The organism is Pseudomonas sp. CCC3.1 (genome assembly GCF_034347405.1).
Lineage (GTDB): Bacteria > Pseudomonadota > Gammaproteobacteria > Pseudomonadales > Pseudomonadaceae > Aquipseudomonas.
Genome location: NZ_CP133778.1, coordinates 288,358 through 403,700, shown reverse-complemented (window position 1 = coordinate 403,700; position 115,343 = coordinate 288,358). Strand labels below are relative to the sequence as shown.

Annotated in this window: 99 protein-coding genes and 4 tRNA genes (2 of these 103 only partly in view); 48 read left to right on the top strand and 55 right to left on the bottom strand. The window is 57.0% G+C overall.

Features of this window, described 5'->3' with window-relative positions; genetic code table 11:
• The 6 genes from RHM56_RS01865 to RHM56_RS01840 form a co-directional block, all read left to right on the top strand.
• Positions 1-374, top strand: partial view of an OprD family porin gene (locus RHM56_RS01865; RefSeq protein ID WP_322237995.1) — the 3' portion only. The gene continues 994 nt to the left of window position 1, outside the view; 374 of the gene's 1,368 nt are visible here — the last part of the coding sequence; its start codon lies beyond the left edge, outside the window; its stop codon occupies positions 372-374.
• Between the two features lie 187 nt (positions 375-561).
• Positions 562-2,157 (top strand): ABC transporter substrate-binding protein, encoded by a 1,596-nt coding sequence (locus RHM56_RS01860; RefSeq protein WP_322237993.1) that lies wholly within the window; start codon positions 562-564, stop codon positions 2,155-2,157.
• Between the two features lie 75 nt (positions 2,158-2,232).
• A complete protein-coding gene (locus tag RHM56_RS01855) occupies positions 2,233-3,243 on the top strand; it encodes an ABC transporter permease subunit (protein WP_322237990.1) in 1,011 nt (336 codons plus the stop codon).
• Between the two features lie 10 nt (positions 3,244-3,253).
• Entirely contained in the window at positions 3,254-4,165 is a 912-nt protein-coding gene (locus RHM56_RS01850; protein WP_322237988.1) for an ABC transporter permease subunit, read from the top strand.
• A 10-nt stretch (positions 4,166-4,175) separates the two neighbouring features.
• A complete protein-coding gene (locus tag RHM56_RS01845) occupies positions 4,176-5,144 on the top strand; it encodes an oligopeptide/dipeptide ABC transporter ATP-binding protein (protein WP_322237986.1) in 969 nt (322 codons plus the stop codon).
• Positions 5,144-6,118, top strand: a complete 975-nt coding sequence (locus tag RHM56_RS01840) for a peptide ABC transporter ATP-binding protein (RefSeq protein ID WP_322237984.1) — start codon at positions 5,144-5,146, stop codon at positions 6,116-6,118. Before RHM56_RS01845 ends, RHM56_RS01840 begins: the two co-directional genes overlap by 1 nt.
• Positions 6,119-6,214: 96 nt before the next feature.
• Here the strand turns inward: RHM56_RS01840 and RHM56_RS01835 are convergent, their stop codons facing one another.
• The 3 genes from RHM56_RS01835 to RHM56_RS01825 all read right to left on the bottom strand — a co-directional run bounded on the left by RHM56_RS01835 (position 6,215) and on the right by RHM56_RS01825 (position 11,090).
• Positions 6,215-8,989, bottom strand: coding sequence for an RHS repeat-associated core domain-containing protein (locus tag RHM56_RS01835; protein ID WP_322237982.1), 2,775 nt, complete (start codon positions 8,987-8,989; stop codon positions 6,215-6,217).
• A 60-nt stretch (positions 8,990-9,049) separates the two neighbouring features.
• Positions 9,050-9,346 carry a hypothetical protein gene (locus RHM56_RS01830; RefSeq protein ID WP_322237980.1) on the bottom strand — a complete coding sequence of 99 codons (297 nt, stop codon included), beginning with the start codon at positions 9,344-9,346 and terminating at the stop codon, positions 9,050-9,052.
• 160 nt (positions 9,347-9,506) lie between these two features.
• Positions 9,507-11,090, bottom strand: a complete 1,584-nt coding sequence (locus tag RHM56_RS01825) for a peptide chain release factor 3 (RefSeq protein ID WP_322237978.1) — start codon at positions 11,088-11,090, stop codon at positions 9,507-9,509.
• Between the two features lie 337 nt (positions 11,091-11,427).
• Here RHM56_RS01825 and RHM56_RS01820 point away from each other — a divergent pair, with 337 nt between their 5' ends.
• The 6 genes from RHM56_RS01820 to leuD all read left to right on the top strand — a co-directional run bounded on the left by RHM56_RS01820 (position 11,428) and on the right by leuD (position 17,118).
• The gene (locus tag RHM56_RS01820; protein WP_322237976.1) at positions 11,428-12,144 is read left to right on the top strand and encodes an ABC transporter permease; all 717 of its coding nucleotides are present in this window, start codon (positions 11,428-11,430) and stop codon (positions 12,142-12,144) included.
• A 24-nt stretch (positions 12,145-12,168) separates the two neighbouring features.
• On the top strand, positions 12,169-13,062 hold the full coding sequence (locus RHM56_RS01815) for a glycine betaine ABC transporter substrate-binding protein (RefSeq protein ID WP_322237974.1): 894 nt from the start codon (positions 12,169-12,171) through the stop codon (positions 13,060-13,062).
• A gap of 9 nt (positions 13,063-13,071) precedes the next feature.
• Positions 13,072-13,725 carry an ABC transporter permease gene (locus RHM56_RS01810; RefSeq protein WP_322237972.1) on the top strand — a complete coding sequence of 218 codons (654 nt, stop codon included), beginning with the start codon at positions 13,072-13,074 and terminating at the stop codon, positions 13,723-13,725.
• The gene (locus RHM56_RS01805; protein ID WP_322237970.1) at positions 13,722-14,879 is read left to right on the top strand and encodes an ABC transporter ATP-binding protein; all 1,158 of its coding nucleotides are present in this window, start codon (positions 13,722-13,724) and stop codon (positions 14,877-14,879) included. The genes RHM56_RS01810 and RHM56_RS01805 overlap by 4 nt, the downstream gene beginning before the upstream one ends.
• Positions 14,880-15,085: 206 nt before the next feature.
• Positions 15,086-16,507, top strand: a complete 1,422-nt coding sequence (gene leuC, locus RHM56_RS01800; RefSeq protein ID WP_322237968.1) for a 3-isopropylmalate dehydratase large subunit — start codon at positions 15,086-15,088, stop codon at positions 16,505-16,507.
• A complete protein-coding gene (leuD, locus tag RHM56_RS01795; RefSeq protein ID WP_322241667.1) occupies positions 16,504-17,118 on the top strand; it encodes a 3-isopropylmalate dehydratase small subunit in 615 nt (204 codons plus the stop codon). The genes leuC and leuD overlap by 4 nt, the downstream gene beginning before the upstream one ends.
• A gap of 244 nt (positions 17,119-17,362) precedes the next feature.
• Here leuD and RHM56_RS01790 read toward each other — a convergent pair whose 3' ends face one another.
• The 4 genes from RHM56_RS01790 to RHM56_RS01775 all read right to left on the bottom strand — a co-directional run bounded on the left by RHM56_RS01790 (position 17,363) and on the right by RHM56_RS01775 (position 21,452).
• Positions 17,363-18,277 (bottom strand): LysR substrate-binding domain-containing protein, encoded by a 915-nt coding sequence (locus RHM56_RS01790; RefSeq protein ID WP_322241666.1) that lies wholly within the window; start codon positions 18,275-18,277, stop codon positions 17,363-17,365.
• A 39-nt stretch (positions 18,278-18,316) separates the two neighbouring features.
• A complete protein-coding gene (locus RHM56_RS01785) occupies positions 18,317-19,192 on the bottom strand; it encodes an alpha/beta hydrolase (protein ID WP_322237966.1) in 876 nt (291 codons plus the stop codon).
• A 109-nt stretch (positions 19,193-19,301) separates the two neighbouring features.
• Complete coding sequence (locus RHM56_RS01780; protein ID WP_416194878.1) at positions 19,302-20,663, bottom strand: ATP-binding protein; 1,362 nt, start codon at positions 20,661-20,663, stop codon at positions 19,302-19,304.
• A 30-nt stretch (positions 20,664-20,693) separates the two neighbouring features.
• On the bottom strand, positions 20,694-21,452 hold the full coding sequence (locus RHM56_RS01775; protein WP_322237962.1) for a response regulator: 759 nt from the start codon (positions 21,450-21,452) through the stop codon (positions 20,694-20,696).
• 184 nt (positions 21,453-21,636) lie between these two features.
• Here RHM56_RS01775 and RHM56_RS01770 point away from each other — a divergent pair, with 184 nt between their 5' ends.
• Together RHM56_RS01770 and RHM56_RS01765 are read left to right on the top strand one after the other, a co-directional pair.
• The gene (locus RHM56_RS01770; protein ID WP_322241664.1) at positions 21,637-23,871 is read left to right on the top strand and encodes a TonB-dependent siderophore receptor; all 2,235 of its coding nucleotides are present in this window, start codon (positions 21,637-21,639) and stop codon (positions 23,869-23,871) included.
• Between the two features lie 414 nt (positions 23,872-24,285).
• Positions 24,286-25,449: a type III PLP-dependent enzyme gene (locus RHM56_RS01765; RefSeq protein WP_322237960.1), complete on the top strand. Its 1,164-nt coding sequence runs from the start codon at positions 24,286-24,288 to the stop codon at positions 25,447-25,449.
• A gap of 58 nt (positions 25,450-25,507) precedes the next feature.
• Here the strand turns inward: RHM56_RS01765 and RHM56_RS01760 are convergent, their stop codons facing one another.
• The 4 genes from RHM56_RS01760 to RHM56_RS01745 all read right to left on the bottom strand — a co-directional run bounded on the left by RHM56_RS01760 (position 25,508) and on the right by RHM56_RS01745 (position 29,419).
• The gene (locus RHM56_RS01760; RefSeq protein WP_322237958.1) at positions 25,508-26,518 is read right to left on the bottom strand and encodes an alpha-xenorhabdolysin family binary toxin subunit B; all 1,011 of its coding nucleotides are present in this window, start codon (positions 26,516-26,518) and stop codon (positions 25,508-25,510) included.
• Positions 26,519-26,534: 16 nt separating this feature from the next.
• Positions 26,535-27,779 carry an alpha-xenorhabdolysin family binary toxin subunit A gene (locus tag RHM56_RS01755; RefSeq protein ID WP_322237956.1) on the bottom strand — a complete coding sequence of 415 codons (1,245 nt, stop codon included), beginning with the start codon at positions 27,777-27,779 and terminating at the stop codon, positions 26,535-26,537.
• A 200-nt stretch (positions 27,780-27,979) separates the two neighbouring features.
• Positions 27,980-28,735, bottom strand: a complete 756-nt coding sequence (locus tag RHM56_RS01750; protein WP_322237954.1) for a tetratricopeptide repeat protein — start codon at positions 28,733-28,735, stop codon at positions 27,980-27,982.
• Positions 28,736-28,738: 3 nt separating this feature from the next.
• Positions 28,739-29,419: a Fe2+-dependent dioxygenase gene (locus RHM56_RS01745; protein ID WP_322237951.1), complete on the bottom strand. Its 681-nt coding sequence runs from the start codon at positions 29,417-29,419 to the stop codon at positions 28,739-28,741.
• A gap of 219 nt (positions 29,420-29,638) precedes the next feature.
• Between RHM56_RS01745 and RHM56_RS01740 the strand changes: the two genes are divergently transcribed.
• Positions 29,639-31,939 carry a TonB-dependent siderophore receptor gene (locus RHM56_RS01740; protein WP_322237949.1) on the top strand — a complete coding sequence of 767 codons (2,301 nt, stop codon included), beginning with the start codon at positions 29,639-29,641 and terminating at the stop codon, positions 31,937-31,939.
• A gap of 127 nt (positions 31,940-32,066) precedes the next feature.
• Entirely contained in the window at positions 32,067-34,604 is a 2,538-nt protein-coding gene (locus RHM56_RS01735; protein ID WP_322237947.1) for a sulfite reductase flavoprotein subunit alpha, read from the top strand.
• A gap of 45 nt (positions 34,605-34,649) precedes the next feature.
• On the opposite strand, the gene RHM56_RS01730 is transcribed toward RHM56_RS01735, so the two are convergent.
• The 4 genes from RHM56_RS01730 to ptsP form a co-directional block, all read right to left on the bottom strand.
• Positions 34,650-35,066 (bottom strand): hypothetical protein, encoded by a 417-nt coding sequence (locus tag RHM56_RS01730; RefSeq protein WP_322237944.1) that lies wholly within the window; start codon positions 35,064-35,066, stop codon positions 34,650-34,652.
• A 146-nt stretch (positions 35,067-35,212) separates the two neighbouring features.
• Positions 35,213-36,949 carry a PTS fructose-like transporter subunit IIB gene (locus RHM56_RS01725; protein ID WP_322237942.1) on the bottom strand — a complete coding sequence of 579 codons (1,737 nt, stop codon included), beginning with the start codon at positions 36,947-36,949 and terminating at the stop codon, positions 35,213-35,215.
• Positions 36,950-36,960: 11 nt separating this feature from the next.
• A complete protein-coding gene (gene pfkB, locus RHM56_RS01720) occupies positions 36,961-37,905 on the bottom strand; it encodes a 1-phosphofructokinase (protein WP_322237940.1) in 945 nt (314 codons plus the stop codon).
• The gene (gene ptsP, locus RHM56_RS01715; protein WP_322237937.1) at positions 37,905-40,769 is read right to left on the bottom strand and encodes a phosphoenolpyruvate--protein phosphotransferase; all 2,865 of its coding nucleotides are present in this window, start codon (positions 40,767-40,769) and stop codon (positions 37,905-37,907) included. Before ptsP ends, pfkB begins: the two co-directional genes overlap by 1 nt.
• A gap of 340 nt (positions 40,770-41,109) precedes the next feature.
• On the opposite strand from ptsP, the gene cra reads away from it, so the two are divergent.
• Positions 41,110-42,108 carry a catabolite repressor/activator gene (gene cra / locus RHM56_RS01710; RefSeq protein ID WP_322237935.1) on the top strand — a complete coding sequence of 333 codons (999 nt, stop codon included), beginning with the start codon at positions 41,110-41,112 and terminating at the stop codon, positions 42,106-42,108.
• Positions 42,109-42,110: 2 nt separating this feature from the next.
• Positions 42,111-42,905, top strand: a complete 795-nt coding sequence (locus RHM56_RS01705) for a TatD family hydrolase (protein WP_322237933.1) — start codon at positions 42,111-42,113, stop codon at positions 42,903-42,905.
• 71 nt (positions 42,906-42,976) lie between these two features.
• Here the strand turns inward: RHM56_RS01705 and ampE are convergent, their stop codons facing one another.
• From ampE to RHM56_RS01690, 3 genes are all read right to left on the bottom strand, one after another.
• Positions 42,977-43,813, bottom strand: coding sequence for a regulatory signaling modulator protein AmpE (gene ampE, locus RHM56_RS01700; RefSeq protein ID WP_322237931.1), 837 nt, complete (start codon positions 43,811-43,813; stop codon positions 42,977-42,979).
• Positions 43,810-44,373, bottom strand: a complete 564-nt coding sequence (ampD, locus tag RHM56_RS01695; protein WP_322237929.1) for a 1,6-anhydro-N-acetylmuramyl-L-alanine amidase AmpD — start codon at positions 44,371-44,373, stop codon at positions 43,810-43,812. Before ampD ends, ampE begins: the two co-directional genes overlap by 4 nt.
• 94 nt (positions 44,374-44,467) lie before the next feature.
• Positions 44,468-45,958: a DUF1631 family protein gene (locus tag RHM56_RS01690; protein ID WP_322237927.1), complete on the bottom strand. Its 1,491-nt coding sequence runs from the start codon at positions 45,956-45,958 to the stop codon at positions 44,468-44,470.
• 352 nt (positions 45,959-46,310) lie between these two features.
• Between RHM56_RS01690 and nadC the strand changes: the two genes are divergently transcribed.
• A complete protein-coding gene (gene nadC, locus RHM56_RS01685) occupies positions 46,311-47,159 on the top strand; it encodes a carboxylating nicotinate-nucleotide diphosphorylase (RefSeq protein WP_322237925.1) in 849 nt (282 codons plus the stop codon).
• Between the two features lie 93 nt (positions 47,160-47,252).
• On the opposite strand, the gene RHM56_RS01680 is transcribed toward nadC, so the two are convergent.
• From RHM56_RS01680 to RHM56_RS01670, 3 genes are all read right to left on the bottom strand, one after another.
• Positions 47,253-47,750, bottom strand: a complete 498-nt coding sequence (locus RHM56_RS01680) for a methylated-DNA--[protein]-cysteine S-methyltransferase (RefSeq protein WP_322237923.1) — start codon at positions 47,748-47,750, stop codon at positions 47,253-47,255.
• Positions 47,747-49,243, bottom strand: coding sequence for an AlkA N-terminal domain-containing protein (locus RHM56_RS01675; RefSeq protein ID WP_322237921.1), 1,497 nt, complete (start codon positions 49,241-49,243; stop codon positions 47,747-47,749). The genes RHM56_RS01680 and RHM56_RS01675 overlap by 4 nt, the downstream gene beginning before the upstream one ends.
• A gap of 173 nt (positions 49,244-49,416) precedes the next feature.
• Complete coding sequence (locus tag RHM56_RS01670; RefSeq protein WP_322237919.1) at positions 49,417-49,821, bottom strand: pilin; 405 nt, start codon at positions 49,819-49,821, stop codon at positions 49,417-49,419.
• A 222-nt stretch (positions 49,822-50,043) separates the two neighbouring features.
• On the opposite strand from RHM56_RS01670, the gene RHM56_RS01665 reads away from it, so the two are divergent.
• From RHM56_RS01665 to RHM56_RS01635, 7 genes are all read left to right on the top strand, one after another.
• The gene (locus RHM56_RS01665; RefSeq protein WP_322237917.1) at positions 50,044-51,261 is read left to right on the top strand and encodes a type II secretion system F family protein; all 1,218 of its coding nucleotides are present in this window, start codon (positions 50,044-50,046) and stop codon (positions 51,259-51,261) included.
• A gap of 2 nt (positions 51,262-51,263) precedes the next feature.
• Positions 51,264-52,124: an A24 family peptidase gene (locus RHM56_RS01660; RefSeq protein ID WP_322237915.1), complete on the top strand. Its 861-nt coding sequence runs from the start codon at positions 51,264-51,266 to the stop codon at positions 52,122-52,124.
• Position 52,125: 1 nt separating this feature from the next.
• Positions 52,126-52,749 (top strand): dephospho-CoA kinase, encoded by a 624-nt coding sequence (gene coaE, locus RHM56_RS01655; protein WP_322237913.1) that lies wholly within the window; start codon positions 52,126-52,128, stop codon positions 52,747-52,749.
• On the top strand, positions 52,746-52,949 hold the full coding sequence (yacG, locus tag RHM56_RS01650) for a DNA gyrase inhibitor YacG (protein ID WP_322237911.1): 204 nt from the start codon (positions 52,746-52,748) through the stop codon (positions 52,947-52,949). Before coaE ends, yacG begins: the two co-directional genes overlap by 4 nt.
• 268 nt (positions 52,950-53,217) lie before the next feature.
• The gene (locus RHM56_RS01645; RefSeq protein ID WP_322237909.1) at positions 53,218-54,501 is read left to right on the top strand and encodes an OprD family porin; all 1,284 of its coding nucleotides are present in this window, start codon (positions 53,218-53,220) and stop codon (positions 54,499-54,501) included.
• 267 nt (positions 54,502-54,768) lie between these two features.
• Entirely contained in the window at positions 54,769-55,398 is a 630-nt protein-coding gene (locus tag RHM56_RS01640; RefSeq protein ID WP_322237907.1) for a DUF1780 domain-containing protein, read from the top strand.
• A 287-nt stretch (positions 55,399-55,685) separates the two neighbouring features.
• Positions 55,686-56,987: an NAD(P)/FAD-dependent oxidoreductase gene (locus tag RHM56_RS01635; RefSeq protein WP_322237905.1), complete on the top strand. Its 1,302-nt coding sequence runs from the start codon at positions 55,686-55,688 to the stop codon at positions 56,985-56,987.
• A gap of 159 nt (positions 56,988-57,146) precedes the next feature.
• Here the strand turns inward: RHM56_RS01635 and RHM56_RS01630 are convergent, their stop codons facing one another.
• On the bottom strand, positions 57,147-58,544 hold the full coding sequence (locus RHM56_RS01630; RefSeq protein WP_322237903.1) for a glutamate decarboxylase: 1,398 nt from the start codon (positions 58,542-58,544) through the stop codon (positions 57,147-57,149).
• A 173-nt stretch (positions 58,545-58,717) separates the two neighbouring features.
• On the opposite strand from RHM56_RS01630, the gene glsA reads away from it, so the two are divergent.
• Complete coding sequence (gene glsA, locus RHM56_RS01625) at positions 58,718-59,662, top strand: glutaminase A (protein WP_322237900.1); 945 nt, start codon at positions 58,718-58,720, stop codon at positions 59,660-59,662.
• 24 nt (positions 59,663-59,686) lie between these two features.
• Positions 59,687-61,216, top strand: coding sequence for an amino acid permease (locus tag RHM56_RS01620; protein ID WP_322237898.1), 1,530 nt, complete (start codon positions 59,687-59,689; stop codon positions 61,214-61,216).
• A 276-nt stretch (positions 61,217-61,492) separates the two neighbouring features.
• Here the strand turns inward: RHM56_RS01620 and RHM56_RS01615 are convergent.
• The 7 genes from RHM56_RS01615 to rluD form a co-directional block, all read right to left on the bottom strand.
• Positions 61,493-61,569, bottom strand: a tRNA-Pro gene (locus tag RHM56_RS01615).
• Positions 61,570-61,662: 93 nt separating this feature from the next.
• Positions 61,663-61,738, bottom strand: a tRNA-Lys gene (locus tag RHM56_RS01610).
• A 5-nt stretch (positions 61,739-61,743) separates the two neighbouring features.
• A tRNA-Pro gene (locus RHM56_RS01605) sits at positions 61,744-61,820 on the bottom strand.
• A 9-nt stretch (positions 61,821-61,829) separates the two neighbouring features.
• Positions 61,830-61,905, bottom strand: a tRNA-Asn gene (locus RHM56_RS01600).
• Between the two features lie 307 nt (positions 61,906-62,212).
• Entirely contained in the window at positions 62,213-64,780 is a 2,568-nt protein-coding gene (gene clpB / locus RHM56_RS01595; protein ID WP_322237896.1) for an ATP-dependent chaperone ClpB, read from the bottom strand.
• A 120-nt stretch (positions 64,781-64,900) separates the two neighbouring features.
• Positions 64,901-65,635, bottom strand: a complete 735-nt coding sequence (gene pgeF, locus RHM56_RS01590; RefSeq protein WP_322237894.1) for a peptidoglycan editing factor PgeF — start codon at positions 65,633-65,635, stop codon at positions 64,901-64,903.
• Entirely contained in the window at positions 65,632-66,594 is a 963-nt protein-coding gene (gene rluD / locus RHM56_RS01585; RefSeq protein WP_026014342.1) for a 23S rRNA pseudouridine(1911/1915/1917) synthase RluD, read from the bottom strand. The genes pgeF and rluD overlap by 4 nt, the downstream gene beginning before the upstream one ends.
• A 148-nt stretch (positions 66,595-66,742) precedes the next feature.
• Here rluD and RHM56_RS01580 point away from each other — a divergent pair, with 148 nt between their 5' ends.
• Positions 66,743-67,756 (top strand): outer membrane protein assembly factor BamD, encoded by a 1,014-nt coding sequence (locus RHM56_RS01580; RefSeq protein ID WP_322237891.1) that lies wholly within the window; start codon positions 66,743-66,745, stop codon positions 67,754-67,756.
• 118 nt (positions 67,757-67,874) lie between these two features.
• Entirely contained in the window at positions 67,875-68,099 is a 225-nt protein-coding gene (locus RHM56_RS01575) for a PP0621 family protein (protein WP_322237889.1), read from the top strand.
• Positions 68,100-68,196: 97 nt separating this feature from the next.
• Here RHM56_RS01575 and thiO read toward each other — a convergent pair whose 3' ends face one another.
• Genes thiO through pilV form a run of 5 tightly spaced genes read right to left on the bottom strand, consistent with a single transcriptional unit; the run spans position 68,197 to position 71,440 of the window.
• Positions 68,197-69,300, bottom strand: a complete 1,104-nt coding sequence (gene thiO / locus RHM56_RS01570; protein ID WP_322237887.1) for a glycine oxidase ThiO — start codon at positions 69,298-69,300, stop codon at positions 68,197-68,199.
• Between the two features lie 33 nt (positions 69,301-69,333).
• Complete coding sequence (locus tag RHM56_RS01565; RefSeq protein WP_322237885.1) at positions 69,334-69,735, bottom strand: type IV pilin protein; 402 nt, start codon at positions 69,733-69,735, stop codon at positions 69,334-69,336.
• A 10-nt stretch (positions 69,736-69,745) separates the two neighbouring features.
• Positions 69,746-70,288, bottom strand: coding sequence for a PilX N-terminal domain-containing pilus assembly protein (locus RHM56_RS01560; RefSeq protein WP_322237883.1), 543 nt, complete (start codon positions 70,286-70,288; stop codon positions 69,746-69,748).
• A 7-nt stretch (positions 70,289-70,295) separates the two neighbouring features.
• Complete coding sequence (locus RHM56_RS01555; protein WP_322237881.1) at positions 70,296-70,991, bottom strand: PilW family protein; 696 nt, start codon at positions 70,989-70,991, stop codon at positions 70,296-70,298.
• The gene (gene pilV / locus RHM56_RS01550) at positions 70,988-71,440 is read right to left on the bottom strand and encodes a type IV pilus modification protein PilV (protein ID WP_322237879.1); all 453 of its coding nucleotides are present in this window, start codon (positions 71,438-71,440) and stop codon (positions 70,988-70,990) included. The genes RHM56_RS01555 and pilV overlap by 4 nt, the downstream gene beginning before the upstream one ends.
• Positions 71,441-71,668: 228 nt before the next feature.
• Between pilV and RHM56_RS01545 the strand changes: the two genes are divergently transcribed.
• Positions 71,669-72,214 (top strand): GspH/FimT family pseudopilin, encoded by a 546-nt coding sequence (locus RHM56_RS01545; RefSeq protein WP_322237877.1) that lies wholly within the window; start codon positions 71,669-71,671, stop codon positions 72,212-72,214.
• Here RHM56_RS01545 and ispH read toward each other — a convergent pair.
• The 6 genes from ispH to murJ all read right to left on the bottom strand — a co-directional run bounded on the left by ispH (position 72,211) and on the right by murJ (position 79,600).
• A complete protein-coding gene (gene ispH / locus RHM56_RS01540) occupies positions 72,211-73,158 on the bottom strand; it encodes a 4-hydroxy-3-methylbut-2-enyl diphosphate reductase (protein ID WP_322237874.1) in 948 nt (315 codons plus the stop codon). The genes RHM56_RS01545 and ispH overlap by 4 nt on opposite strands.
• A gap of 65 nt (positions 73,159-73,223) precedes the next feature.
• On the bottom strand, positions 73,224-73,661 hold the full coding sequence (gene fkpB / locus RHM56_RS01535; protein WP_019411874.1) for an FKBP-type peptidyl-prolyl cis-trans isomerase: 438 nt from the start codon (positions 73,659-73,661) through the stop codon (positions 73,224-73,226).
• Entirely contained in the window at positions 73,654-74,172 is a 519-nt protein-coding gene (gene lspA, locus RHM56_RS01530) for a signal peptidase II (protein ID WP_322237872.1), read from the bottom strand. The genes fkpB and lspA overlap by 8 nt, the downstream gene beginning before the upstream one ends.
• Complete coding sequence (ileS, locus tag RHM56_RS01525; protein WP_322237870.1) at positions 74,165-76,996, bottom strand: isoleucine--tRNA ligase; 2,832 nt, start codon at positions 76,994-76,996, stop codon at positions 74,165-74,167. The genes lspA and ileS overlap by 8 nt, the downstream gene beginning before the upstream one ends.
• Positions 76,993-77,943 (bottom strand): bifunctional riboflavin kinase/FAD synthetase, encoded by a 951-nt coding sequence (gene ribF / locus RHM56_RS01520; protein ID WP_322237868.1) that lies wholly within the window; start codon positions 77,941-77,943, stop codon positions 76,993-76,995. The genes ileS and ribF overlap by 4 nt, the downstream gene beginning before the upstream one ends.
• A 118-nt stretch (positions 77,944-78,061) precedes the next feature.
• Positions 78,062-79,600, bottom strand: coding sequence for a murein biosynthesis integral membrane protein MurJ (gene murJ, locus RHM56_RS01515; RefSeq protein ID WP_322237866.1), 1,539 nt, complete (start codon positions 79,598-79,600; stop codon positions 78,062-78,064).
• 250 nt (positions 79,601-79,850) lie between these two features.
• Here murJ and rpsT point away from each other — a divergent pair, with 250 nt between their 5' ends.
• Complete coding sequence (gene rpsT / locus RHM56_RS01510; RefSeq protein WP_003443902.1) at positions 79,851-80,129, top strand: 30S ribosomal protein S20; 279 nt, start codon at positions 79,851-79,853, stop codon at positions 80,127-80,129.
• A 277-nt stretch (positions 80,130-80,406) separates the two neighbouring features.
• Here rpsT and RHM56_RS01505 read toward each other — a convergent pair whose 3' ends face one another.
• The 5 genes from RHM56_RS01505 to rplU form a co-directional block, all read right to left on the bottom strand.
• Positions 80,407-80,868 carry a CreA family protein gene (locus RHM56_RS01505; protein ID WP_322237864.1) on the bottom strand — a complete coding sequence of 154 codons (462 nt, stop codon included), beginning with the start codon at positions 80,866-80,868 and terminating at the stop codon, positions 80,407-80,409.
• A gap of 14 nt (positions 80,869-80,882) precedes the next feature.
• The gene (gene proB / locus RHM56_RS01500) at positions 80,883-82,001 is read right to left on the bottom strand and encodes a glutamate 5-kinase (protein WP_322241662.1); all 1,119 of its coding nucleotides are present in this window, start codon (positions 81,999-82,001) and stop codon (positions 80,883-80,885) included.
• A 124-nt stretch (positions 82,002-82,125) separates the two neighbouring features.
• Positions 82,126-83,352, bottom strand: coding sequence for an Obg family GTPase CgtA (gene cgtA / locus RHM56_RS01495; RefSeq protein WP_322237862.1), 1,227 nt, complete (start codon positions 83,350-83,352; stop codon positions 82,126-82,128).
• A gap of 197 nt (positions 83,353-83,549) precedes the next feature.
• Entirely contained in the window at positions 83,550-83,825 is a 276-nt protein-coding gene (gene rpmA, locus RHM56_RS01490; RefSeq protein WP_019411882.1) for a 50S ribosomal protein L27, read from the bottom strand.
• A 34-nt stretch (positions 83,826-83,859) separates the two neighbouring features.
• Positions 83,860-84,174 (bottom strand): 50S ribosomal protein L21, encoded by a 315-nt coding sequence (rplU, locus tag RHM56_RS01485; protein WP_026014348.1) that lies wholly within the window; start codon positions 84,172-84,174, stop codon positions 83,860-83,862.
• Positions 84,175-84,415: 241 nt separating this feature from the next.
• Here rplU and RHM56_RS01480 point away from each other — a divergent pair, with 241 nt between their 5' ends.
• The 3 genes from RHM56_RS01480 (at position 84,416) to RHM56_RS01470 (ending at position 86,388) form a co-directional block, all read left to right on the top strand.
• A complete protein-coding gene (locus RHM56_RS01480; protein ID WP_322237859.1) occupies positions 84,416-85,384 on the top strand; it encodes a polyprenyl synthetase family protein in 969 nt (322 codons plus the stop codon).
• 194 nt (positions 85,385-85,578) lie between these two features.
• Positions 85,579-85,920 (top strand): zinc ribbon domain-containing protein YjdM, encoded by a 342-nt coding sequence (locus RHM56_RS01475; protein ID WP_322237857.1) that lies wholly within the window; start codon positions 85,579-85,581, stop codon positions 85,918-85,920.
• Between the two features lie 195 nt (positions 85,921-86,115).
• Positions 86,116-86,388 (top strand): hypothetical protein, encoded by a 273-nt coding sequence (locus tag RHM56_RS01470; protein ID WP_322237856.1) that lies wholly within the window; start codon positions 86,116-86,118, stop codon positions 86,386-86,388.
• Positions 86,389-86,494: 106 nt separating this feature from the next.
• Here RHM56_RS01470 and RHM56_RS01465 read toward each other — a convergent pair whose 3' ends face one another.
• Together RHM56_RS01465 and RHM56_RS01460 are read right to left on the bottom strand one after the other, a co-directional pair.
• On the bottom strand, positions 86,495-87,112 hold the full coding sequence (locus tag RHM56_RS01465) for an FKBP-type peptidyl-prolyl cis-trans isomerase (protein WP_322237854.1): 618 nt from the start codon (positions 87,110-87,112) through the stop codon (positions 86,495-86,497).
• A gap of 148 nt (positions 87,113-87,260) precedes the next feature.
• Positions 87,261-87,749 carry a TIGR00645 family protein gene (locus RHM56_RS01460; RefSeq protein WP_322237852.1) on the bottom strand — a complete coding sequence of 163 codons (489 nt, stop codon included), beginning with the start codon at positions 87,747-87,749 and terminating at the stop codon, positions 87,261-87,263.
• A 141-nt stretch (positions 87,750-87,890) separates the two neighbouring features.
• On the opposite strand from RHM56_RS01460, the gene RHM56_RS01455 reads away from it, so the two are divergent.
• Positions 87,891-89,723 carry a hypothetical protein gene (locus RHM56_RS01455; RefSeq protein ID WP_322237849.1) on the top strand — a complete coding sequence of 611 codons (1,833 nt, stop codon included), beginning with the start codon at positions 87,891-87,893 and terminating at the stop codon, positions 89,721-89,723.
• Positions 89,724-89,732: 9 nt separating this feature from the next.
• Here RHM56_RS01455 and RHM56_RS01450 read toward each other — a convergent pair whose 3' ends face one another.
• Both RHM56_RS01450 and RHM56_RS01445 read right to left on the bottom strand, forming a co-directional pair.
• The gene (locus tag RHM56_RS01450; protein ID WP_322237846.1) at positions 89,733-90,050 is read right to left on the bottom strand and encodes a hypothetical protein; all 318 of its coding nucleotides are present in this window, start codon (positions 90,048-90,050) and stop codon (positions 89,733-89,735) included.
• 237 nt (positions 90,051-90,287) lie between these two features.
• Positions 90,288-92,726: a Lon protease family protein gene (locus RHM56_RS01445; protein ID WP_322237844.1), complete on the bottom strand. Its 2,439-nt coding sequence runs from the start codon at positions 92,724-92,726 to the stop codon at positions 90,288-90,290.
• A gap of 269 nt (positions 92,727-92,995) precedes the next feature.
• Here RHM56_RS01445 and RHM56_RS01440 point away from each other — a divergent pair, with 269 nt between their 5' ends.
• The 3 genes from RHM56_RS01440 to RHM56_RS01430 all read left to right on the top strand — a co-directional run bounded on the left by RHM56_RS01440 (position 92,996) and on the right by RHM56_RS01430 (position 96,036).
• Positions 92,996-93,484 carry a DUF3015 domain-containing protein gene (locus tag RHM56_RS01440; protein WP_019411892.1) on the top strand — a complete coding sequence of 163 codons (489 nt, stop codon included), beginning with the start codon at positions 92,996-92,998 and terminating at the stop codon, positions 93,482-93,484.
• Positions 93,485-93,561: 77 nt separating this feature from the next.
• A complete protein-coding gene (locus RHM56_RS01435; protein WP_322237840.1) occupies positions 93,562-95,415 on the top strand; it encodes a DUF4105 domain-containing protein in 1,854 nt (617 codons plus the stop codon).
• Between the two features lie 114 nt (positions 95,416-95,529).
• Positions 95,530-96,036 carry a GreA/GreB family elongation factor gene (locus tag RHM56_RS01430; RefSeq protein WP_322237837.1) on the top strand — a complete coding sequence of 169 codons (507 nt, stop codon included), beginning with the start codon at positions 95,530-95,532 and terminating at the stop codon, positions 96,034-96,036.
• Here RHM56_RS01430 and gdhA read toward each other — a convergent pair.
• Both gdhA and ettA read right to left on the bottom strand, forming a co-directional pair.
• Complete coding sequence (gene gdhA, locus RHM56_RS01425; protein ID WP_322237834.1) at positions 96,021-97,358, bottom strand: NADP-specific glutamate dehydrogenase; 1,338 nt, start codon at positions 97,356-97,358, stop codon at positions 96,021-96,023. The genes RHM56_RS01430 and gdhA overlap by 16 nt on opposite strands.
• Before the next feature lie 328 nt (positions 97,359-97,686).
• A complete protein-coding gene (gene ettA, locus RHM56_RS01420; RefSeq protein ID WP_169895470.1) occupies positions 97,687-99,381 on the bottom strand; it encodes an energy-dependent translational throttle protein EttA in 1,695 nt (564 codons plus the stop codon).
• Between the two features lie 147 nt (positions 99,382-99,528).
• Here ettA and RHM56_RS01415 point away from each other — a divergent pair, with 147 nt between their 5' ends.
• From RHM56_RS01415 to RHM56_RS01400, 4 genes are read left to right on the top strand one after another with little or no spacing between them, the layout of a single operon-like run.
• Positions 99,529-100,794: a site-specific integrase gene (locus tag RHM56_RS01415; RefSeq protein ID WP_153390630.1), complete on the top strand. Its 1,266-nt coding sequence runs from the start codon at positions 99,529-99,531 to the stop codon at positions 100,792-100,794.
• Entirely contained in the window at positions 100,791-102,377 is a 1,587-nt protein-coding gene (locus RHM56_RS01410; RefSeq protein ID WP_178110038.1) for a tyrosine-type recombinase/integrase, read from the top strand. The genes RHM56_RS01415 and RHM56_RS01410 overlap by 4 nt, the downstream gene beginning before the upstream one ends.
• Positions 102,374-104,602 (top strand): hypothetical protein, encoded by a 2,229-nt coding sequence (locus RHM56_RS01405; protein WP_178110039.1) that lies wholly within the window; start codon positions 102,374-102,376, stop codon positions 104,600-104,602. Before RHM56_RS01410 ends, RHM56_RS01405 begins: the two co-directional genes overlap by 4 nt.
• A gap of 2 nt (positions 104,603-104,604) precedes the next feature.
• Entirely contained in the window at positions 104,605-105,003 is a 399-nt protein-coding gene (locus tag RHM56_RS01400) for a hypothetical protein (RefSeq protein WP_016779401.1), read from the top strand.
• Between the two features lie 197 nt (positions 105,004-105,200).
• On the opposite strand, the gene RHM56_RS01395 is transcribed toward RHM56_RS01400, so the two are convergent.
• Positions 105,201-105,707 (bottom strand): hypothetical protein, encoded by a 507-nt coding sequence (locus RHM56_RS01395; RefSeq protein ID WP_256677190.1) that lies wholly within the window; start codon positions 105,705-105,707, stop codon positions 105,201-105,203.
• Here RHM56_RS01395 and RHM56_RS01390 point away from each other — a divergent pair.
• Together RHM56_RS01390 and RHM56_RS25905 are read left to right on the top strand one after the other, a co-directional pair.
• Positions 105,693-106,028, top strand: a complete 336-nt coding sequence (locus RHM56_RS01390) for a helix-turn-helix domain-containing protein (RefSeq protein ID WP_082158071.1) — start codon at positions 105,693-105,695, stop codon at positions 106,026-106,028. The two genes, RHM56_RS01395 and RHM56_RS01390, sit on opposite strands and share 15 nt — an antisense overlap.
• A gap of 341 nt (positions 106,029-106,369) precedes the next feature.
• Positions 106,370-106,636: an MbcA/ParS/Xre antitoxin family protein gene (locus tag RHM56_RS25905; protein ID WP_153390631.1), complete on the top strand. Its 267-nt coding sequence runs from the start codon at positions 106,370-106,372 to the stop codon at positions 106,634-106,636.
• Positions 106,637-107,031: 395 nt separating this feature from the next.
• Here the strand turns inward: RHM56_RS25905 and RHM56_RS01385 are convergent, their stop codons facing one another.
• Together RHM56_RS01385 and RHM56_RS01380 are read right to left on the bottom strand one after the other, a co-directional pair.
• Complete coding sequence (locus tag RHM56_RS01385) at positions 107,032-107,835, bottom strand: AbiJ-NTD4 domain-containing protein (RefSeq protein WP_169869560.1); 804 nt, start codon at positions 107,833-107,835, stop codon at positions 107,032-107,034.
• A gap of 962 nt (positions 107,836-108,797) precedes the next feature.
• Complete coding sequence (locus tag RHM56_RS01380) at positions 108,798-111,197, bottom strand: membrane-bound PQQ-dependent dehydrogenase, glucose/quinate/shikimate family (RefSeq protein WP_088500413.1); 2,400 nt, start codon at positions 111,195-111,197, stop codon at positions 108,798-108,800.
• 874 nt (positions 111,198-112,071) lie between these two features.
• Between RHM56_RS01380 and RHM56_RS01375 the strand changes: the two genes are divergently transcribed.
• Together RHM56_RS01375 and RHM56_RS01370 are read left to right on the top strand one after the other, a co-directional pair.
• The gene (locus RHM56_RS01375) at positions 112,072-113,364 is read left to right on the top strand and encodes a carbohydrate porin (RefSeq protein ID WP_322237827.1); all 1,293 of its coding nucleotides are present in this window, start codon (positions 112,072-112,074) and stop codon (positions 113,362-113,364) included.
• A gap of 119 nt (positions 113,365-113,483) precedes the next feature.
• On the top strand, positions 113,484-114,104 hold the full coding sequence (locus tag RHM56_RS01370; protein ID WP_322237824.1) for a tyrosine-type recombinase/integrase: 621 nt from the start codon (positions 113,484-113,486) through the stop codon (positions 114,102-114,104).
• 270 nt (positions 114,105-114,374) lie between these two features.
• Here the strand turns inward: RHM56_RS01370 and RHM56_RS01365 are convergent, their stop codons facing one another.
• Positions 114,375-114,677: an ArsR/SmtB family transcription factor gene (locus tag RHM56_RS01365; RefSeq protein WP_025297873.1), complete on the bottom strand. Its 303-nt coding sequence runs from the start codon at positions 114,675-114,677 to the stop codon at positions 114,375-114,377.
• An 83-nt stretch (positions 114,678-114,760) separates the two neighbouring features.
• On the opposite strand from RHM56_RS01365, the gene RHM56_RS01360 reads away from it, so the two are divergent.
• Positions 114,761-115,343, top strand: the 5' portion of a protein-coding gene (locus tag RHM56_RS01360; RefSeq protein ID WP_013983157.1) for an NADH:flavin oxidoreductase/NADH oxidase. 509 nt of this gene lie beyond the right edge of the window; only the first 583 of its 1,092 coding nucleotides appear in the window; the start codon lies at positions 114,761-114,763; the stop codon falls past the right edge of the window.

The window sequence follows — 115,343 nt, the reverse complement described above, 5'->3', positions numbered from 1 at the left end:
AAACAAACGGCATCCACTTAGCCAACTCATTGTTCTCGGACTTTAACGGCCCCAACGAGAAATCACTGCAGTTGGCGTACAGCATCAACATGGCGCAATACGGTATTCCCGGCCTCAAGTTCAACGCCTACCACGCACGCGGTTGGGGCATCGACGGCACCGACTACAAAGGCACCGCCTATAACGTACGCAACATGGACGGTGAAACCCACAGCGAGTACAGCGTTGGCACATCCTATGCAGTCCAAAGCGGTCCACTGAAAGCCACGTCTATCCGCGCGACTTACACCACGCACCGAGCCAGCAAAAACCAGTCTGATGGCAACATCAACGAGTTTCGTCTGGTGACAACCATCCCGTTCAATATTCTGTAAACGTTTCGTTAGGCACAACAAGGCCACGGCGATAAGGACTGCAGACCTGTGGAAGCTGGCTTGCCAGCGATAGCATCGACCCGGTGTATCAGACAAAAAGCGTCGTCTGCATCGCTGGAAAGCCAGGCGCCCACAGGCCTGGAGACGTAAAAAAGGATTACTTCATGTTTGAAGAGAGAGGATTTCGATGAAAAAACTTCCACTGCATACGACCCTTGCCGTGACACTGTTCAGCATCGCTATCAGTGTGTCGGCCAAAAATCTGGTGGTCTGCACCGAAGCCAGCCCCGAAGGATTCGACATCGTCCAATACACCACTGCCGTGACGGCCGATGCTTCGGCAGAAACCCTCCTTAACCGCCTCGTCGACTTCAAGCCGGGCACCACCGATGTTGAGCCCGCCCTGGCTGAACGCTGGGACATCAGCGCCGATGGCCTCCAGTACACGTTTTACCTGCGCCCCGGCGTCAAGTTTCACACCACCGATTACTTCAAACCGACCCGCCCCCTTAACGCCGACGATGTGATCTGGAGTTTTCAGCGCCAACTGGACCCAAATCACCCGTGGCATGCGCTCTCGCTAGTCGGTTTTCCTTATTTCGAAAGCATGGGCTTCAAAAACCTGCTCAAAAGCGTTGAGAAAGTGGACGACATGACCGTCAAAATCACGCTCAACCATGCCGAATCGCCATTTTTGCGCGATGTGGCCATGCCATTTACTTCGATTTACTCCGCCGAGTACGCTGATCAACTGCTCAAGGCTGGTAAAACGGCCGAGCTGAACAGCAAGCCGATTGGCACCGGCCCGTTCATTTTCGTGCGTTACAACAAAGACGCCCAAGTGCGCTTCAAGGCCAACCCGGACTACTTCCGTGGCAAGCCACCAACTGACAACCTGATTTTCGCCGTGACCACCGACAGCAACGTGCGCCTGCAAAAGCTCAGGGCCAACGAATGCCAGGTCGCGCTGTACCCCAAACCCGATGAAGTCTCCAACATTCGTAAAGACCCTAACCTCAAGGTCGATGAACTGGCTGCCCTGATGACCAGCTACATCGCCATGAACTCCAGCCACAAATACCTCAGCGATGTGCGGGTACGGCAGGCCATCGACATGGCCTTTGACAAACAGACGTACCTGAACAGCGTGCACGGCGATGGCAATGCCCTGCTGGCCATCACCCCCTACCCGCCGACTATGCTGGGGTACAACAAAACACTGCAAAGCCCCCCCCGTGACCTGGACAAAGCCCGCGCCCTGCTCAAGGAGGCTGGCGTACCCGAAGGCACGACCTTCACCTTATTCACCCGCAACGGCGGCGGACCGACCAACCCCAACCCGATGCTGGGGGCTCAGTTACTGCAATCGGACCTGGCAAAAATCGGGCTCAAACTCGACATCCGGGTCATGGAGTGGGGTGAAATGCTCAAGCGTTCCAAAGCCGGCGAGCATGACCTGGTGTCCACGGGCTGGGGCGGCGACAACGGCGACCCGGACAACTTCCTGACCCCGCTGCTTAGTTGCGAGGCTGCCAAAAACGGCGAGAACTATGCACGCTGGTGCAATAAAGCCTTCGAAGACCTGATCACCAAAGCCCGTAACATCAGTGAACCCGCAGAACGGGCGGCACTCTATGAACAAGCACAGGTGATATTTCATCAAGAACAACCCTGGATCAACGTCGCACACCCTATGCTCTTTACAGCCATGCGCAAAAACGTCGAGGGCTACACCCTAAGCCCGTTGACCAACAACAATTTCGCCACTACCCAGGTGAAGTAGAACAATAAAAAACCCGCCAGCGTTCACCCGAGCAATGGCGGACTTGCCTAACCGGCTGATGAGGAACACCACACGATGTTTAGTTTTATTGCCCGCCGCGTGGGGTTGTTGATCCCCACGTTCTTCGGCATCACCTTGCTGACCTTTGCCCTGATTCGCATGATCCCCGGCGATCCAGTCGAAGTCATGATGGGTGAGCGTCGGGTAGACCCTGAAATGCACGCTCAAGCCATGGAGCGTCTGGGCCTGAACAAGCCGCTGTACGAACAGTATTTCGATTACGTCGGCAAGCTTGCCCACGGCGACCTGGGAGAGTCGTTGCGCACACGTGAAAGCGTGTGGAGCGAATTTTCCGTGCTGTTCCCGGCAACCCTTGAACTGGCACTGTTCGCGCTGTTGTTTGCAGGCGTCCTCGGGCTGCTGGCCGGGGTTGTTGCGGCGCTCAAGCGCGGCTCATTGTTTGACCACGGGGTCATGGGACTATCGCTCGCGGGTTATTCCATGCCTATCTTCTGGTGGGCGCTGATCCTGATCATGTTCTTCTCCGTCGGGCTGGGCTGGACCCCTGTGACCGGGCGTATCGACCTGCTTTACGACATCGAGCCAAAGACGGGCTTCATGCTCATTGACACCCTGCTCAGCGATCAACCCGAAGCCTTCTGGGACGCGCTGCACCACATGATCCTGCCAGCCATCGTGCTCGGCACCATCCCGCTGGCGGTGATTGCGCGAATGACCCGTTCATCCATGCTCGAAGTGCTGCGCGAAGACTACATCCGCACCGCCCGAGCCAAAGGCCTGTCACCGGCACGCGTGGTATTCGTGCACGGCCTGCGCAACGCGCTGATCCCGGTGTTAACCGTGATCGGCCTGCAAGTCGGCACCCTGCTTGGGGGAGCCGTGCTCACCGAAACCATCTTCTCGTGGCCTGGAATCGGCAAATGGCTGATCGAAGCCATTGGTGCCCGGGACTATCCCGTGGTGCAAAACGGCATCCTGCTAATCGCCTGCCTGGTGATTCTGGTCAACTTCGTGGTGGACATCCTCTACGGCCTTGCCAACCCACGCATCCGCCACCAGCGCTGAGATCCTGACCATGAGCACATCAACCAACGCGACTGAAGTGGATCAAAGCCTGCTTTATCCATCCCCGTACAAAGAGTTCTGGCATGCCTTCGCCAAAAACAAAGGCGCTGTAGCTGGCCTGATCTTCATGAGCATCATCGTGTTCTGCGCGATTTTTGCCCCATGGGTCGCGCCCCACAACCCGAGCGAGCAATACCGCGACTTCCTGCTGACCCCGCCGGTCTGGCTTGAGGGTGGCAATTGGCAATTTCTGTTGGGCACCGACGAGCTGGGCCGTGACATGCTGTCACGCCTGATCGCAGGTTCGCGCCTGTCGCTGCTGATCGGCTTGTCATCGGTGGTGATTTCGCTGATCCCGGGCGTGATTCTGGGCCTGTTCGCCGGGTTCTTCCCGCGCCTGCTTGGCCCCGGCATCATGCGCTTAATGGACATCATGCTGGCCCTGCCCTCGTTGCTGCTGGCGGTGGCGATTGTCGCCATCCTCGGCCCTGGCCTGATCAACACCGTGATCGCGATTGCCGTGGTCTCGCTGCCGTCCTACGTACGCCTGACCCGCGCGGCGGTGATGGGCGAACTGAACCGCGACTACGTCACAGCTGCTCGCCTGGCCGGTGCCAGCTTGCCACGCCTGATGTTCATCACCGTGCTGCCCAACTGCATGGCGCCCTTGATCGTACAGGCCACGCTGAGCTTTTCGTCAGCCATTCTCGACGCGGCCGCCCTGGGCTTTCTGGGCTTGGGCGTACAACCGCCCACTCCGGAGTGGGGCACAATGCTGGCCTCGGCGCGTGACTACATTGAACGTGCGTGGTGGGTCGTGAGCCTGCCCGGCTTGACCATTTTGCTCAGCGTGCTGGCAATCAACCTGATGGGCGACGGTCTGCGCGATGCGCTGGACCCGAAACTCAAGAACGCCGCCTGAGGAGATTCCCATGTCACTGCTAGAAATCAAGAATCTCAACGTCCGCTTTGGCGACGCCAATGCCGTGCCCGTGGTCGATGGTTTGAGCCTGTCTGTGGATAAAGGCGAAGTCCTGGCCATCGTCGGCGAATCGGGGTCCGGCAAGTCCGTGACCATGATGGCGCTGATGGGCCTGGTCGAGCACCCCGGCATCGTCACCGCCGACGCGCTGAGCTTCGACGGCACCAACATGCTCACCCTTAGCCCGCGTCAACGCCGACAAATTGTGGGTAAAGACATGGCGATGGTCTTTCAAGACCCGATGACCGCGCTGAACCCCAGCTACACCGTGGGTTTTCAGATTGAAGAAGTGCTGCGCCTGCACCTTAAAATGTCGAAAAAAGACGCCCGTAAACGCGCCATCGAGCTGCTGGAAAAAGTAGAAATACCCGGCGCCGCCAGTCGCATGGAGGCCTACCCGCACCAACTGTCGGGTGGCATGAGCCAGCGTGTAGCAATTGCCATGGCGATTGCCGGCGAGCCCAAACTGCTGATCGCTGACGAGCCGACCACCGCGCTGGACGTGACCATTCAAGCCCAGATCATGGACTTGCTGCTCAACTTGCAACGCGAACAGAACATGGGGCTGGTGCTCATCACCCACGATTTGGCCGTGGTGGCTGAAACCGCACAGCGGGTCTGCGTGATGTATGCCGGTCAGGCGGTCGAAGTGGGTCAAGTGCCCGATCTGTTCGACGTGCCGGCTCACCCCTACAGCGAGGCGCTACTGGCCGCAATCCCGGAACACAGCATGGGCGCTGCACGTCTGGCGACCTTGCCCGGCATCGTGCCGGGGCGTTACGACCGTCCGCAAGGTTGCCTGCTGTCACCGCGCTGCCCGTACGTGCAAGACAGCTGCCGCCAACAACGCCCGGCCCTTTTCCCCCAAACCCATAGCCAAGTGCGCTGCTTCTTTCCCTTGAATCAGGAGGTGGCGTAATGACTGTTGTTCTTACTGCCCGCGACCTAACCCGTCATTACGAAGTGTCCCGCGGCCTGTTCAAGGGTCACGCGCAGGTACGCGCCCTCAACGGCGTATCGTTTGAACTGGAAGCCGGGAAAACCTTGGCCGTGGTCGGCGAATCAGGCTGTGGCAAATCCACCTTGGCCCGCGCCCTGACCCTGATTGAAGAACCGTCCTCCGGCTCGTTGAAAATCGCCGGACAAGAAGTCGCAGGCGCCAACAAGGCTGAACGCAAACAACTGCGCAAAGATGTACAGATGGTCTTCCAGAGCCCTTACGCCTCGCTCAACCCTCGGCAAAAAGTCGGGGATCAGTTGGCTGAACCGTTGCTGATCAACACCCAACTGAGCGCCAGCGAACGCCGCGACAAGGTTCAGGCCATGATGAAACAGGTCGGCTTGCGCCCAGAGCATTACCACCGCTACCCGCACATGTTCTCGGGGGGACAGCGCCAACGCATCGCCCTGGCACGGGCGATGATGCTGCAACCCAAAGTGCTGGTGGCAGACGAACCGACTTCCGCGCTCGACGTATCGATTCAAGCGCAGGTACTCAACCTGTTCATGGACTTGCAGCAAGAATTCAACACCGCCTACGTCTTCATCTCACACAACCTGGCGGTGGTGCGGCACGTGGCCGATGAAGTGCTGGTGATGTACCTGGGCCGCCCAGTAGAAATGGGCCCAAAAGAAGAGATCTACACCCGGCCGCTGCACCCCTACACCCAGGCGCTGTTGTCAGCGACCCCGACCATTCACCCGGACCCGCTCAAGCCAAAAATCAAAATTGTCGGCGAGTTGCCCAACCCGCTGAACCCGCCCTCAGGTTGCGCCTTCCACAAGCGCTGCCCGTATGCGACCGAGTTTTGCAGCACTCATGAGCCGTCATTGCGTGTGCTGGATAACCGCCAAGTAGCTTGCCATCACGCGGAGCTGTTTTTACAGGCGTAATAAATCAGCCCGCACAACAAGGCCCTGCAGGAGCGAGCTTGCTCGTGATCGGTTGATGTTCAAAAGATCGCGAACACGCTCGCTCCTACCACGGCATCAGGAACGCCCCACTCTGCTTGCGTTGCCGCCATTGGGCTTATGACTCGCAATTGTCCGTTTCACTGCAGACTTCCACGCTAGCTTGGGGTTGAAAAAATCAGGCACGATTGAAATATAAAAATTTTGCAGCCCGTGTTCATTTTTTCGCTCTACGCCCGTCGCACGCAGCCCAAAATCCTTAAGAATCCTGGCGGTGCTTTTGCCATTGGGCGTATTGCCCAGAAAGACGCGATGCATCTGCGCGTGATGATTTTCCAGCCCACTGGTTTCTTTTAGGGTCCGATAGTTTTGAACATCAAATCTGACAATCATCGAAGGCAGTTTTCCGAAGAAGCCCATGGCTTTCGAAACCAGTCGGTATTGATGCCGCGTAATGTCATTGGCAAAAAATTGCTGGCCCGCGTGAGACTCTCGATAGTTCTCTTTAAACACCCACTTTGAAGGCGTATACACATTCACAAAGATACCAGCCACAGCCTGAAAACCATCCCGAGCAGTAATATCGGTAGAAACCAGCCCACTCTCCAGATCAACAGTGTTGATCATATTAAATTCCCGCTTACCCCCGGAGAATGACTGATAGTCAAGATCAAACAGCCTTTGAGCAATACCCTCGGTTTTATAGCTATTGCTCGCGTCATCTGCCGCTCTGCTATCGATACCTTCATAAGTGATCTGTTCATAAAAGTGATCGGATGACTCTACGGCCTCCAGGGCCACCTCTACATCAGCCTCATCATCGGTGGGTAGGGCCCCCAACACATCCAGTAGTGTCACCGGGTTATTGTGGACGAATCGATAAAGATTTAATCCGTCAATATCGCTCAGAGGGTCAGGATTCAACCAATGCATTAACCAAGGGGCATAATAACGAAGCCCGTAATAGACAAGGCCTGTTGCATCATGCTCTCGCCCTGAGTAATGACGCGTTTTATAACGGAACTCAACTTCGTTGCGTCCTGCAAACCAAGCCGTTGTGCCGAAAGGATGATAGGTTTCCTGACTGATGATCCGAGCTTCGCTGTCCAACTCTATACAGTCAGAACCCAAGTGATCAGTGAGACAGTAAAGCACTGGATCGTTAGCACCTTCAGGTGGCGTAATGCACTGCAACACCCGAGCCCGAGTACGCCCGGCATTTATACGGATCTCTTGAACGACTTTCTGGGTAACAGCGCACGTTCGTAACTCCAGGCCCGGGAGATAGCGTGTTTCCGAGATCAGTGTTCGAGCCTTGGTCTGGGCTAACCGTACCTTGCGACAACGCAGGCCATTGGCACCATAAATATAGAGTTCACTATCATTATTGCCATCCGGACGCGCTACAGGGTTCACTTCCCGCAACTGATTACGCGAATCCCACATCATTGATTGCCCGGCCTGGAGCATCAACCGGTTACCGTTGCCATCAAACGCTGCCGCGATCTCTTCTTCAGTAGGGGCGCCCCCTTCACGCTCGGGGAGTGCCCGGTTACTGTACTGTGCGATGGTCATCACCTGGCTATGGGACTGTGGTCCCACGTGCGCCAAGCTCAACACATTGCCACTGGCATCGTAAGTATACGTTTGCCAATAATTGCCCACCGCCCGGGTATCAGCAAAGCGATTGAAAAACGGCCCCTTGTTTAAACCGCCCGCCTCCCATCCTGTGGCTTCAATCAACTGGTACACGCTATCGTAGGCATATCGGTTAACGGGTTCCACACGCTGATTGGCAAAGTAGCGTGTGGATGGAACAGCATCCTCGGCACTGATTATGTTGCCGACCGGGTCGTGCTGATAGTGCAAATCCTGCAAAACAAAGCCCGAAGAGCGTTGCGCTTTAATCCGAATCATCCGGCCACTGGCCGGGCAATACTGAACTGTACTCGTCACCCCGTTACCCGTAACTTCCTGTTCAATTTTATCTTGAGCGTTATATCCAATAGCACTGACAACACACTGCGGCGCGGACTGATTATTTAACTGCACGCTAACGGACTGTAATTGACCGGCAATGCTGTATCGAAAAAACTGCTGATTACCCTTTGCATCCTTTTGCGCCACTGAATCGTTTTGAGCGTTATAGACCCACGTGGTGGTGGCTTGCTGGTTGAGTGGTTCAAGCAGCTCCTCCCGCTCTTGCCATTGGAGTGGCCAATCAGGCTCTACAAGATCACGAAGAAAACGCCGAGTCTGTGACGTCACACCACCATTAATAGCAAATTCATTAAACGTCTGAGTCCCCGCAGAGTCATCATGCCGAATCAAGCGCCCGCATTGGTTATGCCCGGAAAACTCATCACGACCATCGGCGTATTCATATCGCGCCGAACATATGCCCTCCTCAAACGTAGCCTTGATACGCATAGAACCGTCAAAGACACTCAGGCGCAGTCTGCCTTGGCTGTCCCATTGCTGAACACATTGCTGAGCATCATTAAACAAGTGGGTACGCTCTCCTGCATCTGAACGCCCCGAATACACGCTTTTTTGCGTGAGTGAATAAACAACGTTCACATTGGCTGGTGCGCCTTGCGAGTGCAGTGCCCACAAACGCGGGTCCCACTGCGCCTGCAAGCGGCCCATGGCGTCATAAGCGTTTCGGTTTATCCGTTCATCGGCAGGGCCTGTCTCGGCTGAGCGGCAGAAACTCACAGTACGGACCTGCAAGCCACGCGGATCAAAAACCGCCAAGGTCGGGGTGTGCTGGCATAACAACGTTGGTGAGCGAGGCATGAACATTACCTTTGCTTTGGCGGGCGCTAAACAGGCAAACAGGCGATGAACCATTGCTCTTAACCACCGTATTCTGTAGGCGCGAGCCTGTCTCGCGCCTACAGGGGCCAGGGTTTATGTCTGGCTGTCGCCATCGTCGTCATCGCTACTGTCATCGCCGCTACTGCCACCGCCATTGGCGCCACCATCACCGTCGGTCTGGTCGTCGTAGCCTGAGCTGCCGCCCTGGCCTTGATCACCCGGCTCCGAATCTGATTTGTACAAAGCATTAACTGTCGGCCCCGGCATACCTGTGGCAGAAACCCCTGCCCCCGGACTCTGCAACGGGTTACTCGCCCATGCCGCTGATGCACTGACCGTCAACAACACCAACACCTTAAGCAACAACACAAAACGCTGAAAAAGCTTCATAGCCATTTCCATCCTGTGGTGGGGGGACGGCTTAAAACTACTCCGCCTTATGGGGCTTTTCCAGAAACTTAAAGCAGGCGATAGACCTATTTGAAATAGCCAGGCATAAAAAAAGCGAAGCCCGAAGGCTTCGCTTTTTTAACCCTTAACGCCGGAGTGCTTAGTGATGCTCACGCGTTGCACGGAAGCTCACGTCAGGCCAGCGCTCTTCCATCAACGCCAGGTTAACGCGGGTCGGGGCCAGGTAAGTCAGGTGACCGCCACCGTCCACAGCCAGGTTTTCCACCGCTTTGACACGGAATTCTTCCATTTTCTTTTTATCGTCGCAGTCAATCCAGCGCGCCGAGTACACGGTGATTGGCTCGTAGGAGCATTCCACTTTGTATTCTTCTTTCAGGCGGCTCGCGACCACGTCGAATTGCAGCACACCCACGGCCCCCAGAATGATGTCGTTGCTGCGCTCCGGGAAGAACACCTGTGTGGCGCCTTCTTCGGCGAGTTGCTGCAAGCCCTGACGCAATTGCTTGGACTTGAGCGGATCGCGCAGACGTACACGACGGAACAGTTCCGGAGCGAAGTGCGGGATACCGGTAAAGCTCAGGCTCTCACCTTCGGTGAACGTGTCACCGATCTGGATGGTGCCGTGGTTGTGCAAACCGATGATGTCGCCCGCAAAGGCTTCTTCAAGCTGCTCACGCTCGGAGGAGAAGAACGTCAGCGCGTCGCCGATGCGCACGTCTTTGCCGGTACGAACGTGGCGCATTTTCATGCCCTTTTCGTACTTGCCCGAGCAAATGCGCATAAAGGCAATGCGGTCGCGGTGTTTGGGGTCCATGTTCGCCTGGATCTTGAACACGAAACCGCTGAACTTCTCTTCAACCGGCTCAACGGTGCGCTCATTGGCCACACGGGCCAACGGCTTCGGTGCCCAATTGACCACAGCATCGAGCACGTGATCGACACCAAAGTTGCCCAACGCGGTACCGAAGAACACCGGGGTCAGTTGGCCATCAAGGAATTCCTGCTGGTTGAATTCATGGCAGGCGCCTTGAACCAGTTCCAACTGATCGACAAAGCGATCGTACTCGTCACCCAAGTGGGCGCGGGCTTCGTCAGAGTCGAGTTTCTCGATGATTTTGACGTCAGTGCGCTCATGACCGTGACCGGCGGTGTAGACGATGATGTAGTCGTCAGCCAGGTGATAAACACCCTTGAAGTCGCGGTAGCAGCCAATCGGCCAGGTGATCGGCGCCGCCTTGATCTTGAGGACCGCTTCGATTTCGTCCAGCAACTCGATCGGATCGCGAATGTCGCGGTCGAGTTTGTTGATGAAGCTGACGATAGGCGTGTCACGCAGACGGCACACGTCCATCAGGGCGATGGTCCGAGGCTCAACCCCTTTACCGCCATCGAGCACCATCAGGGCCGAGTCGACCGCCGTCAATGTGCGGTAGGTATCTTCCGAGAAGTCTTCGTGGCCCGGAGTGTCGAGCAGGTTGATCATGTGGTCGCGATACGGGAACTGCATGACCGACGTGGTAATCGAAATACCCCGTTGTTTCTCCATTTCCATCCAGTCGGAGGTGGCATGGCGGTCGGACTTTCGCGATTTCACCGTACCGGCGACAGCAATCGCCTTACCCATCAGCAAGAGCTTTTCAGTGATGGTGGTCTTACCCGCATCGGGGTGGGAAATAATAGCGAAAGTGCGGCGTTTCGCGACTTCGGCGGCCTGTTGGGTCATGGGAAATCGCCTGACGATTGATTCAAAAAAGGGCGCGGATTATAGCCCAAATCAGGGCTGTACAGCCACCGTTGGTACCCTTGCTCGTCGGACAAGGGTGGCAATGTGCCGTAAAAAATGTGAACCTTTTGCGCAGTGGAGGCGTCCACTCTCCTGATACGACAAACCGTCAGGGGCTGAAATATCAGCAAGTTAGCCTGACGAGGCTGCGCTAATGACAGGTGATGGAGGCGTTTTTCGCACCCACTTGTTGCTCTTCGCGAACACGTTGTCGGCAGCCAGAAATGGCCTTGCCACATGACAATGTGTCCGCCGACTGAAAAAAAGGAGTCCGTCTGTGGCTAATCGCTATGGAAAAGGGCTTATAGGATGCGTGGCTGTTGCCGCCCTCCTGGCCCTGTTGGTCCACTGGATCGGCATCAGCACTATCGAACACTATCAAGATGATTTGTTGTTCTACCTGCAAGCCCACCTGTACCTCGTACTCGCTTCAATGCTTGCCGCCCTCGTTGTAGGGATACCCGCTGGCATTTTCCTCAGCCGACCGAATATGGCCGGACGTGCGGAACGCTTCATGCAGGTCTTCAACATCGGTAACACCGTGCCACCTCTAGCGGTACTGGCCATTGCCCTGGGCTTTCTGGGGATCGGCAGCGGGCCTGCCATCTTCGCCCTGTTTCTCGCCTCGTTGCTGCCCATTGTGCGCAACACCTACGAAGGCCTGAAAAACGTTCAGGGTTCACTCAAGGAAGCCGCCGTCGGCATCGGCATGACCCCGGGCCAAGTGCTTTGGAGGGTCGAACTGCCCAATGCCGTGCCCATCATCATGGGCGGTGTGCGAGTGGCTCTGGCGATCAACGTCGGCACTGCACCGCTGGCGTTCCTGATCGGCGCCAACAGCCTGGGCAGCCTGATTTTCCCTGGCATCGCCCTTAACAATCAGCCGCAATTGATCCTTGGCGCAGCTTGCACCGCGCTGTTGGCATTGCTGCTCGACGGCCTGGTGATACTCATCAGCCGCCGCTGGCTGGAACGCGGTCTGCGACCTGCATAGGTCCGGCTGAGCAAAGGAATAACCATGAAGAAAATTAGCTTTTTATTAGGCTGCGTCCTGCTGTGCGCAGGAATTGTCCAAGCCGCTGAAAAACCTTTGATCCGCATCGGGGCGCGCGTGTTTACCGAGCAAACACTGCTCGCGGAAATCACCTCGCAGTACCTCAATAGCAAGGGCTACAACGCCCAGGTCACCGGCGGACTGGGCAGCAGCCTGGCACGCTCCGCCCATGAATCCGGACAACTGGACATGGTGTGGGAGTACACCGGTGTGTCGCTGGTGGCCTACAACCACATCACTGAGAAGCTCGACAAAGAGCACGCCTACGATCGGGTCAAAGAAGTCGACGCAAAACAGGGACTGATCTGGCTGCACCCGTCCAAGTTCAGCAACACCTATGCGCTGGCACTGCCACAAAACGTGGCTGAAGAGTTCCCGGACATCAACAGCATCAGCGATCTGGACAAGGCGCTGCGTGACCCGCAAAACAAAGGGGCGCTGGTGGCACTGGACACCGAGTTCGCCAATCGCTCCGACGGCTTGCAGGGCATGGTCAAGCTCTACGACATGGACCTGACCCGCAAAAACATTCGCCAGATGGACGCCGGACTGGTCTACACCGCGCTGAAGAACGGTCAGGTGTTTGCCGGTCTGGTGTACACCACCGACGGGCGCTTGAGCGCTTTCAACCTCAAGCTGCTGGACGACGACAAGCATTACTTCCCGGACTACACCGCAGCGCCAGTGGTGCGTAAAGCCTATCTGGATCAGCACCCGGACCTCGAAGGTCTGCTCAAGCCGCTGGCCGATCTGTTTGATGACGAAACCATGCGCCAACTCAACGCACGGGTCGACGTCGACCACGAAAGCCCGTCCAAAGTCGCCGCAGACTTTCTGCGCCAACACCCACTCAACTGAGGAGAAGACATGGAATTTCTAAACGCCTTTTCCCACATGGACTGGACGCTGGTCGCACACCTGACGTTGCAGCACATCACCTTGGTCGGAATTGCTGTGACCCTGGCCATCGTGGTCGGCGTACCGCTCGGCGTGCTGATGACCCGCTTTCCGTCGCTGGCTGGCCCGATGCAAGCCAGTGCCACGGTGCTGCTGACCATCCCTTCGATTGCGCTGTTCGGCCTGCTGCTGCCGTTCTACTCCAAGTTCGGCCAGGGCCTGGGCCCGATGCCAGCCATTACGGCAGTGTTTTTGTACTCGCTGCTGCCGATCATGCGAAACACCTACCTCGCCCTCACGGGTGTGGAAGCCGGTATTCGCGAAGCCGCCCGCGGCATCGGCATGACCTTTAGCCAGCGCTTGCGCATGGTTGAACTGCCCATCGCCGTGCCGGTGATCCTGGCCGGTGTACGCACCGCCGTGGTCATGAACATTGGCGTCATGACCATCGCTGCCACCATCGGCGCGGGTGGTCTGGGTGTACTTATTCTTGCTGCAATCAGCCGCAGTGACATGTCGATGCTGATCGTCGGCGCAGTATTGGTCAGCCTTCTGGCCATCTTCGCTGACTTGCTTCTGCAATGGCTGCAACGCTCGCTGACTCCAAAAGGACTGCTCAAATGATCGAACTTCAAAACCTCAGCAAGACCTTCCAAAGCAACGGCAAAGATGTAAAGGCCGTGGACTCGGTAAGCCTGACCGTCAACGAAGGCGAAATCTGCGTATTCCTCGGGCCTTCGGGTTGCGGCAAAAGCACCACGCTGAAAATGATCAACCGCCTGATCAAGCCGACCTCCGGCAAGATTTTGATCAATGGCGAAGACACCACCGATCTGGACGCAGTCACCTTGCGTCGCAATATCGGTTATGTGATTCAGCAGATCGGTTTGTTTCCGAACATGACCATCGAAGAAAACATCACCGTGGTCCCGCGCCTGCTGGGTTGGGACAAACAGAAGTGCCACGACCGTGCCCGCGAACTGATGAGCATGATCAAGCTGGAGCCCAAGCAGTACCTGCATCGCTACCCGCGTGAATTGTCGGGCGGCCAGCAGCAGCGTATCGGCGTGATTCGTGCTCTGGCGGCCGACGCACCGCTGCTATTGATGGATGAGCCATTCGGCGCGGTCGACCCGATCAACCGCGAGATGATCCAGAACGAGTTCTTCGAAATGCAGCGCGCGCTGAACAAGACCGTGATCATGGTCAGCCACGACATTGACGAAGCGATCAAGCTGGGCGACAAAATCGCCATCTTCCGGGGCGGCAAACTGCTGCAAATGGACCACCCGGACACTTTGCTGGCGCACCCGGCCGATGACTTTGTCAGCAACTTCGTGGGCCAGGACAGCACACTCAAGCGCTTGCTGTTGGTCAAAGCCGAAGACGCGGCCGACAACGCGCCATCGGTCAGCCCTGAAACGCCGGTTGGCGAGGCGTTGGAGTTGATGGACGAACTCGACCGCCGTTACGTGGTAGTGACCTGCGCCGAGAACAAGGCATTGGGCTACGTGCGCCGTCGCGACCTGCATCGCCAGACCGGCACCTGCGGCCAATACCTGCGCGAATTCACCGCCACGGCGGCCTCCGAAGAGCACTTGCGCATCCTGCTGTCGCGCATGTACGAGTTCAACCGCTCGTGGTTGCCGGTCATGGACGCCGAACACGTGTTCCAGGGGGAGGTGACGCAAGAATCGATTGCCGCGTACCTGAGCTCGGGTCGCTCGCGTGGCGCCAAGACCAGCATTGTTTCGCCCGCCGAAACCGCGCTGGCCTAACCCTGTAGCCGCTGCCGCAGGCTGCGATAAGGGCCGCAGGACCTTCAACATCAGGGTCTCTGCGCGACCCATCGCAGCCTGCGGCAGCGACTACACAGTTTTCGCATCCAACACGAATCATGTTCTGAGCCATCACTGCATCGCCATTGATGGTGCCACTCCCGTCTTTATGATGGTTCGCACGCCCTTCGCTGCGAGCCAACGCCATGACCCACGCCAAAACTCTCTATGACAAGCACATTGATGCGCACACCGTGTGCGCGCTCGATGATCAAGGTCATGTCTTGCTTTATATAGACCGTCAGGTCATTAACGAATACACCAGCCCGCAAGCCTTCAGTGGTTTGCGTGAAGCCGGGCGCGAGGTGTGGCGCCCGCAAACCGCCTTGGCGGTGGTTGACCATGTGAACCCGACTGCCCCCGTGCGCGTGGCCGCCATGGCCGATGCGGGCGGTGCGTTGCAGGTGTCGTATCTGCAACAGAACTGCGAAACGTTTGGCATCGAGTTGTTTGATGTACTCGACCAGCGCCAGGGCATCGAACACGTTATCGCCCCCGAGCAAGGCTTCATCCTGCCCGGCATGGTGATCGCCGCGGGCGACAGTCACACCACGACGTATGGCGCGCTCGGTGCCTTCGGCTTTGGTATCGGCACCTCCGAAATCGAGCACCTGCTGGCCACTCAGACGCTGGTCTACAAACGCCTGAAACGTATGCGTGTGACCGTCGAAGGCGCGCTGGGGCTGGGGCTGACGTCAAAAGACGTGATCATGGCCCTGATCAGCAAAATCGGCGCGTCCGGCGCCACCGGGTATGCCATCGAATTTACCGGCTCGACCATCGATGCATTGAGCGTTGAAGCGCGCATGACCATCTGCAACATGGCCGTGGAAGCCGGTGCGCGCGGCGCTTTTATGGCGCCCGATGACAAGGTGTACGCCTACCTCAAAGACAAGCCCCGTGCCCCACAAGGCGAGTTGTGGGAACACGCGGTTGAGCGTTGGCGCCTGCTTTATAGCGACCCCGACGCGCAGTTCGATCAAGAGGTGCAACTGGACGCCTCTGACCTGCAACCGATGGTCACGTGGGGCACCAGCCCCGATCAGGCCGCCGCCATTGGCAGCAGCGTGCCGGACCCGCAAGCGATCAGTGACTTGATCTTGCGTCAGGACATGCGCCGCGCCTTGAACTACATGGGCCTGGAGGCTGGCACGCCGCTCAATGAAGTGGTGATCAGCCATGCCTTTATCGGTTCGTGCACCAACGCCCGCATTGAGGATTTACGCGACGCGGCGCAGGTGGTGCGTGGTCAGAAAGTGGCCACGCATGTGCGGGCGATGATCGTGCCGGGGTCGACTCAGGTGCGTGATCAGGCCGAGGCCGAAGGGTTGGCCGAGATCTTTATCGACGCCGGTTTTGAGTGGCGTCAATCCGGCTGCTCCATGTGCCTGGCCATGAATGATGACGTACTCGCCCCCGGCGACCGCTGTGCGTCCAGTACCAATCGCAACTTCGAAGGCCGCCAGGGCGCCGGGGCACGCACCCACTTGATGAGCCCGGCGATGGTCGCGGCCGCCGCCATTGCGGGTCACTTAGTGGACGTTCGCCAACTGTCAGGGAGAATCTGAGCATGCAACCTTTCACCATCGTCAGCGGCAAGGCGGCACCGATGCTCGCGGCCAACATCGATACCGACGTGATCATGCCTAAACAATTTCTTAAAGGCATTGATCGCAACGGACTGGATCGCGGTCTGTTTTTTGACCTGCGCTTTCTGCCTTCGGGCGAACCGAACCCGGCATTCATCCTTAATCAGCCGGGCTGGCAGGACGCACGCTTTTTGGTCACCGGGCCGAATTTTGGCTGTGGTTCCAGCCGGGAACATGCGGTCTGGGGATTGAAGCAACTGGGTATCCGCGCCTTGATCGGCAGCAGCTTCGCCGGAATCTTTTATGACAACTGCCAGCGCAACGGGGTGTTGGTGATTTCCCTGGAAGAGGCGCAGGTGCAAACGCTGGGGCACACCGTTAGCCAAGCAGAGACCGCTGAAATCACAGTTGATCTCAGCGCCCAATGCATTCAGGTGGCGGATGGCTCGTCGCTGCCATTTCAGATCGATGGCCTGCGCAAAACCGCGCTGCTACAGGGGCTGGATGCCATTGGCAGCACCTTGCAACGCAGTCCGCAGATTCGCGAGTTCCAAGAACGGCACTTAGAAGCCAACCCGTGGCTCAACTGAAACCCTAAGCCAGCTCTCACAGATCTATGGCGCGCGCAAATCTCGTAGCAGTTGCCGAGCACCGCGAGGCTACGTCCGGCTGCACAGAAGTCGTAAAATTAAGCACTGCGGGGTATCAGTTGTACCCTGCACTTAGGGTTTACGATCGCTTCGCCATCGGACGTAGCCTCGCGGTGCTCGGCAACTGCTACGAAATCGGCTTGCTATGCACCATAGAATCTCCCACAAGGGTTTAAGTATTGGCTTACAGCGTCAATCGCCCCAAATGCGCCTGCAAAAATTCCACGCACACCCGCAGCTTTCCCGAGTTGGCCAAGCGCGTCGGGTACACCGCCCACACGTCAGCGCTTTGCCGGTAGTCAGCCAGCACCTGTACCAACTTGCCCTGCTCCAGCAGCGGCCTGACATCCCACATCGAACGCAGCAACACTCCGCGCCCGTCCAGCGCCCACTGCAACACTATTTCGCCACTGTTCGACGACAACGGCCCGCTGACGCGCACGCTGGCTTCGCCCTCCAGGCCTTGCAGTTGCCAGATACCAAACGCGTTATCGCGTTCTTTGAGCACCAGACAATCGTGCTGCTGCAGGTCTTGCAGCGATTCAGGCACACCCCGGCGCTTGAGGTAGTCGGGCGAAGCGCACAGCACGCGGTTATTGGTGGCCAGACGACGACCGATGTGTTGACCCGCAATGTCATCGCCCACGTGGATTTCCAGGTCAAAACCTTCATGAACAATGTCCACCACGCGGTCGAACACATCGAGACGGATTTCCAGTTCCGGGTACTGCTCGGCCAGTAACGAAATGGCGGGCGCAACATGGTTGCGGCCAAAGCCAAAACTGCTGCACAGGTGCAAACGACCACGGGGCGCGGTATGCGCTTCGCATAGTTCGTCCTGCAACTGCTGAACATCATCGAGGATGCGCACCGCCCAGCGCTGCACCCGCTCGCCGTCGTCGGTCAGCGCGACACGGCGGCTGGTGCGGTGCAACAAGCGGCTGCCCAAGGTGGTTTCGAGGATTTGAATGCGTTTGCTGACATAGGCTGGAGACAATCCCAGCTCTTCTGCCGCGGCGGCAAAGCCACCCTTGCGCACAACCGTGAGGAAGACCCGCAGGTCTTCAGGCAACGGCGCACTGTCTTTTTTTGGCGGCATGGTCATGAACGGCTTGGCGGCAAGAGCGCACAGAATAGCTCAGCGCAGAAAAGGCAACACGTGCTCAAGCAGCAGTTCAGGGACTTCTTCGGCAATGTAGTGCCCGGACGGCAACGCCTGACCACGGACATCGGTCGCGACTTTCTGCCACTCGGCAAGCGGGTCGAAACAACGCCCCACCGTGCCCTCCGCACCCCACAACACCAGCACCGGCCTATTCAAATGCCGACCCGCAGCAATGTCTTCGCGGTCGTGCTCAAGGTCAATTCCGGCGCTGGCACGGTAGTCTTCGCAGATCCCCCGCGCGGCACCCGGCAGTTGAATGCAGCGCACGTATTCGGCCAGCGCGTGTGGCGTAAACGGTTGCAGGCCGGCACTGCGGCTGCCCATCACGCTGAGCACGTACTGCTCAGGGTCGGCCTCGATGAGGCGCTCAGGCAACGGCGCCGGGCGAATCAAGAAGAACCAGTGCCAGTAAGCCCGGGCAAAGGCTTCATTGGTTTGCGCGTACATGGCCAGCGTCGGGGCAATGTCGAGCATCACCAAACGGCTGACGGCCTGCGGGTGGTCCAGCGCCAGACGATGGGCAACACGGGCACCGCGATCATGGGCCAGCACCGAAAACTGCTCGAACCCCAGGCTGCGCATCAACGCCAATGAGTCGCGGGCCATTTCGCGTTTGCTGTAGTTGCTGTGATCCGCCACCGCTTCGGGCTTTTCGCTGTCGCCGTAGCCCCGCAAGTCGGCCGCGACCACAGTGAAATGTTCAGCCAACTGCTCGGCGACTTTGTGCCAGATCACGTGCGTTTGCGGGTGGCCATGGATCAACAACAAACCCGGCCCGCTGCCCCCGACACGGTAGGCAATCTGCACGCCATTGACCTGGCGCTGTGCTGTGTGAAATCCCGCGAACATGAGGCTGCTCCTTCTAATAGTCAGCCCATGCTAGAGCCCTCAGATTCTGCAGCAAGGGCCAAACCGTGGCGGCTCGGTTCATGAAGTGTGAAACATCGGACCGCCACCCTCACTGAGCGGGCAAGAATACACAGGCGGTCAAACCGCCCCCTTCACGATTGTTCAGCGTCAGGCTGCCCTTGTGGCTGACGGCAATGCGCTTGGCGATACTCAGGCCCAAGCCAAAACCACCTGATTGATCGTTGCGTGAGGTATCTGCGCGCACGAACGGATCGGTGACCGACTGCAAAACTGTTTGCGCGATGCCAGGCCCCCGGTCGTTGATGCGCAACGTCACACCGTTTGGCAAGCGCTCAACCTCAATCGTTATTTCGCGGGCATAGGCTTGTGCGTTCACCAGCAAGTTTTGCAAGCACCGGTGCACCAGCACGCCGTTGGCGTAGATCATCCCGCCCCGGCCGCTGACAGGCAAAGGCTCGGCGGGCGTCGACAACTCGGCGCACAGGTTGCGCAACACGCTATCGACATCAATAAACTGGCACGTGTGCTGGTTGGCACTCTGCAGATAGACGAGTACCTGGGTAATCATCTTGTCCATTTGGTAGATGTTCTGTTTCAAGCGCTCACGCTGATCGAGATCGCTCAGCCGTTCAATGCGCAAACGCATGCGGGTCAACGGTGTTCGCAAGTCGTGGGACACCGCCGCGAGAAAAAAACTCTGGTCATTGACCATCGCGACAATCTGTTTTTGCATGGCGTTAAACGTCTGGGCGGCCTGTCGAACCTCCAGCGGCCCTTCAACCGCCAACGGTTTCTGATCCAGGTTATCGCCCAGCGCATTGGCGGCGTCACTCAGCCGTTTTAGCGGGCGCAGACACAGCCGCACCGCCAGCCAGCACATCCCGATCACGCCGATAATGCGCACCACATAGACCCGCAGGATGTAGTCGGCAATCAACGCCCACGCGGACTCGCCGCTCCAGCCCTGCAACTCGTGCCCCTCGACGCTCAACCAATGACCATCGGCCAGAGGCACCGCGAAGTCGATATGGGCCGTGGCCGTTTGCAGGCCAAACAGGCTGCGCCAGACCAGCGGCTGACCCGCGGCATCGGTCAAGTCGACCTCAATCATTTCAATCGTTGGTTCATGCCCCAACTCATACGCCAGCGCCTGTTTCAACAGCAAAGCCGTGCGTCGGGCCGCACGGTCGTTTTCAGGTTGAATATCAGGTTTCGAGGTCAGGCACCTGACCGTGTAATTGGCCGGAGCTGTTTGGGGTTGCCCCGGCACACAACGGCTTTGGTTAATCAGTTGTGCTGTTCGGCTGGCCATCAGCCGGACCGGGGCTTCGAGGACTTGCGCATAGCGCACGTCGAACCAGATGCTGCTCGACAATAATTGAATAGCCAGCGTGCCGCTGACCAGAATCAGCGTCAGTTGGCCGAACAGGGTTTTGGGCCACAGGCGCATCCCCCCCTTCACAGCACTTCGCGCATCGGATTAAACCGCCGCTTCGGGGCTGGAAACACTTAACAGATAGCCTTCATTGCGCACGGTCACGATCTGCACGGGCCCGTCCTTGAAATGCTGGCGCAAACGGCTGATGCACATGTCGATCGAGCGGTCGTCGGGCGAGTATTCACGGCCCATCGCACTGAGTGTTAATTGATCACGCGACAGCACGTGTTCACGGACCTGGAGCAAGTCACGCAACACCCTGAAGTCGGAGCGCGGCAAGGTTAGCGTCTGGCCATCCGGGATATGCAGCAGGCGCTTTACATAATCGAGGCGATAGCCAACAAACTCGTGCTGGGTCGTGATCGGGAGATCCGCAATGGGTTCGGCCCGTGTTTGCCGGCGCATCACGGCCTTGATTCTGGCCACCAGTTCACGGGGTTCGAAAGGCTTGGTCAAATAATCGTCGGCCCCCACCTCCAGACCAATGATGCGATCCAGCGCTGAGCCCTTGGCGGACAGCATGATGACGCTCAGGCCCGGCCGCGACTGCAACTGGCGACACAGGCTCAGGCCGTCTTCGCCCGGCAGCATCACGTCCAGCACCACCAGATCGACAGCCTGGCGCTCCAACTGCGCCCACATCTCAATGCCATCGGCTGCGGCCAGCACATGGTCGCCGTTCTCACTCAGGTAATCGCACAGCAACTCGCGGATTTCATCGTCGTCATCCACCACCAACAGGGTTTTGGCGGCCACGAGCGGTTTTGCGGTGGGTAAAACGTAGCGTTCATTACATTCCATTACATACCCACACATATCCGTAATAGTGCCTGACGGCGCGATACCTAAAATGCTACCAAACATTATCTGCAAATACGAAGTATTACCAATGACAACGCAGGGCATGATGACGGATCTATCAGCACGACCTTTGATGTTAAGCACCCCTTCTCGCCCTACAGCGCCCCGCAACCCTGTCGCAATCATGGTAGCCATGGGCCTCAGTGCACTGTTCGCCATGGCCAGCCAACAGGCTGCGGCCGCGCCGCTTGAACTGGACACCCTGAATGTTGAAGGCACTCAACCCTCAGCCGATGAAAGCACCGGCCAACTGGGTTACACCGTCAAGAGCACCACCAGTTCCACGGGCATGAAACTCACCCCGCGCCAGACGCCACAATCGGTCACCACCATCACTCAAGAACAAATGGCAGACCGCCAGATCACCACTATCGAGCAAGCTCTGGACAGCGCACCCGGCGTCACCATGAGCAAGTCAGAAGTGGGCGGGCGCACCGAGTACCGGGCACGCGGCTATCCGATTACCAACTGGAAAACCGACGGCCTGCAGTTTCAGGGTGGCTCGGACTTCAGCGGCGCAGGCAGCTCGCTGAACATGGACATGTACGAACGTATCGACATCGTTCGCGGCGCCAATGGCCTGCTGGGCGGCACGGGCGACCCATCGGCCACCGTCAACCTGATCCGCAAACGTCCTGGCTTCGAATTCGGCGGCAGTGCTTACGCCACCTATGGCAGTTGGGACAAGCGACGCCTGGGCGCTGACCTCAACCTGCCCTTGTCTGAAGATGGCCGCTTGCGCTCGCGTCTGGTCATGACCCAACAGGATGCCAACTCTTTTCGCGATCAGCAGTCCGACCGTTCGCGGGCCGCGCTGGTCAATGTCGAATTTGACCTGACCGATGCCACAACCCTCGGCGCGGGTTATCAATATGAGTACTACAAAATTGTGGGCGGCGGCTGGGGCGCGAACATCCCGATCTGGTACGGCGATGGCAGTAAAACCAGCCTGCCGCGCAGCACCAACGTGGTGCCGAGCTGGAGTTTTGGCGAGTACACCACGCGCACAGCGTTCGGCTCGCTGGAGCATCGCTTTGACAATGACTGGACGCTCAACATCAAAGCCGCGCAAAGCACCACCGACGCGTTGAATCACCGCGGGCTGGCCAAGGTCAACTCTCAAGGTGGCGGCGCATTCGGCGGTTACTGGAACCAGGATGGCAGCGGCGCCGTGCTCAACGGCCTGCACAGCTCCACCGACACCACCCAGCAATCGGCACAAGTCGATGTGACCGGACCTTTCAGCCTGTTCGGACGCACCCATCAGGCCATGTTCGGCTACAACGACAGCCGCACTGTCGCCTGGTCCCCTCAATACCGCTGCAATATGGTCAGCGATGACCGCACCAGTGCCAGCGCGCTGGGGTGCCAGTTCCGGGCGAACAACGGTTTCCCGATTACCGACTGGCACAACGGGGTCGATAGCGACTACCGGATCAACGCCTACAAAACCGGCCTGCACAGCAAAACCACCACCCGCCTGCAAGGCATGTATGCGGCCACCCGCCTGAGCATTACCGAACCGTTGTCGGTGATCCTGGGCGCGCGCATCAGCGATTACAGCAGCACGACGTTGTCGACTAACGGTGCCCGCAGTAATCAACAACAAAACGGTATCGTCACGCCTTACCTCGGCGCGGTGTATGACCTCAACGACACCTACTCGCTGTACGCCAGTTACACCGATATCTTTAGCCCGCAAAGCGAAGAAAACGCCAGCGGCAACAAGCTTGAGCCGATTCGCGGTCAGAGCTATGAAACCGGTATTAAAGGTGAATGGTTTGACGGTCAGGTCAATGCGCAAGCGGCCTACTTCCTGACCCGCCAGGAAAACAAGGCAGTGACCGATGGTGCCAACCTGACGCCCACCGGGGCTCAGGCCTACACCACGGGTACCGGCGTAGAGACAGAAGGTATCGACCTCGAAGTCTCCGGCGCGTTGACGCCCAACTGGAATGTCTACGGTGGCTACACCTATCTGCACTTCCGTCGCCTCAACGCCGATGGCCAAAGTGACCCGTCGCACCTGTTCAAGGCTTCGACCACCTATCGCCTGTCGGGTGTGCTTGATCGCTTGACCGTGGGTACCGGTGTCACCGCGCAAACCAGCATTCGTGCCACTTCCACCCCGGCGGGCATTCCCACCAACGGCGTGAGCCGCGGCCCCACCGATGTGACTTGGGCGGGTTATGCCATCTGGAGCGCAATGGCCAAATACGACCTCACCGAGGACACGGCCGTTACCCTGAACGCCAATAACCTCTTCGACAAAACCTACTACACCCGCTACGGCTTCTACGCTGGCGCCATCTACGGTGATCCGCGCAGCCTGTCGTTGACCCTGAGTACTGCATTTTGAGGCCCGGCCTGATCCTTCCCCCAAGGTAAGCCACGCTTCAACGTGCAACTACCGAAGCCCGCCTAATGGCGGGCTTCGTCTATTTGGCAACCCCCAAAAAAGCCACCGAGGGAACATCACACCGTCATCAAGGTCGGTTACTTAAATAGCTCACTTTGGCCCCGTGATGAAGGCTTATAAAAATGCGACATTTTTAGTTGATCTCAGCGCAGTCACGCCCTAAAGTTCGCGCCGAACATCCATGCTGGAAACGATCCATCCGGCTCAAGTACTGACGACGAGACAGCAAGGTCCATTTACCTTATTTGCTTTCGGCGGACATGCCTTGGGAAGTAGGCGAACCAAAGTGGGGATACGGAGGATGTTCAGTTGCACCCATTTATTTATGACGTTTGCCACTAGGAGTCCCTACGCATGTCGATTCAGGTCGAAGACTATTACGCGCGCGAAACCTTTCAAAAAATGAAGGCTTTCGCTGACACCCAGGAAACCCCGTTCGTGGTGATCGACACCGCCATGATCAGCAAGGCTTACGACGACCTGCGTGCAGGCTTCGAATTCGCCAAGGTGTATTACGCGGTCAAGGCCAACCCGGCCGTTGAAATCATCAACCTGCTGCGCGACAAAGGCTCGAGCTTCGACATCGCTTCGATCTACGAGCTGGACAAAGTGATGGCCCAAGGCGTTAGCCCGGATCGCATCAGCTACGGCAACACCATCAAAAAATCCAAAGACATTCGTTACTTCTACGAGAAAGGCGTTCGTCTGTTCTCCACCGACTCCGAAGCCGACCTGCGCAACATCGCCAAGGCTGCTCCGGGCTCAAAAATCTATGTGCGCATCCTGACCGAAGGCTCGACCACGGCTGACTGGCCTCTGTCGCGCAAATTCGGCTGCCAGACCGACATGGCCATGGACCTGCTGATTCTGGCCCGTGACCTGGGCCTGGTGCCTTACGGCATCTCGTTCCACGTAGGGTCGCAGCAACGTGACATCAGCGTGTGGGACGCAGCCATCGCCAAGGTCAAAGTGATCTTCGAGCGCCTGAAAGAAGAAGACGGCATCGTCCTCAAGCTGATCAACATGGGTGGCGGCTTCCCGGCCAACTACATCACCCGCACCAACAGCCTGGAAACCTACGCCGAAGAAATCATTCGCTTCCTGAAAGAAGACTTCGGGGACGACCTGCCAGAAATCATTCTGGAGCCGGGCCGTTCGTTGATCGCCAACGCCGGGATTCTGGTCAGTGAAGTGGTGTTGGTCGCACGCAAATCGCGCACCGCCGTCGAGCGTTGGGTGTATACCGATGTGGGCAAATTCTCTGGCCTGATCGAAACCATGGACGAAGCCATCAAGTTCCCGATCTGGACTGAAAAGAAAGGCGAGATGGAAGAAGTGGTCATCGCCGGCCCAACCTGTGACAGCGCCGACATCATGTATGAGAACTACAAGTACGGCCTGCCACTGAACCTGGCCATCGGCGATCGTCTGTACTGGTTGTCGACCGGTGCCTACACCACCAGCTACAGCGCTGTTGAATTCAATGGCTTTCCGCCGCTGAAGTCGTTCTACCTGTAAATTCAAAGCGCCAAGACACGCCTCCCTGTCAACCGACAGGGAGGCGTGTTAATACGCGTTAGCGAGTGAACTTTTGTAAATGTTTCTGGAACTCGTCGATGGTTGCCGTGTAATGCTGCATCGTCAGTAAACCAGGCTCCGTAATAGAACGTAGATTGCTTACGAACATATCCAATCCATCGTTCACCAACGACATGTTGCTGACCCAAACTTCCCGCGCCCCAACCAATTCCGCGTGACGTATAATTTTAGCCTCACGTGCTTTCAACGACTGCACGCTATCGCTGTTTTTATCTTCCTGTATTTGCAGCGCTGCTAATTTGTCGATGACTTTATTACGCGCTTCAATCATGGAAGAGAGCTTGAAGCCGCCACTGATAAACTCTAAATACAGTGTGGCTCGGTCAAGTGCAATGGTCACTAACTGCGCGTCCACTTTAGGAACCAGAGCCACCGAAACCAACGTTTCAATTTGCTGAGCAGTGGGCAGTAACTCTTTTACATGATCAACCCAACTCTTGCGTTGTAAAACCTCCACCGCTGCTGTAAGCGTTTGCTTGTCTGCCAGTAACTCGTCTTTTTCAGACTGTAACGTGACGGCCTCTTGCTCAAGTTCAAGCAGTTTTGCCGCATCGTACGCCAGCAACGGATCAGAATAGTGTTCCAGATTAAGCGCTGCCCCCTCGGTAACTCTGCGTGTAATTTCTTCTTTTGCAGCTCCGACATTATTGATGATGTGGTTCAGTTTTTTGGTATAGGTTTTCGCCATATTAACCAGAGCTGGCGCCTGAATATCCTTGTTTATTGACGACTCCGTGATCCTCACCCACTGATCAATAACATCCGTTACACCAGAGTTGTCCAGGGTAACTTCCAGAGCACGCACCTGCTGCACAATTATTCGAGTGTCCTGACTCAACAGTTTGGCAGCAAGCGTCAAACGTTCTTGCAGAGAAGGAATAAAACTATATTCACGATTAGCAGCAACAGCATTAAACTTATTAACACTTGCTTTTACAATCGACACATCTGGCGCGGGGTAATAATTCATTGAAAAATCCTTGTTCATGATGCAAATCCTTTTCTCAACGGCGATCATCGAGTATTTCATTAAAAGCTTCTGATATTAACGCGGTGTAGTCCTTTACTCGTTTCCATGGATCCAACACTTGTGCAAAATCAAGCTTGAACTGATGCAGTTGGGCACGGGTATCAACGCCGTCCAAAAACCGTATAGAGTCGTTCAGATAATTGAGAACGAAATCCCACACTTGCGCTAACTGTTTAGCCCCCTGTTCTGCACCCAGCATACGGCTTTGCAGATCGGTGAAATGCATTTGAGAGGTGTCCAGCAGAGTAGCAATGCGTTCCTGGTTTTTTAGAGTGCTTATGGCTACTTCACGATCGGCTATAAGTTTGTTTTTACGAGCCCGTATCTTTTCAGCCTTTGAACCGAATATTCCACCTGTTATCGCCAACCCGACAACACCGAATATTATGCCTGAGTGCCCATATAACACATGTGACTTGTAATCGCTGATTAGCGTTTCGATCTGGCTGTCCATCTCCTTGATTTGCCCTGCTAGACTTTGCCGCTCCTTGGACAACCCGGCGCGGGTATAGGCATCCAGTTTGCTCTTGGCCTCATGAATCAATTCATCCGTCAGCACACGTTCAAATTCGGCAGCCAAGCCACCGACCGACTCAACTCTTTTGATGTAGTTTTCTGTCCTAATCCGGAGATTGTTAACGTATTGCTTCATCACAGCCACTGCATCGAGTTCTGTGCTGTCCAACATAGGATCTTTTATTTTTTCGAGTTCTTCGTCTGTCAAATCATTGAGCCCCCCTTCGAGAAACCGCTTAAGTTCAACTTTATCAATAAGTCCAATAATAGCGGAGCCCGTGGTAACGAACGAATCCGAAAAACTATTCATCTGGCGACTGAGTTCTTTTGTCTCTCGCTCAAGCGCTGGCCATGTTCCAGCATGCTGCCGGACACGCTGATGAAATTCTTGAATACTGGCCGCTCCTAGTTCAGGAATATTGGCGAGTTCAAAACCAAGCCACTCAACAATTCGGCTGCGTTCCACAGGCAGCGAGTTGGCGTGTTTCACATAAGTGCGAACACTGTGAATATCACTTCGCCGCATGATAAAACCAATTTCTTTTTTTGACACGGCCGTGACTGTCTCGCCTGACAAGACTTTAATATATTCCGACGGCATACGAGTAGCGGCTTCCAGCACCGTTAACTCTTCAATCAACTGACTGTCTTGAATGTCCTCACGCACGGACATTATGCCCATTGCTTGTTTAGATACCTGCATATTAATTCCTTTTAATAAGTCATTTGGCTCACACACAATCACTTTTTAAAATAAATTAATCAATTACAGCAAGTCTTCTCCGCATGTAAGAAAACGACACAGTCAACGATGAAAAAAAACCTAAGGAAAAACCAAGACACGCAGAAATATATTAATTAGCTGTAGGCGCTTTACTTCAATTGAACTGACCCGTGGCCCGCCTATGTCTTTATCAAGGCATTGATTCGCGCTTGATACACCTCGCTCATTGCTCGAATCGCAGGCTCTTTTGACTCAAGCAGCGCGGCGCGGCTGACCCGCAGAAATTTCAGGTTTCCAATGGCCAGTGCTCGCTCAAGCCAATGCAAAGCGCCCTCTACATCACCGCGCTCGGCCAGCACCGCGGCGTGGCTGAACTGCCCGCGAAAATCACCGGCATGGGCGGAGCGTTCATACCACTGGTGCGCTGCCTGTAGGTCTGCCGGGCAATAACGACCGTCTTCAAGGTAACGCCCCAGCAAATTCATCGACTTGGCGTGCCCCACATTCGCGGCCTCGCGGTACAACGCAAACGCAGCGTGCTGGTCTTGCACCACACCGCGCCCGGTCGCGAGTAAGTTGGCGTAGTTGTACAACCCCCAATCGAGCCCGCCCTGAGCCGCCATTCGGTAATGGCTGGCGGCCGCCCGCTCATCCACCGCGCAGCCCCAACCCAGCTCAAGACAGCGCCCAAGCATGTTGCGCGCCATTAAGTGCCCGCCGTTGGCGGCAATCCCAAACCAGCGAAAGGCCAACGGCACGTCGCGCTCAATGCCCTGCCCATCCAGCAGAATCTGGCCGAGCAACGCTTGCCCCTCAACGATGCCTTGCTTGGCAGCCATCAAGATGGCCTGTGCTGCACGCGCCGGATTTTGGGCAAGCATGGCTTTGAGTTGCTCGCCGTTCAGCACTTCTTCACGCCGTAATTGAAAGCTCATGACTTACACCTCAACCCAGCGCCGCAACAGGTTGTGATAGGTGCCCGTGAGTTGCACCAGCGAGGGGTGATCCGGCACGTCGCGGGTCAGTTGCTGGATCGCGCTGTCCATCTCAAACAGCAAGGTGCGTTGGCTGTCTTCACGCACCAGGCTTTGGGTCCAGAAGAACGACGCAAAACGGGCGCCACGGGTGACGGCGTTGACCTTGTGCAAACTGGTGCCGGGGTACAGCACCATATCGCCCGCCGGGAACTTGACCTGCTGCACGCCGTAGGTGTCCTGAATCACCAGCTCGCCGCCGTCATAGTCCTCGGGATCACTGAAAAACAGGGTCGCAGACAAATCCGTGCGCACCCGCTCCTGGCTACCTTTGGGCTGGCGCACCGCGTTGTCGATATGAAAATCAAAGCTGCCGCCCCCGGTGTAGCAGTTCACCAACGGCGGGAAGACTTTGTGCGGCAAGGCGGCCGACATGAACAGCGGATTTTTCCACAGCCGGTCAATCATCGCTGCGCCAATCTCTTTCGCCAACGGATGGCCTTCGGGCAACTGTAGATTGTGTTTGGCCTTGGCGGACTGGAACCCGGCGGTGATTTTGCCGTCTGCCCACTCCGTCTGCGTCAGCGCCTCGCGAATACGCTGCACTTCTTCACGGGAAAACAAGCCGGGAATGTGCAGCAACATGGCGCGATACCTGATTAGGAAAAGGATGCCGATGGTATTGATTCTTATTGAATATGTAAAACATTGTTAAGAACCCACAGGACGAACGACTGCGAAAAAACCGTAAAGCCAAACTGTAAAGATTGTAAATTTAGCGCGAATAGTAATCCCTCTCAATTGATAGGCAGAATTGTTTGCACTATATTCCGCGGCTCAAATTCTGGGGGAAGGGATTTTCAAATGTCGCGCCAACTCATAAAAATACCGGTCAGTTCACCGCGTTTGCTGGCTTCGGCCATCGGCGTTGCAATGACTGCGACCTCGGCTGGCCATCTGGCTCAAGCCGCCGAAAGCACTGACAGCAAAGCTCAGAGCAACAGTATTTCTCTTGGCGCGACCACGGTCTCGGGCGAGCAAACCCAGCAGTCTTATCAGACCGATAAAGGCAGCTCGCAAAAGTACACAGCGCCACTGGTCGACACCCCGCGCTCCGTCACCGTGATCCCTCAACAAGTGCTGCAAGACACCGCAGCCACTTCGCTGCAAGACGCATTGCGCACCGTTCCGGGTGTGACATTCGGCGCAGGCGAAGGCGGCAACCCGCAAGGCGATCGTCCTTTCATCCGTGGTTTTGACGCTCAGGGCGACACCTACCTCGATGGCGTGCGTGACACCGGCGGCCAGACCCGCGAAATTTTCGACGTTGAATCCATCGAAGTCAGCAAAGGCCCGAACTCATCCTTCGGTGGCCGTGGCTCGGCGGGCGGTAGCTTGAACCTGGTGAGCAAGACCCCAAAACTGGGTGACTTCCTCAACGGTGGCTTCACTTACGGCTCAGACCAGACCCGCCGCTACACGGTGGACATTAACCGTCAGTTCCTGGACACCGCCGCGTTCCGCCTGAACCTGATGAGCCATGAGCAAAACGTTGCCGGTCGTCAATCGGTCAACTACGACCGCTGGGGCGTTGCGCCGTCGCTGACCTTCGGCCTGGGCACTGAAACCCGCCTGAACCTCAGCTACTACCACCTGGAAAGCAACGACCTGCCGGACTCGGGCATTCCATACGGCTACAGCAACAGCTCTAAAACAGCGGTTCACGTGCACGACAAGCCAGACAATGGCGGCGACAGCAGCAACTTCTACGGCCTCAAAGACCGTGACTTCCGCAAAACCCGCGCCGACATCAGCACCATTTCGTTCGAACACGATCTGAGCGACTCGATGACCGTGAAGAACACCTTCCGTCACGGCAACACCGGTCAGGACTACATCCTCACCCAGCCGGACGACAGCCAGCACAACGTCAACCAGTACGGCACCGTATGGCGCCGTGCCAACACCCGTGTGTCGACCACCGAAACCACCACCAACCAGACCGACCTGTTTGGAAACTTCAATGTGATGGGTTTCAAAAACACCTACTCCACGGGTATTGAGTTCACTCGCGAAGAAACCCGCGCCAGCAGCTACACCGTGACCCCGAACAGCAACCCGAATTGCACCCCGGACAAAGTCGGTAACAGCGGCGGCCAGTGCACCTCACTGTCCAACCCGAACCCAAGTGACCAGTGGATCGGCACCATCGATCGCAACTACTACGGCACCAACACCGTTGGCGTGACCAAAGCGGCTTACGTGTTTGACACCATCGAACTTGACCCTAAGTGGCTGCTCAACGCCGGCCTGCGTTACGACCAGTTCGACACCACCGCCAACACCAACGCTGCGACAGGCCGTACCAAAGCCAAAAACGACAGCAATTTCTTCAACTGGCAGACCGGCCTGGTCTGGAAACCACTGGATAACGGCAGCGTTTACCTGTCTTACGCGACCTCGGCGACTCCGCCTGGCGCAATGGTCGGCGAAGGCGTAGACGGCAATGGTCTGGTAACCCCTGGCAGCGTCATCAGCAGCGACCTGAAGCCCGAAGAAACCGTTAACTACGAACTGGGCACCAAGTGGGATGTGTTCCAGGAGCGTCTGTCCCTGACCGCAGCCATCTTCCGAACCGAGAAGAAGAACACCCGTGTTCTGACCGACTCGTACACCTATGAGAACGCCGGTGAGTCCCGTGTGGACGGTATCGAGCTGTCGGCGAGCGGGAAAATCACTGACAAGTGGCAAGTGTTTGCAGGCTACAGCTACCTGAAAAGCGAGCTGGTTGATCCAGGCCTGAAAGCCAACCGTAACGGCAGCGTCAACACCGCCGCTGTGTCGGACAAAGGCAACCAAATGCCGAACACCCCGAAAAACAGCTTCAGCCTGTGGACCACGTACGAAGTGATGCCGAAGCTGACCATCGGCGGCGGCGCGTTCTATGTCGACCAAGTGTATGGCGACACGGCTAACACCGTTTATGTGCCGTCTTACACTCGCTACGACGCGATGGCCAGCTACAAGCTGACCAAAAACATCGACCTGCAACTGAACGTACAAAACCTGACCGACAAAACGTACTACGACAAAGCCTACGCGGCCCACTTCGCCAATCAGGCGGCGGGACGTACAGCCTTGTTGACCACCAGCTTCCATTTCTAAGCTGACGTAAAAGCGTTAAGGCACGTAAAGCCCCGTCCATTCAGTGGCCGGGGCTTTTGTGTGTAAAAAAGTCGTACGCGGCATAATGCGCCGCGAAGCATTCAATTGAGCGAGCAAGGCGGTCGTCGTGTTTAAGAAAATCCTGTTCCAGCTGCACTGGTTTTTCGGGATAACCGCAGGGTTGATCCTGGCCTTGATGGGGATAACGGGCGCAGCCGTGTCCTTTCAGGATGAGTTGCTGGACTTGCTCAACCCCACCGTACTCAAGGTCGAGAAACGCGACAGTGGCGTACTGCCGCCTGCTGAACTGGTACGCAAGGTCGAGGCCACCGAAGGCAAACAAGTGGCCATGCTCTGGGTTGGCGTCGACAGTGACAGCGCCTCACGGATTTTTTTCACCGCGCCACCCGGTGAGCGGCGCGGCCAATTGCGTTATGTAGACCCGTACACCGGTGACTATCAGGGCGACGTCAGTGGGCTGGGCTTCTTTAATCTGATGCTGCAACTGCACCGTTTTCTGGCCATCGGCGATACCGGCCGCCAGATCACCGGGGCTTGTACGCTGATGCTGCTGTTTTTCTGTCTGTCGGGTCTGTACCTGCGCTGGCCACGCAACGCGCTGAACTGGCGCGTCTGGTTGACCCTGGACTGGGCCAAAAAGGGCCGTAGCTTTAATTGGGACCTGCACTCAGTGGCAGGCACCTGGTGCCTGATTGTTTATCTGATGTCGGCACTGACCGGCTTGTCCTGGTCATACGAGTGGTACAACCAGGGCCTGCAAAAGCTCTTCTCCGACTCCCCTAATGGCGAGCAACGCAAGGGCGGACGGGGCGGCCCTCCGGGTGCTACAGGCGCACCGCCGGTCGCTGACTATGATGCGATCTGGGCCAGTATCCAAAAAACGGCCGGGCCAGACCTGAGCATGTACAACGTGCGCATGCCGCCTGTTGCTGGCCAGCCTGCGACCGTCTTCTATCTATTGAAGAACTCACCTCACGAGCGCGCCTTCAACCAGATCATGCTCGACCCGGCTACCGGCGCGGTAAAAAAGGTCGAACGCTATGACGACAAGCGCTACACGGCGCAATTGCTGACCAGCATTTACGCCCTGCACACCGGCAGCTACTGGGGGATTACCGGGCGCGTTGTGGTGACCATCGCCAGCCTGACCATGCCGCTGTTCTTTATTACGGGCTGGCTGCTGTACCTGGACCGTCGCCGCAAAAAGCGTCAGGTCAAACAGGCGCGCCAGGGCTTTGCCACTGCAAGCAGCGATGCACCGTCCTGGTTGATCGGCTTTGCCAGCCAAAGTGGTTTTGCCGAACAACTGGCCTGGCAAACCGCCGGGCAACTGCAGGCGGCAGGCTTGCCAGTGCGCGTCCAGCCACTGGCAGCCGTCAGCGAAGACGATTTGCAGCAGGCCAACCATGCCTTGTTTGTGGTCAGCACCTTCGGTGACGGCGAAGCGCCTGACAGTGCACGGGGCTTTGAACGCAAAATACTGGGCCAGCCGCTGGGCTTGAACACGCTCAACTACTCGATGCTGGCCTTGGGCGATCGCCAATACCCGCATTTTTGCGGCTTTGCGACCCGTATCCAGCAATGGCTGAGCGAGCGCGGCGCACAGTCGTTGTTTGCCCCGGTTCAGGTCGACAGCGGCGATCCTGAAGCGCTGCATCATTGGCAACAACAACTCAGCCAACTCACGGGCGGCGCACCCAGCGCCACCTGGCAAGCCCCGAGCTACAACAACTGGACCCTCGAACAGCGCCAACTGCTGAACCCTGGCAGCAGCGGTTCCGGGGTTTACCTGCTGGGCCTCACCGCTCCCGATGCCAGCCACACATGGCAGGCCGGTGATCTGGTGGAAGTCATGCCAAGGCAATCGGCGTGGGCGGTCGAGCACCTGCTTGATGGGCTCGGCCTGTCAGCAGAGACCCTCGTCCACCTTGATGGCCTGCAAGAGACCCTCGCTCAGGCACTGGCCAGCCGCCAGTTGCCAGAAAATCGCGGGCACTTGGTGGGCTTGCACGCCCAAGCGCTGGTCGACGCCTTGATCCCGCTGAACATGCGCGAGTACTCCATCGCTTCGATTCCACAAGACGGTGTGCTGCAACTGATCGTGCGTCAGGAGCGCCATCCCGATGGCAGCCTGGGCCTGGGTTCTGGCTGGCTGACTGAGCATGCGCCGCTGGGTGCCGCTATCAGCTTGCGTCTGCGGCGCAACAGTGGCTTCCATCTCCCTGCCGAGCCTTGCCCGCTGATTTTGCTGGGTAACGGCACCGGGCTCGCGGGTTTGCGCAGCTTGCTCAAGGCGCGAGTTGCCCAAGGCCAGCAACCCAACTGGTTGTTGTTTGGCGAACGCAATGCCGCGCACGACTTCTATTGCCGCGAAGAACTGCAAGGCTGGTTGGCCAGTGGTGAGTTGACGCGACTGGACTTGGCGTTTTCACGCGATCAGGCACAGAAGGTGTATGTCCAGGACCGCCTGCGTGAATCGGCTGATGAAGTACGACGCTGGCTGGCGGACGGCGCGGCGATTTACATCTGCGGCAGCTTGCAAGGCATGGCGTCGGGTGTGGATCACGTGCTGATTGAAATGCTCGGTGCTGAGGCAGTGGAACTGCTGATTGAGCAAGGGCGTTACCGGCGGGACGTGTATTAACCTTATAAACCGCCCGCATAAGTATGCGGGCGACAATGTAAATGTTTACTCTTTCCTGATTTCTTTAACCTCAACGTTCATTTCTTTAACAACTTGTTTCAGATCACGGGAGGCAGAGACCGGGCATTTAGCATCACGGCAATTATTATTAAGTCTGCACGCCTCGGCGCACGATACATCTCTAAACTTTTCGTCTGGACCGACCATCTTGCAGACGTCTGAACTTCCACCTTCAATAGTACCGTTGGCGTTTTTGTCTGTACCAAAGTAATAGCAAGATCCACTGCCACCGCCAATGGGACTCAAATCACACACAACGCCCCCTAGAACTGCGGTTCTCCCACCGCACAATGCCGCTCCAAACGCCGAAGTGAGCGCACTGAAAACAATGAGAGCGACACTAAATACAGAAACAAACATTAACTTCTTAACGCACGGCACACTCGATTTAACATTGATCATTGTCGACCACCTTCAAATAATATTTAAGTTACCCCCCCTTAAATAGTAGTAATCGACCTAACTGTGAACTATATCTTCTTGGATCAAAGAGCCTTACAAGATTAAACCTTCAGCGCAACGGTATAACTACCGTTGCGCTGTTTGCTTTAAGCCTTGGCCGTTTCCAGCGCCATATCCACCGGCTCCGGGCGTTTGATCACGGCATAGACCACCGCCGTCAACACACTGCCTGCCACAATTGCCAGCAAGTACAACAGCGCATGGTTGATGGCATTCGGAATCAGCAGCACAAACAAACCACCGTGCGGCGCCATCAGCTTGCAGCCGAAGTACATCGACAATGCACCGGTCAGCGCGCCACCGACAATGCTTGCCGGAATCACCCGCAACGGATCTTTGGCCGCAAACGGAATGGCGCCTTCGGAAATAAAGCACAGACCCAGCACCAACGCAGCTTTGCCCGCCTCACGCTCGGTCTGGGCGAATTTGCGCCGCGCAATCAAGGTCGCAATGCCCAAGCCAATCGGCGGCACCATGCCCGCCGCCATCGTCGCGGCCATCGGTGCATAACTTTGCGAAGCCAGCAAACCCACCGAAAATGCATAAGCCGCTTTGTTGATCGGTCCGCCCAGGTCGACACACATCATGCCGCCCAGCAGCACACCCAGCAGAATCGCGTTGGTGGTGCCCATGCTGTCGAGGAAGTGGGTCAGGCCTTCGAGCATCCCGGCCACCGGCTTGCCGACCACGTAGATCATCACCAGCCCGGTAAACAGGCTGGCGAACAACGGGATGATCAGAATCGGCTTCAACGCTTCAAGGCTTTGTGGCAACCGCGCATAGCGATTGATCGCTTTGGCGCAGTAACCGGCGATAAAGCCAGCAATGATCCCGCCAATAAAACCGGCCCCCAAGGTGCTCGCCAGCAAGCCACCAATCATCCCCGGCGCCAGCCCCGGACGGTCGGCAATCGAGTAAGCGATGTAACCCGCCAGCAACGGCACCATCAATTTGAACGCCGCATCGCCACCGATTTGCATCAGCGCGGCAGCCAAGGTGCCCGGCTCTTTATAAGCCGTAATGCCAAACACGAAGGACAAGGCAATCAGCAAACCGCCCGCCACCACCATCGGCAGCATGAACGACACACCCGTCAGCAAGTGTTTGTACACGCCGGTTTTTTCTTGCTTGGCCGGGGCCGAGCCGCCCGATGCCGCCGACTCTTGCTGACCTTCACTCAAGGCCTTGTTCAACGTGGCTTCAGCCTGCTTGAGCGCAATGCCGGTGCCACAGCGGTAAATCTTTTTGCCTGCAAAACGTTCAGTCGGCACTTCAATATCGGCGGCCAGCAGCACGACATCGGCCTCGCTGATAGCCTGCGCGCTCAACGGGTTGCGCGCGCCGACAGAGCCCTGGGTTTCGACCTGCAACTCATAACCCAACCGCTTGGCCGCCTGCTGCAAGGCTTCGGCCGCCATAAAGGTGTGCGCCACGCCTGTCGGACACGCTGTGATCGCAACGATTTTTGGCGCATGCGCTGCCGTTTCAACCTGCGTTGAAACGCTGGGCGCGGTATACACTTCGGCCTCTTTTACCCCACGCAGCAATACCGCTTCGACGTCTTGCAGGGCTTGAGCCGGGGTGCTCTGATAAACCCGTTTGCCGATAAAGCGCTGCATGTCCAGCGGCGTGCTGCTGACCAGCAACACCCATTCGGCTTCGTCGATCGTTGCCTTGGACAACTGACGTTCCGGGTGTTTGGGGTCATGCACTTCAACGCTGGTGCTCCAGCCCTGACGCTGCGCGGCAGCATCCAGCAAGCGGGCACACAGTACGCTGGTCACCATGCCGTTAGGGCAGCCCGTCACAATGGCTAATTTCATGTGTATCCCTCTTATTCTTGTGTCAAAGCGCGCACGTCGACGCCGTTTTCAAGCGTCGTTAACTGCAGTGCGTCGCTGATGCCAAAGCCGATTTGAGTGACCGCCATTGCCGCAATGGCCGTCGCGGTGCGCAAGGTCTGTTCCGGGCTGTGATTGCTGATCAAGCCATGCACCATGCCGGCCAACAGCGAATCCCCTGCCCCGACGGTGCTTGCCACGCGCACTTTGGGTGGCTGTGCATGCAAGGTCTGAGCGCCACGACTGAACCAGCTCACGCCGTCAGCACCATGAGAAATCACGACGTGGGAAATCCCCAGCGTCTGTAAGTGAGTGGCCGCGGCCACTTGGGACTCCACGCTGTCGACCGGGCGACCCAGCGCTTCGCGGAGTTCTTCGGCATTCGGCTTGACCAGCCACGGTCCAGCGCTCAGGCCTTCTTTCAAGGCCTCACCGCTGGTGTCCAGAATCACTTTCAGGCCAAGTTTCTTGAGGCGCAGCACCAATTCGCGCAGCCACTGCGCACTGATGCCTCGCGGCAAGCTGCCTGCCACCACGACGGCGTCATGGCTGGCGGCAATTTGATCGAGTTTGTCGAGTAGCGCCTGTTGCGCCAGATCATTGACATGCGGCCCCGGACCGTTGATGTCCGTGACCCGGCCGTCATCTTCTGCAAGTTTGATGTTGCTGCGGGTTTCGCCCGGCACGCGAATAAACGCATCGGCAAAACCACGTCGAGTAAACAAGGCGTTAAACGCTTGTTGATTGTCTTCCCCCAAAAAGCCACTCACCGTCACTTTGTGGCCCAGATCGGCCAGTACTTGAGCAACGTTAATGCCCTTGCCCGCCGCATGGGTCAGCAACGCTTGGCTGCGATTGACGTCACCGGGTTCCAGCTGCGCCAGGCGCACGGTCAGGTCCAGGGCCGGGTTAAGGGTAATCGTTAGAATCTTGGCCATTAAAGCGCCTCCACCAATGCACGAACTTCGTCTGGTCCGCCGACACTCAGGGCCTGTACGGCCAGGGTTTTAAGACGCTCCATACTGAGCTCACGCACCCGCGCTTTGACCTCGGGAATGCTGCGGGCCGAGACGCTGAGTTCATCCACGCCAAGTCCCACCAGCACCGGCACGGCCAGCGGATCGGCCGCCAGCTCGCCGCACACACCGACCCATTTGCCGTGGGCATGGGCCGCGCGCACGGTAATGTCGATCAGTTGCAATACCGCCGGGTGCAGGCCGTCAGCCTGAGCCGACAAAGTCGGGTGGCCACGGTCGATCGCCAGCGTGTATTGGGTCAAATCGTTGGTACCGACGCTGAAAAAGTCGACTTCCTTGGCCAGTACCGGCGCCAGCAAGGCTGCGGACGGCACTTCGATCATGATCCCCAGTTGCAAGTCAGCCACCGGAATTTCCAGGCGCAGGCGTTCGGTCATGTCCCGCGCCGCACGCCACTCAGCCACGCTGCCCACCATCGGGAACATGATGCGCAGCGGGCGGTTGTCAGCCGAGCGCAACAAGGCGCGCAATTGACTTTCCATCACCTGCGGACGTTGCAGCGTCAGACGAATGCCGCGCACACCGAGAAACGGGTTTTCTTCTTTCTCAATCGGCCAGTACGGCAACGGTTTGTCGCCGCCCACGTCCAGCGTGCGCACCACCAAAGGCCGTCCATCCAGACCGTCGAGTACGCGACGGTACTCGGCTTCTTGAGTCGCTTCGTCCGGTGCCTGAGAGTGCGCCATGAAAATCAGCTCGGTGCGCAGCAGGCCAATGCCTTCTGCGCCCTGCTCCACCGCAGCGGCTACGCCTTTGCTTTCCCCGATGTTGGCGAACACTTCAACCGCATGCCCGTCCAGGGTCACGGCGGGTTGATGGCGCAACTCGGAGGCGGCCAGCAAACGTTGTTCACGGCTGTCGCGTTCGTCAGTCGCGCGCTGCAAGGCATCCGCATCAGGCGCCACGTGCAAGCGACCGCGCTGGCCGTCGATCAGCAATTGGGTGCCCGGTGCCAGCAACAGCACCGAGTCGCCTGCACCGACCAAGGCCGGAATACCCAAGGCGCGGGCGACGATGGCACTGTGCGCAGTCGCCCCGCCACGTGCCGTCAAGATACCCGCGACCCGTGCCGGGTCCAGACGCGCCACATCGGAGGGGCCCACTTCGTCCATCACCAGCACGTAAGGCTGGTCGGGCTCAGCCAGGGTTTCGACGCCGCACAACTGCGCCAACACCCGGCGGCCGATGTCACGCAGGTCCGCCGCACGCTCGGCCAGCAAAGCGTCCTGCAACGATTCCTGCTGACGCGCAGCGGCTTCGATGACCGCCATCCACGCGGCCTCGGCGCTTTCGCCCTGCTTGAGACGTGAATCGACTTCGTCAGTCAATTCCGGGTCGTCGAGCATTTCCTGGTGGGTGATAAAAATCTCGCGGATGGCCTTGGACTGGCTGCGCTGGATCAGCCCTTCAATATCTTGGCGCACCTCACCCAAAGCTTTTTGCAGACGCTCACGCTCGACCGCTGAAGACTCGCCGCGCAGTGGGTAGTCGAACACTTGCAGCACTTGAATGTGCGCCGGGCCGATGGCGATGCCGGGCGCCGCCGGGATCGCTTGAAGCACGCTGCCCGCCGCCGGGGCCGTGATCACAGCGGCAATTTCTGCCACTTCAGGTGCGGCCTCGGCCAACAGTGGCAACGGCTCGACTTCTTCGCCCAGGCCTTGTTCGACAGCAGCCAGAATCGCTGGCAAGGCGTCATTGGCAATCGTTGGCTCGGCGACAAATTCCAGCACCTGACCACGGCGCACGCCCAGGCTGAGCAGCTTGCTCAGGCTCTTGGCGGACACTGCACTCGACTCTTGGCCGTCGAGGATTCTGACGCGAATGTCGCCATCAAAACTCTTGGCCAATTGCGCGAGAATTTTCGCCGGGCGGGCGTGCAAACCGTGGGCATTGGCCAAGGTGATGCGCGCACTCGGCCAGTCAGCCGGCAACTCGCCCCCCAGCACTTCAAGCACGGCACGTCGGCTGGTGGCACGCCCCAATTCGTGGCCACGCCCTTCAATCAACAGCGCACACAGGCGTTCGAGCAAGGCTTGATGCGCTTCGCCCAGACTGGCCAGACAGAACAAACCGCTGAGCGGCTGGCCCAAATAACGAATCGGTTTGTCGGGTGTGACAAACGCCAGCCCCGGACGCTTGACCGTTTGCTCGCTGTGCAGCCACCACAGGCCATCGCCCAGCGGCAGTGCTTCCACTTGTTGCAGCACGGCGGCAAAGCCGTTGCTCACACAGTCGGCCTGACGCAACAGGCGCGCACCCCGCCAAACCAGCTCTTCGAAGTCATCGGCTGACACGCCAAGACCAATCATCTGAGCGTCCAGCGCCAGTTCTTGCGGTGCGCCTTGCAGCAGTTTGAGCAAGGCCTCGGCCGAACTGGCGCGCCGCAGGGCTTCGCCCAGATCGGTTTCGCCCAGTGCACGGGTCAGCAGTTGCAATAAACGCAGGTGCTCGTCGGACTTGGCCGCGATGCCAATCGCCAGGTACACGATTTGGCCATCACCCCAGTCCACACCTTGCGGAAATTGCAACAAGCGCACACCCGTGGCGTGCACCAAGTCCCGGGTTTCTGGGGTGCCATGGGGAATGGCAATACCTTGACCCAAAAAGGTTGAACCCTGAGCCTCACGCGCTTGCAAGCCATTCAGATAACCTTCGGCCACCAAGCCATCGGCGACGAGTTTATCGGCCAGCAGTTGCAACGCCGCAGACTTATCCACAGCCGTTTGACCCATGGAAATCTGCTCTATGGTGAGCTCAAGCATGCGTTCTCCTTTTCCGACGCTCAATGGCGTTCGGTATTGTTTTGAATTAAGTCAGCTTAGGTCGCTCCCCGCGAAGTGGCTCAGCAGATGTGTGGCAAGCACAAGCTGTTGTAGGAAAGCGCCTTAAAACACGTAAGCTGAAACGTTTAACCAAGAAAGAACGGCACGTTACTGCATAATCGCTCGCGCTTGAAGCCCAACCTGTCGCTTTGATCGACGTCAACCGGGCGATGTTGCAAAAAAATACAGTGACTACAAGGCAGACGATGATCGACTGCCTTTATCGGTTAGGATTGGCCAGAATGTCGACATGTACTACAAAAAATAAGGAATTTTCGGCGTGAAGCTCAGTGATATTGCACAACTGGCAGGTGTTTCAGTGACAACCGCCAGCTATGTCATCAATGGCAAGGCCGAGCAGCAGCGCATCAGCAGCAGCACGGTCGAGCGCGTACGCGCTGTCGTCGAGGAACATGGATTTACCCCCAACCCGCAAGCCGCCGGGCTACGCAGCCGGCACACGCGCACGTTGGGGTTTATCCTGCCGGACCTCGAAAACCCGAGTTATGCGCGCATCGCCAAGCAACTCGAACAAGGTGCTCGCGCTCGCGGCTATCAACTCCTCATTGCCAGCTCTGATGACGCACCCGACAGCGAGCGCCAGTTGCTCAAGCTGTTTCGTGCCCGCCGTTGCGATGCGTTGTTTGTGGCCAGTTGCTTGCCGCCTGAAGACGACAGCTACCGCCAGTTGCAAGACCTGGGCATGCCGATCATTGCGATTGACCGGACGCTGGAGCCTTCGCGCTTCTGCTCGGTTATCAGCGATGACTGCGAAGCCAGCCTGCAACTGACCCGCAGCCTGTTGCAGCCCATGCCACAGCAAATTGCCTTGATCGGCGCTCGCCCGGAACTGAGCATCAGCCAGGCGCGAGCCGCTGGCTTCAAGCAGGCGCTCGAAGGTTTTGAAGGCGAGATCCTGATCGAGCACGGCGCCGCCTTCAGCCGTGAATGTGGCCGACGCATCATTGATGAGTTGCTGGCACGCTTGGGGCATTTTCCTGAAGCGCTGGTCACCACCTCCTACGTGTTGCTGCAAGGTATGTTTGATGCGCTGCTGGATCACCCTGACCAGACGCCGCCTCGGCGCTTGGCCACGTTTGGTGACACCCAGTTGCTGGACTTTTTGCCGTTGCCGGTGAATGCCATGGGCCAGCAACATCAGCTAATCGCCGAAAAGGCGCTGGACCTGGCCTTGGCGGCCATTGAAGAACAGCGCTACGAGCCCGGCATCCAGGCCATTGCCCGAACCTTTAAACAGCGCATTCATCAGGTCTCCTGAACATGCACTTGATAGACACCCATACCCACCTCGACTTTCCCGACTTTGACCCCGACCGCCGCGCACTGCTGGCGCGCAGCCGGGCGTTGGGGGTCAAGCAGATGGTGGTGCTGGGGGTCTATCAGCCTAATTGGCAGCGGCTGTGGGATCTGGTCCAGACAGACAGCCAGCTCTATGCCGCTTTCGGTCTGCACCCGGTGTACCTGGATCAGCATCGTGCTGAACACGTGATTGAACTGGGGCAATGGCTGGACCGCCTGGCCGGCCACCCGCAACTGTGCGCGGTAGGCGAAATCGGCCTCGACTACTTTTTGCCGGAACTGGACCGTGAAGGTCAGCAGCAGGTGTTTGAAGCGCAGTTGAAACTGGCATACGAGGCAAACCTTCCCGCCTTGCTCCATGTTCGACGCAGCCATGCGCCAGTGATCGCCACATTGAAGCGTTTTCGGCTACAGCGCGGCGGGATCATTCATGCATTTGCAGGCAGCCGGGAAGAGGCTCGCGAATATATAAAGCTGGGTTTCAAACTGGGTCTGGGAGGGGCGGCAACCTGGCCGCAGGCATTGCGCTTGCGCAAGGTGATTGCCGACTTGCCGCTGGACGCCATCGTGCTGGAAACCGACTCGCCTGACATGGCACCGTTCATGTACCCCAACCAGCGCAACAGCCCGACGCATTTGCCGGCGATTGGCGAAGCATTGGCACACGTGATGGGGATAAGCCCCGAGGAGTTGGCCAACGCCAGCACGTCGAATGCGTGTGAATTGTTTGGCTGGAAAACCACACTTCCCCTGTAGGAGCGAGCTTGTCTCGCGATCTTTTAAAAGATCAAAAGATCGCGAGACAAGCTCGCTCCTACAGGGGGGGGTTACAGCAACAACGTCCACACCGCAAACCCTGCGTACCACAGCACCGCCGCGCGCAGCAGTAATGCCCACAGGGTGTCCAGGCTGGCAACGCCTTCCGGGCCTGCTTGCGGTGGCGGAATTTCTGCCGCCGCACACCCAGCTTTGTTGATGAGCTGCTCGGCGCTGATGTCCCAGCTCAGCAGTTCGTGCAGCATCACCCGGCTGACCGCCGCAAAGTTGCCCACGAACGCAAAGCTTGCCGCCAGCAAGCGCACCGGCAGCCAGTCAAAGGCATGCCGCAGTTGCTGTGCGCGTTCGACCAGTTCCGGGTTTTTGCCATGTTCTGCGGCCAGCGCCAGCAAGCGATAGCTCAAGGCTGCAACAGGCCCCAACAGGAAGTACCAAAAGATCACTGCAAAGAAACTCTGATAGGCCTGCCATAACAAATGGCTTTGCACCTGCTCAAGCAATTGCTCGCCACTGTCAGCGCTGACACCAATGTCGCGCTCAGCCACATGCGCACCCGCCTGCAGGTCTCCACGGCGCCAGGCGTCACGAATAGGCCCAAGCCCCGCGAGCAGGTCACCCCGGCCCAAGCTGTAAATCACCACCAGCACGTGCACAGGCAAGACCAGCAAGCCATACGCCACCGGCTCCAGAACCCACAGCAGCAAACCGAGAACGGCCACCGGAAACACAATCAGGAGGGTTAACACCCACCACGGTTTGTTCCCCAGCGTGGGGCTGCTTTCCAGCTTGTGAAGCTCGCGCAACCAGCCGCCATCACACTGAAGACGCTGACGGAAGGCCGAAAACTTCTCGACCAGAATCGCCAGCAGTAACACCACAAAACTCATTTTTTATCTCCTGTGTGCTGCAATGCGTTACGAAAACGCCTCCAGTCAAAAGCCGGGCCCGGATCCGTCTTGCGCCCCGGCGCGATGTCGCTATGGCCGCAGATTCTGTGCGGTGTAATCGACGGGTAAGCCGCTTGCAATTGTAGGGTCAAGGCAGTCAACGCCTTATATTGCGCATCGCTGAATGGCAGTTCATCGGTGCCTTCAAGTTCTATGCCCAGCGAAAAATCATTACAGGTCTCACGGCCCTCAAAACTCGAAACCCCCGCATGCCAGGCCCGGTCAATACAGGAGACAAACTGAGTGATTTGGCCGTCACGTTCAATCAGAAAGTGCGCACTGACCGTTAGTTCACGGATGCCTTCGAAGTAAGGATGTTCTGTGGCATCGAGCTTATTCTGGAAAAATTCCTGCACCTTGCCGGTACCAAACTGCCCGGGAGGCAAGCTGATGTTGTGGATAACCAACAGGGATATTTCGCCGTCAGGGCGCGTATTGAAGTTGGGTGAAGGACAACGGCGCACGCCTTGGCACCAGCCGCTTGCGGGGTCCAGTTGCATACAGCCTCCTCAACGGCTTAATCGAAAGGGCCCAGTATGCCGCGCCGCGCGCAACCATGGGGAGCTATCTGCCCATCCGGGTGATCCATTTAGTTCAATGGCCGCTGTATTGGCCCATGCTGCCGATCACCGACGCCAGGGCCCGGTCGAACAGCAGGCGGTCATCAAGCAATAGAATCGTCCCGCTGCGCAGTTGCCCAATTAAGTCAGATCGGCTCTTTTCGACGACTTTCATGCCACCGCGGTTAACAAATATATGCCGGCCTTCTGGCTCAAATATCGCAATCAGCTTGCAACGCAGCTTGCATGCCGGATCTTCCTGAAGCTCTACCCAAGTGCCGATACGCAGCTGACTGACCAACAGCAATCCCAAATGGTCTTGCTCATCCAGCACCGACTGTTGCCCGGCGCGCAGAAAGCGAGCCTTTTTCGCGTGCAGTTGCTCGCGGGCCCGGGTGCGGTGTTCGGACTGCTCGATGCGCCCCCGCTCGGCGTGGGTAAATCGCAAGAAGTCATGCAACAAGTCTTCAAGCAACTCTGGGGTATTGGTGCATGAACAACGCGCCAGTTGCTGCACCACCCGCTCAATCTGTTGGTAGATCGAGTCGTTGTGGACATCGACGCTGTCGTCCCACCCCATGGCAGCATCGGCGATGACGTTCAACAAGCAGCGGGCAGGATGGCTGTCGCTGCTGAAGAAATTCGGGTCGAGCTGGGCAATATTGAGCATCGGCTCCTGCAACTGCCCGATCAGCGATTTCAGCGCAGGCGCAAGATTGTGGTCACCCCCGATGTAGTCAAATAACTGCCCGACCAGTTGACTCGCGTCTTCAGCGGCGACGCCTGACGCTTGCACACGGGCCGCGGTGCTTGAATTACAGCACGAGACCCTGTCCGACAGATTGGGCAGTACACCTGTCGCCACTAACAGTTGGTTGGCATCGGCGTACAGCTGCGAAGTTTGGCTGAGCAGGTATTTCTCGAAGAGTTGCAACATGATCAGCTTGACCTTGAGGTCGACGCCCTGCTCACGCTCAGCCTGCAAAAAGTACTCACAGAGCATCGCCGGACCCAGCGGATTGTTGTGTTCATCAAGCGCCACCCAGCTCAGGGTGTTGAGACGAGTGCTCAATTGGCAGAGGGCCAATGGGTTACGTGACAGCACTTGAGCGACCATGGTGTTGATCACTTGATCACGCTCAAAATCAATGTTCATCAGCGAAAACGCATTCTGTGCCGGTGCGCGACCCGCCAAGGAGCGTTCGCTGGAATCAGGCTGGGTCAACTTGAGAAAGGCGTAAAACAGTCGTTCAAGAAACCCGCGCTCGATGTTTTTACGCTTGAGCCGCACATCACGCATGGCTTCAAAAAACAGGCTTTGGTCGGCGTTGTTCTGGGCCTTGTCGGCCATTTCAAATAACGTTTCGTCAGCGTTATCGAACAATACTTGCAAGTCGCTCTTGAGTTGCTGCGCGGCTTTGTCATGCACCTGCAACAGGATGACAGGCAGGCGGGTGAGCGGCGAGTGTATCGCCAACTCGGTAGAGGCCCTGTGCCCAGACCCCACTTTCCCGTCGTTTTGCATCCTGGCCTCCAGTAATGGTTTTCTTCGCTGGCAACTGAGCAACGCGTGACCAAGCAGTCATATCGGGTGCTCACAGACAGCAACTGGCGAGTGTTGTGCACACTCGCCAGCGATTCGAAATCAGAACATCACTCATGCGTCAAAGCTATGACGCCAAATAGAAGGCGGATTATCTTTTAAAAGATGTCGTTTGTACCAGTCACACGCTCCATTTCATTGAATGAGTGGACAATTTAATACTGAAAGTGCCAAAAGCCGCACAGTTAGGGCATTTGCCGGCCCTGCACTGCGCACCTTGGGTTCGGCCGCGGCATAGACATATAATCGCTGCACTTTGTTTGTGGAGCGCGTTATGCCGAATTTACATCTGGCCGACCTCACTGCCGAAATCGAAGCCAACGTGCGCCGTGCGTTAGCCGAAGACATTGGCAGCGGCGACATCACTGCACGACTGATTCCGGCCGAACGTCTGGCCAAAGCCACAATCATTACTCGCGAGGCTGCCGTCATCAGCGGCACCGCGTGGGTGGATACCGTATTTCGCCAGCTAGATCCTCGGGTTGCCGTGCACTGGCAAGTCGTCGATGGCCAGCGCGTGAGCCCCAACCAGATCCTGTTTCACCTTGAAGGCCCGGCCCGTTCGCTGCTCAGCGGTGAACGCAGCGCCCTGAACTTCTTGCAACTGTTGTCTGGCGTTGCGACGCACGCACAGTCGCTGGCCGACAAAGTCGCAGACACCCAGGTCAAGTTGCTCGATACCCGCAAAACCTTGCCGGGCCTGCGCTTGGCGCAAAAATATGCAGTGACCTGTGGCGGTTGCCATAACCACCGCATTGGTTTGTACGACGCGTTTTTGATCAAGGAAAACCACATCGCGGCCTGCGGCGGCATCGCTCAAGCCATCAGCGCCGCGCACAAGATCGCCCCCGGCAAGCCGGTGGAGATCGAAGTCGAAAGCCTGAGTGAACTGAAGGAAGCGCTGGATGCGGGCGCCGACATCATCATGCTCGACGAGTTGAGCATGGACGACATGCGCGAAGCCGTACGCCTCAACGCTGGCAAAGCCAAGCTGGAAGCCAGCGGCGGGATCAACGAATCCACCTTGCGTCCGATTGCCGAAACCGGCGTGGACTACATCTCGATTGGTGCCATGACCAAAGATGTCAAAGCGGTGGATTTGTCGATGCGGTTGAGTATCTAACCCCCTCCGTGTAGGAGCGAGCTTGCCTCGCGATCTTTTAAATGATCAAAAGATCGCGAGACAAGCTCGCTCCTACGGGGGTGTGTTTCTTTGTCAGACCAAGGCAAACCCTTGGCACTTTTCTTCATGCTCCAACAGCCATTGTTTGGCGGCCAGGCCGCCTGCAAAACCGGTCAGGGTGCCATTGCTGCCGATCACTCGATGGCACGGGATGATGATCGGAATCGGGTTGCGGCCATTCGCAGCACCTACCGCACGCGAGGCTTTGGGGCGCTCGATCTGTTGCGATAGCTGGCCGTAGCTCGTAGTGGTCGCATAGGGAATGGTGGTCAGTGCGTGCCAGACCGATTGCTGGAACTCGGTGCCCAACGGCTTGAGCGGCAGGTCAAACGTCTGGCGATCGCCCGCGAAATACTCTTCGAGCTGACGGCGTACAGGCGCCAGCTTTTGCGGCGAATGCGCCCAGCCTTCCAGCGGTGTATGTGGGCGACGCTCCAACTCGAAACGTATTTCGCGCAAGCCATCATCATCGGCCACCAAAAACAGTGGGCCGATCGGGGACGGTAGTGGGTCGTAGTAAATCTGCGTCATGTTGACTCCTTGCGTGCAGCCGCCGAGTCGTTGGCTGCACGCCATAAATACATCACGGAATAGGCGCGCCACGGGCGCCAGCTTTCAGCCAGTGTTTGCAGGGCCTTGGTGGTCATTGGCGTCCCGAGCGGGTTGGCCTCGCGGCGCAGAATCAAGTCCGCTGCCGGGAAAGCATCGGGGTGTTTGAGTACGCGCATGGCGATGTAATGCGCGGTCCAGTCACCGATGCCCGGCAACAGCACCCAACGGTTGATAAACGTTTGCAGCGGTTGCTCAAGGGCAAAGTCCACACGCCCGTCGAGCAAGGCACGGGCAATGCCTTGGAGGGTGTCGATCCGGGCCTGAGTGATGCCCATTTGCCCCATGTCCGCGTCAGCTAATTGTTCGGGGCCGGGGAACAGCCGATTCAAATCCGACCCTGCAACCGGCTCAATCGCAATGCCATGGCGCTGCACGATGCGGCTGGCCAGGGTGCGCGCCGCCGCGACGCTGACTTGCTGACCCAGTACCGCACGAACAGCCACTTCAAAACCGTCCCAGCCGCCCGGCAGACGCAGGCCCGGATAGCGTTCGATGACCGGCGCCAGCAACGGGCTGCCACTTAAGGTCTGAGCAATGGCCAGCGGGTCGGCATCCAGATCAAACATCCGCCGAATCCGCGTGACCACGCTGAGCATTTGGCTCGGCGGCACATTCAACAATTCCAGTTGCAGCGCGTGCTGCTCACCCGGCCACTCACTGACCCGCAACCAGCCGGGCGCCAGCGGATCGCCAAACACCCGTTGATAGCCATGAGCGTCAATTTGTTCGATGCCGGGCAAGGCCCGAGTCTGCAAAAACCCAAGCAGCGCTTTGAAGTCATACGGCGGGCGATAGCCCAAACGCAGCACCAGTGCCTTGTTCCCACGGGCTTTGGGGCTGCGTCTGAAAGCCCGAGGCTCAGCATGATTGGCCTCGGCAAACGCCGAATTGAAACGCCGCAGGCTGCCAAAGCCTGAAGCCATTGCGACTTCGGTGATCGACAGATCTGTTTCGGTCAGCAATTGCTTGGCGAACAGTAAGCGCTGGGTGGCATGCACAGCCATCGGCGGCGCGCCCAGGTGCTGAACGAACAGGCGGCGCAACTGCCGGGCGCCGATGTGCATGCGCTCGGCCAGTTCCTCAAGAGAGTGATCCGCCAGATACCCCTCATTAATAAGCTTCAGCGCCCGCGACACCAAATGCTCGCCGTGCAGCCACAGCTGGTTGCCTGGCGCAAGCTCGGGCCGACAACGCAAACAGGGGCGAAAGCCTTGGGCTTGAGCGGCCGCGGCGCTGGGGTAATACACCACGTTTTCGGCTTTGGGCGGACGCGCCGGGCATACGGGCCGGCAGTAGATTCGGGTGCTGAGAACGGCGGTAAAAAACACCCCGTCAAATCGCGCGTCGCGGCTTAAACGGGCGATTTCGCAGGCGGCGGTGCTGGGCGAGGAAAGGCTGTCATGTGTGCTCATGGGGCCGAGAATAGCACCGCATTTTTGCCAGTTCTCGCCATTTTCGGACGTCAATGTCAGCGCCACAAAACCTGTAGTCGCTGCCGCAGGCTGCGATGTGAATGCAGAGCGAAGGTCCTGCGGCCCTTATCGCAGCCTGCGGCAGCGGCTACACAGTATTGTCGTGAATAAGGTTATTTACAGGCCCCGCTTTCCAGGCAGGTACCGGTTTGCGTCCACACCAACGTGCTGCCAGAACCACTCAGTGCCGGTGCCATAACGCTGGTCCAGCCACCCGCCGCCTCAGTGCCGGTCATGGTAATCACGCCATCAATCACCGTCATGCTCGCCAGATTGTCAGTGGGCGCGGCCGGGGCCGGAATGCCGTGGGTGCCTGCATCGCAGACGCTCAAGTCATTGCTTTCGCTGTAGCACAGGGCTACCGCCGTTTTGTAGGGGCTGCTGATGGTGTTCAGCTCGGCAAAACGGACTTTCATGGTGTGCTCGTGATACGCCGGAAAAGCGAACGAGGCGATCAAGCCAATGATCGCAACCACGATCATCATTTCGATCAGGGTGAAGCCGTGTTGTTGTTTCACGTGAAGCCTCCAAAAAGTGGGACGTGGCCCAGCGGCCAGACGCCAAAACCATGCTGAGCGGCCAAAAAAGTGCGCACAGGCTATCAAGGTTAGCGGGCAGATGCTCCACAACTGCGCAGCGGACACCTTTGGACACTTTCCAGTGGGCAGTTCATGGATCAAGGCATCTACGCTTTGGGGCCCAAAGCACAACAGAGCACTCCGCTCTTCAAGGACAACAGCATGGCAACACGGACCGTTAAAACCAGTGTTTATCGCTGGGAAGGCACTGACTTCAACGGCGTTCATGTCAGGGGCGAACTCACCGCCGACAGCCACGCCATGATCCGGGTCCAACTGCGCCGCCAAGGTATTACCGCAGGTAAAATCCAGCGCCATAGTGGCCGCGAGCCACGCACGGGAAAACCGATCAAAGCGCTGCAAATCTCACTGTTTACTCGCCAACTGGCCACCCTGATCAAAGCCGGAATCCCATTGCTACAGGCCCTTGAGGTGATAGCCAAAGGCTTCGAGCATCCCGCGATGCGCCAATTGGTGACCGAACTTAAACAAGACATCAGTGCTGGCACCAACCTGGCATCGGCGCTGCGTAAAAAACCGGCTCACTTCGACGCGCTGTTTTGCAACCTCATCGAAGCGGGCGAACAGGCCGGGGCTCTGGATGTGTTGCTACAGCGAGTGGCGACCTACACAGAAAAAACCGAAGCGATGAAAAAGAAAATCAAAAAGGCCATGACCTACCCTGTCGCCGTATTGCTGGTGGCTCTGCTGGTCAGCGCCATTTTGCTGATTGAAGTGGTGCCGCAGTTCCAGGGCATTTTCAGTTCATTTGACGCCCAACTGCCAGCGTTCACCTTAAGCGTGATCGCGTTGTCCGAGTGGCTGACGCAATACGGCTTGTGGCTGTTCGGTGGTGTTTGCCTGATGCTTGCCGGCTTTCGACATCGCTATAAACACTCTCAACCCCTGCGTAACCGCTTTGATCGCTGGCTGCTCAAGCTGCCGCTAATCGGCCTGCTGCTGCACTTGTCAGCCATTGCCCGCTTTGCCCGCACGTTATCAACCACGATTGCCGCCGGGGTTCCGTTACTCGACGCCTTGAATGCTGTAGCCGGTGCCACGGGCAATAACGTGTACAGCGAGGCTGTGCAGCGGCTCAGGCAACACGTGGCAACCGGTAGCCAGATCCATGTCGCCATGAGCGCTGCCGGGGTGTTTCCGGGCATGGCGATTCAGATGACAGCTATTGGCGAAGAATCCGGCACATTGGACGACATGCTTAATCACGTTGCCACCTATTATGAGAACGAGGTCGACAGCCTGGTCGATAACCTGACAACGTTAATGGAACCGGCAATCATGGCGGTTTTGGGCGTCATGGTGGGTGGGCTGGTGATTGCCATGTATTTACCGATATTCAAACTGGGCCAAGTGATTTGAGCATGATTGATTTTTTAACCCTTCAGCCCGGCGCCTTTATCGCCTGTGCCCTGGTGCTTGGCCTGTTGGTGGGCAGCTTTATCAATGTGCTGGCGTGGCGCCTGCCCAAGATGCTCGAACAGGACTGGCAGGCTCAGGCGCGTGAACTGCTTGAGCTGCCCGCCCCGGCCCAGGGCCCTGTGTATAACTTGATGCTGCCCCGCTCCCATTGCCCGCACTGTCAGCATCCATTGCGGCCCTGGGAAAACATTCCGCTACTGAGCTATCTGCTGCTGCGCGGCAAGTGCTCGCACTGTAAAACCGCTATCAGCGCGGGCTACCCCGCCACCGAACTGACGTGCGGGTTGCTGTCGGCGTTTATTGCCTGGCATTTGGGCTTTAGCGCGCAGGCGGGCTGGATGCTGGTGCTGACCTGGGGATTGCTCGGCATTTGCCTGATCGATCTCAAACATCAGATCGTGCCTGATGTGTTGGTGCTGCCGTTGCTCTGGCTGGGGTTGCTGCTCAACAGTGCCGATACGTTCACCAGCCTGCCGCAAGCCGTATGGGGCGCAGCGCTGGGCTATACCTGCCTGTGGTGCATTTTCTGGCTGTTCAAACTGTTCACCGGCAAGGACGGCATGGGCCACGGCGACTTCAAGCTGCTGGCCATGCTCGGGGCATGGGGCGGCGTCGAGATTTTGCCGTTGACCGTCGTACTCTCATCACTGCTGGGCGCACTGGTGGGGCTGAGCCTCTTGGGCTTGCGCCGTGCACAGACCTCAACGCCCATCCCTTTTGCACCGTATCTGGCAATTGCTGGCTGGATTGCATTGCTCTGGGGTGGTCAAATAACCGGCTTCTATTGGCAGCTTTCGGTTTGAAATGAATACCTCATCTTCCAAACCCTGGATTCTCGGCCTGACCGGCGGTATCGGCAGTGGCAAAAGCGCCGCTGCCGAGCACTTCGCAGCCTTAGGTGTTCACGTGGTGGACGCTGATGATGCGGCGCGCTGGGTGGTTGAACCGGGACGTCCGGCGCTGGACAGCATCGTGCAGCACTTTGGCAATGGCGTGCTCCAGGCCGACAAGCAACTGGATCGTGGCGCGTTGCGCAGTCTGATCTTCAGCGACCCGCAGCAACGCCGCTGGCTTGAAGCGTTGCTGCACCCGCTGATCCGTGAGGAGATTGCTCACAACCTGGCTCAAGCTCAATCGCCCTACGCCATTTTGGTATCGCCGCTGCTGATCGAGTCCGGCCAGCACGCGACAACCCAGCGCGTGCTGGTCATCGATGCGCCGCAAGCCTTGCAAATTCAGCGCACATTGCGGCGTGACAACACCAGTGAAGCGCAAGTGCAGGCTATCCTCAACGCCCAAGCCAGCCGAGAAGAACGTCTGCGCCATGCGGATGACGTACTGGTAAACGACACCGACTTAAAGACGCTTAAAACCGAAGTTGAGCGTCTGCATCACTTTTATTTAACGTTGTGCGGAGGCCAACCATGAGCAAACCAATGATCGTAGACTGCCCCACCTGTGGCAGTGCAGTGGAATGGAAAAGCGCCAACGAATTCCGGCCTTTCTGCTCGGACCGTTGCAAGTTGATTGACCTGGGCGCCTGGGCCAGCGAAGAGCACAAAATCCCGGTCAGCCCGGACGCTGAAGATGATTTGTTTTCAGGCGAGTTACCAGACACGCGGCATTAACCACAACACCCCGTAGTCGCTGCCGAAGGCTGCGATCGAGCCCGAAGGGGTCGCGTTCCCCAAGAATACGAAGACCCTTCGGCCCTTATCGCAGCCTTCGGCAGCGGCTACAGAAGTGACATCTCTTGTCACGATTGAAAGGTTATCGAAAGCTCTGGGTCTTAGCATCGTCTCAGGGTGAGGTGGCAAACCACACACCCTGCAGCGCCACCGAAAAACACCTCGACGTGTTTTCGGCAATTATAAGAACAATATTGGAACCTCTAAGATGCCATTCATGCACCCTCAGGCCATCGCGCCTGCCCGTACCCTGCGCCTGAAATCCACTGCTCTTGCCAGCGCACTCGTTGGATTCACCCCCTTTGGCTACGCCGCTTTCTTCGAAGACAGCAGCGCCACCTTTGAAACGCGCAACATGTATTTCAACCGCGACTTTCGCGATGGCACCAGCGCGCAGCAGTCACGACGAGACGAGTGGGCGCAAGGTTTCATGCTCAACGTTGAGTCCGGCTATACCGACGGTGTCATCGGATTCGGCGTCGATGCCTTGGGCATGCTCGGGGTCAAGCTTGACTCCAGCCCGGACCGCACGGGCACCGGCCTTTTACCGACCGATCATGACGGTCGCGCAGTGAACGAGTACTCCAAACTGGGGGTCACCGCCAAGGTGAAGGTCTCCGCGACCGAGTTAAAAGTCGGCACATTGATCCCGGAACTGCCCACTCTTAAACCCAACGACGGGCGTATCCTGCCGCAAACCTTTGAGGGGGGTCTGCTGACGTCAAAGGAGATCAAGAACCTGACGTTCACCGGCGCACGTCTGGACAAGGCCAAGGACCGCGATGCTACCCACTGGGAAGACATCGCCCTGAACAACAAGAACAGTCGCTTTCTGGGTAGCGCATCTGGCAAGCATTTCGATACAGCGGGCCTGAGCTACAAACTCGGCGAGAAAACCCTCGCCAGCTACTACTTTGCCCAACTCGACGACGTTTACCGCCAGCATTTTGTGGGACTAACCTCGGCGCAAAAACTGGGGCCTGGCACGTTCACCAGCGATCTGCGGACCGCCTTCAGCGATGATCAAGGTCAGGCACGCGGCGGGAAAATCGATAACACCTCGCTCAACGGCATGCTGGGTTACGGCCTCAATGGCCATAAGCTCAGCGCGGCCTACCAGCACATGTCCGGTGACACGGCATTCCCTTATGTCGATGGCAGCGATCCTTATCTGGTCAACTTCGTGCAGATCAATGACTTTGCAGGCGCTCAAGAACGTTCGTGGCAAGCACGCTACGACTACGATTTCGCCGCACTGGGCATTCCTGGCCTGAGCTTCATGAGCCGTTATGTGAGTGGCGACCATGTGAAGCTGAACAATGGCAGCACCGGTAAAGAGTGGGAGCGCAACAGCGAAATCAAATACGTGGTGCAAAGCGGAGCGTTGAAAGACGTTGCGGTGCGGCTGCGTAATGCGACGTATCGCTCAGACTTTGCCCGTGATGCCGACGAGGTCAGGCTGCTGGTGAGTTACACGCTTCGCCTCTGGTGATGATGATCAGAGGTTTGCTTGAAAAAGAATAAGGCTTAGCCCGGCGGAGTTGGAGCAGTCACCTACAACACTGTCGTGGCTGCCAGCGCGTTGCGGAGCCCGTGCTGGCAGCCACGACTGGCAAAGCTTTGGACACGTATGTGAAGCAACATGTGGCGCATTACAAAGCGCTGATAAAGGAACTCAACCGAGCCAAGTGATCCACCTCGGCCTTGAATTCAGCGAATTGAATTCGCGCGAGCGCTGACGCACGCCTAAGATGCGTACATGGATGATTCTGATTACCTGCGCCTGCTTACGATCCAGGCCGAACAAGCCAATGCCTTTCTATCCAATGCCCGCAAATGGGAGCGGGAACGTTGGGTATGCCAGCGCCTGCTCCAGGGCCTGAACATTGCGTATCACACCGAAGACTTCATGCAAGCCAGTCAGGAGCCGCCCGATGTGTTGTTTGGCGACGCGCGCTTTGAAGTTTTTTTTGTACTCGATGAAGGCCGACGCCTGAACGATGAGTGGCGAGAAGAACTCCAGCGCCGTCGCAGCGCGTATTCGCTGAGCCAACTGGTACGTCGCGAAGCACGGCCCAAGCGGATTCCAGCCAGCAAACTGCTGCAACGACTGGGCCCCACGCTGCACAAGAAGGCCAAGAACTACCAAGAGCGCGACATCGATTTGGGGCAACTGGACATCATTGCTTTTTCCAGCCTCAAACGTGAAGTGCTGGACCTGAACAGCCACTTTCCACCGCCCACCGAATATTTACGTCAAGGCTGGCGCTCACTGTCACTGGTGGGGCCGACCTTTGCTCGCGTGTTGTTTGCACAGCCAGATGCGCCGGACTTTCTGCGCAATAACCTGGGCCGCAGCATTATTTTTGATGTAGGCATCAGTTTGTGAACCCGACGCGGTTAATTGAAAACCACCCCGCTCGTCTACACGACAAACTGCGCGTCGAAGCTTTGGGTCCCAAACGTTATTCTGGCTTTGATTCCGATGGATCTAATGCTGTAGCTTTCACACATCCTGCAACGTCTATCTGACGAGGCAATAATTCGATGCCCCTGCCACCTGAATCCAGATGATGAGCAGCATGCCAATTTCTAAGTTATCCGACGCTTTGAGCTGCCTTGCGCTCGCTCGGGTAACGCGCGCACTGATTTTTTTAAGCCTTGTGAGTGATACCTATGACCCATCGTATTGTTATCGTCGGCGGCGGCGCTGGCGGTTTGGAGTTGGCGACCCGCCTGGGCAAAACCCTGGGCAAGCGCGGCAAAGCCAGCGTCACACTGGTAGATGCCAACTTGACCCACATCTGGAAACCGCTGCTGCATGAAGTCGCAGCCGGCTCGCTGAACTCGTCCGAAGACGAACTCAACTATGTGGCCCAGGCCAAATGGAATCACTTCGAATTCCAGCTGGGGCGCATGAGCGGGTTAGACCGCGAGCTGAAAAAGATCTCATTGTCGGCAACCCTCGACGAAAACGGGCAAGAATTGGTGCCTGCGCGCGAATTGAGTTACGACACGCTAGTGATTGCTGTGGGCAGCACTACCAATGATTTCGGCACCAAGGGCGCGGCTGAGCATTGCCTGTTTCTGGATACCCGCAAACAGGCTGAGCGCTTTCATCAGCAATTGCTCAACCACTACCTGCGTGCGCATGCCGGGCAAACCGATGCCGTCGAGACCATTAGTGTGGCCATCGTTGGCGCTGGGGCGACCGGGGTCGAACTGGCCGCCGAACTGCATAACGCGGCTCACGAACTGGCCGCTTACGGCCTGGACCGCATCAAGCCCGAAAACATGCACATCACTCTGATCGAAGCTGGTCCGCGGGTGCTGCCTGCCTTGCCTGAGCGTATTGGCGGGCCTGTGCATAAAACCCTGGAGAAGCTTGGGGTGACGGTGCTGACCAACTCCGCTGTCAGTGAAGTCACGGCCGACGGCTTGCACACCGCCGATGGCAAAGTGATCCCGGCCAGCCTGAAAGTGTGGGCCGCCGGGATTCGTGCCCCTGGGTTCCTGAAGGACCTGGCGGGGCTGGAAACCAACCGCATCAACCAATTAGTGGTACGCCCTAGCCTGCAAACCACCCGCGACGAGAACATTTTTGCCTTTGGCGATTGCGCGGCATGCCCGCAACCGGGCACCGACAAAATGGTTCCACCTCGCGCACAAGCGGCTCACCAACAGGCATCGCTGCTGGCCAAATCGCTAAAACTGCGGCTTGAAGGTCAATCGCAGCTGCCTGACTACCACTACCGCGATTATGGCTCGCTGATTTCGCTGTCGAGTTTTTCGGCTGTGGGTAACTTGATGGGCAGCCTGATGGGCACCGTCATGCTGGAAGGCTGGTTGGCGCGGATGTTCTACATTTCGCTGTACCGCATGCACCAGATGGCGCTATACGGAACGTTCCGCACGCTGATGCTGATGCTCGGCAGCAGGATCGGACGCGGCACCGAGCCGCGCCTGAAACTGCATTAACACCGTGGCGCTTGTAGCAGCTGCCGAGCCTGCGAGGCTGCGTCCGGCTGCGTAGCAGTCGTAAAATCAAGCACTTCGGAGTGTCAGTATTTACGATTGCTACGCAATCGGACGTAGCCTCGCAAGCTCGGCAACTGCTACGAAAAATCCCGAGGAGGGCTAACGCCCCGCGTGATTCCCCGCCTCAGCCTCACGGCCTTTAAAGCCGTGGGGCTGATGTTCTTCGAAGAATTTGATGTCCCGCGCAAAGTCTTCAAGCAGCAACTTCGCCATGTCGATCGACATGCCCTGCTTCACCAGAATCCGCTGAACCACTACGTTTTCAACGTTCGCTGGCAGGCTATACGCCGGTACCAGCCAGCCGCGTATGCGCAGGCGGTCAGCCAGGTCATAAAGCGAGTAACTGGTTTTCGCGCCCGGTTTCAAACGCCAGGTCAGTGCCGGGATGCCCAATTGCGGATCACCATTAAAGAGCATTTCAAACGGGCCGATCTTGACCAGCTCACGCGCCAGGAACTGCGCCGTTGCGTAGCACTGCGAGTGAATACGCTCGTAACCCTCACGCCCCAGGCGCAAGAAGTTGTAGTACTGGGAAATAATCTGCCCCGCCGGACGCGAAAAGTTCAGGGCGAAAGTCGGCATATCGCCGCCCAAGTAGTTCACGTGGAAGATCAACCCTTCTGGCAGTTCTTTCGCATCACGCCATATCACCCAGCCTGCCCCCAAGGGCGCCAACCCGAATTTGTGACCTGACGTGCTGATGGATTTAACCCGATCAACACGGAAGTCCCACAGCACATCGGGCGCGCAAAAGGGTGCCAGAAATGCACCGCTTGCACCGTCGACATGCATATCAACGCTCAGGCCCGTGCGTTTTTCCAGCTCATCAAGTGCGTCTGCCAGCGGTTTTACCGTTTCATACAAACCGGTAAAGGTTTGGCCAAAGGTCGGCACGACCACGATGGTGTTTTCATCGACCCGGCCGTCGAGGTCTTCCGGGGTCATGAACCAATGCCCTTCAGACATCGGGACTTCGCGAATCTCTACATCCCAATAGCGGGCGAATTTATGCCAGCACACCTGCACCGGGCCACACACCATGTTCGGGGTTGATGTCGATTTGCCAGCGGCTTTACGCACCGCACGCCAACGCCAGAGCGCTGCCAGCCCTCCGAGCATGCACGCTTCGCTAGACCCCACAGTGGACGTGCCCAATGTGCTCGCCGCGTCCGGGGAGTGCCATAAGTCAGCCAGCATGTGGACGCAGCGATTTTCCAGCTCTGCTGATTGTGGGTACTCATCTTTGTCGATCATGTTCTTGTCGATCGACAGGTCCATCAGCTTGTGAACCTCGTCCTCCGCCCAGGTCTGGCAGAAGGTGGCGAGGTTCTGGCGGGAGTTACCGTCCAGATACAGCTCGTCGTGAACCAGTTGGTAAACCTCATGCGCCGACTGTTCGGCCTGGGGGAACAACTGGGTCGCAGCGGCGTGATCCAGAGCGGATGAACCAAAGACCGGGTCGGTTGCGCCGTGACGCTTGATGCGATGCAGTGCCATGAGAACTCTCCTTGAGTAATGAACAACACAGCCGAACCGACCGCCTCCTTCTGGCTCGGCTTCAACCCAGCGAGCATAGACAACCCTTTGAAGTTTGCTGTGCGATTTTCGATCAACGTTTTTTTTACGATCTATAGTCTCCGTTCCTACAAAGCACTCATGGAGCGAGCGTAATGAAGCGAAAACCCACAACTGTCGATGACAGTGTCAAACAGGCGCTGGACGAGGCCCTGCAACGCTTTGCCAACAATCAGCACGGTAAAAACGCCAGCTACATCCCCTATTTGGCCTCCGTGCCTTCCCATTTATTCGGCATCAGCATCATGTTTTGCGATGGCACCCATGCCGAGGTGGGAGACACCGATTACGCCTTTGCCATCGAGTCGATTTCCAAGGTGTTTACCCTGGCCCACGTGCTCGATGAAATCGGCCCGCAGGTGCTGCGCAGCAAGATCGGCTGCGATCCGACGGGCGAGCCTTTCAACTCGGTGGTTGCCTTGGAGTTGCATAAGGGTCGACCGCTCAACCCGTTTGTAAACGCTGGCGCAATGGCCACCGTGAGCCTGCTGGCGGCCGAGAACGCACAAACGCGCTGGGAGCAAATCCAGTCGACTTACAACGCTTTTGCCGGGCGCGAATTGAGCGTTAACGAAGAGGTGTACAAATCCGAAGCGTCCAGCAATCAACACAACCGGGGCATTGCCTGGTTGTTGCAAAGCTATGGCTACCTGTACGCCGATCCCATGGAGGTGTGCGCCGTTTACACGCGCCAATGCTCTGTGTCGATTACCTGCCAAGACTTAGTCACCATGGGGGTGACGCTGGCCAACGGCGGCGTAAACCCGGTCACGGGAGCACGCGTGATACAGGCCAAAAGCGTCGCGCCTATTTTGGCTGAAATGACCTTAAATGGCCTTTATGACACCACTGGCGACTGGTATTACAAAGTCGGCTTACCCGGCAAAAGCGGGGTCGGTGGCGGCATTCTCGCCGTAGTCCCGGGCGTGTGTGCCATCGCCGCCTTTGCCCCGCCACTGGATGTGGCGGGTAACAGTGTTCGTGGCCAATTAGCCGCCGAACACCTCAGCCGCACGCTCAATTTGAGCCTGTTGCATTAATCAGGAAGATTAAGAGAGGCGCTAATGGCTACCACCAGCAAAGCTAAAACTTACATGTCATGGCTCACCATCTGTTTCATGATGGTTGCAGCTGTGGCCAGTATTCGCTCACTGCCGACCATGGCCGTTTATGGCCTGGGTTCGATTTTTCTGTATGTGATTCCAGCACTGTTGTTTTTCATTCCGGTTTCACTGGTTGCCTCTGAACTGGGCACCGGCTGGAACGGCGGGATCTATGGCTGGGTGAGGCAAGCCTACGGGGACCGTCCCGGCTTTTTCATCATGTGGTTCATGTGGGTACAAGTGGTGGTGTGGTACCCCATTGTTCTCGGATTTGCGGCCAGTACCATGGCGTATCTGATCAACCCTGAACTGGCCAAAAGTGGCGTCTTTACGGCCGCCGTGATCATCGTCCTGTATTGGTTATCAACGTTTGTCGCGCTTAACGGGCTCAGTGCACTGTCAAAACTGACGTCATGGTTCATGTTGCTGGGTACCGCATTACCGGCTGCGCTGCTGGTCCTGCTGGGTGTGGCCTGGCTGGTACTGGGGCACAAATCCGCCGCGCCATTAACGCTGGACGCCCTGATTCCGGCTATTTTCGACACCCACACCACCGTTAAAGCGGGTCCCCATAACCTGCACTCGGACCTGTGGCGGGAATTTACCGGGGTCATTACCGGCCTGGTGTTGATTGTGAGTAACTTTCTGGCGTTTGCCGGTATCGAAATGAACGCCATCCACGCCCGCGAATTGCGCAACCCGCAAAAAGAAATGCCGCGCGCGATTCTCTTGGCCTTCTTTATGATCCTGCTGGTGTTCATCCCGCCGACTGTGGCGATTTCGCTGGTGGTACCGGCGGACTCGACCAGCCTCACTGCCGGTGTGATACAGGCTTATGCCGCCTTCTTTGCAGGTTTCAATATGCCGTGGGCGACGCCGATCATGGCGATTCTGCTGATTATCGGTGCGTTGGGCGGGGTATTGGCCTGGACGGCTGGGCCTTCGACTGGCCTGCTGTTTGTTGGCAAGGCCGGGATGCTTCCGCCCGTGCTGCAAGAAGTGAACAAAAAAGGCGTGCAGAAAAATATTCTGTATTTGCAGGCCATTATCGTCACCTTGCTCTCGACGATTTACATCTTCATCGACAACGTCTCTGATGCTTTCTGGATGATCAGCGCGATGGCTGCGTTGATGTACCTGATCATTTACGTCTTTATGTTCCTGGCCGCCATGAAGCTGCGTAAAACCCAGCCCAACGTTAAACGCGGCTATGTACTCAAAGGGCTGCATGGCTGGTGCTTCTTGGGGCTGTTCTCGACCTGCGTCGCGCTGATCTTTGGCTTTATCCCGCCGAACAACTTCAGCAGCATGCCGTTTTTTGAATATGCGGGGACCTTGCTGCTCGGACTGGTGATTGCGGGCGTACCGCCGTTCATCTTCTATGCCGTGCGCAAACCGTCATGGCAGATGGTGCCTAAAGCGGAGGCCGACCAATATTCAGCGGCGTTGCAGGACTTGCAGGACGCAGACGCCAAGGCAGCAAAGGCTTGATGGATGCCGTGTAGCAGTTGCCGAGCCTTGCGAGGCTACGTCCGGCTGCGAAGCAGTCGTAAATCGGTTATCGCGATCTGTCTGACAGATCGAGTGCTTAGAATTTACGATCGCTGCGCAATCGGACGTAGCCTCGCAAGGCTCGACAACTGCTACGGAGGTTCCGGGTTTTCTACAGGCATAAAAAAAGCGTCCCGAAGGACGCTTTTTTTATGGCCTCTGATGCGACTGGCATCAGTGCCTGATTTTTCACACCCATTACTGCTGGGCAGAAAATGGTCGGGGTAAGGGGATTCGAACTCCTGACATCCTGCTCCCAAAGCAGGCGCGCTACCGGACTGCGCTATACCCCGGTAAAAAAAAGGCACCTTCAAGAGGCGCCTTCTTCGATCAGTGCTTTTGGCCTCTGATCTTAAGATCTAACCCCAGCGAACTGGAGCCAAAAATGGTGGGTCGTGTGGGATTCGAACCTACGACCAATTGGTTAAAAGCCAACTGCTCTACCAACTGAGCTAACGACCCAAAAATGGTCGGGGTAAGGGGATTCGAACTCCTGACATCCTGCTCCCAAAGCAGGCGCGCTACCGGACTGCGCTATACCCCGGCTTGAAAATGGCTCCACGACCTGGACTCGAACCAGGGACCCAATGATTAACAGTCATTTGCTCTACCAACTGAGCTATCGCGGAACTACATATTTCAATTTTAAACAATGTTGCTTTACATCTTTGCAATACTCTTTGACTTCATCGCATCGCTGCGTTTGCGTCTCTGAGGCGGGCCATTCTACAACCTTTCAAACCCTTGTCAACCCTTATTTTTCGTTAGAAGACAATGATTTAGCTCTTCTAGCGGGCTTCCTGGTTTGGGCCAAGTTGCCGTTCCGGGTGACTTACTGCGGGGCGCATCTTACAAGCGTTTTCCTTATAGATCAACACCCTAAATAAAAAAAGGCCTCGCAAAGCGAGGCCTTCCTTAAAACACGGTACTTGAGCCTTATGCGAAGACGATTTCGTCGTCTTTCACAGTGGCGACTACCGCTGTGCCCGGCAAGAACTGACCCGACAGAATCAGTTGTGCCAGAGGGTTTTCGATCCAGCGCTGGATCGCACGTTTGAGTGGCCGTGCGCCATACACCGGGTCGTAACCCACTGCGATCAACTTGTCCAACGCCTCCTGACTCAGTTCAAGGCTCAGGTCACGCTCAGCCAGACGGCTGCGCAGACGGCCCAACTGGATCTCGGCAATGCCAGCGATCTGATCGCGTGCCAGAGGCTCGAAGATCACGACTTCATCGATCCGGTTCACAAACTCCGGACGGAAGTGCGTACTCACCGCATCCATGACCGCAGCGCGTTGTGCTTCGCGATCACCGACCAGCTCCTGGATCTGTGCAGAGCCCAGGTTGGAGGTCATCACAATCACCGTGTTGCGGAAGTCCACCGTGCGGCCATGACTGTCAGTCAAACGACCGTCTTCAAGCACTTGCAGCAACACGTTGAACACATCCGGGTGAGCCTTCTCGACTTCATCCAGCAGAATCACCGAGTAAGGCTTGCGCCGTACGGCTTCGGTCAAATAACCGCCTTCTTCGTAGCCCACATAGCCTGGTGGCGCACCAATCAGTCGAGCCACGGAATGTTTCTCCATGAACTCGGACATGTCGATCCGCACCATCGCCTCTTCAGTATCAAAGAGGAACTCGGCCAGCGCCTTGCACAACTCGGTTTTACCCACACCGGTTGGGCCCAGGAACATGAACGAGCCGCTTGGGCGATTCGGGTCACTCAAGCCTGCACGCGAACGCCGTACAGCGTTGGACACAGCCACCACGGCTTCGTCCTGACCAATGACGCGTTCATGCAGCAAGCTTTCCATCTTCATCAGCTTATCGCGTTCGCCTTCGAGCATTTTCGACACCGGGATACCGGTCCACTTCGAAACGACTTCGGCGATTTCCTCTTCGGTCACTTTGCTGCGCAACAACTGGTTCTCAGTTTTGTTGCTGTGCTCGTCGACCATTTGCAGGCTGCGTTCCAGATCGGGAATAACCCCGTACTGCAACTCGGCCATGCGGTTGAGGTTGCCGCTGCGGCGTGCCACTTCAAGCTCTTGGCGAGCCTGCTCGATCTTTTGCTGGATCTGGGCAGAACCCTGCACTTCGGCTTTTTCCGAGGTCCAGATTTCTTCCAGATCGGAATACTCGCGCTCATGGCGCTCGATTTCTTCCTGCAATTTCTCGAGACGTTTTTTCGCCGCCTCATCTTCTTCTTTCTTCAGCGCCTGCGCTTCAACCTTCAGTTGAATCAAGCGACGCTCAAGACGGTCGAGTACTTCCGGCTTGGAGTCGATCTCCATGCGGATGCGGCTGGCCGCTTCGTCAATCAGGTCAATCGCCTTGTCAGGCAGTTGACGATCCGTGATGTAGCGATGGCTGAGCTTGGCCGCTGCAATGATTGCACCGTCGGTGATCGCCACCTTGTGGTGAACCTCATAGCGCTCTTTCAGACCCCGCAGAATCGCGATGGTGTCTTCTTCGCTCGGCTCATCGACCAACACTTTCTGGAAGCGGCGCTCAAGCGCTGCGTCCTTCTCTATATATTGGCGGTACTCGTTGAGCGTGGTCGCACCGACGCAATGCAGCTCGCCACGGGCCAACGCAGGCTTGAGCATGTTGCCCGCATCCATGGCGCCTTCGCCTTTACCGGCACCAACCATCACGTGCAGCTCGTCGATAAACAGGATGATTTGCCCTTCCTGTTTCGACAGTTCGTTCAGCAACGCTTTGAGACGCTCTTCGAATTCACCCCGGAACTTGGCACCAGCAATCAGCGCACCAATGTCCAGCGACAGCAGACGCTTGCCTTTCAGGCCATCCGGCACTTCGCCATTAATGATCCGCTGCGCCAAACCTTCGGCAATTGCCGTTTTACCCACACCGGGCTCACCGATCAGGACCGGGTTGTTTTTGGTCCGACGCTGCAAGACCTGAATAGTGCGACGAATTTCATCGTCACGCCCAATCACCGGGTCGAGCTTGCCTTCTTCGGCGCGCTTGGTCAGGTCGATGGTGTATTTATCCAGCGCCTGACGCGACTCTTCGACGTTCGGGTCATTGACCGCTTCGCCGCCGCGCAAGTTATTGATGGCATTTTCCAGGGCTTTTTTGCTGACGCCTTGCCCCAGCAACAATTTGCCCAGCTTGCTGTTGTCGTCCATCGCGGCCAGCAATACCACTTCGCTGGTGATGTACTGATCGCCTTTTTGCTGCGCCAGACGATCCGCCTGATTCAACAGACGCGCCAAATCCTGCGACATATTCACGTCGCCGGTCGGATTCTGAATTTTTGGCAGTTGGTCCAGCTCTTTGGTCAGCTCTTTACGCAGGCTGTTTACATCAAAACCGACTTGCATCAGCAGAGGCTTGATCGAACCGCCCTGCTGTTCCAGCAATGCCTGCATCAAGTGCGCGGGCTCAATGGCCGGATGGTCAAGGCCGACAGCCAATGACTGAGCATCGGACAACGCCAATTGCAACTTGCTGGTTAATCTATCTATACGCATTCGTCACCTTCCTTATGAGCAGGCCGGAGGGATGGAAACTCCTGAATGAAGAAACCTGCCAGATACCTTAGTAGATGCGGGCGACTTCGAGAGTTTCAAGCGTATAGAAAATGATGCAGGTCAACTGACGGTGCGTTCAATCCAGATCAGTGATGCAAAACGGCCAGTACGAGGACTGCGCCGGTAGGAGAAGAACCGCGGGTCGGTGACCGTGCAAAAGCCACCGCCATACACAGCGGTGATGCCGAAACGGGCCAGGCGCAGGCGTGCCAGCTCATAGATGTCGGCCATATAACGGCCTTCATTGACGCTGGGAACAAATGCCGCAGCCGCTTCGGGCAGATCGTCTATAAAGACATCCCGTACCTCGCCCCCGACTTCAAAGGCCTTGGGGCCAATGGCCGGGCCAAGCCAGACCAGTATGTCTTGAGGCCCAACATTGAGGCTTTGCGCGGCGGCTTCAAGCACGCCAGCCGCCAGCCCGCGCCAACCGGCATGGGCAGCCGCGACACGGGTGCCCGCGCGATCGCAGAACAGCGCGGGCAAACAGTCGGCCGTCATCACCGTGCAGGCAATGCCGGGCGTTGCCGTCCAGCTCGCGTCAGCCTCGGCGATGTGTTGAGGATTGGCAGGTGCGACCACAACCCCGTGAACCTGGCTAAGCCAAGCGGGTTGCACGTCAAAAATATTGGTCAAACGTTGGCGGTTATGTGCAACGGCGACGGGGTCGTCGGCCACATGATCGCCCAGATTGAAGCTGTCGAACGGCGCCAGACTGACGCCGCCCGCACGGGTGGTCACACAGGTCCTGACGCCTGCCGGCGCTGGCCAGTCAGGAATCAGGAAGGTGTTCATCCGATGAAAGCCTCACGGTCTTGCTTAAGTAACGTCAGCAACCAGACAAAATCGTCCGGAAGTGGCGATTCCCAGCTCATGCGCTTACCGGTCGTCGGATGATCCAACTCAAGGAAGCGTGCGTGCAGAGCCTGACGCGGGAAGTTTTTAAGGGATTCGACCATGGTCACACTGGCTGCCGGCGGGATACGGAAGCGACCGCCGTAGGCAGGGTCTCCGACCAACGGGAAGTTAATGTGTGACATGTGCACACGAATCTGGTGCGTTCGTCCGGTTTCCAGCTTGACCCGCACATGGGTGTGGGAACGGAAACGCTCAAGCACGCGGTAATGACTCACCGCCTGCTTGCCGCCTTCCATTACTGCCATGCGCTGGCGTTGCTGGCCGTGACGGCCGATGGGCGCGTTGATCTTGCCCCCGGCGGTAACGACACCGATAACGATGCATTCATAGATCCGGCTGACACTGCGACTCTGCAACTGAGTAACCAGTTGCGTCTGCGCCTGGATGGTCTTGGCGACCACCATCAGACCAGTGGTGTCTTTGTCGAGGCGATGCACGATCCCCGCACGCGGAACATTGACGATGTCCGGCACGTGGTGCAGCAGGGCATTGAGCAAAGTACCGTCAGCATGCCCGGCAGCCGGGTGAACCACCAGACCCGCGGGCTTGTTGATCACCAGGATTTCATCGTCTTCGTAAACGATGTCCAGGGGAATGTCTTGGGCGACCCATTCACCCTGGGCTTCCTGCTCTGCAGTCAGCTCCAGGATGGCACCACCGTGCACGATGTCACGGGGGCGGATGACGGCTCCGTCCACTGTCAGGCGGCCGTCTTTGATCCAGGCGGAAAGGCGCGAGCGCGAGTGCTCAGCGAATAATTGTGCAGCGACTTGATCGAGGCGTTGGCCACCCAGTTCGGACGGCACCTCTTCGCGAAGTTGAATTTTCTCGGACATGCTCATCAGGACCGCGCCAAGCCTTTGGTTTCGGCTGCGCGCTTGTGGTTAAATACGGCGTCTTTTGCCCCGAGGCTTTTCACGGGGCGCTCATCATAACAGGACGGACCCGCCCAAGACAGCGGCCGTCATAGGGACGCAAGCCGCCATGCAAGTGAGACACCTGCTGCTGATCGCCATCCTCGCATTGACCGCCGCTTGCTCGTCGACAAAAGAAGTCGTTGACGAAAACTTGAGCGAAGTCGAGCTGTACCAGCAGGCGCAGGCCGACCTGGATAACCACAGCTATACCAGTGCTACCGCCAAACTGAAGGCTCTAGAGTCTCGCTATCCGTTTGGTCGCTATGCCGACCAGGCCCAGCTCGAACTGATCTACGCCAACTACAAGAACTCTGAACCAGAAGCTGCCAAGTCCGCAGCCGAACGTTTTATTCGCCTGCACCCGCAGCATCCAAACGTCGACTACGCCTACTACCTCAAGGGCCTGACCTCGTTTGACCAGGACGTTGGCCTGCTGGCGCGCTTCCTGCCGCTGGACATGACCAAGCGTGACCCTGGCGCTGCACGTGACTCGTACAACGAGTTCGCCCAGCTCACCAGCCGCTTCCCGAACAGCCGTTACGCACCTGATGCCAAGCAACGCATGATTTATCTGCGTAACCTGCTGGCTTCGTATGAAATCCACGTAGCCGATTACTACTTGACCCGTCAGGCTTATGTAGCAGCGGCCAACCGTGGTCGTTATGTGGTTGAAAACTTCCAGGAAACCCCTTCGGTCGGTGACGGCCTGGCGGTAATGGTTGAAGCCTACCAGCGCATGCACCTCGACCAGTTGGCCGAAACCAGCCTCGAAGTGTTGAAAACCAACTACCCGAACCACCCAAGCCTGGTTGACGGTCAGTTCGTGCCTCAGGTTTCCGATGCGGACAACCGCTCGTGGCTGAGCAAGGCCACCCTGGGCCTGATCGAATCCAGCACTCCGCTGCCACCGGGTGAAACCCGCGCCAACATGGACATCCAGAAGCAGTATCAGGATGCCAAAGATGCCATTCCGGCAGAGCTGAAGCCTAAAGATGCTGATGGCAACATCATCGAAGCACCTGAAGCAGAAGGCAAAAGCCGCTCCTGGTTCAGCTACATGACCTTGGGCCTGTTCGACTGATTGTTCAGCCCTGTAAAAAGAGCTCTTCGGAGCTCTTTTTTTTGTCTGCGATTTGTTACTGTGCGCCCGCCAAGTCCTTGGCTAAACTGGCTCATCTTTTCTTGAATAGCGGATAACCATGCTTCGTTTACTGATCTGGGTTGCACTGATTGCCGCGGGCGTGTGGTTTTGGCGCAAATACAAAGCCAGCATTCAGGCAACCAAAAAACCGGTTGATCCTGGCGCCCAGCCAATGGTGCGTTGCGCCCAGTGTGGCGTGCATTTGCCGCGTGATCGCGCAATCAGCAGGCAACAAGAATGGTTTTGCAGCCAAGAGCATTTAGAACAAGGGCCAAAGGCATAACGCCAAGGTCAAAAGATCGCAGCCTGCGGCAACGCCTACAGTCAGTTACGCCTTTGCAGGAGCGGCCGAGGCACAAAGGCTGCGATCTTCACAGCGCCTACGAAATCCGCCCACTCGGCGCATAGGGTGCCGGGTCGATAATCGGCTCGCGGCCCAGTAACAGGTCTGCAAACAACTGACACGAGGCTGGCGCCAGTACCAGCCCGTTACGGTAATGCCCGCAGTTGAGCCACAACCCGTCAAAGCCTGACACCCGGCCAATGTACGGAATACCTTCCGGGGAACCCGGTCGCAAGCCCGCCCAATGCCCCACCACTTCGGCATCTGCCAATGCCGGGATCAGTTCAATAGCCGAGGCTTTAAGGCTCTCCAGGGCTACATCTGTCGGGGTTTTGTCGAAGCCTTCATGCTCAAGCGTGCTGCCAATCAAGATATGCCCGTCGCGGCGCGGTATCGCATAGCGGCCTTTTGCCAAGACCATGCAAGACAAGAAATCAGACGCACACTTGTACAAAATCATCTGACCTTTAACAGGCTCCACCGGCAGTTCAATTCCCAGGCCACCCAGCAACTCACCACTCCAGGCGCCAGCCGACAACACCACTTGATCACCGCGAATCTCGCCTTGAGCAGTATTCACACCGGCAATTTTATTGCCTTCGCGGATAAACCCCTGAACTTCGCATTGCTCATGGATCGTGACATTCGGCATGGCTTGCAGTGCGGCTTTCAACGATTTTACGAGGCGCGGGTTACGCACGTTGGCCACATCAGCCATATAGATCGCCTGCGAATAGCCGCCGCCCAATACCGGCACAGCACGTTCAACGGCCGACATTTCAACCGAACTCAGTGGCCGATCTTCACGCTGAGCCCAGGCCAGCGCTTGCTCTTCGTCTTCAAGGTCCAGCCAGTACAAACCGGTGGTGTGTACCTCGGGGTCCACATCGGTAGTGGCAAACAATTGCTCAGCCAACTGTGGATAAAAATCCTGCGACCAATGGGCCAGCGCGGTGACCGCAGGGCTATAACGCCAAGGGTAGAGTGGCGAAACAATCCCGCCGCCCGCCCACGAGGACTCCTGCCCCACCCCGCTGCGATCCAGCAACACCACGTGCTCAACCTCGGCCGCGAGATTAAATGCCGTCAGCAACCCAATAACACCACCGCCTACAATCACCACTCGTTGTTGCTTAGCCATCTATCAACTCAGCTCAAAAATGAAAATTAATCGTCAGCGCCCCCAACACTGCTGCACTGTCAGGTCCGGAGCGGCGTCTGTATTGGCTGCCAGGCCTGTGTGGCTCAACGTGTAGTTGCCACAGCTGTCGCCGGCCATTGTCGAGCCTTCTTTACGTGTGGCCGTTAACAAAAAGGCCTGATCGGCGAGTGCATGGGTAATCAGGTAGTGCTGATTACCCTGGCTGATATTTTCCGCCCCACTGTATAAACCTTTTTTCGTATAAAAACGCTCAAGACTTTGGGATTGCTCCGACAACAGCGCAACGATTTGGGCGCGATGGTTGCGCTTCATCGAGTCGCTGTACGCCGGATACACGAATGCGCCAAGAATACCGATGATCGAAACCACGATCATGAGCTCCATCAACGTGAACCCTGCTCCATATCGATACATTCAGCCGTCCTTACTGTATTTGCCGCCACATGATTCTTCGAAACTGCTGGCGTATGGGCTCTCCCTTGTCACTGCTTAGTGGCTGATAGCGCGCATAGACGCTCTCCAGCACGGTGCGCGACGGCCCACGCAGACCGACGGCGGTGATTCGGTATAAATGGGCAGACGCAATTCCCGGCAAATGCGCGGGCGCTATGCCGACCCCCAAACTCTGAATGCCGTACAACCCATCTGGCGCCCCAATCCAGAGCACTCCGGAGATCGGGTCAACCCCAGGCGAAATTTGAGTGCGGGCAGATAACGGCGGCATACATCGGGCTACTGTGTTGCAGTCCAACAGGCCTGGCCATTCGATCTGTACCTGAGATTCGCCCCGTCGCAGCGCTGTTTCGCTCGCTTGCAGTGACTGGTTGGCCAGCCAGACACTGCCAGCCATTTTTTCTTGTTGAGCGGCGCTCTGCAGTGAGGAAAGCCCGATCAGGCTGAGCAACAGCAGAAAGGTCAGGCAAACCAGCAGCGCCATGCCGGATTGTTTGCGCGGAAAAGGACTCATCTGTCACCTACCCCAGCCGATTTCGCAGCGCGACAACCAAGTGGTAGGACTGGTCTTTGATTCGCGCCTTGGGGTCTTGCAACGTCAGGGCAATCTTCACGCTGCGAATACTGGCCAAATTGACAGGGTTGTCTTCGTAGCGTTGAACCGACTGCCCTGTTGCTGAGCTGGCCATACCAAAGCTCATGTCAAACGCCGCTACGTTGTCCAACAGTACTGTTTTGCCAGACCCGACTTTTAACTGCCCATTCTCAAACCAGTAAATGATGTGGCGCAGTGCAAAGCTTGTCTCGCCAGGCGCCAAAGGCAAATGCTGCCCTGCATAGGCCTGCGCAGAACGTTTGCAGTCAGACACCACGGTCCAGTCGGGCCTGGTCCCCTGCAACCCGACATCCGCGCTGATAAACCTCCACGACCTTGAGCCCGCCCCCCCTTGCCAGGAGATAGGCGTTTGAAAAACCGAGGGCGCATTGATAATGCTGTCGGTCGCGATGCAACCGAACATGCCAACCATTCGAATTTCCTTGGCGATTTTGCTCAATACGAAACGTGCGTCTTCTTGCGCAACCGCAGCGGAATACTGCGCGAGGTAAGTCTGCCGCGCGCTCAAGAAAACCTGAGTGGCACCCAACACCAATAACAACCCTAACGCCAACGCGAGCATCAGTTCTGTCAGGCCAAACCCCGCATCCTGGCGTTTCATGAGGCCCTTTGCGCGGCGTCAGCCGAGAGCTGGCTGGTCAGGGTGAAGGTTTGAAGAGAGCCCGCCTCTTTGCTGGCGCGTGAATCGTCCCACTCCAGGGTGATGGCAACCTGACGCCCGCTGATAACGATGCTGCCATTGGCACTTTCCCCCCCGAACTGACGAATGTTGCGCTTGAAATCACTCAGGTCCTGGCCCAGCGCACCACTCAGGCCAATACCGCCACGGCCTGAAAAGCTGTAGTCGGCGGCAGCATTCGCGCGAATCCGGTCCAGCATGGCGTAGGCAATAAAGCTGGCCTGAGTGGTCATCAATGCACTGTCTGTGTGTTTGAGCGCATTGAGTTGTACCGCTGCGGCGCCTAACAACCCACTTGCCAGAATGACCGTCGCTACCAGCACTTCGATCAAGGTCATTCCGCTTTGCAGGCTTTTATCAGATCGAATCATGCACGCCACTCCCAAGCATTCATTTACCGGCACGTCCTGTGCCGCCATGCCAAAAGCCTAGCGCTCCAAACACGCTCCACCTGTAGGAACAGGCTGGCAAAGCTGATGGATTTATCACTTGATTGAGTGCGCTAAAAGCCCCGAATTACGGCATAAATATGATGAAACGGTTTGCGAGGCTGGCCATCCAATTGATGCGCTATACCTTTTGAAGCGCAAGGATTGCGCATGGATACGTCCAGGGAGGACGCCGTGTATCAACAAGGCATAAGCCTTATCCAGTTGCTGTTTACGCTAGCGATTGTTGCGATTACCGCTCAATTTGCGGCCCCGGCTTACAGCGTTCTGGTTGAACAGCAACGACGCCAGGCAACGGCCGAGCAATTAACCAACAGCCTGCGCAACGCGCGCACCGAAGCGTTGATACGGCATCAGTCTGTGGTGGTGCATGCAGTGGGAGAGGACTGGGGCAAAGGTTGGCGGATTATTCTGGACGTAAGTGGCAAGGGCCATCTCGATCAGAGCAACCCGGTATTAGCCGAGAGGCAAGGCAACACGCATATACCGATTGCCGGTAATACGCCGGTCAAACATTACGTTCGATTCAACCCGCTGGGTGAGCCGTTATTAAACGCAGGGGCATTTCAGGCGGGGACACTGCATATTTGCCAAGCCGAAACCGCGTTGAGCCACTACCAGGTGGTGCTCGCCAAGAGCGGCCGCATTAGCCTGCGCAGCGATCAGGCTGCGCAGGCGCTGTGCGGTCTGGTTTAAATCAGGGAGCGAACGCGCAGCTCTTTAGGCATGGAGAACGTAATGTTCTCTTCGCGGCCAGCCAGTTCGTCTGCACCGGTTGCGCCCCAAGCGTGCAACTGCTGGATCACACCACGCACCAGCACTTCAGGCGCCGAAGCCCCTGCCGTGATACCAATGCGCTCGACACCGTCAAACCAGCTTTTCTGCAGGTCTTCGGCACCATCAATCAGGTAGGCAGGCGTTGCCATGCGCTCGGCCAGCTCACGCAAACGGTTGGAGTTGGAGCTGTTCGGGCTCCCCACCACCAACACGACATCGCACTCGTCGGCCAGTTGTTTGACCGCGTCCTGACGGTTTTGCGTGGCGTAGCAGATGTCATCTTTACGCGGGCCGCCGATGGCCGGAAAGCGCGAGCGCAGCGCGTCGATGACACGGCTGGTGTCATCCATCGACAAGGTGGTCTGGGTCACAAACGCCAATTTTTCAGGGTTGTTGACGTGCAGATTAGCCACATCTTTTTCGTCTTCGACCAGGTAAATCGCACCGCCATTACTGGCGTCGTACTGGCCCATGGTGCCTTCCACTTCCGGGTGACCGGCATGGCCGATCAGGATGCACTCGCGACCGTCACGGCTGTAGCGCGCGACTTCGATGTGCACCTTGGTCACCAGCGGACAGGTGGCATCGAATACTTTGAGCCCGCGGCCTGACGCTTCGGTACGCACGGCCTGGGAAACGCCGTGAGCACTGAAGATCACGATGACGTCGTCCGGCACTTGATCAAGCTCTTCGACAAAGATCGCGCCACGGGAGCGCAGGTCTTCGACGACAAATTTGTTGTGCACCACTTCGTGGCGAACATAGATAGGCGGACCGAAGACTTCCAGAGCGCGATTGACGATTTCAATCGCTCGGTCCACCCCAGCGCAAAAGCCACGGGGGTTGGCGAGTTTGATGTGCATGCTAGGCCTCGTGGGTCGCGCAGAAAAATAATGCCAATCAGGCCCGGCACGCGCCGGGCACTGAATTACAGCGCTTTAACGTCTTTGATTTCCACGTCGAAGGTCAGGGTTTTACCTGACAACGGGTGGTTGAAATCGATGGTCACTTGTTCGTCGTCAAACGCTTTGACTACACCCGGCAGCTCGGTGTTGGCCGCGTCATTGAAGATCACCAGCAAGCCTTCGGACAAGTCCATGTCTTTGAACTGCGAACGAGGGATGATCTGCACGTTTTGCGGGTTGGGCTGGCCGAACGCGTTTTCTGGAAGGATCTCCAGCGTGCGCTTGTCACCCGCCTTGAAGCCGAACAAAGCCGCTTCAAAACCTGGCAACAGGCTGCCATCACCGACCTTGAAGGTGGCCGGGGATTTGTCGAACGTGCTGTCGACGGTGTCGCCATTCTCCAGGCGCAAAGCGAAATGCAGAGTGACTTCCGTGTTCTGGCCAATACGTTGCTCAGTCATGAGCCGGTTCTCCAGACTTTTTACTTTTAAACATATCCAGTGCCAGCATCACGGCGCCTACACAAATCGCGCTGTCGGCGAAGTTGAAGGCTGGGAAATACCAGCGATTTTGCCAATGCACCAGAATGAAATCGACCACATGGCCGTACGCAATGCGGTCATACAGGTTGCCCAATGCACCGCCCAAAATCAGCGCCAGCGCAATTGCCAACCACGTGTCATTACGTCCAAGACGCTTGAGCCAGACAACCAGCACCGTACTGACCACTATCGCGATCACGGCGAAAAGCCAACGCTGCCAGCCTGCACTGTCAGCCAAAAAGCTGAAGGCTGCGCCCGTGTTGTAAGCCAGTGTCCAACTGAACAGATCGGGGATGATCACGATCTGCTGGTACATCTGCAAGGCGTTGTCGAAATAGACCTTGCTGGTCAGGTCAATGACCAGAACCAGCACAGTCAACCAGAGCCAGCCCAGGCGCCCGAAGCGCCCGGCAGTGCTGGTGTTAGGCATAGTGACGTACCTCGCCAGCGCCGCTGATGTTGTCGACGCAACGGCCGCAGATTTCCGGGTGCTCCGGGTTCACGCCGACGTCTTCACGGCAATGCCAGCATCGCGCGCACTTGGCGTGTGCCGACTTGACCACTTTGAGTTTGAGACCAGCAACTTCGGTGACCACGGCATCAGCCGGCGCTTGCGCAAATGGCGCGACGCTGGCAGTGGAGGTGATCAGTACAAAGCGCAGTTCGTTGCTCAGCTTAGACAGGTCGGTTGCCAGGTCATCTTCGGCAAACAAGGTGACTTCAGCCTGCAAGTTGCCGCCAATGGCCTTGGCCGCGCGCAGGTTTTCCATCTCTTTGTTAACCGCAACCTTGACCGCCATGATCCGCTCCCAGTAGGCGCGGTCCAGCTCGGTGCCTTCCGGCAACTCGCTCAGGCCTTCATACCAGGTGTTGAGCATGACCGATTCGTTGCGCTCGCCCGGCAGGTATTGCCACAGTTCGTCGGCGGTGAAAGACAGGATCGGAGCGATCCAGCGCACCAGCGCTTCGCAAATATGGAACAGCGCGGTCTGGCACGAACGGCGGGCCTTGCTGTCGGCGCCAGTGGTGTACTGACGGTCCTTGATGATGTCGAGGTAGAAACCACCCAGCTCCTGCACGCAGAAATTGTGCACTTTGGAGTACACGTTCCAGAAGCGGTATTCGCCGTAATGCAACTCCAGCTCACGCTGCAGCAGCAATGCACGGTCTACAGCCCAACGGTCCAGTGCCAGCATTTCATCGGCAGGCAGCAGGTCAGTGGCCGGGTTGAAGCCAGTCAGGTTGGAAAGCAGGAAGCGCGCGGTGTTACGGATGCGTCGGTAAGCGTCCGCACTGCGTTGCAGGATCTGGTCAGACACCGCGATTTCGCCCGAGTAGTCGGTCGAAGCCACCCACAGACGCATGATGTCAGCGCCCAGCGTGTCGTTGACCTTCTGCGGCGCAATCACGTTGCCCAACGATTTGGACATTTTGCGACCGGCTTCGTCCACGGTGAAACCGTGAGTCAGCAGTTCGCGGTACGGCGCGTGGTTGTCGATGGCGCAGCCGGTCAGCAACGAAGAGTGGAACCAGCCACGGTGCTGGTCAGAACCCTCGAGATACAGATCGGCACGCGGGCCGGTCTCGTGACCCATCGGGTGCGAACCGCGCAGCACGTGCCAATGCGTCGTACCGGAGTCGAACCACACGTCCAGGGTGTCGCTGATTTTGTCGTACAGCGGCGCTTCGTCGCCCAACAACTCGGCAGCGTCCAGCTTGAACCAGGCTTCGATGCCTTCGACTTCAACGCGCTTGGCCACTTCTTCCATCATTTCGACGGTACGTGGGTGCAATTCGCCGCTTTCCTTGTGCAGGAAAAACGGAATTGGCACGCCCCAGTTACGCTGACGCGAGATGCACCAGTCAGGACGATTGGCGATCATCGAGTGCAGGCGCGCCTGGCCCCAAGCCGGAACAAACTGGGTGTCTTCGATCGCCTGAAGTGCGCGAGTACGCAGGGTATCGCCCGTCGTTGGCTCTTTGTCCATACCGATAAACCACTGCGCGGTAGCGCGGTAGATCAGCGGCGTTTTGTGGCGCCAGCAGTGCATGTAGCTGTGGCTGATGGTTTCGGTGAACATCAGCGCGCCGACTTCGATCAGCTTGTCGATGATGTTCTGGTTGGCCTTCCAGATGAACTGGCCACCGAAGAATTCCAGCGACGGCACATACACACCGTTGCTTTGAACCGGGTTGATGATGTCGTCGTTGACCATGCCATAGGCTTTGCAGGTCACGAAGTCGTCTACGCCGTAAGCCGGTGCGGAGTGAACCACGCCGGTGCCCGCGCCCAGTTCAACGTACTCAGCCAGATAGACTGGCGACAGACGGTCGTAGAACGGGTGACGGAAGTTGATCAGTTCCAGTGCCGAACCGGTGGTGGTCGCGATCACTGAACCTTGCAGGTTGTAACGAGCCAGACTGGATTCGACCAGTTCTTCAGCCAGCACCAACAGTTTGTCGCCCACGTCGACCAGCGCGTAGGTGAATTCCGGGTGCACGTTAAGCGCCTGGTTAGCCGGGATGGTCCACGGGGTGGTGGTCCAGATCACGATCGATGCCGGTTTGCTCAGCGCTGCCAGGCCAAAAGCTTCGGCCAGCTTGGCTTCATCAGCCACCGGGAAGGCAACGTCGATGGCCGCAGACTTTTTGTCCTGATACTCGACTTCAGCTTCGGCCAGGGCCGAGCCGCAGTCGAAGCACCAGTTCACAGGCTTCAGGCCTTTAAACACAAAACCGCCTTTGACGATTTCGGCCAAGGCGCGGATTTCACCGGCTTCGTTTTTGAAGTCCATGGTTTTGTACGGGTTGGCAAAGTCGCCCAGTACACCCAAACGGATGAACTCAGACTTCTGGCCTTCGATTTGCTCGGTCGCGTACGCACGGCACAGCTCGCGGGTTTTATCCGCAGGCAGATTTTTACCGTGAGTCACTTCAACCTTGTGCTCAATCGGCAGGCCGTGGCAGTCCCAGCCAGGCACGTACGGCGCATCGAAACCCGACAGGGTTTTCGAACGCACGATCATGTCTTTCAGAATTTTGTTGAGCGCATGACCGATGTGAATCGTGCCGTTGGCGTACGGAGGACCGTCGTGAAGTACGAACTTCGGACGATCCTTGCCAATCTCGCGCAACTTCCCGTACAGGCCAATGCTGTCCCAGCGCTGCAAAATTTGCGGTTCGCGCTGTGGCAGGCCGGCCTTCATTGGGAAGGCTGTGTCCGGAAGGTTTAGCGTGGCTTTGTAGTCGGTCATTTCAGGCTCTTTTTAAGCGGTTGACCCAGCCAAAAGGCTCGGGCGGCGGCGACGTCCGCATTGATCGCCGTCTTGAGCGCCTCCAGGGAGGCAAAACGCTGCTCATCACGCAGCTTGTGGTGGAATGCCACGGTCAAACGCTGGCCATACAAATCGCCAGCGAAATCCAATAGATGTACTTCAAGATGGGCGCTGCCATCCCCTGCTACGGTCGGCCGGACACCAATATTAGCGACACCGGGCCAGGTTTTTCCGTCGATCTCAACGCTGACCAGATACACCCCGGTCAACGGAACACGACGTCGCTTAAGCTGGATATTGGCCGTTGGCGTGCCTAATTGGCGCGCCAGTTTCTGGCCGTGCAATACCCTGCCTGCGATTTGAAATGGACGCCCCAGCAAACGTTCTGCCAAGGAGAAATCGGCGCTGGCCAAGGCATCGCGCACCTTGGTGCTGCTGATGCGCACGCCATCAAGCTCAACGGTTTGTGCGGCTTCGACGGTAAAGTTTTGCATGACGCCCGCTTGTTGCAGGAAGTCAAAATCACCCACCCGGTCGCAACCAAAACGGAAATCGTCACCGACCTCCAGGTGCTGCACACCGAGACCGTCGACCAAAATCGTGTCGACAAATTCGGCAGCGCTGAGCTTGCACAGGCGTTGATTGAACGCCAGGCACAGCACCCGATCAACCCCTGCGTCAGCCAGAAGCTGAAGCTTGTCGCGCAGGCGAGCCAGACGCGCCGGAGCGGTTTCGGGGGCAAAGAATTCGCGCGGCTGCGGCTCAAAAATCACCACGCAGCTGGGCACACCCAACTCCAGTGCACGTTCACGCAGTCGCTCCAGGATTGCCTGGTGACCACGGTGTACACCGTCAAAGTTGCCAATAGTGGCGACACAGCCCCGATGTTGGGGCCGCAGATTGTGAAGGCCTCGAACCAGCTGCATAACGCGCTTCTTGCTCATAAAGTGGCCGATTATAACCACACCCAGCCCGTGACGACAGGCAACAGCGCAAGGCAAATCAGGTCAAATCGACAAAATCGACGTTTGACCGCAATTTTCCTTACATCAGAGACTTGCGGGCGAAATCCTTCAAACGCAAGCCCAACAGCAATAACATGCCGAAATAAGCCAGCACCCCAGCGACAACCAAACCACCCAGACGCATAAAGCGCTCAAGCATGTGGCCGTGATCCCACGCGGGCATCAGCTGCATCAACCCAATCAATACCGCCGACATCACTGCGACCGCCAGCACCAGCTTGAACAGGTACTGGGTCCAGCCGGGCTGGGCGATATACAGCTTTTGCTTGCGCAACTGCCAGAACAACAGACCGGCGTTAATACACGCGCCGACGCTAATGGCCAAGGCCAGACCTGCGTGCTGCAACGGCACAATAAAGACCAGGTTGAGCAATTGCGTGACCACCAGGGTGAACACTGCAATTTTTACGGGAGTGCGGATGTTTTGCTGGGCATAGAAGCCGGGCGCCAGCACCTTGATCAGAATAAGCCCGAGCAACCCCACCGAATACGCCACCAACGCGCGCTGAGTCATGGCCGCATCCAGCGCACTGAACTCTCCGTACTGAAACAGCGACACGGTCAGCGGTTCAGCCAGAATCGCCAAAGCCAGCGCACACGGCAGCACCAGCACAAAACACAGGCGCAGCCCCCAATCGAGGATCCTTGAGTATTCCTGGCGGTCTTTGCTGGCGTAGGTCTTGGACAGTGTCGGCAGCAGGATTGTGCCCAGCGCCACACCCAGCACGCCCGATGGCAGCTCCATCAAACGGTCTGCGTAGTACATCCATGACACCGATCCGGCCACCAGAAAAGAGGCAAAAATCGTGTTAATGATCAGGGAAATCTGACTGACTGAAACCCCCAGAATGGCTGGCAGCATCTGCTTCATCACCCGCCAAACGCCGGTATCGCGCAGATTGAGGCGCGGCAGCACCAGCATCCCGATTTTCTTCAGGTGTGGCAGTTGAAACAGCAATTGCGCCAAGCCACCGGCCAGCACCGCCCAGCCCAACGCCATGACCGGTGGGTCAAAGTAGGGCGTCAGGAACAAGGCAAAAATAATCATGCTGACGTTGAGCAGCGTCGGCACAAACGCCGGTACCGAAAAGCGGTTCCAAGTATTGAGGATGGCCCCCGCCAGCGATGACAAAGAGATCAGCAATATATAAGGAAAGGTCACCCGCAACATTTCGGAGGTGAGCTGGAACTTCTCCGGCGTGGTGGCAAACCCCGGCGCTGTGGCCCAGATCACCCAAGGTGCGGCAAGCATCCCCAAAATGGTCACGATTGCCAGCACCAAGGTCAGCAGCCCGGCGACGTAAGCCACAAACGTGCGTGTCGCCTCTTCACCTTGCTGGCTTTTGTATTCGGCCAAAATGGGGACAAACGCTTGTGAGAAGGCTCCCTCGGCGAAAATCCGGCGCAGCAGATTGGGTAATTTAAAGGCAATAAAGAACGCATCCGTGGCCATTCCGGCACCAAACGTGCGCGCAATAATGGTGTCTCGGACAAAGCCCAGAACCCTTGAAATCATGGTGATAGAGCTGACGGCAGCCAACGATTTGAGCAAATTCATTGAAAGAGTTTTTGCCTTTAGAGAAAGAGCAGGCGAACAAAGCGCCCACTTATGCGATACTGCGCGCCGCAACAGCACAGAGCCAAGCTCGCGAGTTTACAGGTCAAGCGCCGGAAATAAATCTCCCGTCTCCCTCGATCAACCACTCAGCGGATCGTATCAATCGCCCTTGACAAGAGTTGTCGTCATCGGCATGATTCGCGGCCTATTTTGTTTGTTAATTCCCAAAAGTCTTTCGAGGAGCTCGACGGTGGCCAACACACCTTCCGCCAAAAAACGTGCAAAACAGGCTGAGAAGCGTCGCAGCCACAACGCCAGCCTGCGTTCCATGGTTCGTACCTACATCAAGAATGTAGTTAAAGCCATCGACGCAAAAGACGCTGCTAAAGCGCAAGCTGCTTATGTTCTGGCTGTTCCTGTTATCGACCGCATGGCCGATAAAGGCATCATCCACAAGAACAAAGCCGCTCGTCATAAGAGCCGCCTGAATGGCCACGTCAAGGCGTTGAACCTTGCGACTGCCGCTTAAGCGATAAGCTTTTAAAAAACCGACCTCAGGGTCGGTTTTTTATTGCCTGAAAATTGATCTCGATCCTGTAGCCGCTGAGGAGCGCAGCGAGGCTGCGATCGGCGGCATAGCCGTCGCAAACCATAAGGTTGCGACCATCCAGACTGAAGGCGTGCGCTGAATTTGCGACCGCTTCGCGCTCGAACGCAGCCTCGCCGCGCTCCTCAGCGACTACAAAAAACAGGGAAAAGCAGGCAATAAAAAACCGCGAGAGACGCGGCTTTTTTATTTAAGAGCACTAGCTTTGTGGCCACGGCAGAATCGGTATGGCAGTCACCGCATTCTGCGGACTGCCTTCGATCAGGCGGTCGCTGTACACCAGGTACACCAGCGTATTGCGCTTCTTGTCGAGGAATCGTACGACCTGCATGGTTTTGAAAACCAGCGAGGTGCGCTCCTTGAACACTTCCTCGCCATCCTTCAAGTCACCTTTAAAGCTGATCGGACCGGTCTGACGGCACGCCAGCGAAGCCTCAGCGCGATCTTCAGCCAAACCCAGACCACCTTTCATACCGCCAGTCTTGGCTCGCGACAGGTAGCAGGTCACGCCATCAACCTTAGGATCATCGAACGCCTCGACCACAATGCGGTCGTTTGGCCCAACAAATTTGAACACCGTCGAGACCGTGCCAATCTCCTCGGCCGACGCCAACAATGGCACCGCCAAGATCAAACCCAACAGACCGCTTATCAAGCGCATGCAACACCTCAGTTTCAAACCAGAATCAGGTTATCGCGATGAACCAGTTCAGGCTCCGCCATGTAACCCAACAAACTGACAATCGCTTCTGACGACTGCCCAATAATTTTTTGCGCTTCAGCAGCACTGTAGTTGGCCAAGCCACGGGCAATCTCCCGCCCATCTGGCGCCACGCACACCACCATCTCACCACGACGGAAGCCACCCTGCACCGCCTTGACACCTACAGGCAGCAAGCTTTTATGCCCTTGAGACAGCGCCAGCACGGCGCCATCATCCAGCACCAAGGTGCCGCGAGTCTGCAAGTGCCCGGCCAGCCACTGCTTGCGCGCAGCCAGCATGCCACGCTCAGGCGACAGCAACGTCCCCAGACGCTCACCCGCTTTCAGGCGATCAAGCACACGCTCCAGACGACCGCCGACGATAATCGTGTGCGCCCCTGAACGGGCTGCCAGGCGCGCCGCACGCAACTTGGTCTGCATGCCACCACGACCAAGCGCACCGCCCGTACCGCCCGCGACCGCATCCAGTGCCGGATCATCGGCACGTGCTTCGTAGATCATCTTGGCATCAGGGTTGTTACGCGGATCAGCATCAAACATGCCGTCACGGTCGGTCAGGATCACCAGCAAGTCAGCCTCGACCAGGTTAGCCACCAGCGCCGCCAGCGTGTCGTTATCACCAAAGCGAATTTCATCGGTGACCACGGTGTCGTTCTCATTGATGACCGGAATCACACCCAACTCAACCAGAGTACGCAAGGTACTGCGGGCATTCAGGTAACGCTTGCGGTCAGACAGGTCGTCATGAGTCAGCAGAATTTGCGCCGTGTGCCGCGAGTGCTCAGCAAAGCTCGACTCCCAGGCCTGCACCAGCCCCATCTGACCGATGGCAGCCGCCGCTTGCAGCTCGTGCATCGCACTGGGTCGAACCAACCAGCCCAAGCGGCTCATACCGGCAGCAACCGCACCCGACGACACCAGCACCAACTCGACGCCCGCCTCATGCAAGGCCACCATCTGCTCAACCCAAACGCCCATTGCTGCGCGATCCAGGCCCTTGCCATCTGCTGTCAGCAATGCGCTGCCGATCTTAACGACCCAACGCTGCGCACCTGTCACCTTGCTCCGCATCATCATCCAACCTATGCCTGAGAGCAGCGCGACCGAGCGCCACCCATGGAATTATTCTTGATTACCGTTTCACAGATACCAAAACGCCGCTCAATTGAGCGGCGCTGTAGTTTACTGCAACGAATCAGTCGCGGACGTAAATGATTTCTGGACCATCTTCGTCTTCAACATCTTCTTCGTCCCAATCATCATCACCCATGTCATGGACGCTCTTCACGCCGCTGCGACGCAGGGCACGCTGATCATCCAGCGCTTGCAGCTGTGCACGCGCCTCGTCTTCGATGCGCTGATCAAGCTCGGCCAACTCTTCTTTGTAAGCCGGGTCATTGGCCAGACGGTCAGCACGATCTTCAAGATAGCGCATGATGTCGTGGCACAGCTTGTCGGTACCGATTTTGGCAATCGCCGAAATCACGTACACAGGGCCGGTCCACTCAAGACGATCAACCACTTCTTTAACGCGAGCGTCATGCTCTTCTTGCGGCAACGAATCGCACTTGTTCAGCACCAACCAACGATCACGTTCTGCCAGCGCAGGGCTGAACTTGGTCAGCTCGTTAACGATGACTTCAGCAGTATCAGCAGCGCTGTCAGTGCCCTCAACCGGCGCCATGTCCACGAGGTGCAACAGCAAGCGGGTACGCGACAAGTGCTTGAGGAAACGAATCCCCAGGCCAGCACCATCCGAAGCACCCTCGATCAAGCCAGGAATATCGGCAATCACGAAGCTCTTCCAGCGGTCGACACTGACCACACCCAGGTTTGGTACCAAGGTAGTGAACGGGTAATCCGCCACTTTTGGCTTGGCCGCAGACACCGCACGAATAAAGGTACTTTTGCCAGCATTCGGCAAGCCCAGCAGACCCACGTCTGCCAGCACTTTCAATTCCAGCTTGAGATCACGCTGCTCACCCGGCTTACCCGGAGTGGTCTGGCGTGGAGCACGGTTGGTACTGGATTTGAAACGGGTGTTACCCAAACCGTGCCAACCGCCATGCACCACCAGCAAACGCTGGCCCGCCTTGGTCAAGTCACCAATGATTTCTTGAGTACCGGCGTCAATCACCGTGGTACCGACTGGCACACGCAGAACCAGGTCTTCACCTTTGCGGCCCGTGCAATCAGTGCTGCCACCGTTAGAGCCACGCTGCGCGTCGAAGTGACGGGTGTAGCGGTAATCAACCAGGGTATTGAGGTTTTCGTCGGCGATCATGTAGATCGAGCCACCATCACCCCCATCACCACCGTTCGGACCACCGTTTTCGATGAACTTCTCACGACGGAAACTCATGCAACCGTTACCACCGTCGCCTGCTTTTACTTTGATCGATACTTCATCTACAAACTTCATAACAAAACACGCCTCTCGTCATCAGGACGAGCCGATAAAAACCAAGACATAAGACTCTTGCAAAAATGAGCGCAGCGACCTCAATCAACGACCGTTAAATCCAGCGCCAACAGCCCATACAAACAGTTTTGCAAGAGACTCACCCCACAAACGAAAAAGCCCCGTCGCAAGACAGGGCTCTTCCAGCTACCAAGCTTTTACGCTGCGACGACTTCAGTCTTCGGAACGATGCTTACGTAGCGGCGACCGAAGGCGCCCTTAACCTGGAACTTGATCACGCCTTCCACTTTCGCGAACAGGGTGTGATCTTTGCCCATACCAACGCCGTAGCCAGCGTGGAATTGGGTGCCGCGCTGACGCACGATGATGTTGCCCGGAATGATAGCCTGGCCGCCATACATCTTCACGCCAAGGCGTTTGGCTTCTGAGTCGCGACCGTTACGGGTACTACCACCAGCTTTTTTGTGTGCCATGAGTCAATTCTCCTAGTGAGGAATTAGGCTGAAATTAAGCCTGAATACCGGTGATTTTGATCTCGGTGTACCACTGGCGGTGGCCCATACGCTTCATGTGGTGCTTACGACGACGGAACTTGATGATGCGGATTTTGTCGTGACGACCTTGGGAAATCACTTCAGCAACAACAGTGGCGCCAGCAACAACTGGAGCGCCGATGTTTACGTCATCGCCATTGGCGACCAACAGAACGCGATCAAAAGTTACGGATTCGCCAGTAGCGACTTCCAGTTTCTCGATCTTCAGGTATTCACCTGGTGCTACTTTGTATTGCTTGCCACCAGTAACGATTACTGCGTACGACATGGTATTTCTCCGATAATCCTGCTCACCCAGCGCTTTATAGGTAAAGGTATTGGCTGGCATGGCTGCATGGGGCTGGAACGGCCCAAGTGCAATTGCGTAAGGCAGGTGCTGCCCAGGAAGTTCAGGGTGCGCGATTGTACGCAAGGTGCGTTCGGGTTGCAAGTGGCCGCCCATCGCGCCTTGACAGGCCCAGCCCCCCGACCTAGCATGCCGCGCAACCCTTCTGGAGCACCTGTCGCTGATGCAACCCCAAGCTTTCTACCGCGCGGTGGCGGACGATTTTAGCGCCGTCGACGGCATCATCAAGAAACAGCTGACTTCACGTGTGCCGCTGGTCTCAAAAATCGGCGACTACATTACTTCGGCCGGCGGCAAACGCCTTCGTCCTTTATTAGTGTTGCTGTGTGGCAAGGCCCTGGGTCGCGAAGGCGATGACCTGCGCCTGCTCGCCGCCACTATCGAGTTCCTGCACACCGCGACCCTGCTGCACGACGACGTAGTCGACATGTCCGGCATGCGCCGCGGCCGCAAGACCGCCAATGCCACGTGGGGCAACGCTCCCAGCGTATTGGTCGGCGACTTCCTGTACTCGCGCTCCTTCGAAATGATGGTTGAGCTGGGCTCGATGCCAGTGATGAAAATCCTGTCGAAAGCCACTCGCATCATTGCCGAAGGCGAAGTGTTGCAGCTGTCCAAAGTACGGGACGCCAGCACCACCGAAGAAACCTATATGGAAGTCATTCGCGGCAAAACCGCGATGCTGTTCGAGGCGTCGACCCACAGTGCCGCAGCGCTGGCCGGTGCAACGCCCGAGCAAAGCGAAGCGCTGCGTACCTTTGGCGACCACTTGGGCGTGGCGTTCCAGTTGGTAGACGACCTGCTCGACTACCGTGGCGACGCTGAAGCGCTGGGCAAAAACGTCGGCGATGACCTGGCAGAAGGCAAGCCGACCTTGCCGCTGATCTACACCATGCGCGAAGGCACCCCGGAGCAAGCCGCTCTGGTGCGCACAGCCATCCAAAAAGGTGGCATTGAGGACCTCGAAAACATCCGCGCAGCCGTCGAAGCTTCGGGCTCGCTGGACTACACCGCACAGCTGGCGCGCGATTTCGTCGCCCGCGCCATTGCCTGCCTTGAAGTCTTGCCACCAAGCGAATACCGCGATGCACTGGTTGAGCTGAGTGAGTTTGCGGTAGCCCGCACCCACTGATTGGCCATCACCCCTTGTAGTCGCTGCCACAGGCTGCGATAAGAGCCGCAGGACCTTCAAACATTGAGGGTCGCTGCGCAACCCATCGCAGCCTGACGGCAGCGGCTACAGAGTTCGCTGTGCTTCACCCCCTTCAGCACAAAAACCCTATATAATGCGCGCCTTTTAGCCACCCTGACACTTAAGGAGCTTTAGTGAGCACGTTGCCACCCTGCCCAAAATGCAATTCCGAGTACACCTACGAAGACGGCGCTCAGTTGATCTGCCCGGAATGCGCCCATGAGTGGTCCGCCAGCGGCGACGCCGAAGAAGCCAGCGATGCAAAAGTCTACAAAGACTCCGCAGGCACGGTCCTGAACGACGGCGACACCATCACCGTGATCAAAGACCTGAAAATCAAAGGCACGTCACTGGTCGTCAAAGTCGGCACCAAGGTCAAAAACATCCGCCTGTGCGATGGCGACCACGATATCGATTGCAAAATCGACGGTATCGGCCCAATGAAGCTCAAGTCCGAGTTCGTGCGCAAGGTCTGATTCGGCTGCCTTTCTTCCTGCGTTTAGCGCAGGAAGGGGCGACTTCCCCCGCTATACCCCCTCGCAATATCAAAAAGCCAGCCGCTTTGACTCACGACAGTTTTTACCTGAAAAAAAAAGAAATCTGCCAATAGGCACTTGCTATTAAATGAATAAGAATTATTCTCATTGTCATTCATCGAGGAGATGACGACCATGACTTATTTAATTGATGCTTGGCTGGACCGTCCACACCCCTACCTGAGAATCCTGCACCGGGAAACCGGAGAAGTCTGTGCGGTACTGGAGGAAGAAGCGCTCAACGAGCTACAGGATCAGGGCGACCTGGATTTCAACGGCCTCAACTCAAGCGAGCCGATGGTGCTCAAGGAGTTGGTGCGCAATCTGTTTCTGTTTTGCTATGCCCGGGCATTGCGCCCCATGGGTACGGCTGACACTCACGAACATCACGCCAAAATAGAAATATGACCGCACGATGCTGAACGGCCCTATAGGAGCGAGCTTGTTTCGCGAGCTTTTAAAAGATCAAAAGATCGCGAGGCAAGCTCGCTCCTACAGCTAGAGCGCTGTGTTCTTACAGAACGTCCAGCAGCTCAACGTCGAATACCAGCACGCTGTGCGGAGCAATGCTGCCAACGCCTTGGGCGCCGTAAGCCAGTTCGCTCGGCACGTAGATGCGCCATTTGCTACCGGCGTTCATCAATTGCAGGGCTTCAGTCCAGCCAGCGATCACGCCACCGACCGGAAACTCGGCTGGCTGACCACGATCGTAGGAGCTGTCAAACACAGAACCGTCGATCAGGGTGCCGTGGTAGTGAACACGCACGGTGTCTTCACGGCTTGGCTTGGCGCCTTCGCCAGCGGTCACAACTTCGAATTGCAGACCGGAAGCCAGGGTGGTGATGCCGTCTTTCTGGGCGTTTTCAGCCAGGAAAGCCTTGCCTTCGCCAGCGGCAGCTTCTGCCTTGGCAGCGGCTTCAGCTTGCATGATCTCGCGGATCACTTTGAAGCTGGCCGACATTTCTTCTTGGCCAACACGGCTTTCCTTGCCTGCGAACGCGTCGGTCAGACCAGCCAGGATTGCATCCAGGCTAATGCCCGGCGGCGGGTTTTCGCGCAACTGGTCGCCCAGTTGACGGCCAATGCCGTAGCTAACGCGGGTTTCGTCGGTCGACAGATTTACTTCGGACATAACACTGCTCCGTTGTAGGGCGATCAAAAAACAGCCATTTTGTGGCCGCTATTCCTCAATCGCTCAGATCCAAAAAAGGGCGAGCAGACTACCACAGCCCCCAAAGCCTTCGCAGCCCGGGTTGGTGTGCCGCACGTCACGACAATCATCAGTGCTTGGTGAGCTTGTCGAGATAGCCCATCGCAAACGCCGATACCACGAAGGTCATGTGAATAATCACGTACCACATCAGGTATTGGGTTTCGATGTTGCGCGCGTCCATGAACACCCGCAGCAGGTGGATCGAAGAGATCGCCACAATCGAGGCGGCGACTTTCATCTTCAATGAAGTCGAGTCCATCGTGCCCAGCCAGCTAAGCTTCTCTTTGTCCCCTCCGATATCCAGTTGCGAAACGAAGTTCTCGTAACCCGAGATCATCACCATCACCAGCAAGCCGCCCACCAGCGCCATATCGATCAACGACAGGATGACCAGGATCAAGTCCGACTCACTTAGCGCGAACACGTTGGGGATTACGTGAAACACTTCCTGGAAGAATTTCAACGCCAAAGCCAACAAACCCAGCGACAGGCCGAAGTAAATCGGCGCCAAAATCCAGCGCGAGGCGTACATTGCGTTCTCGATAAAACGTTCCATTAAATCTCACAGGCAGTCTGAAATGGGCGCGAGTATATCAGCCACAAAACGACAGAGATAAAGCGCCGGACACACCCGGTAAAAACATTTTCTGATAGTGTCGTCCTTATCAGCATCGTTTACGGACAGGAAAACTGAACAATGGATCTGCGACTCCCCTTGGCGTGTCTCGGGCTTACAACGGCTTTTCTCATGGCGGGCGGCTGCTCTCCTGACGATAAACACCAGCAAGCCAGCCTTGAAGAAAGGACCGCAGCGTTCGAAAAGAACCTCGATAGCATTCAGGATCAACAGCTTAAAGACGCAGTGGCCGACCTCGGCGGCTCGTTGTTGCTGCTGGAGCGCGCCCGTATCAAGCTGCAAGACAAAGCCATCGAAACCGAATACGGCACTGACGAACTCGCGCAGCTTAAGCACTACCCCAGCAGTCAGGCGCTGAGCGATGCCTATATCAATGGCCTGTTTGTGGTGCGCAAGACTTCCAGTTCCGATTACCTGACCGACCTTGAGCCCATTTTCCCGTTCTCCCAGACCAATGCCGCCGACTTCCCCTTCCCGCACGCTCTGGAGTGGCAGTCAGTGACGCTGAGTAACAAACAAGTGGTGCCCTTTCAGGCCGAATGGTCAGAAACGGACTCGGGCATCCAGCTCAGCCCCTCCAGCGCCAACTTGAGCAACCCGGACGACCTGACCATCACCTACCCGTATATCGACGGGGTCGAGACCGAAAACATTCAGCAACCGCAACCCGTGCTGCTGCACGGCGAGGCCGAAGTGATCGCGCCGGGCAAGGTGGTCAACCTCACCCTGACCAGCAAAGACGTGGGTAAAACCCGCACCGACGGCAGCATCAGCGTGACGCTGCTGGCGCTGGGTAAAAACTTCGCCGAAGTCGACATCAACAACAGCGCGCCGCTGGCCGAAGAAGTTCGCGACACCGAACTCAACCCGCTGATCATCCAAGCCCGCGACCAGAGCGGGCAGTTCCTGTCTCGCGCAGGCTCGATCAACGAAAATGCCGAGCAGCTGGCGTTTTACCAGCAGCAACTGGCAGAAATGCTTAAGCAAACGGCGTGGAGCGAAGCGTTCGGACAGCAGTTGGACAACGAACAAAAAGCCTTTGACCAAAAACACCCGCACCACTACAGCAAGGTGTATTTCAACGGCACGATTGAAAACCTCGACATCAGCGTGCTCGACTTCTCGACCGCCAACGTCACCCGCAAAACCCTCGACCTGCCCGTGCGCCGGCTCGACAAAAACGTAGTCGGTAAAGACATTCAGCCACTACCGCTGTCCGTCGTGGTGTATGACGACCAGGCCGCCAACTACCTGAAAGACGCCACCCTTGACCCTGAGCAACTGAAAAAGAGTGTGGTGATCAGCCAGTCTGTGGACGACGCCAGCGCTGCCACGCTTGAGTTCAGCCATCCGACTACCTTCAATGACGAACTGCTGGGCGCCCTGCCTGAGACCGCTGATACGCCCGTCACCTTCTTTGCCGAGGATGACAACGGCAAACGCGGCGAACCGCTGGAACTGCCTGCCGAGGCCTTCGACGCCGACCCGAAAACCGGTGTCATTACCTATGACCTCAACCTGTTCCCGGAAACACCGGTGTACGCCATTGGCTCAATGCCGCTGTACCTGGCCAGCATTGATAAACAGGCCCTGGACGTTGCTCACCTGCCCAAGGGGCTGGAGCTTAAAGGCAACGCTCTGATCGTTGATCAAAAACTGTTCCCATCCGAGGCGTGGCGTTTTTACGCCAAGGACGACACCGGCAATTACCTCAAAGAAGTGCTCGCCGTCAGCCACAGCGCCGAACCCAATGGCCCGGCACTGTTCGACGTGCACTACTTTTATGGGCAGCCGACGCATCTCGAAAGCTATGCCCGCACGTCGCTGGAACCTGTCGAGTACGGCTTTGAAGTCAAACTGGACAAAGTGGCGGAAGTCACGCCGCCGCGCTAAACCCAGGGCTCAGCGCGAGGCGTGGCAACGCTCACCATTGATTTGACGCAACTGCGCCTGCACATGCAGGCACCAGATCTGCGGGGCATCGGCAAGCCGGTAGCCGTGCAAGGTCAGGCTTTCAACAATGGACTCAAGAATAGCTTCAGCCACGAGCGGGCCGAAGAATGGCCCCTGAGACTTGATAGTGGTCGGTTGCTCGCCGGATAACCCAGCAGCAAATAGCAGCGTCCACATCCCGGTATTGCCTGCCAGGGGGCGGATGCTGCATTCAATGCGTGTTTCCAGGCCCAGGCACTGACGGGTAAGACAAAGGTTGCGCGACATGGCGGCGACCCTCGGTAGATCCTGTATCAGCCAGACAAGACAGGCTGCATCGTTCCAGTGACGACAGTAGAGTTCCTGAGCAAGAGCATAGAAGAAAAAACCGCCCCGCGACGCCGCCAAGACCAACGGAGAACCCTTGCTTTGCGTGCGCTTTGCATAGGAGCGAGATTGCTTGCGATCCTTTAGAGATCAAAAGATCGCGAGGCAAGCTCGCTCCTACGATGGCGGTGGCGGGTGTCAGGCCGGTTTTTTCTCTGCCAGGGCTTGCGCCAGCAGCTCTTTTTCAGCTTCTTTGAGGTCGTCGTCGCTGATCATTTCTGCAATCACCCTCAACCGCTCGACCACGCGCGCATTGACGCTGCCCTCCGGGAACTGACCTTCTTCATCCGGTTCACCCGCAGGCTCGCCCACCAGCAGGCTCAAGGCTTCATCGGCCTGACGGACAGCGTAAACGTGGAACTTGCCCTCACGCACCGCCTGTAGCACTTTTTCATCGAGCATCAAGGTCGCAACGTTGGCTTGCGGGATAATCGCCCCCTGCTCGCCTGTCAGACCGCGTGCTTCGCACAGCCGGAAGAAGCCCTCGATCTTCTCGTTCACCCCGCCCACAGCCTGCACTTCACCGAACTGGTTGATCGAGCCGGTGATGGCAAAACACTGCTTGAGCGGCGTTTTCGAAAGGGCCGAAATCAACGTACAGGCTTCACCCAGCGAAGCGCTGTCGCCATCGACGTAACCGTACGACTGCTCCAGCGCAATGCTCGCCGAAATCGCCAGCGGAAACTCCTGCGCGTATCGACTGCCCAAATAGCCCGTCAGAATCATCACGCCCTTGGAGTGGATCGGCTGCCCGAGGTTAACTTCACGCTCAATATCGACAATGCCACTGCCGCCTGGGTACACCGTCGCGGAAATCCGCGCCGGCACACCGAACGCCGAGTCACCGACTTCCAGCACTGTCAGCCCGTTGCACTTGCCGACCGCCGCACCGTCGGTATCGATCAGAATGATCCCCGCCAGCATGTCATCAAGAATCCGCGCCGATACGCGCCCGGTGCGGGTCGCCTTGGCCTTGAGCGCACGCTCGATATGGCCCGCGTCAGTCATTTCATCGTTGGCCAAATGACGGATAAAGTCCGCCTCGCTGACCAACTGGAACAAGTCGCCAATGCGCGCCGACAAACGCCCCTGATGCTCGGCCAGACGCGCGCTGTAGGTTGCCAGACGCGCCACGGCATCCGCCGTCAGCGGCGCCATGCCTTCCTCCGAGGTGCGGGTAGTCAGCAATTGAGCGAACTGCTCAAGGCTCTCGTCGACCATCGGGATGTCTTCGTCAAAGTCCACCAGCACCCGGAACATCTCCTGGAAGTCCGGATCAAGGTCTTGCAGCGTGTAGTACAGCTGACGCGCACCGATGATGATGACTTTGACCTGCAACGGAATGACCTGCGGGCTCAGGGTCACGGTGGCCATGCGCCCCAGCTCGCCCAGCGGCGATTCCATTTTCAGCTTGCGCGATTGCAACGCACGTTTCAGCGCATCCCAGACAAAGGGCTCGCTGAGCATCTTCTCGGCTTCGAGAATCAAAAAGCCGCCATTGGCGCGGTGCAACGCGCCGGGGCGCAACTGGCGATAAGTGGTAAACAGCGCACCTTGGTCAGTGCTGTATTCGATGCGACCGAACAGGTTGTCGTAAGTCGGATGCGGCTCAAACACCACCGGCGCGCCGCCGCTCATGGGCTGTCCAACCACCAGGCTTGGCAGGTATTGCTCTTCGAGCAACTTGCGCGCCTGAGCGTCGGTCTTGCTGTCGTCGACCAGTTGCTCGACCAGGGTTTTGAGCAGGTACACCTGCATGGCCTGCAAATACCCGCACACCGCACCGTTTTCGGCGTATTTCTGCGACAAGGGCGACAACAGCGGTTGCAGCGCCAGGGTGATGGTTTCTTCGTTCAGTTGGCGCAGTTGATTGTTCGACTCGCGCTTCCACTGGGGCAGGCTGGCCAGCTCTTCGTTGAGGCGCTCTTCCAGCCCCGAAATGTCTTCGTGAAAACGCTCACGCTCTTCTTCGGGCAACTGCGAAAACTCGGCCTCATCCAGCGCCTTGCCATCGCTCATCGGGGTAAACGCCACGTTGCTGCTGTCGCGGTACAGCGCCACGCCTTTTTCCAGCGCCAGCCGCTCGATCACATCCAGAGCACGGTCGTAGCGTTGATTGAAGCCTCGGTCGATCGCACTTTTTCGCTGCTGATACGTCGGGTGTTCAAACACCGCCGGGAACGTCGCCAACAGGTTATCGATCAGGACGTTGATGTCCGCGATAAAGGCGCCTGCCGTGCTCGCAGGCAACTCCAGCGCGCGCGGCTCACGCGGGTCATCGTAGTTATTGACGTAGACCCAGTCGCTGGGCGACTTAAGGCGTTTGCCCTCAGCCTTGAGGTAGCGCTTAACAAACGAAAAGCGTCCCGTACCCGGCTCGCCCATCACAAATACGTTGTAACCCGGACGTGGCATGGCCACGCCAAACTGCAAGGCTTCGACCGCACGCTCCTGGCCGAGAATGCCGCGAAAGGGTTCTAAATCATTGGTGGTCGAGAAGCTGAACTGTTCAGCGGAGAACGGACGGGTTAGCGCGTCAGGCGCTAGACGCAAGCTGGCAGCAACAGAATCAGGCATCGGGCTTCCTTACATCAGGCAGGGCAGATGGCAGCATTCTGGCGCTGGCTATGCACCACTGGCAAGGCGCGCAACACGCGAATTCTTGCGGCCCAATGTTTACGGGCAAAAAATGTAGTCATTACAGGATTGTTTTACAAAAAGTCACGGAACCACTGGATCGTGCCTAGACTCCTACGTGTTACGAGGCTGGATTAATAACCAGCCCGTACTGGCGCTTCAGAGCCAGGCCCCTTGTCCATTGGTTGCACACACAGAGAACAAAGATTATGAAACGGATTCTTCTCGGCACTCTCTTTACAGTGGTTTCCCTCAACGCCATGGCGCAAGCACCGGGCGGCCCTAACTGCGGTTGGGGCAACATGCTGTTTGAAGGTCAGCGCGGCACACCCGCCCACTTCCTGGCCTCCACCACCAACGGCACCTCCGGCAACGCAACGTTCGGCATGACATCCGGCACCAACGGCTGTACGACCAAAGACGCCCTGACCTACGGCGGCAAATCGTGGATTGCCATGAATGGCATGATGAACGAGCTGTCCGAAGACATGGCTAAAGGCAATGGCGAAGCCCTCACCACCTACGCGGTGGTACTGGGTGTCGCCCCTGAAGACCGCGAGCACTTTGCCGCTGTCACCCACGAGCACTTCCAGCAAATTTTCAGCAAGGCTGACGTGACTGCTGACGATGTGCATAACAACACACTGGCTGTTCTCAAAAGCGATGCGCGCCTGTCCAAGTACGCAACGGCTGCGTAAGGCATAGACCTGCCCGCTCCTTTCGGAGCGGGTATTTACCTGCTTCATTTCTATTCGTCTGACAACAGTTGCCCACCATGCTCAAACGCCTTGCCTATCTGGCGCTCTGTGCCTGCGCCCCGCTGTACGCCGCGCCGAATATCGACAATCAACGTTTGCAGCAGCTCGCCAACGATCCGTTCTGGATCTCATTGGGCCATTACGAAGCCCGCACGCTGGGCGGCTGGCGAAGCTATGTCAGTGACACTAAATTCTTTCTCGCCCCCGACGGCGCTCACCACCCGGACGCCGAACTGCGCGCCACCGTCGAGGCGTTGTATGCGCCTTTGAGCCTGGGCGATAAACACCCGCAATGCGTCTACCCGGCCCGCACCCGCTGGCTCAAGGCCCAACTGAACCTGACCGACCTGCCCAAGGCGGAGTGCGCAGAGTTCACGCAATGGTTTAAAGACGTCGCCCCCCACAGCACGGTGATGATCTTCCCGGCGGCGTACCTCAACAGCCCGTCGTCCATGTTCGGCCACACGTTATTGCGCATTGACCAGGCGGATGTTCAGAGCAACAAAACCTCATTGCTCAGCTACGCGATCAACTTCGGTGCTTACATCGAAGGGGCTGACAACAGCATTCTGTACGCGTGGAAAGGCTTGGCCGGAGGGTATCCCGGCCTGTTTGCACTGGTGCCCTACCAAGAAAAACTCTCGGAATACCGCAGCCTCGAAAACCGTGACCTGTGGGAATACCGACTCAACCTGACGCCCGAAGAAACTCAGCGCATGGTTGAACATGTGTGGGAACTGAAACAAATCCAGTTCGACTATTTCTTCTTCGATGAAAATTGCTCCTATCGCCTGCTGGAACTGTTGCAAGTGGCACGCCCCGGGTTGCAACTGACCGCCCAATTCCCCCTGACCGCGATCCCGACCGACACCGTTAAAGCGGTCAAGGAAGCAGGTCTGGTAGAAAGCATCGAATACCGCCCGTCCCGCGAGCGTGAACTGCTGGACCGGGCCAAAGTCCTCGACCCCGAAGAGCAGCAATGGGTGTTGCAAGTCAGCGCTGATCAAACGCAACTGCAAAATCCGACGTTCAAGGCACTGCCAAAAGCGCGTCAGGCACTGATTATCGACGCCGCCTATCGCCTTGAACGCTACCGGGCCAATGGCCTTGAGCGCGATAACGAACGCTCACAGCGCAGCTATGAACTGTTGCGCGCCATCAACCAGAACCCGGCGCCAGAGCTGCAAATCGAGAAACCCGAACTTCCAGAAAACGGCCACGAATCGCGCACCTGGCAACTGGGCGCGGGCAGCCGCGACGACAAGGCGTTTGCCGAATACGGCCTGCGCATGGCCTATCACGACCTCAACGACAACGCGCCAGGCTTCCCGCTGGGTGCGCAGATTGAAATCCTGCAACTCAAACTGCGCCAATACGAAGGCAATCACTGGCAAGTTCAGCAGTTGGACCTGGCCAACATTCGCTCCCTGACCCCGCGCAACGACTTGCTGCAACCCTGGTCATGGCAAGTCGGTGGTGGTCTTGAGCGGGTACTGGGCAAACAGGGCGCTGAAAGACTCGTCACCCACGTCAACGGCGGCGCGGGCGGCACCTGGCAGTTAAGCGACAACCTGCTGGGTTTTGCCTTGGGCACCGTACGCGTTGAACACAACAACGACTTCGCGGCGTTTGTCTCACCCGCGGCGGGCTACAACACCGGTGTGCTGTGGCGTAATCCGATGGGCAACCTGAGCCTTGAGGCCAAGAGTGATTACTTCACCAACGGCGAAGTGCGCCGTAGCCTGAGTATGAATCAGCAATGGGAAGTCTCCCGTAACCTGGGCCTGCGATTGACCGCACAACGTGAGTTCAGCCACCTTAGCTCCCCGGTCAACGAAGTGATGCTCGAACTTAAGTGGTATCACTACTGACGCCAAGGGGCTGGATACACCCACTCCTTGCAGGAGCGAGCTTGCCTCGCGATCTTTTGATCCTTAAAAGCAAAAAGTTCGCGAGGGCTAACGGTTAACAAAGGGACTGCCATTATGAGCCGTGCATTTGTAAACGAAGACAGCGCCGCCAACCAAGCCAACGCGCCGGTTGAGCGCCGGGTCAGCGAGCAGCCCAATTACGTCACAGCGCAAGGCCTTGAGCAGTTGCAAGCCAAGGTCGGTGAGTTGCAACGCCTGCACAGCCAAGAGGCCGCCCGCAAGAATTTGCCCGACAAACAGCACCTGGCTGATATGGAACGCGACCTGCGCTACTACCATCAGCGCCTGCAAAGCGCACACGTAGTCGCCCCGGCGACGTCAACGCAGAAGGTGCAGATTGGCAGTTGGGTGACGTATGTCGACGAACACGGCAAGCAACGGCGCGTTCAATTAGTCGGGGAAGATCAGGCCGATGCAGCGCAGGGCTTGATCAACTGGGGCTCGCCGCTGGGTCGCGCGTTGTTGGGCGCGCAACCGGGCGATGAAGTGCTGTGGATCCGACCGGCAGGCGATCTGCAGGTCGAGATCCTCTTGATTGAACCGGTTTACACCACGCCCTGAGCCAGCATGGCGTCAGCCACTTTCACGAAGCCTGCAATGTTGGCGCCTTTGACGTAGTTGATACGGCCGTTTTCTTCGCCGTAGTGCACGCACGCGTGGTGGATGGATTGCATGATGTTGTGCAACTTGCTGTCCACCTCACCCGCCGTCCACAGCAAACGCATGGCGTTTTGCGACATTTCCAGACCGCTCACGGCCACGCCGCCCGCGTTCGATGCCTTGCCCGGAGCAAACAAAATACCCGCTTCGATAAACAGGTCCACGGCCTCAAGGGTCGTCGGCATGTTCGCGCCTTCAGCCACGCACACGCAGCCATTGGCCAGTAGCGTACGCGCGGCGTCGGCGTCCAGTTCGTTTTGTGTGGCACACGGCAAAGCGATGTCGCACGCCAGATTCCACGGGTGCTGCCCGGCCAGGAATTCCAGGCCAAATTCGCTGGCCAATTCGCTGATACGGCCACGCTTGACGTTTTTGAGGTCCATCAGCGCGTCCCACTGCGCATCACTCAAGCCGGCTTCGCAGTACAGCGTGCCTTCGGAATCCGACAGCGAGATCACTTTGCCACCCAAGTCCATGACCTTGCGCGCCGCGTATTGCGCCACGTTGCCCGAACCGGAGATGGCCACACGCTTGCCATCAATGCGCTGGCCGCTGCGCTTCAGCATCTCTTGGGCGAAATACACGCAACCAAAACCAGTGGCTTCGGGACGAATCAAGCTGCCGCCGTAGCTCATGCCCTTACCGGTCAGTACCGAGGTGAACTGATTGCTCAAGCGCTTGTACTGGCCAAACAAGAAACCGATTTCGCGTGCGCCCACACCAATGTCGCCTGCTGGCACGTCAACATCGGAACCGATGTGGCGATACAGCTCGCTCATAAAGGCCTGGCAGAAACGCATGACTTCGGCGTCGCTCTTACCTTTGGGATTGAAGTCGGAGCCGCCTTTACCGCCGCCCATAGGCAACGACGTCAGGGAATTCTTAAAGGTTTGCTCAAACGCCAGGAACTTCAGAACGCCCAGATTCACTGACGGGTGGAAGCGCAGACCGCCTTTGTACGGGCCAATGGCGCTGTTCATCTGGATACGGAAGCCACGGTTAACCCGGACTTTACCTTCGTCGTCGACCCACGACACGCGGAACACAATCGCACGCTCCGGTTCGCAAATGCGCTCAAGAATGCCTGAAGTCAGGTAATGCGGATTGGCTTCAAGAAATGGCCACAGACTGCGCAGGACTTCTTCCACAGCCTGGTGGAATTCTGGCTGGTCCGGATCACGTTTTTTCAGGCGGGCAAGGAAGTGGTCGACAGATTCGATCATAGGAAAGTCTCGGCAAATTTGTTGTCGTTAAACGGAGATTGGCCGGAACTTTATCAATTCATATCGCACCGCGACAGCGCAAAATGTCGCAGTTATGAATTTAAATGGTGCTTTTATATAAATAGAGCCTGTTTTAAAGGGTTTTGCGCACCAAAAAAGGGATTCTTGTACCCAGTTTTGCACCAACAAAAACACGCAAATCTGTAGGAGCGGGCTTGCCTCGCGATCTTTTTAAACGATCAAAAGATCGCGAGGCAAGCTCGCTCCTACTGGGTCCCCCAAAAAAAACGGAGCCCCGAGGGGCTCCGTTTTGTCTTGCAAACCGGCCTTACTGGGCCAGTTTTTTGTGACGCACACGGTGCGGCTGGGTGGCCGCTTCGCCGAGGCGCTTTTTACGATCGGCTTCGTACTCGGTGTAGTTGCCTTCAAAGAAGACCGCTTGCGAGTCATCTTCGTACGCCAGGATGTGAGTCGCGACGCGGTCAAGGAACCACCGATCGTGAGAGATCACAATGGCAGCGCCCGGGAAGTCCAGCAGCGCTTCTTCGAGCGAACGCAGGGTCTCAACATCAAGGTCGTTGGACGGTTCGTCGAGCAGCAGCACGTTGGCGCCCTCTTTCAAGGTCAGGGCCAGGTGCAAGCGACCACGCTCACCACCGGACAGGTCCTTGACGAACTTCTGCTGGTCGCCACCTTTAAAGTTGAAGCGGCCCACATAAGTACGCGACGGGATTTCGTAGTTACCAATGCGGATCACATCGGAACCATCGGAAATGGCCTGGAACACAGTCTTGCTGCCATCCAGGTCGTCACGGCTCTGGTCAACACAGGCCAGTTGCACGGTTTCACCGATTTCGATGCTGCCCGAATCCGGCTGCTCTTTACCCATCAGCATGCGGAACAGGGTCGACTTACCGGCACCGTTACCGCCGATCACGCCAACGATGGCGCCTTTAGGCATGGCGAACGACAGGTTGTCGATCAGCACGCGATCGCCGTAACCCTTGGAGACGTTTTTGAATTCGATAACCTTGTCTCCCAGGCGCGGACCGGCCGGGATGTAGATTTCGTTGGTTTCGCTGCGTTTCTGGAATTCCTGCGATTGCAGTTCTTCGAAGCGTTGCAGACGCGCCTTGGACTTGGACTGACGTGCCTTGGCACCTTTACGGACCCATTCCAGCTCGTCTTTCATGGCCTTTTCATGGGCCGACTGCTGCTTGGATTCCTGGGCTAGACGATCGGACTTGGCTTCAAGCCAACCCGAGTAGTTGCCCTCGTAAGGAATACCGGCGCCGCGGTCGAGTTCCAGAATCCAGCCCGCAACGTTGTCCAGGAAGTAACGGTCGTGCGTAATCGCAACCACGGTACCCGGGAAATCGTGCAGGAAGTGCTCCAGCCAGGCCACCGAGTCGGCGTCCAAGTGGTTGGTTGGTTCGTCGAGGAGCAGCATGTCCGGGGCCGACAGCAGCAGGCGGCACAAGGCCACACGGCGCTTCTCACCACCCGACAGGTGTTCAACCTTGGCATCCCAGGCTGGCAGGCGCAGGGCGTCGGCGGCCACTTCCAGTTGACGCTCCAGGTTGTGACCGTCACCGGCTTGCAGGATGGCTTCGAGCTTGGCCTGTTCAGCGGCCAGCTTGTCGAAGTCGGCATCGGGGTCAGCGTATTCTGCGTAAACCTGATCCAGACGCGCTTGGGCATCCTTGATCACGCTCACCGCTTCTTCGACCACTTCACGCACGGTTTTGCTTGGGTCCAGTTGCGGCTCTTGCGGCAAGTAGCCGATGTTCAAGTCCGGCATCGGACGGGCTTCGCCGTCGAACTCGGTGTCGACGCCCGCCATGATTTTCAGCAAAGTAGATTTACCCGAACCGTTAAGGCCCAGTACGCCAATTTTGGCGCCCGGGAAAAACGACAGGGAGATGTTTTTCAGGATTTCCCGCTTCGGCGGAACAACCTTACTCAGCCGATGCATGGTGAAAACGTAAGAGCCTGTTTTGCCTGCTTTGTCACTTTTTGACATGGTTTGATTCGCCTTTAATCCTGTGTTTTCAGTGCTTTAATGGTAGCGAAAACGCTTAAATTCTGGAAAGCAAAACGTTAGGTTTTGCATTGACCTTACCCTGTTCCTGACTATAATTAGAAAAGTTATGTTTTATGAGGGAGCAACATGGATTTCCAGCTCATAGAGCAGATTGTGAATGGTGCTCGTAGAAAGCTGCTGGTGCAAGACTGCATCCCGGTTTACTACCCCAATCTTTACATCACCATGGAGCACTCCGGCAGAGCACTGGAAACAACAAAGAAGTACCTTGAGCATCTGATTGTGCTTGAGCAGTTTCTGTCCTTTTCCTCCATTGATCTGATTTCTCGCCTCGAACAGCGCCCTCACAGCCAATACCTGACAGACAGTGAGCTTTCTAGATTTGTGTCGGACGCGGGGTTTCGCAAGGAAACCTTGGCCATGAAGTATGCGGGGATACGTTTACATCCGACTGCATACAGATCCGTTGGCAAAGCCCATGCGCAGCAGCGAATCGAAGCGGTACGCGACTATCTGGGCTTCCTCTATGACAAGTTGGGTGATCACTCAACACGATATGAGGCGGTGGACGATCTGAAGAAGCGCATCAACCGCAAGATCACAGCGGCCAGACCGGCATGGAAAAAAACGCGAATGCACGAGATAAAGGGGCTCACGAGTCAGGAGCGAACTCGATTGCTGGAAATCATGCATCCGAATAGCGCCGAGAACCCCTTTTCAGATGGCGCAATCAGGCTGCGTAACTACATCATTTTGCTGTTGGGACTCGACATGGGGCTGCGACGCTCAGAGATGCTGCTGATCAAGACCAGCGATATTCACTGGCACAGTCGTCAACTGGCGGTGGTCAACCTGGAGGATGAGAGCCTCGATCCGCGAACGATGGCTCCGCAATTCAAAACCCACGAGCGCATGTTGGTGATGACCGATGAACTCTATGGCGCGATCACTGAGTACGAATCGAAATATCGCCAAAGAAGGCCCCGTAGCGGCACATCGCAAGCGAGGAAGCATCCGTTTTTGCTGGTGGCGCACAAGCGAAATGAGGGCGGGCCTCTGACCATCAAGGCAATCGATGGCGTTCTGTCCAGGGTTCGAGAAATAGCGCCGGAACTGGCTCATGTGCACCCGCATATTCTCAGGCATGACGCGGTCTACACGATGCTGGAAAGCATGCGTGAGGAGCTGGCAGCGTTCACGCCGGAGGATCGCACCACGCAAGTTCAAAAGACCCTCACATGGATGTTCGGCTGGAGTCCCGAATCGAACATGCCCGGCCTCTACGGCGCGAAGTTCTGGAAGGAGGAGGCAGACAAAGCGATACAGAAACGGGCCGAGCGGTTTAAGGCCAATCGTCAGAAAGCCGGCACGACACCAGGAGGTTCAGCGTGAACATCGCCGTCGAAGCACTTCAGGCACCCACGAAGGACAGCCTCGATGTATGGCTGGGCGCGCCTCGCTTGCCGAAATGTGGGGAGGTGTTCACACCCGCAGAACCGATGTGGAAACCGGATAAATCGGCCAGACTCTCAGTGAACTGGGAAGCGGCCCTTGCCTGCGTCTCGCCGGATTGGCAGCCCTGGTTGCACGCCGCCCTGGCGTATCGAATGGCCGATCAGGCAGCGGACTCGGTTGCTCAGCTCGCCAGTGTGTTGTCGCGGGCTGCTCAGGCCGGGCTTGACCCGCTCAACGAGAATCACCTGATCGCTCTGCGGGAGCGCTTTAACGGGAACGAATCCAGTACTCTCGGCGCTTTCATGGCCTTTTGGCACGACTGCGAATCCCTCGAACAACGTCCGCCGCGACCCCTGATCGAGGCCTACCAGGCACTGCCCAGGAAAAAGGGTTCCAGCAAGGATGTGGTCCTCAGCCTGGCCCCCGAAGAAGGCCCGTTCACGCAGGTGGAGCAGGACGCGCTGCACCAATGGATACATGAGCAGTTCTGTCACGGTCAGCTAGATCCCGAGCAGTACCTGTATCTGCGCCTGTTGATGATTTACGGGCAGCGTGGCGCTCAGGTACGCATGATGGTTTTTGGTGATTTCACGAAAACCGACCAGGGCTGCAAGGTCAGGTTTCATTGGGCAAAGCAAAAAGACGACGAGGCGGGTTGGCGAACAAAGTCCGAAACCTTCAGTCTGGATGAGGACCTCTACAACACCGTGCAGGCTTACAAGGACATGGTTCTGGCGCAACTCTGGCAAACCTATCCAGACGGTGCCGACTGGAATGCAGCCATTGAGAATGTGCCGCTCTTTCGTCGGAAGCTGGATGATGAGGCAGAATTTTCGGAGCGGCTTGCCCCCCCTGTTTTGCTGGATAGCCCCCTGCAAAAAGCCCTCGAAGAGGCACCGCAGCCGATCTTTCATGTTGGATCAGCCACGGTTCGGAGATGGCATGAGCGAATCGAGCGGATGGAGGGCTTTCCGATTTCGCCTCGCACCCATCAGCCGCTGAAAGTGACACGGGGACACCGGTTCAGGCACACCCTCGGCACGGACCTGTCCAATGCGGGGCTGGACGAGTGGTCGATGGCCCGCGCATTGATGCACAAAAATACTCAGACAGTGCGAAAGTACCGCCAGGTGTCGGCTGAACTGCTGGCGTTGATCGACGCGAAGATGAGCGACCATCTGGCCTTGGTTGTGAATGCGTTCACCGGGATCATCGTCACGGATCGCACCTCAGCAAAGAACGGGGATCGAGCGGATCGACAAATCGAGGATGTGGCAGTGTGCGGTGCCATTGCCACCTGCCATCTCGATGCCCCCTTCACTTGTTATCCCTGCGGAAAATTCCAACCCCTGCTGGACGCCGATCACGGCGCGGTTCTGGAGCGGTTGGAGCGTCGTCGGGCGCAAACCCTTGCCACGGATAAAACGACCGGCGTGCTCTGGGATCGGGCCATTCTGGCGTGCCGCAAGGTGATTCTGGATTGTGAGGCCATGCGCCAATCAGGGAGGAAAGGCGAGTGACCGAAGCGTTTGATTCTGAGCCGACGAACAATATTGTCGATTTTAAGCCCAGGAGCCAACTGGCTGCGGAGGCTCAGCTCGCGGCGTTTATCCAATGGGCAAAACAGACCCTGCCCAAAGGCATTCCCAATCGCGTGCACGAGAGTATTTGCTGGGAAGACGGCAGTTGGCACGAGCATGGCCTCAAAAGCTGTAGCTTCACGGCACTGGGATCGACCAGAGTTGCCCCGAAGGCGATACAGGCACCCTTCACGGAGTTTGCCAAGGCCATCATGGTGTACCGGCGGGTGTATTTGCAGAAAAAGGCTGTTGGAGAGTGGCTGGATGCCCTGAAGGTGCTGGAAGCCGCCCTGTTCGAGTTGACCGGCACGCGGGATGTGACGCAGGTGTCCGCCGCTGTCTGTGATAAAGCGTGCGAGCACCTGAACCGTCACTGGGCAAAAGGCGACACCGCATACCGTTCCGGGCTGGCACTTGCGGCCCTCATCACCCTGATGCGGGCCAAAAAACTGCTCAAGACCGATTTTCGGTGGACCTCTCCGCTGACGCTGAAGCCCCGTGGCACACTCAAGCAACAAAAAGCGGATCGGGAACAGAAGCTGCCCAGGCCCGAAGCGATCAAAGCGCTCGGGGAGATGTTCAATAACGAATTGACACGCCCGCTCGATATCGTTGTGACATCCGCCTGTGCGCTGTTGCTGAGCGCCCCGAGTCGTGTGGGTGAATTGGCGGATGTTGAATTGGATTGCCTAGTGTTCAAAGAGGACACCCAGGGTAAGGGGCGCCTGTTCCTGCGCTGGTATGCGGAAAAGATAAACCAGGTCACGCTGAAGCCCGTCGTTAAGCCCGAGATGGAGCCGGTCATCGAGAGGGTCATCACCTTACTGCAACCGATCACCGATGAGGCGCGGGCTTACGCCGCCTGGCTGGAAGACCATCCCGATGAGTTCCCGCCCCATGAAGGGCTGCCCCCCAAGGGACCTGATGAACCGCTCACCTGTGCCGAAGCCTGTGCCGCGCTGAAACTCTCCAGTCGTGAGAACGCTTGGCGATCCCAATTCAATGCCAACTTCCTCAAACCCCTGGAGCAGAAAAAGGCGCTCAGCCCCGCCGCCCGAGACCTGTTGGCCGAAATCCGTGAAGGATGGGATACCAGCACAGGGAAGCAGATCCGCGCCAAGGGCAAGCTCCAGGGTGTTGAGTTTGACGACCGGTGTGTGATCACGCTGCGCAAGCTCAATGTGCTGTTGCGGGAGAAGTATCTCCCGAAGGATTTTCCATACACCACTCCGTACACGCAGGGTAAAGCACGGGTGAAGTATCGTGATGCCTTGTTCACCGTGCGCACGGGAGCGCTGGCTGAAGACTCAGGCCACATTGCTGTGACACACGGGTTTGGTGTAGAGATCGCGGTGAGCACTATCCGAATGGCTGTGGAATTAGGCGGTTCGAACAACCCGGTAAGGAAAAGTCTGTTCGAGCGCCATGGATACCCCGGTGTCAAGGTCAACACGCACGCGTTTCGGCACGAATTGAACACGCGGATGCACCAGGCCGGTCTGTCGCAGCTGCTGATTGACGCCTTCTCCGGGCGCACGACGATGGGATCGGTCTACAACCACGAGACCATCGAGGAACGCACTCAAGGGGTTGCGGCGTACCACCCCAAAACCAAGCAGAGCACAGCGACTCAGCGTCTGGAGAAGGTCAAAACCAATCAGCCGCTGAGCCTGATTGAGGTGATGGAACTGCGCGAGGGTGAGCAGGACCGCATTATCCATCAAACCCATCTCGGCGTTTGTGTGCACAACTTCGCGTCCGAGCCCTGCCCGAAAATGGGCGCTTGTCTGGACTGCGGGCGGCTTGGCTGCGTCAAGGGGGATGAGGTGAAGTTGGCCAACCTCAAGGAAGAAAGCGACGACCTCAAACGCCGCCTCGATAAAGCCCTGGATGCACGGTCTCGGGGTGTGTTTGGGGCATCGGAGTCGGCCAAAAAACTGGGTGAGAAGCTCTTTAAGTGCGAGGCGCTAATCCAAATGCTGGAAAACTCCGAACTCGAAAACGGTGACATTGTGTGGAACGCCGATAACGGTTGGACGCTGACCAAAAATGCCGCCGCAATGTCGGGGCTGATCGAGGTCAAAGTCATTGAAGAGAACCAGGCGCAAGAGGCGTTGTCATCGTTGGATGACGTCTTAGCTTTGCTTGATGAGATCGAGGGTTAACGATGGGGCATTTAACGCCAAAGGATGAGAAACGCATCATTAAGCTGATTGAGGAATGGTCAGAGCCGAAGCTGACCTGGCCTTTGCTCGTTGAGGCCTGCAAAGAAAAACTGGGTATCAGTCGTGCTCGCCAGTCCCTGATGAATCTACCTGCCGTGGATTTAGCGATGAAGAATTGCAAGGCGGCATTGAAGGCTCAGAAGCTGAAACCGGGCTGGATTAGCGATATTCAGGCAGCCAACGAGCACATTGAGAAACTGACAGCAAACAATCAGAAGCTGTTAGCTGCTGTTCGAGATATGCATAGCCGTTTTTTGATCTGGCAAGCCAATGCCGATATGCATGGGCTAACGCAATCAATGTTGGAGCGGCCGGTTTCACAGCTTCAAAAGAAGACATGATTGCGCAATAGCGCGTACTGACCAGCCGTTCGCATTCCAGCTGACTTGGAGTTGACCATCTTCACATCTGTCGTTTGGTCAACGACCTCGTAGTGTCGACCAACAGTTACCGTCACGATGTCTCCTGCCCAAGAAACTTTATAGCAATCAGCCCCCTCCCAAGAGATTCCTGATTCGTGGCCGGCTGCTAAGGACTGTTACCCTCCATAAGCTCGCAAATCGCGATCTGCGGAGAAAATTATCTCAGTCACTTTTAGGTTGCTGTGATCGCGTGAGTGGTGGGTGCTGTAACTGACTCCTCCCGCAACCTTGAACAGATACCCTTCGACCTCACCTTTATTGTCTTGAGCAACACCTACCTCAATCAGTGGCTCCATTTTCCAGTTGTCACCTCCTCGTAGATGGCCAGGAGACATCAGGTGTGCTTGGCCGAACCATGAGCGTTCATCCAACTCCGAAAGCATCTGTTGAAGTATCGGCACCGTTGGGACCATCAACATGCTGCCCACGATGTCGTCGCCATAATCCCTCACCAATTCGATGTAGAACCAGGGATGGTGTACCTCCAGCTCAACGAACTGCCAGTAGCTGGCGACGCCACCACCGAAAACGGCTGCAGGGCTGAGCTCTGCATGTCTATACGTTTTGAACATTGAAAAAACCCCAAAAATATTAACAATAGTTAATGGATGTCTGACGTTCAAGACGGCTTCATCATTCCTTTTATGGGAATGAAAAAAATGGAGCTGAAACAGGCATTTGGTAAGGCGTTGAGACAGATGAGGAAGTCTCGTCATCTCAGCCAGGAAGACTTCGCGGGGCATAGCAGCCAGACTTACCTGAGCCAATTGGAAGGCGGCGGAAAGGGCCCTACGCTTGAAATGGTTCAAGCGCTGGCCGCTGCCATGGGTGTACATCCTTTGACGATTTTGACGCAGTGTTACCTTTTTATGGACGAAACCGTCACGCTGGACTCAATGATGGATCGAATTCGAACGGAAATTATTGGGCCTTCACCCCGATAAGCTGTCTTGGTGTGGGCGCTTCCGGCCCTACCATCACTCGCATGGGCCGCAGCAAGGGCTGAGCTATCCTGTGCGGTGTGACTATGGTGCGCGGTGCGTAATTCGGCGGCTGCTGATAGTAATGATTACTGACATTGAGGAGATGGAATGAAAGGCCGGCGCAAAATCAAAACCCGTAAATGGCATGATGCCGCTCAAATGGAAGCGGAAGCCCGAGAGCTGCTACAGAAGAGGTCTGAAAAACGAGGGAGGTTACTCGAAATCGCCGTGCAGAAAGGTAGGGAAATAGAACCGATTGGCAGGCTGTGCGGTTAAACGGTGACATCTTCGAGATGTAATCTATGAATGATTTGCAGATAGTTGCGTTAAGCCCTAGCGCCCCAATTGCGTGCTGGAGCATGGTTCACAGGTGCTTCGCGGGGCGGTCCGAGCAGGTTCTGATGATAGCAACGCGGGTATTTGGAACGCGCAAGCATGCCGAACGCTGGTTGCGTGATCCGGCCTACGGGCTAGGATGGCAAGTCCCATGCGATATGTTGTCGACGCGTTTAGGTTATGAAGATGTGGATAGGTTATTGAATCAGATTGAACATGGCGTTTACGTCTAACATCCTTATGATTGGCGTTGCCCTGTGGAGGTGTTGTCGAATCCTGAACTCGGCTTGTCTATGATGACCGACTGTGGCAGCCGGCAAACGCATAGCCCTAACATTTATTTCAAAGTCCTATGGGATTCCCCATCCCTTCGTCATTGCCGAGTCCTTATCGCATTCACCAGAGCAACGCTCGCCCGATGGTCAGTCCTAATCAGACCTCTCCCCCAAGCGTTGATAGCGTCGCTCGAACGCCTCCGCGCCTCCCTCCATCACTTGCGTTCCACCTGGGCAAGTTCTTCATCAGACAGGGCACTGGCCGTTTTGAGGTGCTCAAGACGATCTGCCATCTCTAGCAGCGGTTGTTTCCAGTACCAGCTCTCCCAGATCATCTTGTGAGCCCTCTTAAGTCACTTCGATTTCTTGATCAAATAGCTGCTGACCGAGGCGCACAGGCCAACTACGAGCTCTGCGTCTTCGAAAGACGGCTCACGCCCCTCTTGGATGTGCCGCCCGAACTCCGAGGCATACGCCCAGGTTTTGATGACAGCCTGATCCAATGGCGCTGGAATCAGAGTTCGGGAATCATTCATGATCTTCCCGAGGGTCGCTTGTTGGTCACCAGTGACCTGCCGAGCGACACACTCCAGCGAAGCCATGGCATGCTGTATTGCCCCCGTCGGGTCTGGAGACGGTCGGCGTGAGAGATCAGCAATCGCCTGGTGCAATTCCTTGCTGGCCGTGACGTGCCCATGTTGATGCTCAGTTTCTTTCGCCGAGGTCAAAACCTGCTCAAAGGATTCAGAACCACGGATTTCGATGCGACCTTCCAGCAGCTTCCACCCTATGCCGTGCTCTATAAAGAACTCGTTCAGCTCAGTAGTGAAGTGCTCGTACACGCCAGAGTCATAGTTACGGTTGCCGAGGTAATCATCGAGCCGCTCAATGACGTCATACACCTTGAACCACTTGCACTGCTCAAGCCGCCGAACGTTTTCCTCGTGGATATTGGGCCTCTCACTCCAGTTCTGTTTGTCGGGCAAGACCTTCAATGTCTGGCAGATTATTTGGCGCAGGTCTGATGGCTTGAGACCACATTCGTAGCTCAATTGAATCAGATACTCCTGCAGCGCTTGCGGTGCGTCTTCCCGGACAGTGATTTCGGCTTCATCGACCTGCGAGAAACCGTGACGCCTTGAAAATGAGTCCTTCACCTTACCCCCCGCCTAACCTAGTCCACTGGCAAATCGCCAAAGCGATCTGGCGCGATAATGCCTGACATTCCGGGCTTGGGATAGATAACGGGGATCGACGCTTGACTTGGCCTGAAGACTACGCACTCACCCGCAGCAATCGATTCAAGCCACGACCTTTGAGGAGCGGCCTCAGGTCTGGCCCGAGGGATTCTCGGCGAGGGCATCAGATTCAGTAAGGCCGAGGAGCAACTGGCGCAGTCAATCATTTACAACACCATCAATATTGAGAGGATGCGGTACAGAACCTGCGACGTCTGGCCAAACTTGCATCTCAAGGGCCACCTTCTACGGGATAGGTGCGCCTGCACGAAGCAAAAACCTCAAACTAACCCATTAACAGAGCAGCAAAGGTCAACGAAGGGCCGAGAAACCACTCAATGTGGTTATTAGGTTCTCCGGTGGTGGTCCTGCCTGAGCTCCGGCGAGCTGAAAATCCGATTTTTTCAACAGAATCGACCCATAGCGGCCCTTTGTGAGGGGGCAGAAACCGGCCAAAAGCGGACGATTGGGTATGCCTACAATCAAGGGGCGATTCATTCGGATTGAATCGCCCCTGGTTTCGTAGAAACATTTGAGCGACTGCTTATGGCCCAGAGTGTGTAAAAACGAGTCGCCAAATTCGAAGTGCGCGCTTCTGCGTTAAATCTGAAATTCATCAGCACATCAGCAGATGTGGATTTGGGGTAGAAGCGCGGTTTCCAGTCTGGTTTTGAGTAACTTTCGCACCGAAAAACGTTTTTACACAGCCTGGGCCGAAAGCAGACTACCGGACCTATGAGATCAGTCGAAGTCCTCTTCTCGTAACAAGCACAAAATTTAATGCGTTATTTAGGCCGAAGCCGAACAACAACTGGTATAGAACAAAAAAGCCCACCTGTTGGAGAGCAGGCGGGCCATTTGAGTTAACGTCAATTAAGAGGTTATTTCTGGATGATGCTGTCCGGCAATGCATAGGCAATGATGTAGTCACCGACATCAGGCGAGTGGCTCATGCCACCTGCGGAGATGACTACGTACTGCTTCCCGGTATTGGGTGATTTGTAGATCAGCGGGGCTGCAACCGCGCCAACCGGCAGGCGGGCTTTCCAGACTTCTTTACCGGTGGCCGAATCCAGCGCTCGCAGGTAGTAGTCCTGGGTGCCGGCGAAGAACACCAGGCCAGATGCCGTTGAGGTCGGGCCACCCAGTGTTGGCATGCCCAGCGGGATTGGCATGTGCGTTTTGATCCCCAGAGGGCCAGTGTCCTGGACGGTGCCCAACGGAACCTGCCAGACCAGTTTCTGGGTGTTGAGGTCAATGGCGCTCATGCTGCCGAAGGGAGGTGTGTTGCACGGTACGCCCAGTGGCGACTGCAGAATGTCGATTTTCACCCCGCCATAGATACCGGCGACTTGTGGGCGAATGGTTCCCATGAAACCCGGGACTTCATCGGTCGACACGTTGAACTTCTTGGTGTCTTCCTTTTTGACTAGTGACATCCGCAGCGGCATGCGCATGTCATTGACGAACATCATGCCGGTGTTTTCGTCGATGGAGATACCACCCCAGTTCATACCGCCCAGCAAGCCAGGCCATTCGATGTACGGTTTTTCACTTGGCGGTGTAAACGGACCCAGGTAGACGGAGTCTTTGAACATGATCCGGCAATACAGTTGGTCGAAAGTTGTCACGCCCCACATCGACTTCTCGGTCAGCGGGTCGACACCAATGGTCGGCATCCCGACCGAGAACGGTTGGGTAGGCGACAGGTGCTCGCCTTCTGCTGCTGGAGAGGTAGGAACCGCACGCTCTTCAACTTCTGTAACCGGCTTGCCGGTACGGCGATCCAGCACAAAAATGTTGCCTGTCTTGCTGGTCTGGATCAAGACCGGAGTCTTCTCGCCCTGGGCGTTTTTGATGTCATAGAGCACAGGCTGCGAAGGCAGGTCATAGTCCCAGACGTCGTGGTGAACGATCTGATAAACCCATTTGGCTTTACCGGTTGATGCATCGACTGCAACAACGGCCGTACCAAACTTCTCTTTAACCTGGTTGCGATCACCACCCCAGTAGTCGGGCGGGCCATTGCCCGTAGGCAGGTAGACCAGATTCAACTCTTTATCGTAGGTCGGAATTGTCCAGACGTTAGGCGTCTCCAGAGCGAACTGATGATCGTCTGCCACTGCGTTCTTGCCCTCGGGTGCACCTACATCCCAGGCCCACACCAACGCACCTGTCAGAACGTCGAATGCGCGTACGGCACCGGAAGGTTCGCCCGCCACAATGTCCCGTACCCAGCCGCCGACCACGGTGAGGTGGCCCATGACAACCGGCAGCGAGGTGGGGTGATAGCGCTTGCTGTTTTCAGTCGGGCCCATGCCTTTCTTGAGATCGACATAACCGTTGTCGCCAAAGCTCGGGCACAGGGTGCCGGTATGCGCATCAACCGCAAACAAACGGGCATCCACAGACGACACCAGTATACGCTGGCGGCACTGCTGCTCATTGCCATATGACGCCTTGACTTCAGCGCTTAGGCTGTCGTCTTTATCGATGTCGTAATAACCCACGCCGCGGCAAGTCACGTGCTCTTCGCTTTTGGCTTTGGGATCGAATTTCCAGAGCGGGGTCCCGGTATCACCGTCCAGGGCGGTAATCAGGTTTTCCGGTGTGCACGAGTACAGAACATTGCCGATCTGCAACGGTGTATTTTCATCTACACCCGCGCCGGCACCTGTGGTGCGACGACCTGTTCTGTAGGTCCAGGCAACCTGCAGGTCCTTGACGTTGTCCGAGGTGATTTGCGTGTAAGGAGCAAACCGTGTTCCCGAGGCATTACGCCCAAAGAACTCCCAGTTTTCAGGGACGTTGGAGGGCTCTTCTGCCTTGGGTGCGTCAGTGGCGGCGACCGGGTTCGAGATCCCGCCGTGCGGGTAGAACGCAGCAATAAATGTCGCGACCAGTGCCAGGAATACGGCAAACCCGAACCGGTTAGCGGCGCGCCGGGTGCTCAAGGACGTGTCCGGCAATGCGGCGCCGACCCACAGGCTGAGTGTCAGGATGATGGCAGGAATGACCAAGCGTGGAAGCAGTTCCCAATAGCTGAACTGACCCACTTCATAAAAGGCCCAGGCACAGGTCGCAAGGAATATGGCAACAGAGAGAGTAATACCCGAACGCTTGCGAAACAGAAATAGTGCCGCCAGTACGAGATAAGTCAAGCCTGCGATCAAGTAATAACTTGACCCGTCCAGCGCCACTAGTTTGACCCCGCCATAAATCAAAGCTAGTGCCACGGCAAATACAAATAGGGAAAAGAGTACCCTCGCGATAGTGCTCATTGAGCGTCTTGAAGTTTGAGATGGTTGGTCATTCGTCATTTAGTGAATGCTCTATGGGTGAATACAAAACTGCCCGCACGCTGTGCGAACAGCTGGGTCAAATGTTCAGTTCAACCCGAACAGGACTGGGCATGGCAGGTGTTGGAATCAGAACTACCGCCCTGCCGACAGCAAGCGAGCACCGGCAATCAGTGTAGCAGGTTGCTGCAGTCGCAATGAATATGCCGAAGGCTCTACGAAACGCGGGAAGGTGTTTGTCCGGGCACTGCTGGCTCGACGTTCCGAGAGTGAGCTGAAGACTCTGAGCTAGTTTATACAGGTGCTTCTTGGGATAAATCCAAAGGTTTGAGAAACATTGTTGGTGAAACAGTAATAATCCATGGTAAGGAGGGGGGTTGAAGTCCCAAATGTTTTCTCTTCTTTTTGACGTGCGAGTGACCTCAAAAGCAATAAACGCTGAACACTAACGATCGCCGTTTCTGCAAGCGAAAGGCCGGATATCGCCACCGCGATTATTACTGTCTCCCCAATAATGTTTCTTAGTTCCCTGGATTTATCTGAAAAAAATATCGACATAAACTTAGCCTTACGGCTCACACGGGATGACATTCACCAGCCCTGCCACTTTCAGGGCCTGTTAGTCATGTGAAGCGAACATCCGAACGGTTTCGAGCACCCGCACCCCCGTCATATACCCGCTCATGGACACCCTCTTGCACAGCCAAGGAGGGATCAACTCGGCCCGGGTTCAGGTTATGACACCGCAGTTCTCAAGACGGTATCAGGCCAGAAAAGCTAAAGCGGGCCAGTTTCCTGCCGTGCCAGCGTGTCGTTGAGCGATACACCAAAATTTTTTGCAACGGAGCACACCCCAATGTTTTTTTCTTTCCGCGCGCTGCTGACCACCAGCCTGTGCAGCGGTTTGTCGCTGTGTATCTTGAGCCCGACTTCAGCACTGGCTGACACTTCCGACCTGATGAGTCGTTCGACACTAACCGGCGATTGGGGGGGGGAGCGCCAAAAACTGGTGGACAAGGGCATCACACTGACCGGTGACTACAGCTCTGAAACGATTTCCAACTTGCATGGCGGGATCAAGCGAGGTACGCGCTATGCGCAACAAATACGCGTGGGCGCCAAGTTTGATCTGAGTAAACTGCTGGACACCCCGGACGCTGGATTTGTGCAAATTCTGGTTAACGACCGTCGCGGCCACAGCGCCACGGAAGACTTGCTCGGCAACCGCCTTTCTGCGCAAGAAAACTACGGTGGCGAATACACGCGACTGACCGAGTTCAGTTACCAGCGCAATCTGTTTTCTCCGGACGTGTCTGCCAAAATCGGTTACATGGTGATGGGCACCGATTTTGGTGGCATGCCGATCCTGACCAACTTTGTGAGCGCCGGCTTTTGTGCACACCCATTGACCATGTCCAGCGGCAGCGGGTGGGGCAACTACCCGACGGCCCACTGGGGTGGAGAGTTGCGTTACGACGTCAACGACTCACTGACGCTGCAAACCGCGGTATTCCAGGTCAACCCAGAGCACAACAGCCTTCCCTCTGAAGCGTTTTCCATGCCCAGCCACGACTCCACCGGGGCCATTCTGCCTCTGGAAGCCATCTTCAATAATAACGCCTTTCTCAATGGCCAATACAAAGTCGGCTGGTACTACGACAGCTCTAACTCGCAAAAAATTGGCAGCACAGAAAAAAGCAGCAATCGCACCGGGGCTTACGTGTTGATGGACCAGGCAATCTGGAAGGATGAGCAAGACCCTGAAAGGGTGCTACGCCTCTTCGGCCAGGCAGCCACCAGCAACGCAGCCACCTCACCAATGCGTCGCTGGTACTCGGTCGGCCTGGTTAAGCAAAAGCCTTTTGCCAGCCGCCCGCATGACAGCATTGCTTTGGGTTATGGCCGGGCCGTGCTCAACTCCCGTACGCGTGATGTACAAGAAGCGGCGGCGACCAGCTTCGGCGAATACGAGATGATTGCCAACCTCGACAATGGCGAGCAGATGATTGAGCTTAACTATGGCGCGCAGGTCACCCCTTGGCTGCTGCTGCGTCCTGACCTGCAGTACTACATTGAGCCTGGAGCGTTCTCCGGCAAAAAAAGAGGCAACGCTTTGGCCGTGGGCTTACAGATCAAAGCGACGTTTTAAACAAATGGAGTTTGAATCGCCCCGGCTTTCCTAGATAACTTTGAGCGGCTGCTTTTGGCCGGTTAGCGACCACTTCTCTGGCTAGCCATGCTTGTCCTCCCACATGTGGAGGACTTGCCATGAACATCACTGCTACCTGCACCCGCCGGCCCTGGAACAAAGGAAAGTTGGTCGGACAGAAAACCCCGCTCCGGCTGAGAGATATCTGGGCCATCCGAGTAAGGCTTCAGCTTGCAGAACGAACCCGGGATCTGGCTTTGTTCGATCTGGCCATCGACAGCAAGCTTCGAGCCTGCGACTTAACCAAGCTCCGTGTATGCGACGTTGCTCATGGCGAGCATGTGTCATCACGAGCAATGGTTATGCAGCAGAAAACGAAGCGACCAGTGCAGTTCGAAATTACTGAGCAAACACGGTCTGCTCTCGCGGCCTGGATACACCAAGCCCAGCTCCGTAGCCAGGACTGCCTTTTCCCGAGCAGGCTGCACACCTCAGACCATCTATCCACTCGTCAATACGCTCGTATCGTCAAAGGCTGGGTGCAAGCCATTGGCCTTGATCCGGCCATGTATGGCACTCACACAATGAGACGTACAAAGGCATCACTGATCTATCGCAGGACAAAGAACTTGCGGGCCGTTCAACTTCTGCTTGGCCATACGAAGCTGGAGAGCACCGTTCGATATCTTGGGATTAAGGTCGACGACGCCTTGGAAATGGCAGAGCAGACCGAGGTTTGACCATGTATAGCGACGGTCGAAGTCAGGCCGTCGCTAACGGCCACTAGCGGCCTGTCGTAAGCGGCATAATCTGTAGACGAGCCACCGATACTGCGCACAAGCGAAACGCTCCAGCTGCTCGATTGAGGCCATCTGGGTAAGGCGTTTACGTCGGGACTAGTCATGCTTCCGCAGTCAGCGGCGAGGTAGTCCCTGAGCTCACTGGAGCCCAAGGTTTCGAAGCAGGCCGTCTTCAGCGTCTTCCTCGATGAATTGACTCTCAAGCCAGCCTTAGCCGCGCTGAGATAAGATCGTCTCGAGCAAACCAGGAAATCGATTGTTCAAATCATCCCTGCGCAACGAGTTCATATGGGTCGTGCCGATGGTTTGGGTTTGGACCAACCCGGCATCTCGCAGCACCCTGAAGTGATGGGACATGGTGGACTTTGGTCGGCCACCGTCCAATTCGCCACAGCTGGCTTCGCCCAGTTCGGCAAGGCGTCGGACGATCTCCAGGCGCACAGGATCGCTCAAGGCGTATAGCAGACGCTCGAGGACGAATTCAGTGACGGGAGGGTGTTTGTAGGGGCGCATGAACGAAGCATACACGGGTTTGCTCTATCTCCATAGTTCGAATACTATCGAATTAACGTAATAGACAACCCTCGGAGAAACCAATGTCTGCGCTGTTCCAACCCTTCACGCTTAAAGACGTCACGCTTCGCAACCGTATTGCGATTCCCCCTATGTGCATGTACTCGTCAAACGATGGCCTGATCAACGAGTGGCACAGTGTTCACTACGCCTCCCTTGCGCGTGGCGGGGCGGGGTTGGTGATTGTCGAAGCAACCGCTGTAGCGCCAGAAGGGCGGATCACTCCTGGCTGTGCGGGTATTTGGAACGATGAGCTGGCCCAGGCCTTCGTACCGGTGGTGCAGTCGATCAAGGCAGCCGGCTCGGTCCCCGGCCTGCAGATCGCCCACGCCGGTCGCAAGGCAAGCGCAAACCGTCCATGGGAAGGTGATGACCACATCGCTGAAGATGACGCCCGTGGCTGGCAGACCATCGCTCCATCGGCCATAGCTTTTGGCGGTCACCTGGCCAAGCAGCCGCAAGCCATGACGCTGGAAGACATTGCCCGTGTGCGTGAGGATTTCGTCGCAGCCGCTCGCCGTGCGCGTGACGCTGGCTTCGAGTGGCTGGAGCTGCATTTCGCCCATGGTTATCTGGCCCAGTCGTTCCTTTCCGAACACTCCAACC

Excerpts from the sequence above, each read along its gene's own strand:
- RHM56_RS01860 (WP_322237993.1), top strand. The coding sequence starts at position 562 with ATGAAAAAACTTCCACTGCATACGACCCTTGCCGTGACACTGTTCAGC.
- RHM56_RS01855 (WP_322237990.1), top strand. The coding sequence starts at position 2,233 with ATGTTTAGTTTTATTGCCCGCCGCGTGGGGTTGTTGATCCCCACGTTC.
- RHM56_RS01850 (WP_322237988.1), top strand. The coding sequence starts at position 3,254 with ATGAGCACATCAACCAACGCGACTGAAGTGGATCAAAGCCTGCTTTAT.
- RHM56_RS01845 (WP_322237986.1), top strand. The coding sequence starts at position 4,176 with ATGTCACTGCTAGAAATCAAGAATCTCAACGTCCGCTTTGGCGACGCC.
- RHM56_RS01840 (WP_322237984.1), top strand. The coding sequence starts at position 5,144 with ATGACTGTTGTTCTTACTGCCCGCGACCTAACCCGTCATTACGAAGTG.
- RHM56_RS01835 (WP_322237982.1), bottom strand. The coding sequence starts at position 8,989 with ATGGTTCATCGCCTGTTTGCCTGTTTAGCGCCCGCCAAAGCAAAGGTA.
- RHM56_RS01830 (WP_322237980.1), bottom strand. The coding sequence starts at position 9,346 with ATGAAGCTTTTTCAGCGTTTTGTGTTGTTGCTTAAGGTGTTGGTGTTG.
- RHM56_RS01825 (WP_322237978.1), bottom strand. The coding sequence starts at position 11,090 with ATGACCCAACAGGCCGCCGAAGTCGCGAAACGCCGCACTTTCGCTATT.
- RHM56_RS01815 (WP_322237974.1), top strand. The coding sequence starts at position 12,169 with ATGAAGAAAATTAGCTTTTTATTAGGCTGCGTCCTGCTGTGCGCAGGA.
- RHM56_RS01810 (WP_322237972.1), top strand. The coding sequence starts at position 13,072 with ATGGAATTTCTAAACGCCTTTTCCCACATGGACTGGACGCTGGTCGCA.
- RHM56_RS01805 (WP_322237970.1), top strand. The coding sequence starts at position 13,722 with ATGATCGAACTTCAAAACCTCAGCAAGACCTTCCAAAGCAACGGCAAA.
- leuC (WP_322237968.1), top strand. The coding sequence starts at position 15,086 with ATGACCCACGCCAAAACTCTCTATGACAAGCACATTGATGCGCACACC.
- RHM56_RS01790 (WP_322241666.1), bottom strand. The coding sequence starts at position 18,277 with ATGCCGCCAAAAAAAGACAGTGCGCCGTTGCCTGAAGACCTGCGGGTC.
- RHM56_RS01785 (WP_322237966.1), bottom strand. The coding sequence starts at position 19,192 with ATGTTCGCGGGATTTCACACAGCACAGCGCCAGGTCAATGGCGTGCAG.
- RHM56_RS01780 (WP_416194878.1), bottom strand. The coding sequence starts at position 20,663 with ATGCGCCTGTGGCCCAAAACCCTGTTCGGCCAACTGACGCTGATTCTG.
- RHM56_RS01775 (WP_322237962.1), bottom strand. The coding sequence starts at position 21,452 with ATGGAATGTAATGAACGCTACGTTTTACCCACCGCAAAACCGCTCGTG.
- RHM56_RS01770 (WP_322241664.1), top strand. The coding sequence starts at position 21,637 with ATGGTAGCCATGGGCCTCAGTGCACTGTTCGCCATGGCCAGCCAACAG.
- RHM56_RS01765 (WP_322237960.1), top strand. The coding sequence starts at position 24,286 with ATGTCGATTCAGGTCGAAGACTATTACGCGCGCGAAACCTTTCAAAAA.
- RHM56_RS01760 (WP_322237958.1), bottom strand. The coding sequence starts at position 26,518 with ATGAACAAGGATTTTTCAATGAATTATTACCCCGCGCCAGATGTGTCG.
- RHM56_RS01755 (WP_322237956.1), bottom strand. The coding sequence starts at position 27,779 with ATGCAGGTATCTAAACAAGCAATGGGCATAATGTCCGTGCGTGAGGAC.
- RHM56_RS01750 (WP_322237954.1), bottom strand. The coding sequence starts at position 28,735 with ATGAGCTTTCAATTACGGCGTGAAGAAGTGCTGAACGGCGAGCAACTC.
- RHM56_RS01745 (WP_322237951.1), bottom strand. The coding sequence starts at position 29,419 with ATGTTGCTGCACATTCCCGGCTTGTTTTCCCGTGAAGAAGTGCAGCGT.
- RHM56_RS01740 (WP_322237949.1), top strand. The coding sequence starts at position 29,639 with ATGTCGCGCCAACTCATAAAAATACCGGTCAGTTCACCGCGTTTGCTG.
- RHM56_RS01730 (WP_322237944.1), bottom strand. The coding sequence starts at position 35,066 with ATGATCAATGTTAAATCGAGTGTGCCGTGCGTTAAGAAGTTAATGTTT.
- RHM56_RS01725 (WP_322237942.1), bottom strand. The coding sequence starts at position 36,949 with ATGAAATTAGCCATTGTGACGGGCTGCCCTAACGGCATGGTGACCAGC.
- pfkB (WP_322237940.1), bottom strand. The coding sequence starts at position 37,905 with ATGGCCAAGATTCTAACGATTACCCTTAACCCGGCCCTGGACCTGACC.
- ptsP (WP_322237937.1), bottom strand. The coding sequence starts at position 40,769 with ATGCTTGAGCTCACCATAGAGCAGATTTCCATGGGTCAAACGGCTGTG.
- RHM56_RS01705 (WP_322237933.1), top strand. The coding sequence starts at position 42,111 with ATGCACTTGATAGACACCCATACCCACCTCGACTTTCCCGACTTTGAC.
- ampE (WP_322237931.1), bottom strand. The coding sequence starts at position 43,813 with ATGAGTTTTGTGGTGTTACTGCTGGCGATTCTGGTCGAGAAGTTTTCG.
- ampD (WP_322237929.1), bottom strand. The coding sequence starts at position 44,373 with ATGCAACTGGACCCCGCAAGCGGCTGGTGCCAAGGCGTGCGCCGTTGT.
- RHM56_RS01690 (WP_322237927.1), bottom strand. The coding sequence starts at position 45,958 with ATGCAAAACGACGGGAAAGTGGGGTCTGGGCACAGGGCCTCTACCGAG.
- nadC (WP_322237925.1), top strand. The coding sequence starts at position 46,311 with ATGCCGAATTTACATCTGGCCGACCTCACTGCCGAAATCGAAGCCAAC.
- RHM56_RS01680 (WP_322237923.1), bottom strand. The coding sequence starts at position 47,750 with ATGACGCAGATTTACTACGACCCACTACCGTCCCCGATCGGCCCACTG.
- RHM56_RS01675 (WP_322237921.1), bottom strand. The coding sequence starts at position 49,243 with ATGAGCACACATGACAGCCTTTCCTCGCCCAGCACCGCCGCCTGCGAA.
- RHM56_RS01665 (WP_322237917.1), top strand. The coding sequence starts at position 50,044 with ATGGCAACACGGACCGTTAAAACCAGTGTTTATCGCTGGGAAGGCACT.
- RHM56_RS01660 (WP_322237915.1), top strand. The coding sequence starts at position 51,264 with ATGATTGATTTTTTAACCCTTCAGCCCGGCGCCTTTATCGCCTGTGCC.
- coaE (WP_322237913.1), top strand. The coding sequence starts at position 52,126 with ATGAATACCTCATCTTCCAAACCCTGGATTCTCGGCCTGACCGGCGGT.
- yacG (WP_322237911.1), top strand. The coding sequence starts at position 52,746 with ATGAGCAAACCAATGATCGTAGACTGCCCCACCTGTGGCAGTGCAGTG.
- RHM56_RS01645 (WP_322237909.1), top strand. The coding sequence starts at position 53,218 with ATGCCATTCATGCACCCTCAGGCCATCGCGCCTGCCCGTACCCTGCGC.
- RHM56_RS01640 (WP_322237907.1), top strand. The coding sequence starts at position 54,769 with ATGGATGATTCTGATTACCTGCGCCTGCTTACGATCCAGGCCGAACAA.
- RHM56_RS01635 (WP_322237905.1), top strand. The coding sequence starts at position 55,686 with ATGACCCATCGTATTGTTATCGTCGGCGGCGGCGCTGGCGGTTTGGAG.
- RHM56_RS01630 (WP_322237903.1), bottom strand. The coding sequence starts at position 58,544 with ATGGCACTGCATCGCATCAAGCGTCACGGCGCAACCGACCCGGTCTTT.
- glsA (WP_322237900.1), top strand. The coding sequence starts at position 58,718 with ATGAAGCGAAAACCCACAACTGTCGATGACAGTGTCAAACAGGCGCTG.
- RHM56_RS01620 (WP_322237898.1), top strand. The coding sequence starts at position 59,687 with ATGGCTACCACCAGCAAAGCTAAAACTTACATGTCATGGCTCACCATC.
- clpB (WP_322237896.1), bottom strand. The coding sequence starts at position 64,780 with ATGCGTATAGATAGATTAACCAGCAAGTTGCAATTGGCGTTGTCCGAT.
- pgeF (WP_322237894.1), bottom strand. The coding sequence starts at position 65,635 with ATGAACACCTTCCTGATTCCTGACTGGCCAGCGCCGGCAGGCGTCAGG.
- rluD (WP_026014342.1), bottom strand. The coding sequence starts at position 66,594 with ATGTCCGAGAAAATTCAACTTCGCGAAGAGGTGCCGTCCGAACTGGGT.
- RHM56_RS01580 (WP_322237891.1), top strand. The coding sequence starts at position 66,743 with ATGCAAGTGAGACACCTGCTGCTGATCGCCATCCTCGCATTGACCGCC.
- RHM56_RS01575 (WP_322237889.1), top strand. The coding sequence starts at position 67,875 with ATGCTTCGTTTACTGATCTGGGTTGCACTGATTGCCGCGGGCGTGTGG.
- thiO (WP_322237887.1), bottom strand. The coding sequence starts at position 69,300 with ATGGCTAAGCAACAACGAGTGGTGATTGTAGGCGGTGGTGTTATTGGG.
- RHM56_RS01565 (WP_322237885.1), bottom strand. The coding sequence starts at position 69,735 with ATGTATCGATATGGAGCAGGGTTCACGTTGATGGAGCTCATGATCGTG.
- RHM56_RS01560 (WP_322237883.1), bottom strand. The coding sequence starts at position 70,288 with ATGAGTCCTTTTCCGCGCAAACAATCCGGCATGGCGCTGCTGGTTTGC.
- RHM56_RS01555 (WP_322237881.1), bottom strand. The coding sequence starts at position 70,991 with ATGAAACGCCAGGATGCGGGGTTTGGCCTGACAGAACTGATGCTCGCG.
- pilV (WP_322237879.1), bottom strand. The coding sequence starts at position 71,440 with ATGATTCGATCTGATAAAAGCCTGCAAAGCGGAATGACCTTGATCGAA.
- RHM56_RS01545 (WP_322237877.1), top strand. The coding sequence starts at position 71,669 with ATGGATACGTCCAGGGAGGACGCCGTGTATCAACAAGGCATAAGCCTT.
- ispH (WP_322237874.1), bottom strand. The coding sequence starts at position 73,158 with ATGCACATCAAACTCGCCAACCCCCGTGGCTTTTGCGCTGGGGTGGAC.
- fkpB (WP_019411874.1), bottom strand. The coding sequence starts at position 73,661 with ATGACTGAGCAACGTATTGGCCAGAACACGGAAGTCACTCTGCATTTC.
- lspA (WP_322237872.1), bottom strand. The coding sequence starts at position 74,172 with ATGCCTAACACCAGCACTGCCGGGCGCTTCGGGCGCCTGGGCTGGCTC.
- ileS (WP_322237870.1), bottom strand. The coding sequence starts at position 76,996 with ATGACCGACTACAAAGCCACGCTAAACCTTCCGGACACAGCCTTCCCA.
- ribF (WP_322237868.1), bottom strand. The coding sequence starts at position 77,943 with ATGCAGCTGGTTCGAGGCCTTCACAATCTGCGGCCCCAACATCGGGGC.
- murJ (WP_322237866.1), bottom strand. The coding sequence starts at position 79,600 with ATGAATTTGCTCAAATCGTTGGCTGCCGTCAGCTCTATCACCATGATT.
- RHM56_RS01505 (WP_322237864.1), bottom strand. The coding sequence starts at position 80,868 with ATGCGCTTGATAAGCGGTCTGTTGGGTTTGATCTTGGCGGTGCCATTG.
- proB (WP_322241662.1), bottom strand. The coding sequence starts at position 82,001 with ATGCGGAGCAAGGTGACAGGTGCGCAGCGTTGGGTCGTTAAGATCGGC.
- cgtA (WP_322237862.1), bottom strand. The coding sequence starts at position 83,352 with ATGAAGTTTGTAGATGAAGTATCGATCAAAGTAAAAGCAGGCGACGGT.
- rpmA (WP_019411882.1), bottom strand. The coding sequence starts at position 83,825 with ATGGCACACAAAAAAGCTGGTGGTAGTACCCGTAACGGTCGCGACTCA.
- rplU (WP_026014348.1), bottom strand. The coding sequence starts at position 84,174 with ATGTCGTACGCAGTAATCGTTACTGGTGGCAAGCAATACAAAGTAGCA.
- RHM56_RS01480 (WP_322237859.1), top strand. The coding sequence starts at position 84,416 with ATGCAACCCCAAGCTTTCTACCGCGCGGTGGCGGACGATTTTAGCGCC.
- RHM56_RS01470 (WP_322237856.1), top strand. The coding sequence starts at position 86,116 with ATGACTTATTTAATTGATGCTTGGCTGGACCGTCCACACCCCTACCTG.
- RHM56_RS01465 (WP_322237854.1), bottom strand. The coding sequence starts at position 87,112 with ATGTCCGAAGTAAATCTGTCGACCGACGAAACCCGCGTTAGCTACGGC.
- RHM56_RS01460 (WP_322237852.1), bottom strand. The coding sequence starts at position 87,749 with ATGGAACGTTTTATCGAGAACGCAATGTACGCCTCGCGCTGGATTTTG.
- RHM56_RS01455 (WP_322237849.1), top strand. The coding sequence starts at position 87,891 with ATGGATCTGCGACTCCCCTTGGCGTGTCTCGGGCTTACAACGGCTTTT.
- RHM56_RS01450 (WP_322237846.1), bottom strand. The coding sequence starts at position 90,050 with ATGTCGCGCAACCTTTGTCTTACCCGTCAGTGCCTGGGCCTGGAAACA.
- RHM56_RS01445 (WP_322237844.1), bottom strand. The coding sequence starts at position 92,726 with ATGCCTGATTCTGTTGCTGCCAGCTTGCGTCTAGCGCCTGACGCGCTA.
- RHM56_RS01440 (WP_019411892.1), top strand. The coding sequence starts at position 92,996 with ATGAAACGGATTCTTCTCGGCACTCTCTTTACAGTGGTTTCCCTCAAC.
- RHM56_RS01435 (WP_322237840.1), top strand. The coding sequence starts at position 93,562 with ATGCTCAAACGCCTTGCCTATCTGGCGCTCTGTGCCTGCGCCCCGCTG.
- RHM56_RS01430 (WP_322237837.1), top strand. The coding sequence starts at position 95,530 with ATGAGCCGTGCATTTGTAAACGAAGACAGCGCCGCCAACCAAGCCAAC.
- gdhA (WP_322237834.1), bottom strand. The coding sequence starts at position 97,358 with ATGATCGAATCTGTCGACCACTTCCTTGCCCGCCTGAAAAAACGTGAT.
- ettA (WP_169895470.1), bottom strand. The coding sequence starts at position 99,381 with ATGTCAAAAAGTGACAAAGCAGGCAAAACAGGCTCTTACGTTTTCACC.
- RHM56_RS01415 (WP_153390630.1), top strand. The coding sequence starts at position 99,529 with ATGGATTTCCAGCTCATAGAGCAGATTGTGAATGGTGCTCGTAGAAAG.
- RHM56_RS01400 (WP_016779401.1), top strand. The coding sequence starts at position 104,605 with ATGGGGCATTTAACGCCAAAGGATGAGAAACGCATCATTAAGCTGATT.
- RHM56_RS01390 (WP_082158071.1), top strand. The coding sequence starts at position 105,693 with ATGTCTGACGTTCAAGACGGCTTCATCATTCCTTTTATGGGAATGAAA.
- RHM56_RS25905 (WP_153390631.1), top strand. The coding sequence starts at position 106,370 with ATGAATGATTTGCAGATAGTTGCGTTAAGCCCTAGCGCCCCAATTGCG.
- RHM56_RS01380 (WP_088500413.1), bottom strand. The coding sequence starts at position 111,197 with ATGAGCACTATCGCGAGGGTACTCTTTTCCCTATTTGTATTTGCCGTG.
- RHM56_RS01375 (WP_322237827.1), top strand. The coding sequence starts at position 112,072 with ATGTTTTTTTCTTTCCGCGCGCTGCTGACCACCAGCCTGTGCAGCGGT.
- RHM56_RS01370 (WP_322237824.1), top strand. The coding sequence starts at position 113,484 with ATGAACATCACTGCTACCTGCACCCGCCGGCCCTGGAACAAAGGAAAG.
- RHM56_RS01365 (WP_025297873.1), bottom strand. The coding sequence starts at position 114,677 with ATGCGCCCCTACAAACACCCTCCCGTCACTGAATTCGTCCTCGAGCGT.